Genomic DNA, 92,124 nt, shown 5'->3' with positions numbered 1-92,124 from the left:
CTATGAAGTCAGTAATGAAATGAAGACAAGCGATGTGATCAAGGCGTTGAAGATGGCAATGACACAGAGAAGAACAGATAAACCTGCTATTCATCATTCTGATCGCGGACTGCAATATTGTTCTGGTGAGTATCAAAAACTCCTAGCCCAACAAAAGATATCACCCTCTATGACAGATGGATATGATTGCTATCAGAATGCAATGGCTGAGAGAGTGAACGGGATCCTCAAACAAGAGTTCCTGCTCTATAAATGCAAAACCTTGGCTGAACTGAAGAAGCTGGTTGCTCAGTCCATTACAATATACAATCAACTCAGACCGCACTTGAGCCTGGGTATGAAAACACCTGAACAGGTGCACAAAAAAGCCAGCTGCAATACACAGCTGGCTATAACTTAAAAACCGTCAACATATTTCAGGACGGGTCAATCTTTGATAATCATCATCACTTATATTCTGTTTACAGTACTATTGTTAGATCGTAACGCTCTGGCCAGGATTACTTTGGCTTGAATGCTCTATACACACACAATTACGCCCCATAGACTTTGCATCATATAACGCTGTATCTGCACGCGCCAAAAGACTGTCAGCCATCTCCATGGGGTCAGAGGTTGTCGCAACACCGACAGATATTGTGATCGTTAAAGGCTCCGGTGACCCCGGAACTTCTATAGGTGTGTCCCCGACTCGCGTTCTAAGCCGTTCTGCAACGGTAAAAGCCTGTTCGGATGAAGCACTGGGCATGATAACAACGAACTCTTCACCACCGTATCGTGCAAGCATATCAAAATCACGAACCGCGTCTGATACCCGTTTCGCTAAAACCTTCAGAACTTCATCACCACTGCCATGGCCGTAAGTATCATTGACCTGTTTAAAGTGATCAATATCAAACATTAGCGTTGATACAGGTTTAGCGGTTTCCGCAATCTCCATAATCGCACGATCCAAATGCGCATTCATATAACGGCGGTTATAGACACCGGTAAGTGGGTCTGTGTATGCCAAAGCAACGCTTTTCTTCAGCATGTCAGTTAGACGATCATGATAACGACGGCGTTTAATTTGAGTCTTGCACCGGGCGCGCAGCTCATTTGGATCTATTGGTTTGACCAGATAGTCCGTCACACCAATATCCAAACCCTTGGCGAGTTGAGAAAGGTTTTCTTCTTCCAGAACCAAAAGAATTGGAACATGCCTGGTTTCTTCATGAGCTCTCAATTGAGAACAAAGTCGTAATCCGTCTTCCCCCCCCAGATCAAGCGCTACGATAAAGAGATCATATGATTTTTCTTGTCCAAGCTCGACAACTTCACGCGGGTCTCGAGAATGATCGACACTATGCTCCAACTCGGTCAGGAAATTAATAATTTTGCTGGCAGTTAAATCATTTGTTTCCGCCAACAATATGTTTGCATTGGATACGGCTTCTTCTTCGTCAGCCTCATCGCCCCCCAGAGAATCAAAACGGGAAGAAGCCTCTTGGCGAACACGCAATTCATCTGTCATCATTTTAAGACGGACGAGCGATCTTACACGTGCAAAAAGAGCAACATCGTTCAGTGGTTTAGTCAGAAAATCGTCTGCACCGACTTCAAGTCCACGAACCCGGTCACTCACTTCGCTCAAAGCAGTGACCATAACGACAGGAATATGGCGCATCTTGGGATCGCTTTTCAAACGGCTACAAACTTCATACCCGTCCATACCAGGCATCATCACATCCAAAAGGATGATATCCGGCATTTCCTTAGCTGCGATTTCCAGTGCAGATTGTCCATCTGAAGCAGTTATTACCTCGAAATACTCTGCCATCAGCTTCGCTTCTAGAAGCCTGACATTAGCAGGTATATCGTCTACGACCAGAATCCTTGCCGCCATAAATGCTGCACTCTTTCAATATTATAAAAACAAAACTGGCGTAAAATACCTTAGTTCAGGAATCTTTCGACAGTTTCTAAAAACTTTGTGACAGAGATTGGTTTTGGAATGTAGGCTTCACATCCCCCCTCTCTGATTTTTTCTTCATCCCCCTTCATGGCAAAGGCCGTCACCGCAATGACAGGAATAGCGCGAAGGTTGTCATCTTCTTTAAGCCATTTGGTCACTTCCAGACCTGATACTTCAGGTAGCTGAATGTCCATCAAAATCAAATCGGGTTTATGTGTACGCGCTATCGAAAGTGCTTCCATACCATCTTTTGATTGAAGGATGTTATAGCCTTGAGCTTCCAGCAAATCGTGGAACAGCTTCATATTCAGTTCGTTATCTTCGACAACAAGAACAGTTTTTTCTTTGTTAGTCTGCATAGATGTTTCCTGCCGATGCCTCCTAAAAACACATGGAGAGCCCAATGCGCTTCATTAAATGTCTCAGGTGGTTAACCATGATCACTGAAACAATACCCTTGAATGCCACACTACTCAACTTTAGTTAACATATGGTAACGGAAATATTGTTAAAATTTTTAATAAATACATTTTTTGACCAGCTAACTTACTAGAATCACAAAAATTTCAATCTCAACTTCGCAAGTATTTCCCTTCTTACACACTTCACCTCGTCAATAATTCGTATTGATAAAATTTTGGAGAAAACCTTGCCAAGAATAGAACATAAAGAGTATAAAATAAGAACAATAAATAAACGTCATTTCTTATGCCCGACCTTTGCAGAGATTGTTTTCATTGGCGTGAAGAAACACCAGCTTACAACAAAAAGTCGGTTCGTTGTGTAAGCTGTCATTCACCACGCATCATAAGCCACCCCGAGCTCGGGAGTTTGACAATGGCGCATATAGACTGTGATGCCTTCTATGCCAGCGTGGAAAAAAGAGACAATCCAGAACTGCAAGACAAGCCTGTTATTATAGGCGGCGGAAAAAGAAGTGTTGTTTCAACCGCTTGTTACCTCGCCCGTCTATATGGCGTCAAATCCGCCATGCCAATGTTCAAAGCTCTCAAAGCCTGTCCGACAGCAGTCGTCGTCAAACCCAATATGTACAAGTACAAGGAAGAAGGCCTGAAAGTTCGGGCTATGATGCAGGACTTGACCCCTCTTGTAGAGCCTCTTTCAATTGATGAAGCTTTTTTAGACCTGTCTGGAACGGAAAAGTTGCATGGTCATTGTCCTGCCATCACTTTGGCCAAACTCATCAAAAAAATAGAAGATGAAATCGGCATCACAGCTTCGATCGGCCTTAGCTATAATAAATCAATGGCAAAAATCGCTTCTGATTTGGACAAACCGCGCGGATTTTCTGTTCTGGGTCACAGCAATACACAAGACTTTTTAAAAGAACAGCCCGTACGTCTTATTTGGGGTGTCGGCCAAAGCCTCGAGAGGCAGCTTCATCAAGACGGCCTAAGACAAATAAAGGATCTCCTTCCCTACAGCGAAGAAGAGTTAATGAAAAAATATGGTCAAATGGGACAGAGGATATTCCACTTTATCCGAGGGCATGACGGAAGAACAGTAAACCCCAAATCCCCCACAAAAAGCATTTCCAATGAAACGACGTTTAACGATGATATAAGTGATTTTGAGGAACTCTCTGTGATCCTTTGGCGATTATGTGAAAATGTTTCAAGCAACTTGAAACGCAAACAATTCGCGGCAAAGACAATTAACCTCAAACTCAAAACAGGTGATTTCCGTCAAATATCCCGTAGCCGAAAAGCATTTGCCCCAACACAGCTTGCCGAAGAGATTTATCAAACAACACTTCCCCTTTTAAAAGAACAATGTAATGGGCAACGCTTCCGCTTAATAGGGGTTGGCGGTAGCGATCTTGTATCTCCAGATTTTGCAGATCCTCAGGATTTACTCGACCCAGAAAAAGAAAGGCGCAAAAAAGTTGAAGCTGCTCTGGATCAAGTACGTAATAAGCTGGGCAAAGACAGCATTCAAAAAGGGCGCTCGTACCAAAGCATTACTAAAATGAGCAAAAGGGATAATGAAAAATAACGATCCATGAGGTTCCGTTTAATTAGCCACATTCTGGAGAACTATTAACTTCAAGCCCTGTTAGTTTACCTTTGACCGAGAAATCACCAAAATCCAGATCAATCGCAGATACAACACCGTTTTCATAAAGAGTGAGTGTCTGCTCTTGGGTTGGTAGGGTGCTTTTGGATTTCAAATCATAGAATGCCAAGAAAACTTTCCACGACGCCTTGCCCTCTAATTCAGAAGTGTCGTCCTCGTCAGTATTGGGTAAAATAATCACAGATACCTTAAAAGCATCAAGCTCTGCTGTACCGTCAAATACGGTGCGGTTTAGTGCTGTTTCACCATTTTGCGCAGCAAGGATAATATCCTTCAAAAAGGCAGATGGATAAATCACATCACCCAGCTCTACACTTTGTTTTTCTGGCTCTGTAATTTCAGCTAAAACATTTGTCCCAGAATTTGACTTTGGCTTTTCATGAGAAGATTTTCCAATATAACGGCTTTTACCAGATAGATTGCCATCCTGTAAGACGGTAAAACGATAACGCTTTCCGTCCAAAGCTTCCCAGGTATTAATCTTCAAATCCATTTGCATACTTTGCCCTGTACTATAGACAAGGTTCATCTCAAGCTCGTTTGTCATCAACCATCCACGACAGTCGCTTGTCAGGTCATATTCTATTTGCCCACCCATGCTACTAATCGCACCTTGATAAGAGCTATTCAAACGCAGCTCATAAGTCGCTTTATGCAGAAGTAAATCGATAGAGCTCTGTCCTGCAACGCTGATCTGAGAAAACAACAAAACCGCTGCAGAAGCTGATATACCAATTACTTTTTTCTGCCATTTACACATAAAAGAAAATCCAGTTCTAAAATTTAACAAATCAATACTGAGCTGTAGGACCTATTCTAAATACATATCATTTCAGGCGACATTGAGGCATTTTCTTTGACAGCAACCCCACTAGTCACTTTTTACCCAGTCTTACTTTTTCTGTGAAATTTATTGGTAAAAGTTGCACAACAAAAAGAATAAAACAGGCAACAAAAAACAATGTCCATATAAAAACAATCACTTAACCCACCAGAAAATAACTGGCATATTATTTGCTGAACTAACACCGTTCTCTTTAATAGGAAATGGTGGCGAACGTGACATATACGGATGCATTTAACGGATCAGGTTCTTTATACCCCTCAGCTTTGGATAAAAGCGATGATATAAAGCTTTCAGCTGACCGGGATAACCTTATGTTTCGACTACGGCGCATAGCTTATACCCAACCCAGTAAAAACAAACGTATATCAGACAAACAAGTTATCGAATTGCTAGAGGCTGCTGCCCTTGCAGAACAGACCCTTTCCGAGCAGCACGAACGCATCCGCTATTTAGAAAATCTCTCGATTACAGACGAACTCACAGATCTCCTTAATCGTCGTGGTTTTCAGCATGAACTGGACCGTACGCTCAGTCGTGCATCCCGAACCGGAGACAAGGGCGTCTTGGTTATCTGTGATATGAACCACTTTAAAGCAATTAATGACAGCTATGGTCATATGGCAGGCGATTGTGTGTTAAAAAAAGTTGCAAAAACATTGGTTAAGCACTGCCGCAAAAGTGATTACATTGCACGCCTTAGCGGAGATGAATTCGCGATCCTGATGCCGAATACCGCTCCAGACAGAGTTGAAGCCATTATTGGTAAACTTAATAAAATTTTGAACACACTTGTTGTTCGTTGGGGACAACATGAAATTCCAGTGTCCGTCAGTGTCGGATACGAGAACTATGCAGCTGGCACCAACCCGAACCAGTTGCTGCACCTCGCAGACAAATCCATGTACCATAACAAAGGCAACCGTATTGCCTGTCACCTCGGTAACAAATACATCGAAAAAAGAACTCTTTAGTTCTAGTTTTTTCTCATCTTCGATCCCAAAAGAAAACGCCCGGAAGAATTTCCAGGCGTTTTCTTTTGGGATAAACTCGAAAGCTACAGTATCTAACCGTCAAATCCGATAGGTTTCAACTCATCGGCAAGATATTCAGCATTATCAAATATTTCAGCCACTTGATCGTCAAGAAAATCCTTCTTGGGTTGCAAGTGATTTGTTTGCACATCGATAATCGCTATTTCCTCGGAATAAGCAGATACTTCTGTCGGATCTGTTGCCCCTAGCTGTGCATCTTCAGCAAAATAGCTAATTGAAGTTTCCAGATCAGAAACAGCAGCAATCTCAATTTCATCAACAGGCGAAAGAGGTAATAGGGTTGCATCCGCAACTTCAAAGTCAACATATTCGTCGCAGATATCACCTTCCATCAAACGGATGAGAGCACAATCCTGTTGTGCTATCGCAGAAATTCCATGGTCAGTCAGTGTTTTCCCGCTAAAAAAGTAACTTGCAACATCAACTGCCAATGACGCAACGCCAACAGCAGGAGGCAACGCGCAACCACCCAATGCGAGAGCAAGTGTCGAAGCAACAAAAATTTTTCGCATGATATTCCCCCCAGGAATAACGATAAGCTTTTGAGAATCATGAGTCATTTGGATTCTTAGCGCAAGGAAAATATCGGAAAAGGTCAAATTTTATCTAATTTTCGACTCCAAGCTGAGGTATTTATCTCTAATTCACAACCACCACGAGTCAAAACCGCCCTGCTTTATAAAACAGGGCGATTCGACCTTTGTTTTACCAATCCCAATTAAGATAAGAATTGATGCCGAGATTTAGCTCTCGTCTGTATCTTCCAATGGAAGATCTAATTTGATGTGCAATTCACGCAAACGATCTTCGTCAACTTCGGCTGGTGCCTGCATAAGCGGATCTTCAGCTTTACCGTTCATCGGGAAAGCAATCACTTCACGAATATTCGGTTCATCAGCCAGCATCATCACCATACGGTCAACCCCCGGTGCGGAACCGCCGTGTGGAGGCGCACCAAATTTAAACGCTGACAGCATGCCACCAAAGCTCTCTTCCACATCTGTATTGCTATAGCCTGCAACTTCAAAAGCTTTGTACATGATGTCAGGACGGTGGTTACGGATCGCCCCGGAAGATAGCTCAATACCATTACAAACAATATCGTACTGGTACGCATTAATGGTCAATGGATCTTGTGTTTCCAGTGCTTCCATTCCCCCCTGAGGCATAGAGAAGGGGTTATGACTGAAATCAATTTTCCCCGTGTCTTCATCCAGCTCAAACATTGGGAAGTCAACAATCCAGCAGAACTTGAAGACGCTCTTGTCCAGAAGTTCCAGATCGACACCTAGCTTGTTACGAACATGGCCTGCGAATTTCGCCGCTGCGAGTTCTTTATCACAAACAAAGAACACTGCATCGCCATTTTCAAGACCAGCAATTTCTTTGATCTGGGCAAGACGTTCTTCATCAAGATTCTTCGCAATTGGTCCCTTAGGCACACCTTCATTATCATAGATAATGTAACCAAGGCCTGCGGCACCTTCTTTACGCGCCCAATCATTGAATTTGTCAAAGAAACTACGTGGGTTTCCAGCTGTACCCGGTGCAGGAATAGCACGAACAACGTTACCGCCTTCGATAGCGCGGGCAAAAATACCAAAACTTGAACCACGGAAAGCTTCCGTTACATCATTAATGATAATCGGGTTACGCAGATCTGGTTTATCAGAGCCATATTTAGCCATTGCTTCTGCATAAGGAATACGCACAAACGGATAAGGGGAAACTTCGCGTCCTTCGGCAAACTCTTCGAATACACCATAAAGCACAGGCTCAATAGCATTAAATACATCGTCCTGTGTCACATAGCTCATTTCAAAATCGAGCTGATAAAATTCACCAGGAGAACGATCTGCACGGCTGTCTTCATCACGGAAACATGGGGCAATCTGGAAATAACGATCAACGCCACCAACCATCAACAGCTGTTTGAACATCTGCGGGGCCTGTGGCAGAGCATAGAACTTACCGGGATGGATACGACTTGGTACCAGGAAGTCACGTGCTCCTTCCGGGCTGGATGCCGTCAGAATTGGTGTCTGGATCTCCATGAAATCCTGTTCAATCATCCGGCGACGCAAGGAAGAAATAACACCAGACCGGAGTTTCAGCTTCTTGACCATCTTTTCACGACGCAGATCAAGATAGCGATAACGCAATCGCGTGTCTTCGCCAGCGTCTTCGTCAGAGTTCACTTGTAGTGGCAACACCTCTGCACGGGATTGAATTTCAAGCTCACGAACCCGAACTTCAATTTCACCAGTCGGAAGGGTGTCGTTCACAGTTTCAGGGGTACGTTTGATAACCTCGCCAGTTACGGTAATAACTGACTCAACACGAGTGTTTTCCAGCTTTTCAAAAAGCGGGCTTGAAACATCTACAACGCACTGTGTAATACCAAAGCTATCACGTAGATCGACAAATAGAAGCTGACCGTGGTCACGTTTACGGTGAACCCAACCAGAGAGGCGAACCTGCTGGCCTTCGTCAGATAGGCGCAGTTCAGCACAATTATGGGAACGATAAGGATGCATCAGTATTTCCTTTGGTATTATAGCTGTCTCGATCTAGCAACTCTGTGTACAGAACAATTTAAAACCGAGAACTTTCAAGTTCAGTAAAAATTGAATCCCGCGCCGCTGCCAAAATCATAAATTATTCCGTTGGAAAAAGGCATCAGATTGGCAATTTGTCAAGGTTTTGCGCCTCAACTTTAGAGAAAGTGGGCAAATATTTTTTACAAGTAGCAAATTATACAGATATCTGCCTCTTCAAACGCGGATTTTACTTATTAACCATATTCACCTTTCTAAGCGGGGATCAGGCACGTATAGTTCGCGTCATGACATTGATTACATCCAATAAAGAACTATCAGATCTTTGCCTGGAATTGGCAAAATCTGATGTCGTAACCGTTGATACAGAGTTTCTAAGGGATCAGACCTATTGGCCCAAACTCTGTCTTGTGCAGCTCGCGGACGCCAACAACTTTGCAGCAGTTGATGTGTTGGCGCCTGATATTGATCTGACGCCCCTGTTTGATTTAATGAGAAACCCCGCGGTTCTGAAAGTTTTTCATTCCGCCCGTCAGGATTTGGAAATTTTTTGTCTTCTCATGGATGAAGTCCCCGCCCCGCTGTTTGATACACAGTTGGCCGCCATGGTCTGTGGTTTTGGCGATTCGATTGGATATGACAATCTTGCGCGTAAATTGCTGAACGTGGAAATTGACAAATCTGCACGCTTTGCAGACTGGTCCAAGCGCCCTCTGACACCTAAACAGATATCATATGCCATTTCAGATGTAACACACCTGCGTGATATCTATGCCAAGCTACGCGCGCAGATCGACAAAAGCGGACGCGAACACTGGCTTGCCGAAGAAATGGCCATTCTGGAAGATCCCGAAACGTACCGTCAGGATCCCGATACGGCTTGGCTCAGACTAAAAACCAGATCAAATGATCGTCGTTATCTTGCGATTCTGAAAGAGCTTGGCGCATGGCGAGAGCGCGAAGCCCAACGACGCAACACCCCTCGTAGCAGAGTGGTTAAAGACGAACAGCTATATGATATTGCATCTAATCGTCCAACGAATGCCAAGGAACTTTCAAAGACCCGCGGTGTTTCTGTTGATATGGCTGATGGGCGACTTGGCAAGGAAATCCTGACCTCGGTTAAGGTCGCAATGGACCTTCCTAAAGACGCTTGCCCTAAGCCTAAGGAACGTCACATTCCGAATAATGGACTTGCCGCGATCATTGATCTGTTGAGAGTTTTGCTCAAACAGTGCTGCGATGAATTTGATGTCGCCCAAAAGCTCATCGCCAACAGCAGTGATCTGGAAAAAATCGCAGCAGATGATAACGCCAATGTCCGCGCCCTATCTGGCTGGCGACGGGAAGTCTTTGGCGATAAAGCCCTTCGGCTCAAAAAAGGTCTTATTGCTCTTAGCATCAAGGATGGCAAGCTTGTCGTGGAGGATCTCGGCTAAACTGCAGAGAATCACTTTTCACCTCTGCAATGGGTTTGGTTTTGCTGGTATGCTCTATCGCGCTACCGCATGTGTTGGTTTTTTTTATGCCAGCATCCCTTTTCTTGCGCTTTCCCAATCATACGCTGCCCCATCAAAACCGCCAGCGCCTTTGCTTGCCTTTCCTGTTGCCTGTGACACCGACAGCGATTGTTTTATTCAGCATTATTTTGACTATGCCCCTGGTCCCGAGGCCCTTGACCATACCTGTGGTATCCTCACCTATAACGGACACAAAGGGATCGATATAAGAGTAAGCTCTCCGGAATGGAAAGAAAGTGGCTTTCCCGTTCTTGCCGCTGCAAAGGGTAAAATTGAAATTATAAAAGACGGGATTCCAGATCGTGCCCTCAACCAACAAGAAATAAAATCATCCCGAGGACTGGCCCCCAAGCCCAGCAATTCTGTTGTTATTAACCATGGGAATGGCTGGCGAACACATTACGGACATTTGCGCCAAGGAAGCGTCATCGTCAAACCCGGGCAGGAAGTTGCCCAAGGATCACTTCTAGGACTGGTCGGTCTGTCCGGATCAACCAGCTTCCCTCATTTGCACTTCCACCTTTCTTACAGGGGGCAAAACATTGATCCCTTTACAGGTATGACCGGTAGTGAAGGTTGTGATCAGGCCGCAACAGGACGCTCTTTTTGGTCAGCCGAGGCCAATGCCAAACTTGGTTACAAAGATGCTGGTGTTTTCCGCACAGGCTTTTCCGATCACTTCCCGGATTATGAAGAGCTGGATACACAGAAAGTTGAAATCAACACTTTCCCTGCGGAAAGCAAAGAATTCTATTTCTGGGTCAGCTTGTGGGGCATTCGCCAAGGCGACATGGAAGAGTTGAAAATTCTGTTACCTGACGGGGATATATATCAGCGGAGTGACGAGATAGAGAAGAGCTCCGTACAAGGGCTCAGAGGCTTTTTCTATAGTAGAAACCTCCCCCTGCCGGCAGGCACCTATCACGTAAATTACAAACTCCGTCGCCTAAAGAACAAACACAGCCCGGAAACGATAATCAATATTGATCGTTCAATGGAAATTGAACCGCCAAAAGAACTATTCACTTCCCCAAATTAAATGCGGTAATATCAGTTCAGAACCCGCAAAAGAGAGAAGACAGCTTAAATTTCTATAAAAGCCGCTTCAATCGCGGCGTTGATCTCTTATCCTTCAACGAGGTCCCTCGCCCTGACAGAGAAGGGTTGTTCATAAAGTAATTGTGGGCAGAGAAACTGTCCTCGCATCTTTCTTTACGAATATAGCTACCATCAAATTGCAGATCCCAAGATTGAGCCGTGTCATTCAATGTCGCAATCATAACTTGCTCCAATACTTGCTGATGAACAGTGGGGTTCTCAATAGGCACAAAGCTCTCGACACGTCTATCAAGATTTCTTGGCATCCAATCTGCCGATGAAATAAAGACTTTATTTTTCCTGGATGGAATTGTGTGGCCATCCCCAAAAATCACAATACGTCCATGTTCCAGATAGCGACCAACCATCGACTTCACACAGATATTTTCCGACAAGCCGGGAACCCCAGGGCGCAGACAACAAATACCTCGAATAACCAGTTCAATAGACACCCCGGCCTGCGAAGCCTTGTACAGTTGGTCAATAACCTGACGATCAACAAGCGCATTCATCTTGGCCCAGATCGTGGCTGGTTTACCTTCTTGGGCCAGTTCTGTTTCTCTTTGAATATGCTGCAACAACCGTTCCCGGAATGTTAGTGGTGCATAGTCAATTTTCTCCATCGGGAGCGGTTTGGCATAACCGGTAATGTAGTTAAATAGCTTTGCTGTATCCCGGCAAATGGCCTGATCAGAACTAAAAAACGACAGGTCCGTATATACCTTTGCTGTAATAGGATGATAGTTACCCGTCCCATAATGAACATATGATTTCAGCTTCTTGCCTTCGCGACGGACGACAAGCGACAATTTCGCATGGGTTTTAAGTTGGATAAATCCATAAATGACCTGAACACCCGCGCGTTCCATGTTTCTCGCCCAGCGGATGTTACGCTCTTCATCAAACCTTGCCTTTAGCTCCACCAAGGCTGTCACGGTCTTGCCGCGTTCAGCAGCTTCGATCAACGCTTTAACAATGGGAGAATCTTCACTGGTTCGATATAGGGTTTGTTTGATCGACACCACTGCCGGATCTTTTGCCGCCTGACGAACAAACTGAACAACAACATCAAAGCTTTCGTAGGGGTGATGCACCAGCAAATCTTTTTCCCGGATCGCGGCAAAACAATCACCACCGAATTCCCGAATACGTTCTGGAAATCTTGGCGTATAAGGTTGAAAAACCAAATCAGGACGGTCTTTCACAATCAATCGCTTTGTATCCACAAGCCCGAGAAGTCCTTCGAGAACAAACATTCTGTCTGGATCAACATCCAACTCCCTCGTTACAAAGGCACGCAGATTTTCCGACATATTGGCATCGATTGAAAGACGGATACAACTCCCTCTACGGCGGCGTTTAAGCGCACTTTCAAAGACACGGACAAGATCTTCCGCCTCTTCTTCAATCTCAATATCACTATCTCGAAGCAACCTGAAATGCCCGACACTGATCACATCAAAACCCGGGAACAGTTGCGACAAATGAAGGCGAATTACCTGCTCCAAACGAATAAAACGATGGTGCTCTCCAGGCATCCGGATAAACCGGTTCAGCTGATGAGGCATGGCAATCAGGCCATTGATGTACTTATCGTCCTGTGCGTCTTCCAATTCCAACACCATGCAAAACCCATGGTTTGGAACAAAGGGGAAAGGATGGGCAGGATCAATGGCAATTGGTGTCAGGATCGGAAAAACCTGATCCTGAAAATACTCTTCCAGCCAGATTTTATCCTGATCTGTCAGTTCATCCACACTGAGAAGATCAAAATCAGCCTGTCGCAACTCTTGCCTTATAGATGACCAGATTAACTGCTGACGATGCATCAGCTTTGCAGCTTGCGCATCAATGGCCTTTAACTGACGATCCGGGCTTAAGCCATCCTGACTGCGTGAGGTCACGCCGGCATTGACCTGTCCCATCAGACCAGCGACACGCACCATATAAAACTCATCCAGGTTGCCAGACGAAATAGACAAAAACCGTAAACGTTCTAGCAATGGGTGCGATGGATTATCTGCTTCTTCCAGAACGCGCTCATTAAACGCAATCCAGGACAACTCTCTGTTGATAAATCTGTTCGGAGAATCAGCCGCAATAGACAATACTTCACTCTCTTGCTGAGAGCTTTCTGCTCTTTTACCTTCTTGAGCTGCCTTAGCGGTCATAAATGTCTCCTGAGTTGTGGATGAAAAATTTTACGTAAATACAGTAAAATAATTGTAAAAAGTATATCTGGCTATTTATGTAGTATAGTCAATAGTCCATAGAAAACTAGCTCGTAATATACTTGAGTTGTCATATGAAAAAAATTTACCTCGCCCGTCACGCAACAACCCATCACGCACAGAAAGAACAACAGGATAGGGATCGACCCCTGACAACAAAAGGTCGGGAAGAAGCTTACTGGCTGGGACAGAAGATTAAAGATGTTCCACCGTCCATAATTATAAGCTCATCGGCTATACGTGCGATAGAAACTTCCGAGATTATTCTTGAAATACTTGACTCAGACATACTTGACCCCAGCATACTTGATCGAGGCATCGAATTAGTACGCATCCCCGAGCTTTATCTGGCGCCCTCTCAAATCATACTCAGGAACTTGGCCAAACTATCCAACAAACATGAGACCGCTCTACTTGTCGGACATAATCCGGGACTTAGCCAGTTCTTGTTCGATATAAGCGGCCCAAGTTCTGATCGTACAGCACTTCAAAGAGTTTATGGCGGATTACCCCCTGCCGGTTTCGGTATCCTCAAAAGCAATCTTGAGAATTGGACAGATCTAACAAAAATAAATACAGGACTAGAAAAAATTTACTATCCTGGCGAATAAATACCTTCAACTATTTATAACGCGATCTCTTTTAATACACCTTCGCTAAATAACGAAAACTTTACTTTGAGAAAAGAATACAAGACGCTAACAAGAAAACCCTCCTTTTGATTAGATAGAAGATTTATCTTCAAATGTGCCCCCATTGTACCTCAGAGAATTGCCATGATGAACAGGCTTGAGAATTACCACGCACTTATTTGGTTTGAAAAACTTATCTGCATCTTTCTTTTATTTCTACGGAGCCAATAGAGATATGGGAAAAGAGTTATCTGTTTTTGAAGCTGTCAATGAAATTGAAGGGGTTTACATCGCAACAAAAGGAGCCTTGCGTTGCTCTGCGATCCAACTGCCCTCCAATAAACTGTGCCTTTATAGCCCTGTACAAGGTCTAGGAATTGCAGTGAAAGAGAGTCTTAAATCACTAGGAGAAGTGACTCATCTATTGGCACCAAATCATTATCACAATAAAGGGCTTGAGGAATATTCCAAAGCTTTCCCAGAAGCAAAGCTTTGTTGTACACAAAACGCAAAGCCGAGACTTGAAAAACTAACCTCTCTGTCATTCAGTTCGTTAGAAGAGTTAGAGCTCTCCCTACCCGACCCAGCATCTTTTGTTGAACCTCCCGGTTTAAAAACAGGTGAGGTATGGATAAAAACATCTCACAAAAATCAAGTTTCCTGGATTGTAACAGATGCCTTTTGCGGTCCGAAAGTTACGAAAGAGCAATACGCAGAACAGCCTGAATTACTTGGTACATTTCCGAGCTATGGCATCGCAGATCGGCAAGTTTATTTTGATTGGCTAACTCAGCAAATTAGGATAGCATCACCTGATATGATCATCCCATGCCATGTATCCATATTATCCGGTGCAAATTTGGGAACGGATGCCTTGAAATTGATCGAAGCACTCTTAGTAAAATAATACTCATCGACCTCAGCCATATTCTACTATGAACTCAGCTTTTAGGACCTAGAACCGATTTTATAAAAGGTATCGTAATTTCGCGTTGCGATGCCAGAGACTCCTGATCTAGAACCGAGACGATATCGCGTGCAGCCTGGAATGATCTGTCCAACCTCAAGACCAGAAACCTCAAAACTTCTTTCGAGATTGTCAGTTGGCGATCATAGAAAAGCTTTACCAACAGTGCTTCAAACAGGAATTCATCGGGAGCCCCCATCTCGAACGATGGGATCGCAGACAACCGTGAAGATAAATCAGGCAGCGAAACATCCCATCTTGCTGGCGCTTCCCGCCCGGTAAAAAGCAGATAACCAGACTCTTCCCGGGCATAGTTATAAAGGTGAAAAAGTTTGCGCTGTAGTTCTGTATCCCGTGTTAGCTCATCTTGAATATCATCAAGAATACATCCACCCTGCTTTTTCAAAAGCTGAGTAGGCTCCAGTTTCAACAGGTCTCTAGCCGAGACAAAAACAGCTGCACTTTCTGTGCGCCAGACATGCGCAAGGTGCGTTTTTCCACAACCGGATGGCCCATAAAAAGCCAGCGCATGCCCGGGCCAATCCGGCCATTGATCCACCCATGCAACCGCAACCTCATTGCAGGGTGCAATAAGGAAATCTTCGCGTCCAAGTGCAGGACGATGTCCAAGATCTAGCGGTAGCTGTGAACTATCCATTTAAGATGTAAGCCGTTTATTTACTTCGTTATTCAGGTAAATTCTCTTGAGAATCTTCCCCAGAAAGATCCTCAGGATGATTGATACCATAATAATAACGACTGTCCATATATTCACTCAACGCAAAACGAACCCCCACACCAATCACAGCCGCAACAGGTAAGGCCAAAAGCATGCCGACAAAGCCAAACAAGGCACCACCAGCCAACAAACCAAAAATCACCCACACAGGATGCAGGCCGATTTTTTCACCAACCAGTTTTGGCGTTAAAATATTACCTTCGAGAATCTGCCCGGCAAAAAAGACCCCGGCGACAAGTGCAATCGGCCCCCAGCTATCAAATTGAAAAAAAGCCAACCCGACAGATAGAATCAGACCTATGATAGATCCGACAAAGGGAATAAAGGAAAGCAGACCAGCGACCATTCCGAGAACAAGACCAAAATTAAGACCTGAAAGGCTGAGCCCGACGGCATAAAATCCGCCTAAAACAAGGCAAACCGTTCCTTGTCCTCGAATAAAACCAGCCAAGGTTTCATCAACTTCTTTTGCCAGTCGACGTATTGTTTTCAACTGTGGTCTTGGAAGCCAACTATCCACTTTTGCAACAATTTTATCCCAATCCCTTAGCAAATAGAATGTCACCACAGGCGTGATAACCAGCAAGGAAACCAAATTGGCAAATGCCACACCGCCGTCAATCAGGCTACCAGCAAAACGAGAAAGCCATTTCGTCACAGATTTCAGGCTATCCCCAAAAGCTTCTTTAAGACTGGTAACACTTGCGGGATCGACACGATCCTCAATCATCAAAAGCAACTTACTCATCTGCCCCCGAACAGCTTCCACAAGCTTTGGCAGGCTTTCGATCAAATCGGCAATCTGCCCGATCAAAGCCGGAACAAGTAAGACAAGAGCAATAATAAGAATTAACAAGAATGCAATAGTGACAACCGTGGTCGCCAGCATGCGCGACAAGCCAATATCTTCCAGCTTGTCACATACAGGATCAAGAAAATAGGCAATTGCCATCCCAGCGACAAAAGGCAACAGGACAGATCTCAGCACAAAGACTGATAGCAAGAATACAACCAGTCCAATAAGCCAGAATCTAATTTGTCGTTCGGCTGTCATCTGATCCCCCTGATAATTCTATTGCCCTGGCAAAGAACTGTAATCTCTTAAAATACACTCATAGAAAAGTACTCTGCAAACAAAGCCTTTGAGATCTTATTCTACTGTCTCTGAACCAAGATTGATTTCCTGTTCGGGAACAACCACTTCATCAACAACAGTTTCTTCCGTTGCCAGAACCTGATTGTTCGTTTGTGCTGGCAGGTTCAATCCCTGCTGAGCCCGAGGTCTGTTTAAAATCTGTAATTCCCAAATGCTCCGCTCATTCAACACTAACGCCAAATCCTTTTGCGCCAGCGCCAATGACAACTGTCGTTCATCCCCGGCAAAATAAACATCTAAATTCACCTGTGTCCGGTTGATAGAACGTGTTTTAACCTTGTTGATCGCCGGAACACCCTGCAGCCGGTTATTCACAAGCACCCAGTCTTGTAATCCTGCGATTGGCACTTCAACCTGTATCCAGCGCTCGACACCAAACTGCAATAAATTTGCCTGTTTCCAATCGTGTTGGAGGGAATTATCAAGTGACCGAGCTGCTCGCCGCAACATTTTTTGCGTCGACTCACCTTCTGATTTGGTCACACTAAGCTGGTAACGCCGCCCTTCTCCAAAACGTCCAACCCGAACAGCAGACAGATTCGCAGCCGCACCATCATTCGTAATCTCAGCAATAGACAGGAAAACATCACTACTGCCGTATTTTGCAGCTAGCTTCCACAATCCTTTATTACCAGCCAAAGCCCCCTTGGCATCCACCAAAGAAAGATCATCCAGATCGCCCAATGGCATCGTCAACGGAACAAGACCATTACTGGCCCCAACACCACCCCATGCTGTTCGCCACTGATTGCGATCTTCCCATAACAGATTAGAGCCCGCGCTTTTTTCAATGGGAATAATCAAAACGGGCTTGCTCACAGTTTCCGCAATTGCCGCGCCGGAATTACGAAGAAGTGCCCGAGTCTGCGATTCTTTAAAGCGCACAGTCATATTTGCGATATAGCGAACAGAAGATGACCGTTCTGCAGATAACGATATATCCAGCACATAGTTCAGTGCATCTTTTGAATTCAATTTCGGCACTTTTGCATGATCATGTTCAGGCACAAGCTTACGCACCAGAGCACGAAAAGCCTTTTCATAACCTTGACTTAACGCAACTTTTTTCGCCTCAATCACAGAGCTTGCCGTCGCATCAACGGCGATACCATGAACGGTATAAACGTCGTTAGCCGCCAAAGTTGGTGAATGCCAGAGCCCTGTCGAGAGCGTAAAAAAGGTAGCTAGAAACGCTGTCTTATAGAAAAAGCGGCGAAACCGCATTGCAAACCATCCCGGATTAAGTATCTTCCCAAATTACAGAGCCCAATACCGAATGTATTAGGTAATATCTGAACCTGATAATAACCTCGAACTATGACTATTCTATGAGACAACAACCTCATTAGAATTAGCCTAAACGGCTCGGTGTCATTAACCGGCTAGAAATGATCCGGGATTATTATCAGGTTCAGACACTTGAGTACATTAATACTCGAAGTTACAGGAGGATACCATAAGTACCATCCCTAATAATCCTGATTCCTTGAGCTACAAGGATGCCGGAGTTGATATCGACGCAGGAAATGAGCTTGTTGAAGCCATCAAACCCCTTGCAAAATCAACAACTCGTTCTGGCTCCATGGCTGGTTTAGGTGGCTTTGGCGCTTTCTTCGATCCCAAAGCTGCAGGCTTTACTGATCCTCTTCTCATTGCCTGTAATGACGGTGTCGGTACAAAGTTAAAAGTCGCTATTGAGGCAAACAAACATGATACCGTGGGAATCGACTTGGTTGCCATGTGCGTAAATGATCTTGTTGTACAAGGCGGCGAGCCCCTGTTCTTCCTCGACTACTATGCAACCGGCAAACTGAGTGTCGAAGCAGGTCGCAATATCATTGCTGGAATTGCCGAAGGTTGTGTACTTTCCAACTGCGCATTAATCGGCGGCGAAACTGCTGAAATGCCGGGTATGTACAGCGACAACGATTACGACCTCGCCGGTTTCTCTGTCGGCGCTGTTGAACGTGGGCAAGCATTGACTAGTGACTTGGTGAAAGACGGCGATGTTGTACTTGGTCTTGCATCAAGTGGTCCACATTCTAACGGTTACTCTCTCATTCGTAAGATTGTTGAGATTTCCGGGCTGAAATACCGTGATCCTGCACCTTTCCAGGATAGCGTAACCCTTGGCGAAGCACTGCTTACCCCAACACGTATTTATGTAAAAAGCTGCTTGGAGGCTATTCGTGCCTTTGGCCCTCATGGTGAAGGCGTTAAAGCCTTTGCCCACATCACAGGTGGTGGATTTGTCGAAAATCTCCCCCGGGTTCTCCCAAAAGGTCTGGGCGTAACAATAGACGGAATTTCATGGCCTGTTCCACGTGTCTTTAGCTGGCTTGCAAAGGTCGGCGGCATTGATGAACATGAAATGATGCGCACATTCAACTGTGGTATTGGCATGGCCGTTGTGGTTGCAGCCGACAAGGTTGAAGCAGTAACCGGCATTCTACAGGCTCAAGGGGAAACAGTCGTATCTCTTGGCACAATAGAAACACGCAATGAAGGCGAAGAAGCCGTTCAGATTGAAAGGCTCGCAGAAACGTGGCCCGCTTAAAAGTTGGCGTTCTGATCTCTGGCAGGGGAAGTAATCTGCAGGCTCTTTTAGATGCCGCAGCAGACCCATCTTTCCCTGCTGAAATTGTATTGGTTGTCTCTAACGTACCAAATGTTGCAGGACTGGACCGCGCAAAAAAAGCTGGCGTCGCCACAGCAACCATAAATCATCGCGTCTATAAAAGCCGCCTTGATTTTGATAGTGCTGTTACGGAAACCTTGGAAAATTCAGGCGTTGAATTCGTCTGTTTAGCAGGCTTTATGCGTCTGGTCACAAAAGAGTTTGTTGAACATTGGCATAACCGGATGATCAACATCCACCCCGCTCTCTTACCCCTGTTTCCCGGACTTGATACGCATCAACGCGCTTTGGATGAAGGCTGCAAACTTCACGGCTGTACAGTTCATTTTGTTCGTCATGAAATGGATAGCGGCCCCATTGTTGGTCAGGCAGCTGTGCCCGTACTCCCCGACGACACGGAAAACAGTCTGGCCGCCCGCGTTCTTACCGCTGAACACAAACTTTATCCTGAATGTTTGAAGCTCATCGCTGAACAAAACATCACAATTTCAGGTAACAAGCTCGCTTTCAAAGAAGCACCAAAAACAACAAAAGACATAATCTGTAATCCTTAAGTCAGGCAGCTTCGCCATTACATAACAGATTGCTCCTCATTAAAGCCCCGCAACTTCAGCAAGTCTGCGAGGCTTTATTATTTTACCTCACATATTGTAGTTGTTTTTGGAAAACTTTAGAACCGATCAATCACAACAACGCCACTTGGCGACGTCGTTGTCATATTCATCAAGACATCAACCCCTTCTTTCAAGTCCACGGTACGATCAATGAGCTTTTCAGGGGCCAATTCACCCTTGATGATCATATCCAGCATCTGCCCATATTGGTGTCCTTGCATCCCATGACTTCCAAGCAAATCAAGCTCTCGACCAATGACCAAATTCATCGGAATATTCATATCCTTATGCTCACCCGCAGCCAAACCAATCTGGACATGCCGCCCACGCTTCGCGAGACAGGCTATGGAGTTATAAGCTGTTACAGGTGATCCCAGCGCATCAATTGAAACTTCTGCACCACCATTGGTAACAGACAAAATGGCTTCGACAACATTATCAACTTCTGTTGCGTTGATTACGCATTCTGCGCCTAATAATTTTGCCTGTTCCAAGGTCTGATCATTTACATCAATGGCAACAATCCTTGCCCCCAACGCACGAGCGATCATCAGGGAGTTCAATCCGACACCGCCACACCCGTGCACTACCACCCATTGTTCAGGTCCAACTTTTCCACGCCTCACCACACCGCGAAAGGCTGTCATGAAACGACAACCCAAGCTTGCCGCGACCACATAATCAAGTTGGTCAGGTAAAGCCACCAGATTAACATCTGCATATTCGACAGCCATATACTGCGCAAAGGCACCCCAGCCCGTAAATCCGGGCTGAAAGTCGTCATCGCATATATGCTCGTTGCCCTTTGCACAGGACGGGCAAGCCCCACAACCACAGCTAAAGGGAACAATAACCTCATCCCCCTTCTTCCACCTTGTAACCCTGTTACCTACCGCAACAATTGTTCCTGCACATTCATGCCCAGGCACATGAGGAAAGTTTGTGATTGCACCATCATGCCCCACCCAGCCGTGCCAGTCACTCTGGCAAACACCATTGGCTTTGACTTCAAGCACAACACCACCAATTGGCGGGACTGGATCAGCCAGGGTTCCGACTTTTATATCGCCATTGAATTCTTCATAATAAGCAGCACGCATGGATTTTCTTCTTATATCTTCTTACTGGCAGGAAAACAGGAATAATCAGAGGTATCTAAAAGTACCCTGAAACATTCAACTTGATAAATCAAAAGACATTTGTATCAGGATAAAGAAAGACAAAACATTACCAACTGTTCCTATGAAAACCAGTTCAGGCTTGAAAATGTGGCAACCTTTGATAAAGTCGTTCTGAATTTGGCCTCTGGTCAGATATAGGATATTTGTGGAACAGAGGATCACACGTCAATGACAAACGAAGAACTAACGGCTGAACGCCAACGCGGTTGGGAAAGCTTTACAAAGGTTTCCACATATTCTGTTATCGCAATTATGATCGTACTTGGTCTAATGGCAGTAACACTGGTTTAAGTTTACTTGAACTTACCAAGGAGGCTTTTCAGCCTCCTTTTTTATTGCCTGTTTTTACACACCAACAAAACGATCAAGCGCCCCAAAGAGCTGCTTGATATCATCTGCGTTATTGTAGAGATAAGGCGACACGCGAATACCGGCCCCTCTTTCACTGACAAAAACGCTTTCAGCTGCCAGCTTTTTCGCCAGATTATCAATTTTTTGATTTGGAAAACTGATACCAATAATATGACCTATTCTATTTTCGCCAACCGGAACTTTCCAGCCCCTCTTCACAGCCATCTCTGCGACAAGATCTGTCATAGGCCTTAGTGTTTTTTGAATCTCATCCGGCCCCCACTTGCTGACTTGCTTCGCTGCTTCCAAAGCCATTGAAAGAAGAATAAAATTATTGCGTCCCCCCATATCAAAACGCAACGCACCAACCTTCGGCAAATGCATTCCCGAAGAAGGATCAACATCATCACAATTGAATTTGCAATGTTCAATGGCCTCTCCCTCTTGCCACTTGGGCGCAGCGTAGAGGAAGGCAGATCCAACAGGACTCAGAAGCCATTTATAAGAAGAACAAATTAGAAAATCAGGTTGGATAGCCCTAATATCAATTGTCATAGCGCCCACCGCCTGGGTGGCATCAACAACCAGCGCCGCGCCTTTATCCCGACAGCGTTTCCCAACTGTCACCAGATCTATTTTGCTACCATCAGTCCAGTGGCACGGTGGCAAGGCAACAATTGCCGTTTTTTCTGATATTGCCTCAAGAACATGAGGTGTCCAATCATAATCAACAGGACGTTTAACAACATTCAATTCGCCACCACAAGCCAGCGCTTTTTGTTCCCATGCAATAACATTGGATAGGAATTGACCTTCGAGTAGAACAATATCCTGTCCTTTATCCAACGATAGATTTTTTGCCGCCGTGGCAACGCCATAGGCCGTAGAAGGTATCAGCGCGACATCGTTCGCTTGAACCGAGATCATCCGTGCCAAAATTTCCCGCAGCTCATTTGAACGAGCATCCCAGAAATCCGGATTAAGGGTCCAGGGATTTGCTTTGATCGCCAATCCAGCATCGCCAGCAATTCTGGTCGATTTCAACATGGGTGACTGCGCAGCGCAATTCAGAAAACAAATATCAGAAGGAATATCAAAAAGAGATTTCACATTATCAATCATGGGACCTTACCAAAGAGCTATATCGACTGCTGCCGTTTAAAAGTGCACGAAAAACATTAACCCAGACAGATCAGTTATGTCGCGAGATAAGAATGATCAAACTAACGTGAAGAGTACACTTAATTTTTGCCGACCGGAAAATTGAATGCGGACAAATTGAACGCATACAAAGTAAGGAGTGAAGAACCGGTATTTTTCCCACAAAAAAGGGAAGCCAAAGCTTCCCTTCAAATCTCATATAGCCGGAAAGGCTATTAGCCAACCAACTCAGCATCTGAGAAGAAATATTTGATTTCTTCAGCTGCTGTTTCTGGAGCATCAGAACCGTGTACAGAATTTTCGCCAATTGAAAGGGCGAACTCTTTACGGATTGTACCTGCGTCAGCTTCGGCTGGGTTTGTTGCACCCATAACTTCGCGGTTTTTAGCAATCGCGTTTTCGCCTTCAAGAACCTGAACAACAACTGGCTCGGAAATCATAAAATCAACGAGCTCCCCAAAAAAAGGACGCTCTTTGTGAACAGCATAGAAACCTTCAGCCTGCTCGCGGCTCATGTGAATACGCTTGGACGCAACGATGCGAAGACCAGCTTCTTCAAACTTGGCAATGATTTTACCAGTCAGATTACGCTTGGTGGCATCGGGCTTAATGATAGAGAAAGTACGCTCAAGAGCCATGTCAGGCACTCCTACTTTAGATAAAGAATGGAAATCGTTTGGCGGCCTTATACAGCCAGAAATGCTTTGGGGCAACTGTAATTACATGACATCTCTGTGTTAGCAGTTATGCAGGGAACACATTCCCTCATTCCGCCGGTTAAAAACAAATTTTACCGATAGAAAAGGAGGGACAAGATCAGTTCATTATTATTTTAGAAACATTCCTCAAGAAAACTCTTACCACAGCCTCGCTTCGGTGATATTAAGCGCACATGCTACATATTAATAATCTAACATATCGCATCGTAGGCCGCCCGATTTTCGAGGAAGCCTCTGCCACCGTACATAAAAACGACAAAGTTGGTTTTGTTGGCCGTAATGGCACGGGTAAAACAACCCTGCTGAAAATCATCTCTGGGGAAATTCCTTCAGAATCAGGCGATATCAACGTTCCCAATAAAACCAAAATGGGGAAAGTTGCGCAGGAAGCTCCGTCTGGGAATGTCAGTCTTATTGATACCGTTCTTCTATCTGATATTGAGCGGACAGAACTTCTAAAAGAAGCTGACACGGCAACAGATCCTATGCGTATCGCTGAAGTTCACGAGCGCCTTGTGGATATAAAAGCCGATACAGCGCCTAGTAGAGCAGCACGGATACTCGCGGGTTTGGGTTTTAACGAAGAAGCACAGCAACAACCCTGTTCCGCCCTTTCTGGCGGTTGGCAAATGCGTGTGGCCTTGGCTAGTTTGCTTTTTGCAGAACCAGACTTTCTGCTTTTGGATGAGCCAACCAACCACCTGGATCTGGAAGCAACCATCTGGCTGGAAAGCTATCTTAAAAATTACCCGGGGACACTGTTACTTATTTCTCATGACCGCGCTCTTTTAAACAATGTTGCGAACAAGATCATTCACCTCGAAAATCTTCAACTAAATTCCTACACAGGAAATTATGATCAATTTGAACAGGTTCGTCGGGAACGTCTGGAACATCAAGCAGCGCAACATGCTAAACAACAAGAACAGCGTAAACACATTCAGAGCTTCATCGATCGTTTTAAAGCCAAGGCCTCAAAAGCCAAACAAGCTCAATCCCGCGTCAAAATGCTGGAGCGTATGCAGCCTATTGCCGCTGTAGCAGAAGACAGCACTTTGGCCTTTGATTTCCCATCACCTGAAGAGCTTGCACCACCACTCATCAATCTTGATCGTGTAGATATTGGATATGAGCCAGGCAAACCTATCCTTAAAGGGTTAGATCTTCGTTTGGACATGGAAGATCGAATTGCATTACTTGGTGCAAACGGGAATGGTAAATCCACCTTGGTTAAACTTCTTGCCGGACGTCTGGAACCTCAAGAAGGCCAACTGTACAAGTCATCCAAACTCAAAGTCGGCTATTTTGCACAGGATCAGGCAGAAGAACTTGATCTGGATGCCACCCCTTACACATTGATGGCTCGCTTGATGAAACCGGGGACCCCGGAATCAAAAGTGAGAGCTCAACTTGGGCGGTTCGGTTTTGGCGTAAATCACGTATCAACAAAAGTTGGCAAGCTATCAGGTGGGGAAAAAGCACGATTGCTCTTTGCTCTATCGACCAGAGACGCTCCTCACATCCTGCTTATGGATGAGCCAACCAACCACTTGGACGTTGATTCCAGAGAAGCCCTTGTTCAGGCAATGAATGCCTTTGAAGGTGCCATCGTATTGGTCTCACACGATCCTCATTTAATCGAACTTACCGCTGATCGTTTCTGGCTCGTTGCAGATGGTGATGTGCGGGCATACGACGGAGATCTGGAAGATTATAAGCGCCTCCTGATGGAACAGCGCCGTAAAGAACGCCAGAATTCTCGAAAATCCAGCGAGGCTAATCAAGATAATGATGCGCCCCGCGCCAAGAACATGAGCAAAAAAGACAAACGTCGGGCAGCAGCGGAAGCCAGAGCTGCCGGAGGTGACCTAAAAAAAGCCGTTCGCCTTGCTGAACAAAAGATGGAAAAATTTCAAGCAAAGAAAGACAAGCTTGAAAAAGAACTGGCCGATCCTTCACTCTATGAAGGAGACAACTCCAGACAGTTAGAACTGACAAAGGAACTGGCCAAGATAGAGAAAGAGCTTACAAAAGCAGAAACGCAATGGTTGGAAGCTCAGGAAAAACTTGAAGCTTCATAAAATGCATGAAATTAGCTTGATTAATTCGTGCTTGGTTGAAATTGATACTCTTCAAGATAACGGGGCATGAATTGTTCTGATAACTCTTCTCTGTTTTCAGCAATGGCTTGCCATATTTTGTCTCGCAAATCCGGGTTCGATTTTGAAAATTCATGGCTGAATATTAAAAAATAGTCTTTTGTCGCAATCGGTGGAGACACCTTCACAATATCATCCAAGTTATTCTTACGAAGATATGCATCCGCCACTATTCCCTGATCAGCTACACCATCAATGCGTCCGCGTTTTAACTTGGTAAAATTATTCTTTGGTGACCTCGCTTCTTCGACTTTAATACCTTTTTTTCTTAAATCTGCGACGATGGAATAACCTGAATTAGCGCCGATTGCGCCCTCTAAATTAAGAAAGTTCTCACCATCCCACTCTAACTTTGAATCAGCCATCTTATATAAAACGTAGGATAAAACTGCCAGTCGACGCTCACCATCAGGCTTGCCGTTTTTCATTGGGTAAACGCCAAACTCCTCTCGTTGAAGCTTGTAGGAAAAGATAAAAGCTGCATCCAGATTATTCTCTTTTAATTCCTTAAGAATACGTCGGCCAGGACGTCTGATATACTCGATATCAAAATCCAGATCGCTAGCGACTTTATTCAAAATATCAATAGAAACACCCGGGGGTGTTGCTGGCTTCCCCCCTTCACCCAAGAAATATGGATAGGATGAATTTTCATTATAGCCGATCCTCAGTTTCGCTTGATCCGCTTCAGCTGTAAAAGAGTGCACGCTATTTATAAGGCTACTTAATGCAAGTATCCATAAAAGCTTGGCTATATCTGGCCGGACAATTAACGTCCCTAAGTATGAAATTCCCAATACAAACTCCCGGAATGTTATTAATGGCCAAACAACTGACTTACCCTCCAGCAACAACCAGAGATAGTAAACTCATAAATATTTCGTAATCATTAAAACTTTAAAAATACAAATATTTTAATAACATAACACTAAAGAGCACCACTTGTTTCACCCAGAGTAAGCGGTTCCAAAGACAAGCAAAATAAGCCGTTTATTTTAAAATGCAGCGGCAGAAGTTGTATATCAAAGTCGTAGTTACTTTACACGAGCTTTTAAGGTTGAGGCTGAGAAAGTGCCCAATACATAAGAAAAACCCAGAGCACTCTAATCTATCAATCGCGAATTGATTAAGATCAATGCACGTATTTAGGCTAGTGACTTAAATATAATTAGTTATTGAAGGGAGTATTAGATTTACTCTTCAAGTTTCCTCCTACAGCCCACAAACGGATGGAGAACTAATCATGCTAAGAGATATCCAGGTAGAAATTGACAACACGGAAGCCGGACAAAAACGCTTGGAGGCTGCTTTACAACTATCCACTAAGTTTAAGGGCACGCACCTGATAGCTGTACACCCCTTAAGAACACCGGAAGCGATTTTGTACGGTGCCCCTCATGGTGTTACCGGGTATTTTCCCGAAGAAGTCATTGAGCAACAGCGTAAAAACATTAAAGACCAGGCCGTTGCTCTTAGAAAATCATTCGAAGAAAAAGCAAAAGAAACAGATATCAGTCATGAATGGCGTGAACATGAAGGTCAAGAAGTTGATATTATCTCTTTTTACGCTCGCTTCACGGATTTAACTATAGTTAGTCAAGTCAAAGGGAAGTTCGCGGATGAGCTAGAGACTTCCGGCTCATTGCTCATGGAAAGCAGTCTTCCAATTCTTGCTGTTCCAAGCAAGAAATTACCAAAAGATATTACGAAAAATATCCTCATTGCCTGGGATGGATCCGCAGAAGCCTCTCGTGCTGTTCGAGGGGGCTTACCTCTCTTAAAAGCTGCTAATAAAGTAATTTTACTTTCTGTGGGATTGCCCGAAGAAGGTAATATATCTCAAGACGATATTTCTGCACACTTGGGGCGTCATGATATTCAGATAGAAACTCGAATAGTTGAGAGTCCTTTCCCTGAAGACGTAATCCTTAAAACAGCAAAAGAAGAAGACGTCGGCTTAATTGTTGCTGGTGCTTGGGGACATAGCCGGATCAGGGAAATGATATTTGGCGGCGTGACAAAATCACTGTTTTCCAACCAAGAGTTTCCTGTTCTTTTGTCTCACTGATCTTAGCAATAGGTTTTGGGATCTTAGCAATAGGTTTTGGAGGAGAAAGACGGTCAATCAGGCTTTCTTCTCCCAAGACCCTCTGTCAGTTTGTTGCCAGTATGTTAGCTCATGATCAGCGGCTTTCAGCTCTTTCCAGAGCGCACGAGAATCCTGGACAACTGCTGGATTATTGCCATCAAATAAAATCGCACATAGCCCCGTTTTGTCACTTTCCAGAGATCCCGGATGTGCACCATGCACTATGAAAGCCACATCCCGTTTTGCAAGATCATTCTGATCAGTCGTTAACCAAACTGGATGATCATCAATTGAGCCATCTCTTTTTGTCCCATGGGGAAGAAATGAATCAGGACGATAGCTCCAAAGATTTTGATCCAGCTCACCCAATGCACGCTCATCAGATGATAGAATAACAGCTTGCTGACCTCGCTCTAATACCTTCTCGAGCATTTGAGGAAGTGCGTTTTCCAGTGCTGTTTTAGTCAAATGATAAAAACGGATGTCGGTCATAGAACTCGCCTAGAAAAAAGACAGGATACAGCGCACCCTGCCTTTCAATCTTTAATCTTCGTAGTTGTCAGCAACAAAGCGATCAAGCAGACGAACGCCAAAACCGGTAGCGCCCTTCGCAGCAATTGCTTTTTCCTTAGTTGCCCAGGCAACACCAGCAATATCTATATGAACCCAAGGGCGATCCTTATCAATAAAGCGTTGAAGGAATTGAGCCGCTGTGATTGACCCTGCAGCCCGACCACCGATGTTTTTCATGTCGGCTGCGTCACAGTCCAACAGTTTGTCGTAACAATCTGCCAAAGGCAGACGCCACACACGTTCGTCAACACTTAAGCCCGCATTTGAAAGCTGTTCACACAAAGTATCGTTGTTTGAAAAAATACCTGCGATGTCATTGCCCAACGCAATAATCATAGCGCCTGTTAGCGTCGCCAAATCAATCACAAGTCTCGGATTGTATTTCTCTTGCGTGTAAGAAAGAACATCAGCAAGAACCAAACGTCCTTCAGCGTCCGTATTTAGAACTTCAATGGTTTTTCCAGAATAAGACTTTACGATATCCCCCGGGCGTTGCGCGTTCGAAGATGGCATGTTTTCAACGAGACCACAGGCTCCTACGACGTTCACTTTTGCCTTGCGTCCTGCAAGTGCTTTCATCAAGCCAAAGACTGTCCCTGCACCACCCATATCGAACTTCATGTCTTCCATGCCAGCCGCCGGCTTTAGGGAAATACCACCAGTATCAAATGTCACCCCTTTACCAACAAAAGCCAACGGCTTTTCGGCAGATTTCTCCGAAGCACCATTCCATTCCATAATGACCACTTTGGATTCACGTTCTGATCCCATACCAACAGCATATAAAGCGTTCATACCCAGCTTGGTGATGTCACTTTCGTTGAGTACAGTTACTTTCACACCAAGAGCTTCAAGTTCTTTGGCCTGAGCCGCAAATGTTGCTGGGTACAACTCATTAGGTGGCTCTGAAACCAATTGTCTGGTGAAGAACACGCCTTCAGCAACTTTGGATAAATCTCTATACACACACTCCGCGGCTTCAGAATCTGATGAGAAGACAATAAATTCTTCGAGAGAGTTTTTGCTATCGTTCTTCCCTGTCGTTTTATAAGTATCAAAACGATAGCTTCGCAGTAAGGCACCATAAGCAATAAGAGCACCAGCTTTATCTTCTGCTGATCCCTGAATCATAGCATCATCGATACAGATACAAACTTCCTTCTCTCCCTTTGTGGAAAGATCTTTATACAGTTGCCCCCCGAGATTCTCGAAATCTGTTGCCTTGAGTTCATTTGGATTTCCCAGGCCAACCAGAATAACTCGACTGTTTTCAACACCACTAGGTACGAGAACTTCAAGCAGTTCACCCTTTTTACCCTTGAAGGTACTACTGCTGATTGCGCGGCTTAATGCTCCGCCTGTTTTGTCATCAAATTGCTGTGCTGTTGTGGAGAGTTGACCACCATCAGTTACTGTTGCAACGATCGCACCAGTACCTGGAATTTTGTCAGAGACAAAAGAAAACTTCATGCCGCCCTCTTCGGTAAAACGATTTATTAATTTGCTGCTATAGAACAAGGATTACTTTGTAAAATGCAACCGCAATCATAGAACTTTGCATTCCATGACTCAAATCTCATTATTCTTCTTAAGAAAATCCACGAATTAACTGGACGTGGCAAGGGTGTTCTGGCTATTTCTTTTCTATATATTTTTATAGGTTATTGTACGGACCCTATGCAGATTATTTCGCGCTATATGCTTGTGCAACTGGTTTTGTTTGCTGTTTCAGTCGCAGTATCTCTTGCTGTTGCAGTATGGCTAGCTCAATCATTACGATTCGTTGACATGATTGTTAACGACGGTCTTCCGGCGTCCACTTTCTTTTATTTTGTTATTTTGTTGATGCCCTACTTCCTTGTAATCGTCATACCTGTCGCGACATTTTGTTCCACTCTATTTATTTACAACAAATTGAATACAGACAGTGAGCTTGTGGTGTTAAAAGCAGCCGGGTTTTCTCAACTACAACTCGCGCGTCCAGGTATCATGCTCGGTACAGTATCCATGCTGGCCGTTTTTGCAATTAACCTTTATTTTCTTCCTGTTTCCTACCGTGAATTCAGAGAACTCCAACACTATTTCAGAGACAACTTGTCACCTGTTCTTTTAAAAGCCGGCAAATTCAACACGATCAACACTGAATATACGATCTATTTTAGGGAAAAGACTCCTGCCGGCGAACTAAAAGGACTCATCGTTCACGATAGCAGCCTTCCAGGGCAACAGATAACCTTTTTGGCTGACACAGGTGCCCTCTTAAAAGAAGAAAATGATTTCAGAGCCGTTCTGTGGAATGCGAGTAGACAAGAAGTAGACCCGGTAACCGGGCAACTATCAATTGCTTATTCAGACAAATATGTCCTTAGATTTGGGGATCTCGCACAAGAGGAAAGAGAACGATGGCTCAAGCCACGAGAACGCTTTCTAAATCAATTAATTTTCCCGGATATCACTGATCCCAGAGATGTTGACAACTACGATAAACTCGTTGCAGCAGGTCATTATAGAATAGCAAGCCCGCTTTTTACACTTGCCATGGCGTTCATAGCTCTGGCGTGTTTATTGTCAGGTGAATTCAGCCGTAGAGGCTATTTAGGACGTATCATGTTTGCAATTGGCATTATGGGTGTCATGATGCTTACAATGTTTCTCTGCAAAGATATTGCAGAGAAACATAAAAACCTAGTCCCCCTGATGTATGCGTGGCCAATTTTTGTTGTTATGGTGTCTCTTTATTTCATTAACAAAAAGCCTAAGAAATTATCTTCAAAAACATCCGATCATCCTAACGGTTCTCCCAAGGAAGAGGCTGCAGCCTGAAAATGACAATGATTGTGCATAAAAAAGCTGTCAAATCAGCAAATATTTCTTGGACGCTATTCGCATATTCTTCCAAAAACTATTTGTTAAGCTTTTTTAGCTTCTTTTTTGTCTTGATGGGCGTCGTTTTCCTCATATCGCTTATTGAAGTCTCTGATGATTTGGAAGGAACGGCAGTTCCATTTTTACAAGTAGTTAAAATTGTCTTGTATAAAATGCCACAACTGAGTGAAGAAATCATGCCTTTCATGATTTTGTTCGCTGCCACGGCAACCTTCTGGAAATTAACCAGAGCAAACGAGCTTGTTATTATTAGATCTGCTGGTGTTTCCATCTGGGGCATAATATTCCCCTTCGCTTTTTGTTCCTTAATGATTGGCGTTTTAGCTTTTTCCATTATTAACCCCGTTTCTTCGGCTTTGTTTGCTAAAAACAAAGAATTATCAAGACTTTACAAGAAAAAAGACCAGGCTATTTTTAAGGTTTCAGAAACAGGATTATGGCTACGTCAACCAGATAACAACGGCCTATCCGTCATTCATGCCGGATCGGTGAATAAAGACCTGTCTTTAAATCAGGTTATTATCTTCAACCTGACTGAAAGTGGGGAATTTCTTTCACGCTACGATGCAACACAAGCACGTTTAGAAAATGGAAACTGGGCGTTACTTCAAACCTGGCATTCCTATCCAGGAAAAAAACCCGACTATTTTGACGAAGTGTTAATTCCAACAGAATTAACAATGGAAAAAGTACAGGACAGTTTTGCCAGTGCTAAATCTATTTCGTTTTGGGAACTGCCCTATTTCATAAATCTACTTGAAAAGGCTGGTTTCTCTGCAGTAAAGCTCAAGTTGCAATTTCATCGCCTTCTTTCCAAACCCTTCCTATTTTTGGCGATGGTGTTACTCGCAGCAACCTTTTCCATGCAACAACATCGACGTGGTAAAGTAGGACTAATGATACTTTCTGGTGTTCTCACCGGATTTCTGCTTTATTTCTTATCGAATTTTGTTTTTGCCTTGGGCCAATCAACCAAAGTACCAGTTGCGCTAGCAGCCTGGTCACCAGCGGGGGTATCACTATTGTTAGGTATCACTATGCTTTTACACTTGGAAGACGGATAAACCATGTCTTTTAGGGGGGTAAAAACACTACTGAGAAGCTCTGTATCTATAGCAGTGTTAAGCTTTGCTATAGCGATGTCAGTCTCTGCAAAAACCAGTGCTCAATCAATAGAGGGAATTAACGAAGAGATACCCGCTCTCATCAGTGCTGATGAAGTAACTTATGACGAGAATCTTGGAATTGTTACTGCATCAGGAAATGTCGAGATATCACAGGGTGAACGAACTGTGCTCGCCAACAGTGTTTCCTACAATATGAATACAAATGTTGTGAGCGCAACAGGTAATATCAGCTTGCTGGAACCGAGTGGCGATATTGTTTTTGCAGAACACGTTGAACTTACTGATAACCTTAAAGAAGGTTTTATTCGGGACATTCGAATACTTCTGACTGATCGCAGCCGACTTGCAGCATCCACAGGCCAATTAACGAGTGGCAACATTTCTGTCTTTTCCAATGGTGTTTTCAGCCCTTGTGAACTTTGTAAAGATGATCCAAGCCGTGCACCGATCTGGCAGTTAAAAGCAAAGAAGATTGTTCACAACAAAGAATCACAAACCATCAAATACGACCATGCCTGGATGGAAATATTTGGCGTTCCTGTTATATACACCCCTTATCTTGCTCACCCGGACCCGACAGTAAAAAGACGCAGTGGCTTTCTGTTACCAAGCTACGGAACCTCTACTCAGTTAGGAATAACACTGCAAATCCCTTATTACTGGGCGATTGATGACTCGTCTGAACTTCTCTTCGCACCGATTGCAACAACTAAACAGGGCATTGTACTGGCAGGTGAATACGAGAAAAAGTTCAATAAAGGAGACCTTTCAATTGAAGCAAGTGCGACCATAGCAGACAGAGATGATGAAGACGATAAATTCAGAGGCCAAATCATAAGTGAAGGTCGTTTTGATCTTGATAAAACCTGGCGATGGGGTTTTAACGTTGAACGTGCTTCGGATGATACCTATGGCAGAGTTTACGGTTTCAATAACGATTCAGAACTAGAGACCAGTGCCTTTATCGAAGGCTTCAGAGGCCGTAACTTTGCAAGACTGGACAGCTATAAGTTTCAAAGTACACGGAATGGCGTTGATGATTCAGAAAACCCCTTTGTTTTTCCCCGAGGTCAATATCATTTTCAAAGCCAACCAGGCGTAACTGGAGCAACCTACCGTCTGGATGCCAATGCACAAGCTCTCGGACGCAGTGAAGGGCGTGATAGCCGGCGTGTGTCACTTATCAGTGGGTGGGATCTACCTTACACGGGATCCTGGGGAGATCAATATAAGTTGACAACTCAGTTACAAACTGACGGATACTGGGTCAACGGCGTTAACAAAAACAACGATGACATCAGAAAAAATGGCGACACTTTTACCGGTTTTACTGGCCGTGTATTCCCGCAAATGGCTCTGGAATGGCGCTTTCCTTTCGCCAGTCATAGAGGAAATTTCAGCCAAACCATAGAGCCTATCGTTCAAGGAGTACTCGCTCCAAATGGTTCTAATCCAAATGAAATTCCTAACGATGATAGTCGTGATTTTGAGTTTGACGATACTTCATTATTCTCCCTAAACCGATTTGCGGGAACAGATCGCGTAGATTCTGGAAGCAGAGTTAGCTATGGCCTAAAATGGACAGCATCCACCGTCTCGGGAAATCAAGCTGATTTCCTGATTGGACAGAGCTATCGTTTTAGTGGAAACAGTAATTTACACGAAAAAAATTCCGGTCTGAAAGACGCAGCATCGGATATTGTTGGACACATCGGCATATATACAATTGACAATTTTGATGCACTTTATCGTTTCAGGTTCGACCCGGATGATCTTGGAACAAATCGGAATGAGGTAGAACTCAATATTGGCCCAGCTGGACTTAATCTGGATCTGGACTACGTTTTCCTTAAGAATGATAATGTTGATGGCGTATCTTCAGATAGAGAAGAAGTTAAAATTGGAATTAATAGCGAACTGACTGAATATTGGAGCCTGAATTCCAGCTACACACGTGATATTGACGCAGATGAATCGCGTGAAGCCAGTCTTGGTCTAATCTATCATGATGAATGTATTATAATCGACAGCCAATACACACGAACATGGTTCCAAGACAGAGAACTAGAACCAGATAACAGATTCACACTACAACTAACATTTAAACACTTGGGTACAATTCAACCGCTATAAACGCTGTAGCGAATTAGGTTAAAAGGTATAAAAATCAAATGAAACGTTTTATTGTTGCTAACTTATTGAGCATAGCACTCATTATTACAACAACAACGACATCCTTTGCCCAAGATGTTTTGCGCCCAGCAGCCGTTGTCAATGATGACATCATTTCATTACTCGACGTAGCCCAAAGAACCCAACTTGTTATTGTATCATCTCAACGTAAAAATACACCCCAGGTACGCCAGCGTATGTTACGCCAGGTTATTGGTATTTTGGTTGATGAGAGATTAAAATTACAAGAAGCGGAAAGATTGAATATCACGATCTCGGATGCTCAAATCCAGAATGCACTTTCAAGTGTTGCCAAACAAAACAATATGACACCCCAACAATTGACAACGGGTCTACGCAAACAGGGTGTTTTGCCCATCACCCTTTTTGACCAGTTCAGAGCTGATTTAGCATGGAGAGCTGTTGTAAATACACGCCTTCGCTCCTCGGTTAACATTTCTGACGCCGAAATTGAAGAAGTCGTAGCAAAATTGCAGACAAAAGGCTCGACGACAGAGAAAAGGATTTTCGAGATTTTCCTGGGTGTCGATACTGTGTCTGATGAAGCAAATGTAAAAAAACAGGCCGACGAAGTTATTACCACAATCAAGAATGGTGGCCGATTTTCTGCCTTGGCAAGACAGGTATCTCAATCTAACAGTGCTGGCCTTGGCGGAGATTTGGGGTGGCTTCAAACAGCTCAGTTATCTCCTGAACTTCAACCAGCTGTTGACTCCGCGCCAATAGGCTCCCTAGTGGGACCAATAAGAACGAAAAGAGGATACTATGTTCTCTTGGTACAGGATCAGCGTTCTGCTAAAAGTGAGCAAAAAGTTCACTTAAAGCAATTTTTCTTTGCACTCCCAGCCAATCCAAGTTTTGAGCAAACACAACAGGTTCAATCCAGAGCTGCCGATGCAAAACGTAAATTTGAAAGCTGTCAAGAGATGGATCAACTGGCCAAAGAATTAGGCGATGAAGGGTCTGGCGATCTCGGGACGTTGAACACAAAAGATCTTCCTGCAACAACCAAAACTGCTGTTAGTCAAATAGCTATCGGGGAAACAACACCTGTAGTTCAAGTTTCTGGCGGGTTAGCAGTAATTGCAGTTTGTGACCGCCAAGAGAGTGGCGGTGTTGATAGATTGGCAATTCAGGACAAATTAACAAATGACCGTCTTGACACTCTAGCCAGAAGATATTTGCTTGATCTCCGCAGAAGCTCTAACGTGGATATCCGCCTGTGAACCAAGAGGTACCTTTACCCATAGCCATCACAATGGGGGATCCTGCCGGTATAGGGGGCGAACTAACACTTAAGGCTTGGGAAAGGTTAAAAAACAAAGCCACTCCTTTCTTTGTAATAGACTGTCCCGATAGGCTGACAAAACTTGCATCTGATCTATCGATTGCTGTTCCGGTAAAAGAAATATCCTCTCCGGATCATGCTCTTGATTGTTTCAGCCAGGCACTACCTGTTATTTCCGAAGAACTACAAAAACCCGTTGTTTCAGGTATTGGAGATCCTGATAATGGCTCTGCTATTATAAGCTCCATCAAAAGATCGGTAAACTTTGTCCAGAACAAAGAAGCTTCGGCAGTTGTCACAAACCCGATCAATAAGGCAGTTCTCTATCAAGCTGGCTTCAAGCATCCCGGACACACAGAATATTTGGCTGATTTAGCCAACAGTAAAACACCATCTATTATGATGCTGGCTTCCAGACAACTCCGCGTTATTCCCGTTACTATTCACCTATCATTAAAAGAGGCAATCAATAAACTCGACAACAACATAATCGCCCATACAATCAGAACGGCGAATACCGCATTGAAACAAGATTTTGGTATTCCTGCACCGCGTTTTGCCGTCTCAGGACTAAATCCGCACGCCGGAGAAAACGGATCAATGGGAACCGAAGAAATTGATCTGATCATCCCAACACTTGAATTACTTCAGAGTGAAGGTATAGATATTAGGGGCCCCTTACCAGCAGATACAATGTTTCATGCCAAAGCTCGTGAAGAGTATGACGTTGCCGTTTGCATGTATCATGATCAAGCTCTGATCCCTATTAAAACCTTAGACTTTGACAGTGGTGTCAACATTACGCTTGGCCTTCCCTTTATTAGAACCTCGCCAGATCATGGAACTGCCTATAATATCGCGGGACAAGGGATTGCAAATCCCAATAGCTTTATTGCAGCTATAGAAATGGCAACAACTATGGCCAAAGAAAAAACCGACATACGCTAAAATGAGTAGATTAACGGATAATCTCCCCCCGCTGAGAGATGTTATTTCGCGCTTTGACCTCGGCGCAAAAAAATCACTCGGACAAAACTTTTTACTGGATTTGAATCTCACTTCCAGAATCGCACGAAGTGGCGGCCCGCTTGACCAAGGAACTATCTTTGAAATAGGCCCTGGCCCGGGCGGCCTAACACGTGGGTTACTTATGGAAGGCGCACAGCAAGTTATTGCTATTGAAAAAGACCAACGTTGTCTGCAAGCTCTGAAGGAAATATCAACAGCCTATAACAACAAACTGCAGGTTATTGAAAGCGACGCCCTCAAGGTCGATTTAACAGCACTCGGAAGCTCACCACGACGTATTGTCGCCAATCTGCCCTATAATATTTCAACAGTACTTCTACTCCGATGGCTGAAACAAGTTGCCGAGGATTCAACAGCCTTCTCAAGTTTGACTCTCATGTTTCAAAAAGAAGTCGTTGATCGCCTGATTGCCGAGCCCAGAACAAAAAGCTATGGCCGCCTTAGTATCATGACACAATGGCTCTGCGAAACATCAGCACTTTTTGATATTCCGCCCAGAGCATTTATTCCTCCACCAAAAATAACATCAACAGTGGCAAGACTAGAACCGAGACAAAAACCATTAGCAGAAGCGAATGTGTTTACAATGGAAAAAATTACCGAAGCTGCCTTTGGGCAAAGGCGTAAGATGCTACGCCAGAGCTTAAAAAGCCTAGGAACGGATACACCTGAGCTTATCACTATTGCTGGTATTAAAGAAACCGCCCGGGCAGAAGAACTGACCATTGAAGAGTTCTGCTCAATCGCCCGAGCTTATGATCACCTTAAAAAAAAGTAGTAAATTCGCTTGTGACACTAAGCCTGACGTAAACCACGTACAAAAGAATCCAGATCAGGTCTTCGATCTCGTCTCAATCGTTCGGCCCTGAGAATAGCCTGAACATCAGCAACTGATTTCTCAACATCAGTGTTTACGATAATATAATCATATTCAGCCCAATGGCTCATTTCATCAGCCGCTTTGGCCATGCGTCCCTTGACAACCTCTTCACTGTCCTGAGCCCGGGCATAGAGACGCCTTTCCAGTTCTTGCAATGATGGTGGAAGGATAAACACGCGAACAATATCATTAGGTGCCTTTGCGGCAACTTGCTGCGTCCCCTGCCAATCAATATCGAACAAAACATCCTGTCCTGATGCCAATCCTTGTTCTACAGGTTCGCTAGGCGTTCCATATTTGTTATCAAATACAGTTGCATGTTCCAGCATCTCATTATTATCAACCATGGAATTAAATTCATCTGGGCTTACAAAGAAATAATCTTTTCCATGTATTTCCCCCGGACGTATTTGTCTGGTTGTAGCCGATATCGATAGAGTAAGTTCTTCTTCTCTTTCCAGCAAAATTCTGGAAATTGTTGTTTTGCCAGCCCCGGAAGGCGAAGAAAGGACCAGCATAAGTCCACGACGTTTAAGCGTGGGGGCAACAACAGTGCTCATTGTTTTTAAAACCTTACTTTTATTCGACGTTTTGAATTTGTTCACGAAGCTGTTCTATCGTCGCCTTTAGTTCAATGCCAATCGTCGTCAACGCAACATCTGAAGATTTTGAGCAAAGTGTATTGGCTTCACGATTAAACTCCTGACAGAGGAAATCCAACCGACGTCCGCAAGGTCCGCCATTTTCCAAGAGTTCCCGTGCAGCAGCAACATGCGCAGCCAGACGGTCAAGCTCTTCACGGATATCAGCTTTGGTCACCAGAATAGCAATTTCCTGTGCCAGACGCTCTTCAGAAACAAGGCTAGCATCAGATAATAACTCTGACAGCTGTTTATTAAACCGATCCTGTATTGCTGCCGGCTGTGTTGCAGCCAGTTTTGTAGCTTCTTTTTGTAAGTTCTCAATATCATCCAGCTGGCCACAAGCAATTTCTGCAAGCCTCGCCCCCTCTTCACGGCGCGTGCTTTGCATGGCTTCAATCGCCACACTTAAACTCGTCTCAATCTTCCTCAAACGCGCATCAGCCTCGTCTTGAGATTCCTCTTCTTCGACAAGCTCTAGAACACCACGTAAATTCAAAATACCATCAATAGAAGGGGCAACGGCATCCAGATCATTACCAATTCTTGTCGCCAGCGGAATAACTTGCTGCAGGATATCTTCGTTGACTTGCAACTGCACTGGTTTGTGCTTGTTATCAATCACAAGGTTTACATGAAAGTTGCCACGCTTGAAGCTTTTGGCCAAAGCTGACCTTACTTTTGCATCCAAAACTTCGAATCCATTTGGAACTCGACATCTGGCATCCAGATTCTTACCATTGACGCTTTTCAGCTCCCAAGACCAGGTTGTCCCTGCGTACTCACCTTCAGCACGGGCAAATCCTGTCATGCTGGCAATTGCTTTTCCCATAATGGTTCCTCGGGGTTATTGAAGCATCATACTCAACTACATGATCGATTGTTTTACATTCATCACAAGCAGCTTTATTTTCATAGGCCTTATACCCAAAGCATATGAGTTACTGCAAGAATGACAATTCCAAAGACAATATTTATTACCGGTGCTTCCAGCGGTATTGGTGCCGCCCTTGCAGAATATTATGCCAATCCAGGAAATGTTTTATTCCTTGCTGGCAGAAATCGTGACCGATTACAAACCATATCGAATCAATGTGCAAAACGTGGCGCAAAAGTACATCCATTGCAATTGGATGTCACAGATCAAACAGCTTGTAACAAAGAAATGGTTAAAGCCAACCAACTGTCCAAACTGGATCTCGTGATTGCCAATGCCGGAATATCCGGGGGCACAGGTCAACAAGATGAATCGAACTATCAAACACGAGAAATAATCGATATAAACCTGAACGGTGTACTCAACACTGTTCTTCCGGCGATTGATATAATGAAATCAAATGAACAGGGGCAAATAGCAATTATGTCCTCTCTGGCTTCATTTAAAGGTCTGCCTAGTGCTCCGGCTTACTGTGCCAGTAAAGCAGCTGTCCGCACCTGGGGTGAAAGCCTGCGGGGGACGTTAAAAAAGAGTAACATCAAGGTTTCAGTAATTACACCAGGCTTTGTTAAAAGCGGCATTACAGCTGTTAACAAATTTCCAATGCCATTTTTAATGGAAAGCGCAAAGGCAGCAGCTATTATCGCCAAAGGACTGGAACGGAACAAGGCAAGGATCTCATTTCCAAAACCTATGTACTTAACGGTTTTGTTCTTTGCTGCGCTTCCATTGTATCTGTCCGAATTTATATCTGACAGACTACCCACTAAAGAAACATGAAAAGCCAGCACAAAAAGCGCGTTAAGCCCTTCGGCCAAACGCGCAACTGAACCTATCAGCTACAAAGTAGAGAGTTCTTATTTGTGACGGAAAGTGATCCGGCCCTTAGTCAAATCATAAGGGGTCATTTCAACGTCAACTTTATCGCCAACCATGGTACGAATGCGGAATTTACGCATCTTACCACCAGTGTGGGCAATAATTTCGTGTCCATTTTCAAGCTCAACCCGGAACATTGCATTCGGGAGCTTTTCAATAACAGTACCACTAAACTCAAGGAGTTCTTCTTTAGCCATTCAACCTTTGCCTTTTTTATACCGCTTTTGTGCGTGCCGCAAAACTACTCAACATTTGCAAAAGGTCAAGTAATCATCGTATTTTTGCATACATATAGTTAAAAATTGATGATACCACATTCTGAAATAATTCAGATACTCTACCTAATTCACTCAAAATCATATGTCGTTACTCAGAACAATGTTCTACAACACTCCGTATTCAAAGAGACAGTTCACGACTAATTCTTGTTTACAGAACGCCAATGACGAACATTTTTATTATGTTCTTTAAGGCTACGGGCAAAAGCATGCCCGCCTGTACCATCTGCGACAAAGTATAAATATTTTGTTTTTGCCGGCTGCGTAACTGCCTCCAGCGCAGACAAGCCGACATTAGCGATCGGCCCAGGAGGAAGCCGATCAATTGTATAGGTGTTGTATGGAGACGGCGTTTTCAGGTCTTTACGGGTCAAATTGCGGCCCAAGGGCTTGGCTCCAAGCGTAATCCCGTATGTTACCGTTGGATCCGACTGCAAGCGCATTTTTAGATTCAAGCGATTGATAAAGACCCCGGCAACAAGCGGTCTTTCCGATGCGATCCCTGTTTCCTTTTCGACAATAGACGCTAAGACCAAAGCCTCTTCCTTAGTCTTGATCGGTAAGCCTTCCTGTCTGCTATTCCATAACTTATCAAGGTTGCGACCTAATGCCTGTTTCATTCGGTCCAGAATAGATTGACGGCTATCTCCTCGTACAAACAGGTAGGTTTCAGGTAAAAGGCTACCTTCATCAGGAACATCCGTAATATCACCGGCTAAATCAGGGTTACTTCGCAGTATCTCGACTATTTCAAATGATGTCTTCCCTTCAGGGATCGTAATTGAGTAGCTAACCGTTTTTCCGTTTTCCAGTATCTCAATCACGCCTTTCATTGAAACCGCTGCAGGCATCAAAAATTCACCTGCTTTTAAGTTTCTTGCTTTCTTTGTATAGCGCGCGCCTAGTTGAAAAATAAGTGGTTCACGAATAACACCTTCATCTTTCAGAATATTGGATATCTTCTCTAACCCTGATCCTTTGGGGATTACAATGGTGAGATCTCTTTTGAGAGGTCCCGGTGCCAAAAATTCCTGTTGCCCCACATATAATACAATGGAAAAGCACAAAATCCCCAAGGCGAAAACAAGCGAGGCCCACTTCAAAAAAGAGGGCCTCTTAGATACTTTTTGCTCTTCACTCACGGCTTAAGTAAATTTATCTAAATGCTTTAAGCACTAAGCTTGCATTGGTTCCCCCAAATCCAAAGGAATTGGATAACGCAACATCAACTTTTCGCTCTTGCGCTTCAAGAGGGACCAGGTCAATGCCCTGACATTCGTCAGACGGATCTTCCAAATTAAGTGTTGGAGGGATCACACCTTCTTTGATTGCCTTTACAGAGAAGATTGCCTCAACAGCACCAGCAGCACCCAGCAGATGACCAATCGCTGATTTTGTTGATGACATACAAACATTTTCATTGTTGCCAAACAGACGTTTAACAGCACCAAACTCGATCTCATCGCCCAAAGGAGTAGAGGTTCCGTGAGCATTGATATAATTCACATCATCTGCATTTATGCCTGCACGTTTTAGCGCAGCAGACATTGCACGGAAACCACCATTTCCATCGGGTGGCGGAGCCGTGATATGATGGGCATCTCCGGACAGGCCATAACCAACGACTTCACCGTAGATTGTCGCGCCACGCGCCTTTGCATGCTCCAATTCTTCGAGCACAACTACACCAGCACCTTCGCCCATAACAAAGCCGTCACGCCCTTTATCCCAAGGGCGAGATCCTTTTTCAGGGGCATCGTTAAAGCCAGTAGACAGCGCACGCGACGCACAGAAACCTGCGATACCAAGTCTGCAAACTGCAGCTTCTGCACCACCAGCAATCATCACATCCGCATCGTCCATCTGAATCAAACGCGCAGCATCACCAATAGCATGAGCACCTGTTGAACAGGCTGTTACAACTGAGTGATTTGGCCCTTTGTATCCATAACGGATAGAAACATGACCGGAAATCAAATTGATCAGCGATGAAGGAATAAAGAAAGGTGAAAGCTTGCGCGGTCCCTTTTCCTTAATCATTACGGCACCATTTGCAATGGTTTGCAGGCCACCGATACCAGAGCCAATCATCACACCTGTGCGGAACAAACTCTCTTCACCTTCAGGCTTCCAGCCCGCGTCTTCAATAGCTTGCTGAGCAGCGGTGATACCATACACAATAAAAGGATCAAGTTTGCGGCGATCCTTTGCTGCGACATGATCATCCGCATTAAAGTAACCATCAGCAGTTTCACCAACAGGAATTTCACCTGCAATTTGAGACGGCAAATCCGACGAATCAAATTGAGTAATTTTGCCAATACCTGATTCACCGTTGGTAATGCGTGACCATATATGATCAACACCACATCCAAGCGGAGATACCATACCGAGACCGGTTATAACGACACGACGCATGATTCTAAAAAGTCTCTACGCTATTAAAGACGAAAACGCCGGGGAGTTCCCCGGCGTTATATACTTCGAAAAAACGATTAAACGTTTTCTGAAATGAAATCGACAGCGTTCTGGACCGTTACGATTTTCTCAGCAGCATCGTCTGGAATTTCACAACCGAACTCTTCTTCGAATGCCATAACAAGTTCGACAGTATCCAGGCTGTCAGCACCAAGATCGTCAATGAAGCTTGCACTTTCCACAACTTTGGCTTCTTCAACACCGAGGTGTTCAACTACAATTTTCTTTACGCGATCAGCGACATCGTTGCTCATAAACTTTAGCCCTTAACTATTTATCGCCTTTCGGCGGTTTTACTAACGACCCTAAGGCCTGAATTTCTATTATTACCCTGCTAAATACAGAGAAGCGCCGCCTCTTAACACACTTTAAGGCGGCTTGCCAACGCTCTTAATCGTTTATCTTTCATAAAGATTCAACGCCAGAGGGTCAAATGCTGATTATATCATGGCCATTCCGCCGTTAACATGCAAGGTCTGGCCTGTCACATAGGCAGCTTCGTTGCTTGACAGATATGCAACCGAAGCCGCAATGTCTTCGGGAGAGCCAAGCTTTGCGCAAGGAATACCACTCAAAAGATTTTCTTTGATGTCATCACCAAGCACGTCTGTCATTGCCGTAGCAATAAAACCAGGAGCAACACAATTGACTGTGATTCCGCGCGACGCAACTTCCTGTGCGAGAGATTTACTCATCCCAATCAAACCGGCTTTTGAAGCCGCATAGTTTGTCTGACCAGCATTGCCCGTTGTACCAACAACAGAAGTAATCCCGATAATACGCCCCCAACGGCGCTTCATCATGCCGCGAAGACATGCTTTGGAAAGACGGAAGCTGGCTGTTAGATTAACCGCAAGAACAGTATCCCAGTCTTCATCTTTCAATCGCATTGCAAGATTATCGCGGGTCAAACCAGCATTATTCACCAAGATATCCAGCTGTCCCATTGCTTCATCAGCGCGTTTCACCAGATCCGCTGGCGCATCTGCATCAGACAGATTCGCGGGTAAAACGTGGACACGATCACCGCCAAGTTCAGCAGCTACCTTTTCAAGTGCTTCTACTCTGGTACCAGAAAGACCAACAACAGCCCCCTGATCATGCAATGCCTTGGCAATTGCACTCCCAATACCGCCAGAAGCACCTGTAACAAGTGCTGTCTTACCGGAAAGATCAAACATCCTATACTCCTAAATTCAATTTTTATGCGCAGAAGAGTACTCAATTTCAAACACAAGACCAAGTACCTGACCTTCAGCTTTTATAATTTTTAAAGACTCTTCAACAGGTTCTCTATTTCTTCAGGTGTCCCTGCGTTCGCAGAAGTCAGATCGCGGTCAATACGGCGATTAAGACCACTCAACACCTTCCCTGCGCCAAGCTCAACTAACTGCTCAACCTCATTTGCACGCATATAAAGCACGGACTCGCGCCAGCGAACAACGCCTGTTACTTGCTGAACCAGATATTCACGAATCGTTTCAGGGTCAGTGACCATATCAGCGGAAACATTGCAAACAACAGGCACAGATGGCACCCGTAGAGTGACAGACGCCAAAGCTTCTGCCATCGCATCAGCAGCTGGTGCCATTAAAGAACAGTGAAAAGGCGCAGATACAGGCAATAATACGGCACGCTTTGCACCTTTTGCCTTTGCAATTTCCAAAGACCGCTCAACAGCAGCTTTATGGCCACTGACAACAACCTGTCCCGGCGCATTATCATTTGCAGCAGAGCAAATCTCACCCTGCGCAGCTTCTTCGGCAACAGCTTGAGCATCTTCGAAATCGAGGCCGAGAAGAGCTGCCATCGCACCTTCACCAACAGGCACAGCTTGCTGCATAGACAGGCCGCGTAGCTTCAAGAGGCGCGCAGCATCAGCCAACTCAACAGTTCCCACAGCTGTCAGGGCTGAATATTCACCAAGAGAATGCCCCGCAACAAAAGAAGCGTGATCGCTCAAAGACTGATTACCTTCGCTCTGCAACACACGGGAAACAGCTGTACTCACAGCCATCAACGCAGGCTGAGCATTTTCTGTAAGAGTAAGTTCGTCGATAGGCCCCTCAAACATCAGCGTCGATAACTTTTGCCCAAGAGCTTCATCAACTTCTTCAAAAACTTCGCGGGCCACCGGAAAAGCTTCCGACAATTCTTTTCCCATGCCAACGGCCTGTGATCCCTGTCCGGGAAAAACAAATGCACGCTTCATTATAAACTCCTTATTAAACGCGCTGATGTTGTGGTGTAATGCCTCTTAATCGCACACTTTTGCTCTAACAATACGGTCACGGTTCGATCCGTTAATGAACAAACAACATTCAGAGTATTTGTATTGCCCCAGAAATAGCCTTCTAGGGATCATTATGCAACGGCGTGTACACTTAATTCTCCCCAAGGGCAAAAACACATCGGAAAGACATACGCATAATCATTAATTTTCAACAACTTAACCTTGACAAATACTATAGAGCTTGACCCCTGTACCAAGATCGCTATATTCCGCACGTTAATCCGCACTAAATCAACTCCTTGCTGGTGACCTCTAGCGGAAACAAGGACACCAGCTCCGGGTAAAGGTTTTTTCCTCTACCCACAAAGCCGTGAGGAGTAACTATGGCTTTTTATGAATGTGTATATATCGCACGTCAGGACATCTCGTCCTCACAGGTCGATGCACTCACTGAACAGTTCACTGGTATCATTACCGAGAACGGTGGTTCCGTAGGCAAAACCGAATATTGGGGTCTACGTAACATGGCTTATCGCGTGAAGAAAAACCGCAAAGGCCACTATGTTCTTCTTAACATCGATGCTCCAGCTGCAGCGGTCCAGGAAATGGAACGTGTAATGCGCATCAATGATGATGTTCTTCGTACCCTGACTTTGCGTGTTGATGAGCTTGAAGAAGAGCCATCAGTAATCATGCAAAACCGTGGCAACCGTGATGAGCGCGGTGGCCGTGGTGGTCGTGGCGGTCGTGATGATCGCGGCGGTCGTGGTGGTGATCGTGGTGGTCGTCCTCCTCGTGAGGGTGGTGATCGCGCTCCTCGTGAAGCAACAGCTAGCTAAGGAAGAGAAACATGGCCGTTCAAATCGTTAGCCAGGGCGTTGGTTCACGTCGCCCATTCAACCGTCGCCGTAAAAGCTGCCCGTTCGCTGGTGCAAACGCACCAAAGATCGACTACAAAGACACACGTCTTCTGCAGCGTTTTATCTCTGAGCGCGGTAAAATTGTACCAAGTCGTATAACTGCAGTATCTGCAAAGAAACAGCGTGAGCTTGCAAAAGCTATCAAACGCGCTCGCTTCCTTGCTCTATTGCCATACTTGATCGGGTAAGAAGGAGATTTTATCATGCAAGTCGTCCTTCTAGAACGCATCGAAAAACTTGGTCAGATGGGTGATGTCGTCACCGTGAAACCTGGTTATGCTCGTAACTTCCTGCTTCCAAAGCAGAAAGCTATGCGCGCAACAAAAGCAAATCTTCAACACTTCGAAAACCAGCGTGCTCAGCTGGAAGCAGACAATCTCAAGCGTCGCGAAGAAGCCGAACAGGTTTCTGGCAAACTTGAAGGTCTGACTGTTTCTCTGATTCGTCAGGCTGGTGATTCCGGGCAACTTTACGGTTCTGTAAACACCCGTGATATTGCTGAAGCAGTTACTGAAGCTGGCGTTACTATTGCCCGCTCTCAGGTTGTTCTCGACAAAGTTATCAAAACTCTTGGCCTGCACGACGTTAAAGTTGTTCTGCACCCAGAAGTTTCCGTTAACATTGTTGTTAACACTGCACGTTCTGCTGAAGAAGCTGAACTACAGCTTAGCTCTGGCGGTGCTGTTTCCAATGAGGAAGCTGCTGAAGAGCGTGAAGCTGTTGCAGAAGCAGTTGAAGAAGAAATCACAGAAGAAGAAACAGAAGCATAAGTCTTCTTTTTATACTTCTGAGCATCATGAAACGGCACCTTTCGAGGTGCCGTTTTCATTTCCAACCTGTACTTCTCGTCCCTAAAGGGCTACATTCCTCTGCGCTCTTTTTTTGCCCTAAAACGGGGAAAAGAAACAGATATAATCAGGCGTTTGTTGGTACTAATTTTCTAGATTCGAGGCCATGGAAGATCACGCGATTCCTCCCTTTGATGTTTCAGACATCCCCTTTGATGATGGACAAGAACTTCGCTCTCCTCCTCATAACTACGAGGTAGAGCAAGCTCTGTTAGGAGCTGTTCTGTCAAACAACAAGGCCTTTGAAAGGATCTCGGATTTTCTTCTTCCCGTCCATTTTGCAGACCCGGCCCATGCCGAGATTTATCACGCTTGCAAAACACTTATCGAGCGTGGACAACTGGCAAATGCAACAACCCTAAAGAACTTTTTTGCCAGTAACGGCAATCTGGAAGAACTTGGTGGTACCAGCTATCTGGCTGAGCTTCAGAGTAATGTTGTTACAATCATCAATGCGTCTGAATACGGTAAAATTATTCACGACCTCTATATCCGCAGAGAACTGATTGATCTCGGTGAAGAAGTTGTGAATCATGCCCATACGCACGAACTGGAACTTTCTGCAACTCAACAAATCGAGGGTGCAGAACAAAAGCTGTACCGTTTGGCAGAAGAGGGCCAGACCGAAGGCGGCTTTACATCTTTCGCCGATGCTCTTGCTGTTTCAATGAATTACATTGATGTCGCCATGAAACAGGGCGACGGTATTTCCGGTGTTTCAAGTGGCCTGCGCGATGTGGACAAACTTCTAGGCGGTTTCCATCATTCTGACTTGATTATTCTTGCTGCACGACCCTCTATGGGTAAAACAGCCTTTGTAACAAACATTGCCTTTAACATCGCACAATCAACAAAGCCCGGACATAATGCTGAAGGTAACGAAGTTGATATCCCGATGTCTGTTGCTTTCTTTTCTTTGGAGATGTCAGCAGATCAGCTTGCAAGCAGGATTTTGTCTTCAGCAGCAGAAACGCCATCGCATCTCATGCGTAAAGGGGAGTTGAGTGAAGATCAGTTCGAACATGTGTTCCAGGTCAGTCGCGCTCTTTCGAACTACAAACTTTTTATTGACGATACACCGAACCTGACAATCCCAGGCCTTCGCAACAGGGTCAGGCGCCTTAAAAGGCAGCATGGACTGGATATTATTATCGTCGATTACCTACAGCTGATGTCTGGAGCTCCCGGCGGAAGGAGCGACAGCCGTGTTCAGGAAGTTTCTGAAATCTCTCGTGGTCTGAAAGGGATTGCAAAAGAGATGAACGTACCTGTTATCGCGCTATCCCAGCTTTCCCGTCAAACAGAACAACGTGAAGACAAACGCCCGCAACTTTCGGACCTACGCGAATCCGGCTCGATTGAGCAAGATGCCGACGTTGTCATTTTCCTGTATCGCGATGAGTATTACATCGCCCGCGAAAAGCCGGGGCAAGGTGTGGATGATTCGACTGACAAGTTCCATGAAAAACTTGCCAATCACGAAGCACGCCTAGATGCAGCCCGCAACAAAGCCGAGATGATTGTAGGTAAACAGCGTCACGGCCCAATCGGTTCTGTTGAACTCCACTTTAACGGCGAATTTACAAAGTTCTCTGATTTGGTCGAGGAAGATCACTTGCCGGAAAACTATTAATCAACAAAATTAAGGCAAAGAGGCCAAGGCTTTGCGCCAACCTCAATTGACGCAAAAGATCACCTTGGGTATTGTACCTAACTCGCAAGATGACGGGTGTCTCCAACTTTGAATACCAAAGTATGGAATTAACGTTATCTCATTGGAATAAAGTGGACAGATCCTTAGGGGGAAGGAAAATTCTGCTCGAGCAATCAATGCTCGTGTGTATTAATTTCACTATATCTCAATCGATCATTCCCCAAAGCAACGCGCATAAACGGTAAACTGCATGCCTATTTTACAACCTCTTGGTAATCTTACTCTACGTTTTTTAGAGATTATTGGGCGCCTTTCCGTTTTTGCAAGCACAGCAATATCACATTGCTTTCGCTCTCCCTTCTACCCAAAGCTCATTTTGAAGCAAATGATTGAGGTGGGGTATTATTCATTACCAGTTGTTGGTCTGACTGCAATTTTTACCGGCATGGTGCTCGCGTTACAGAGTTATACGGGCTTTGCGCGTTTCTCGGCAGAAAGTGCCATTCCCAATGTTGTCATTGTTTCAATCACCCGTGAACTTGGCCCTGTATTGGCTGGATTGATGGTTGCTGGTCGTGTTGGCGCCGCCATGGCCGCCGAAATTGGTACCATGCGGGTCACAGAACAAATTGATGCCCTCTACACCCTGGCAACAAACCCTTTTAAATACCTTATAGCCCCTCGTGTGATTGCTGGCGTTTTAACACTCCCCCTCCTTGTTCTTGTGGCAGATACAATTGGGGTTTTTGGCGGGTATCTTGTTTCCGTACACAAACTTGGATTTAATCCTGCAACCTATATCAAGAATACCCTTGATTTCATGGAAAACCTTGATGTGATTTCTGGTCTGGTCAAAGCTGCCGTTTTTGGTTTCTTGATAACTTTGATGGGGTGTTATCACGGTTTTCATTCAAAAGGTGGCGCGCAAGGTGTTGGAGCAGCAACAACAAATGCAGTTGTATCAGCTTCGATTCTTATTCTCGTTTTCAATTACATCATCACTGAGTTGTTTTTCTCAATATGAGCAACAAAACAGATACGACCACCCCAGATACAGCCAACAAAGACATAAGAATCAAGATCAGAGGTCTTACCAAAGCCTTTGGCCCAAAAGTTATTTTGAATGATTTGGACTTGGATGTTTATGCTGGCGAATCTCTGGTTGTTATTGGTGGCTCAGGAACAGGAAAATCTGTTTTGCTAAAATGCATGATTGGCCTTTTAAGGCCTGATGCAGGCAGTATAGAAATAGACGGACAAGAAATTATCGGCCTTGGCAATGATGATATGGAACAGGTACGCCGCAAATTTGGTATGCTTTTCCAATACGCTGCCTTGTTTGATTCCCTTTCAATTCTCGACAATGTTGCTTTCGGCTTAACACAGGCTCATGGTGTTCCTAAAAAAGCAGCGCACCGTATCGCGCTTGAAAAGCTGTCTGCCGTTGGTTTGGGCGAACGTTTTGCGACTAAATTCCCGGCTGAATTATCAGGCGGCATGAAAAAGCGAGTAGGCCTTGCTCGTGCAATTGCCACAACACCGGAAACGCTGTTTTTTGACGAACCAACCACGGGTCTTGATCCCGTTATGGGTGATGTAATTGACCAGTTAATTGTTGAATCAGTAAAAGAGCTCGGCGCCACAGGTTTGACAATTACGCATGACATGGACTCTGCCAAGCGGATTTCCGACCGAATAGCTATGCTTTATGACGGTAAAATTACCTGGGTAGGCCCCACAAACGAATTGGAAAAAACAGATAATCCTTACGTTCATCAATTTATCAATGGTCTTCTCGATGGTCCGATAAAAATCAGCTTTGCAAATAGTGACCGTGCTGCAGGCTGATATTGTTTAAAATCTGACAGGGCTGAGTTAAATTATCTTAGCACTACATACATAATTCAGGAGATTTCTTTTGGCTCGCCCCGTAATTCGTTATGTCTGTCAATCCTGCGGTGCTGACTATGCCAAATGGTCAGGGAAATGCGATTCCTGTGGAGAGTGGAACTCCATTACAGAAGAAGCTGGATCCTCCTCTCCCATCCCCGGTGGGCTTGGCAAGAAAAACGTTCGTAAGGGCAAAAAAATTGAATTTGTAAGCCTAGAAGGAACGAGTAAGCCCGTTCCAAGAATGATCAGCAAAAATCTGGAATTTGATCGAGTTTGTGGCGGAGGATTAGTTCCCGGCTCAGCTGTTCTGATCGGCGGAGATCCAGGAATCGGAAAATCTACGCTTCTAACACAGATATTGGCGGCATTGACAATCAATGCCGGTGTCAAATGTGTTTATGTTTCAGGTGAAGAAGCTATTGATCAGGTTCGACTGCGTGCCCGGCGTCTTGGATTGAAAGGCGATGATTTTTTACTCGCCTCGGCAACTTCTGTACGTGATATTGCCACCACGCTTGATGAACATGACGCTCCACAGGTTGTTGTTATTGATTCCATACAGACAATGTTTGTCGACAGTCTGGATTCTGCCCCCGGTACAGTATCACAGGTTCGTGCTTCAGCTCAGGAGCTAATCCAGCTTGCCAAAACCAGAGGCTTCAGTGTTTTACTTGTGGGGCACGTGACAAAAGAAGGCGTCATTGCCGGACCAAAAGTTCTGGAACACATGGTTGATACTGTCCTTACCTTCGAAGGGGAGCGCGGGCATCACTTCAGAATCTTGCGGGCCGTAAAAAACCGTTTTGGTCCCACAGACGAAATTGGCGTCTTTGAGATGTCAGAACAGGGACTCGAGCAAGTATCGAACCCTTCCGCACTCTTTCTCGCTGAACGACGTGGGAATGTTACGGGTGCAGCCGTTTTTGCTGGTTTGGAAGGAACACGTCCTGTTCTTGTGGAAATACAGGCCCTTGTCTCTCCTTCGCAACAGGCAAACCCGAGACGTGCGGTTGTAGGATGGGACTCTGGCCGTCTGGCGATGATTCTTGCCGTCCTTGAAGCAAGATGTGGTCTCGTTCTGGCTGGAAACGAAGTTTATCTTAATGTCGCAGGTGGATTACGCATTGGAGAACCCGCCGCAGATATGGCTGTTGCAGCCGCATTAATATCAGCCGCCATGGACATTCCGGTACCAGAAGATACTGTTGTATTTGGAGAAATTGGTCTTTCAGGAGAGATCAGAGCAGTCAATCAATCAGAAGGCAGACTGAAAGAAGCCACAAAACTTGGTTTTAAAAATGCAATAATTCCGCCGATCCGTGCAAAGAAGAATTGTAATAAGGTCGCTTCAGGGTTAGATACAAGGCAGATTGAACATCTGCAAGATCTGGTTGCGCTGTTTGCAGCGAAATCAGTTAAGAATGCTGCAGGTGGCTAACCGGCAAAATTGTTAGGTATTGATGGAAAACTTACCCATCTCACTCTTCGATGTCGCTGTAATTGGCATCATTGTCGTCTCAGGTCTCTTTGCTCTGTTTCGGGGATTCGTGCACGAAGTTCTATCTGTCGCATCATGGATTGGGGCAGGCTTTGTTACACTGTGGACCTTCCACCCACTGCTTCCTTATGTGCAACAATTTATCAATATTCCTTTTGTAGCCGAAATCGTTACAGGCTTTGCCCTTTTTGTGATTACTCTTGGGCTTTTCATGGTGATGATCAGGGCGATTTGCCGCCATGTAAGAGAAAGTACCTTTGGCCCCCTGGACAGATCTCTTGGCTTTTTATTCGGCCTGTTACGCGGTGGTATTATTGTCAGCATCATGTGGATCGCGCTTTTTGTATTCCTGATGCCTGAAAAAGAAGGATGGCCAGAGGATGTTGAACGCGCCAAAACACGCCCGACAATTCAACAGGCCTCAGCCATATTAGTAAAAGCTTTACCTGAAAAGTTCCATAACGAGACAATCAAACAGGTCCTAAAACAAGCTGAATCAGCACGACAAGCCTATAACGCAACACAGACTTATCAGCGTTTAATTAGCCCGGAATCAAAATCATCAACCGAAGGTGAAGATTCTACAGGCTATAATGATGAAATGCGCTCACAAATGCAAAAAACCATTGATGCCGTGAGTGGCAGCGAATAACGGATTTATTACTGAGTTCAGGAAAGCGAAAGCCATGACACTCGAAGATTTTCATGACGATGATAAACTCCACGAAGAATGCGGCGTCTATGCTGTTCATGGGCACGAAGGAGCTGCGGCTCTCGTTACCCTTGGCCTCCATGCCCTGCAACACCGCGGACAGGAAGCCGCCGGTATCATCAGTTATGATGGTAATGAGTTTTATAACCACCGTGCCTTGGGTCTCGTTGGGGATAATTTTTCTTCCCAAGAGGTGATTGAGCGTCTGAAAGGTCACATGTCCATCGGACACACGCGTTATTCGACCACAGGCGAAACAGCCTTGAGGAATGTGCAGCCTCTTTTTGCTGAGCTTCACGATGGTGGATTTGCGCTTTGTCATAATGGAAATCTGACCAACTCGCAAAAAATACGTGATCAACTGGTCATGCGTGGGTCAATCTTCCAGTCAACAATGGATACCGAGGTTATTTTGCACCTCGTCGCAACCTCTATTCAGGACACCATTGTTGGCAAGGTTACAGATGCCATTCAACGTATTGAAGGAGCTTACGCGCTTCTTTGCATGACAAAAGAAGGCGTTATTGCTGTCCGCGACCCCCACGGCATCAGACCATTGGTCCTTGGTGAGCTGGATGGCGGTTATGTCGTCGCTTCCGAAACCTGTGCTTTGGATATTATAGGTGCCAATTTCATACGGGACGTTGACCCCGGCGAAATGATCGTCATTAATGATGACGGTGTTCAATCCATGCGCCCCTTCCCGCCAACGCGTCAACAGACCTGTATTTTTGAATACATCTATTTTGCCCGCCCGGATTCATTCATTGACGGTGTCAGCGTTTACGAAGCCCGTAAAAACATCGGTAAAGAGTTGGCACAAGAAAGTCATGTTGAATCAGATGTTGTTGTCCCGGTACCAGATTCAGGTGTTCCAGCTGCAATTGGATACTCTCAAGAATCTGGTGTGCCTTTTGAATTGGGTATCATACGTAATCACTACGTTGGTCGTACCTTTATTGAACCTGGGCAGCAGATCAGAAACCTTGGCGTAAAGTTAAAACACAATGCCAACAAAGCCGTTCTCGAAGGTAAGCGCGTTATCCTCGTTGACGATTCACTGGTGCGCGGAACAACCTCTGTCAAAATTGTAGAGATGGTAAAAGCCGCTGGTGCCAAAGAGGTTCATATGCGTATTGCTTCCCCGCCAATTGGCTATCCTTACTTCTACGGCATCGATATCTCTCAATCCAAAGAGCTTCTAGCGGCTCAAATGGATCTGGATGAAATGGCGAAACACATTGGTGTTGATAGCCTTGCGTTCTTATCAATTGACGGCATGTACAGAGCAATGGGTCAAGAAGGGCGCAATGCAGAAGCGCCTCAATACTGTGACGCACCTTTTACCGGGCACTATCCAACACAGATCGATGATTATGAAGATCACGTAGTTGACGTTCCCCGTTTTATGAAATCCAAAGCCGGTTAAGGTAACAACATGAGTGAAGTAGTTAACGGGCGTCTCGAAGGGCGTATCGCGCTTATTACAGGAGCCTCTCGTGGTATTGGACGTGCAGTAGCAAAACGCTATGCGCAAGAAGGCGCTCAGCTTTTGTTAATGGCGAGAACAGTTGGTGCCCTTGAAGAAGTTGATGATGAAATTCGCTCAGAAGGTGGCAAAAAACCAATCCTGATCCCCCATGACTTAAAGAACATGGATGGCCTGGATCAACTTGGGGCGTCTCTCTATGATCGCTATGGCAAGCTGGATATTCTTGTTGGAAATGCAGGATCGCTTGGCCCTCTGTCCCCCATTGGGCATATTAAACCAAAGATCTGGCAAGAAACTTTCGATATCAATGTCACCGCGAATTATCGCCTGATCAGAAGTCTTGACCCTCTGTTGAAAAAATCTGAGGCAGGGCGTGCAATTTTTGTCACAACGGGATCATCGGCAAAAGCCTATTGGAGCCTTTATAAAGCCTCTAAAGCAGCACTGAACACATTGGTTCAGTCTTATGCCTGTGAAAATGAAAAAACCAACGTCAAGGCCAATCTGATTTCACCTGGTCCCGTCAGAACGACAATGCGGGAAAAAGCTTTCCCGGGCGAAGATCCAATGACGCTCAGATCACCAGAAGAAATTACGGATACTTTTGTTGATTTAGCCTCTGTCGATTGTGTCTTAAACGGGCAATATATAGATCTTAGAGAAGAATGATGATTTAACCTCTGCCTCTAGAGTTTTTCTCTAAAACTATTTTTGGGGTAGAGGATATTATTTTTTTCTGATTTTCATAATCAAAACATCATCTTGTTCTTGAAACGAAATTAACTCGTGCCCTGTTGTTTCGCAAAAATTCTTAAAATCAAGTTCAGCACTGGGGTCCGTTGCGTGAATTTCCAGGATATCCCCCATCGCCAATGGCTTCATTGCCTTGCGTGCACGCAACACAGGGATAGGACATTTCAGCCCTGTTGCATCAAGAAAGTGCTCAGACATTTTCTCTGCCCACAAATTTTGCACCATAGAGCGCAGTCATAAGCCACCCTAAAATATATAAACTTCCGCCCACAGGAATAAAGGGACCACCAAGCGAAATTTCCGCCAGTGCTTTGACATAAAGGCCGCCTGTAAAAAGCAAAAGCCCAAAAGCAAAACAACAACAGGCAATCACCAGAAGCTTTGAAGGACTTCGCTGTAAAAAATTAAATCCGACAAGTAATAAGAGGCCAATGGCGTGAACCAAGCCATAAAAACTACCTGTTTCGGCCCACAGCATACGCGTTTCATCGCTCTCCAAACCATGAGCACTATATGCACTGACTGCCACACAAATTGCGCCCCAAAGAGAAGCATAAGTGATAAAGAATCTTAATAAGTTATGCCCCATATTCATCTGCCTCGTCTATTCTTTCCTGATCTTGTCTTGGCTGAATTAACGGAATCATTGCAGCAAAGATAAAGAACATAACAAACCAGCGATTCTGCCAGATACCATAACCCAGCAAGGCAATGATAAAGGTGGAAACAAGCATAGCCTGAATTTCTATTCTCTCAGACAATTGCCGAGACTTCAGATATCCAAACACAATCCAGATGATCACAGAAACCAGAATTGCCCCAATAAACCCAAGTTCCAGCCATACCTGCAAAGCAAAGTTATGAGGATGGAGTGAAATAATTCTACCTTCTAAGGCCCGAATATTGCCATTTGGTTCAGTGTGCACATAATTTTCAACTCCACGATTTGGATAATCCCTGGCAGAATCAAATCCCCATCCAATTACAGGATTCTCAAGAATTTGACTGCTGACAAAATCCCATATGAAAAATCTATGTTTAGCAGAAAACGGAATGGAGTGAGAAGATTCAGCGTCATATAGAGGTTCCACATATCTCGTGGCTAAAGGCATCGCAAGCACTGAGATAATCATAATGATGGGAAGGATGCGAAATCCAAGCTTTGGAAGTTTAAAAAAGAGGAAATACCAAACTGTACCTAAGATAACCGCAACAAGAGAACTTTCACTCGGCGCAAAATATAATAAAGCAATAGGAATAATCGGGAAAAGAAGCTTGAAGAAAAGAGACAGCTTTTTGCTGAAAATAGCACATAAAATCCATAAGCTAATGCCAATGAAGGTTACACCACGATTAAACCGAGACGGGTCGACCCACGCATCCAAAGATTTGCCTTTAAAAACTTTTGTAATGGGTGCCTGGTAAAAAACTTCAATAGACAGGAAAATTGAAGCCAATACCAGCCCCAACAAAACCGCGTTGGTCATCTGTCGCTTATTTTCTTTATCCAAATAAGTAACTGCATTTACCAGCACCAAACCAGCAATCGTCAATCCAATCAGCCTTAAGTCTAATTTAAAAGCCGTCAAAGGATTAATTGTCCAAAGAGTTGAAATCGTCACCCAACCAAAGAATAGTAAAAATATAATAATTTGAGTCCGAGTAAAACTTGGTATCGATTTTGTTTCAATACCATGTAGGACTGAAATAATGACAGCAACAATGATAACCAACGGCACCAGGGCATTAGAGCTAAACACGCTAACAATTGGGACAGAGAAAAAAAACAGTCTCAACAGGTGACTATTCATGCATTCAACATTTCTATTAACAGGCTGGAAAAACGAGCGTTATCTATAGACAGCTTTTCCTTGGCTGTACAGTCATCAAGGTTCTGTAATCTCCAAGATATACAACAAAGGTGGCGCAATCTGTCGCATCCACGAAAACAAAATCGTATTATAATCTATTCACATTCGTTTCCGATTTTTAGAGTTTTCCATGTCTGACTTTACACAGCATCTTTTAACCTCCCCCCATTCGCTTGCTCAGGCAATGAAACTTCTCCCCAAAGAAGGTGTTGCAGCCTTTCCTTTGGTTGATCAGACAGGTTGTCAAAAGATGTTGGCTGCGGTGAATCACCTACCCTTTAGGGCCTGTACACCCATCGTTGGACCGAAAGGGAAAGAGGTTGAGCAGGATTTTGAAATTGCAATGAATTTTGATCAGCCAAGTATCTTGGATGATTATCAAACAGCTTTGGAAAAACAAATAAATCAGGCCTTTGCCCTGATGCAGCCATCGCCTTATCCTCTTCCTTTCTCTTTTAACGATAAAGCTGCCCTTATCTACAAAGAAGGATCAAAGGGCATTACACCACACCGCGATCTCCTGTGTTTTGAAGCAGTCATTGCCATTTTGACATTATCAGGAGAAGCCGGATTTTATGTTTGTGATGACCGAGAGAAAAATAATGCACGCCACTATGCTGCTGAACCCGGTGTTATGATCCTGATGCGTGGACGAAATTTTTCCGGTATCGAAGAACGCCCTTACCATTATGTTGAAGGTATTTCCAAAGAACGTGTTGGATATGGTCTCAGATACAACGTCAAAGAACCAACTGAAAAAGCCAGATAGAAATAGAGCACCTCTCTTTTCTCCTAGAGTACTATACCTCTAAATCATGGCAGTTATCCTTCCTCATCCCTTTGCGTCTTTGGCTTTCTTCTGCTACCTATCGGCTCGATTTGCTCTGGTATTATCAAAAATACTCAAAGAGCCCCAGGAATAGATGAATGAAAACTGATCTCTTTGACTTTGAATTGCCCCGTGACGTTATCGCCCAACGTCCGGAAAACCCGCGTGATATGGCGAAGCTTCTCTCTGTTGGAAACGGTCTGACAGATCATAGAATGCTTGATCTGCCTAACCTTATCCAACCCGGCGATCTGCTCGTTTTTAATGACACCAAAGTGATACCTGCCCGTCTAAAGGGGAAACGTGGCGAAGCTGGGGTCGAAGTTACCCTCCATAAGCAAGAACCTCCTTCGCAAGATGGTGGTGCGAGATGGTGGACATTTGCCAAACCAGCAAAAAAGCTGAAACAGAATGATATTGTCCGCTTTGCGGATGGCTTTAATGCCAAGGTAGAAAATAAACTGGACGGCGGTGAAGTTCTGTTGAACTTTGACCTCACACCTGAAGAGCTTTACCCGCATCTCGAAGAACATGGCAAAATGCCTCTGCCTCCCTATATTCAACGCGAGGCAGGATCAGACAAACAAGATGCAGAAGATTATCAAACCCGATTTGCCAAATATCGTGGTGCTGTAGCAGCCCCAACCGCCAGCCTGCATTATACAGACAGATTAATGTCAGCATTGGATGCCAAAGACATAGAGCACATTACGCTCACTCTACATGTTGGCGCGGGTACTTTTTTACCTGTAAAGGTTGATGATCTTCGCGATCATAAAATGCACAGCGAAATCGGTCATATTGATCAAGAGACAGCAAACCGTATAAATCAGACGCAGAAAAATGGCGGACGCATTATTGCTGTTGGTACGACAGCCCTTAGGCTATTGGAAAGTGCTGCTGATCAGAATGGAACACTTCATCCCTTTGATGGCGAGACTGACATTTTCATTACCCCGGGCTATAAGTTTAAAATTGTCGATCTGTTGCTCACCAACTTTCATCTGCCCAGATCAACTCTTTTTATGCTGGTTTCTGCTTTTGCTGGTCTTGAGCGGATGCATAAAGCCTATAAGCATGCCATAGACAATGGTTATCGTTTTTATTCCTACGGAGACTGTAGTCTGTTAGAGCGTGAGGATCACCTATGAGTAATACCCCAAAATTTGGATACGAACTACAGGCAAAAGACGGGCTCGCACGCCGTGGTGAAGTTACCACGGCTCACGGTACCTTTCAGACCCCCGCATTTATGACTGTCGGTACAGCTGGCACTGTAAAAGGCCTGACACCAGATCAATTGCGTACCACAGGTGCAGAGGTTGTCTTGGGAAACACCTATCACCTGATGTTGCGCCCTACGGCTGAATTGGTTGATCGTCATGGTGGGTTGCACAAATTCATGAACTGGCCGCACCCAATCCTAACCGATTCAGGTGGCTATCAGGTTATGTCCCTTTCCGGTTTGCGGAAAATAACGGAAGAAGGGGTTAAATTCCAATCCCATATCGACGGCAGTAAACACAATTTGACACCAGAAAGATCAATGGAAATTCAACATCTATTGGATTCCAATATCACGATGGTTCTGGACGAATGTACACCCTACCCGGCCACGCACGAAGAAGCCGCCCACTCCATGCGCCGTTCCATGCGTTGGGCGGAACGCTGCCGTAAAGCTTTCAAAGATAGAGACGGATACGGCCTTTTCGGTATTGTGCAGGGATCAACCTATGAAGATTTGCGCAAGGAATCAGCCGAAGCACTCATTGACATCGGGTTCGAAGGCTATGCTGTTGGTGGCCTTGCTGTTGGCGAAGGCCAAAATGTCATGTTCGAAGTTCTTGACCATACCATGCCCCATCTACCAGAAGATAAACCAAGATATCTGATGGGGGTTGGAAAGCCATCAGACCTGGTTGGTGCCGTTGCACGCGGCATTGATATGTTTGACTGTGTTCTGCCGACACGTTCTGGTCGCAATGCACAGGCCTTTACGCGTCGCGGCGCCTTGAATATGCGGAACAAGAGGCATCAGGATGATCATCGTCCCGTTGATGATCAATGTAAATGTACGTGCTGTACGCAATTCAGCCGTGCTTATCTGCGCCATCTTTTTGTAGCAAAGGAAATGCTTGGCCCCATTCTGTTAACCATTCACAACCTTGCATACTACCAAGAACTTATGGCAGGCATGAGAGATGCTATCGCCGCTGGCACTTTTGAATCTTTCCAGGAAGAATTCCACAAGCTGCAAAACGGTGGTGACATCCCGGCACTGGATTAAAATGGCAACAGCAATGTGCTATAAATAATTAGGTCACTGCGAGAAATGTAAGGGAAGAGAAAGAAGAAGATGAGCAAAGAATCGAAACAAAGCTCAACTTCCCTGCTCAACCCTGCGGCAGCTATTCGTCAAAAAGCCCTGGAGTTAAAATTTGACACTGTTGGATTTTCTCCTGCTAAAATTAACGAGAAAAGCCAACAGAACCTCCGTACTTTTCTTGATCAGGGGTACCATGGCGACATGGCGTGGATGGAAAACCGATTAGAGTGGCGCGAAGACCCGACCGCGATGTGGGAAGATGCGAAAAGCATTATTGTTCTAGGCGTCAACTATGGTCCAGCAGAACCTGCTTTGGCTAATCTGGATTTTGATGATCGTGGTAATATTTCGGTTTATGCCAGAAACAAAGACTATCATGACTTCATTAAAAAACGTCTGAAAGCACTCGCCCGATGGATGGTTGAAAATCTTGGATGTCAGGTCAAAGTTTTTGTCGATACTGCTCCTGTGCTTGAGAAAGTTGCTGCAGCACAATCCGGCATAGGCTGGCAAGGTAAGAATACACATCTGGTTTCCAGAGAGTACGGGTCCTGGCTCTTCCTTGGGGAGATCTATACAGATCTAGAGATAAAAACGGACCGCCACGAGGAAGATCACTGTGGTAGCTGTAACAAATGCTTGTCCATCTGCCCAACAGATGCCTTCCCGTCCCCTTACATCCTAGACGCAAAGCGCTGCATTTCCTATTTAACAATTGAATATCATGGTCATATTGCGGAAGAGTTCCGCGCCCCAATGGGCAACCGGATTTATGGTTGCGATGACTGTATAGCGATTTGCCCCTGGAATAAGTTTGCAGAGGTAACTAGCGAAGAGCACCTTTTCCCAAGAATAGAATTAACCGCGCCACGACTTGCAGATCTTGCTGAACTCGACGATGCAACATTCCGGCAGGTTTTCTCTGGCTCCCCGATAAAACGTATCGGGCGGGACCGATTTATAAGAAATGTTCTTATCGGAATAGGCAATTGCGGTGACAAATCTGTCGCCAGACGCATCACCCCCCTTTTAAAAGACGCATCCCCCTATGTACGGGCAATGGCGGTTTGGGCGATGAAACGTTTGCTAAACAGACAAGAGTTCGAAGATTTACAACTCGCATATAAAGACAGCGAACCTGACGCCAATGTCTTGGACGAGTGGCAATAAATTGATGATTCTATATTCTGTAATGAAATACTACCCGCCTACAGGACTGAACTTTGGGCCACGGGGATAGCAAACAAATGAAGCTCGTGCACCTTGGAACATTGGACAATTATTCCAAAGTAGATCTTCCCCTCTAAGTTCTATACGCCCATCACCACATGTTTCTTTGGCAAAGGCGAGAACCTGTGACGGATTGTTGAAATTTCTGCCGTAACAGACCCCAAATCCCCAAGGGGTATATTTGTTCTGCCCATATATTTGCGCACCTCTGGCCACCGCATCAGCTACAGTCCTGGAAGCCTCAACTTTGACAGGCTCATTTGCACATCCAGCAAGTAAACCAATGGCAGATAATATCAAGACCCAACGCCAATTGTGTTTCATACTTTTCAAATCTCTTCTCCAGTTTTTTCACTTACGACAAATTCAGCCGCGACTCTCTTGACCGGTTTAGCTTGCATCTGTGTAACAATAATCCCCAGAAGTATCACTGCCAAAGCAATAAATGCTTCCAGTTCATAACTCTCGGATAAAAACAAGAAACCCCAAACCATACCAAAAACAGGTACCAGATAATTATTCAAAGCAGTAAAGGTCGCCCCGACAGTACCCAAAAGATAATACAGGATAATATAAGCAATTGCAGTTGATACAACTGAAAGCATTAACAATGCACCAACACTTAAAAGAGTTGGTTCAAAAGATATTGGATCTTCAACGATAAAAGCCACAGGCAAGGCCATCATAGATGCACAAAGCAAGATTGCGGATCCATTCACAACTGGATCCAGTTTAACAAGTCCGACTCTTCGTGCAAAAACAGAGCTTGCACCATAACAAAAACTGGCAAAGGCAACAGCAAGTTGTCCCAAAACAGAATCTCCCAAACCATTTAAAGCTTCTGGTCCTACTAGGAGTACAACACCAGCAAATCCAATAACCGCTCCCATAAGTTTTGGCAATGACATCTTTTCATCTTCGGTCCAAAGATGAGCAATCAGCAGAGCCGTCAAAGGGATCACAGACATTAATATGGCAGCAAGACCGGAATCGATATGCAGTTCACCCCAAGAAATGAGAACAAATGGCAACAAATTCCCTGTAATGCCAATCAACACATAGTATCGCCAAGTCTGAAAGTTTCTGGGAAAACGCTTCCCCAAAATAAACATCAGACTCACCAAAACAAGGAAAGCAAAAAAAAGACGAAAGGCTGTGAGTGTAACCGGAGGAATACTTTCCAGAGTAATTTTAATAAGGAAAAAAGAACTTCCCCATATTGCCCCAAGCATGACAAGAAGTATGTATTGGTGGAGCCGAGGCTTGTCTGAAAGCATAAAAAAGTTCCATTGGGAGTTTTACCTTACTCCCCAATGTTTCAAGAAATCAGAATAAAGGCAATCACTAACTATGCTTGCCTATTATCGCAATCGAAAGATAAAACCTTTTTAGCTCTCGACCTCCAGCTCCGCATCGAACGAAGTATCATTGGATGGTAATCCATTCCGAGCTTTTGTACTTATTGTTTTCAGTTGTTCCACGTGTGAGGAGAGAGATTGAACAATTCCGCCGATTTCTGTTGTCGCCTGACTGGTTTGTCCAGCCAACTGTTTCACTTCACCAGCAACAACAGCAAAGCCTTTCCCCGCATCACCAGCGCGAGCGGCCTCAATTGTTGCATTCAAAGCCAAAAGATTTGTCTGACGGGCAATAGCGTCAATTTGTTGGGCAACCTGCCCTACATTCTCGATTTCAATACTAAGTTGAGCGATTTCATCAAAAATTTTATCTATGCTTTGCTCAATTACATCCTGGTTTGGATTCATTTAATTCGTGCTCCCGTTAGACCTAAGCCATATTAATAACAAGTTGCCATTAACGTGAGATTAATTCAGCCCCTAGAATATAAGTTTTTCACGGTGTAACATTCAAACCAACGATATTCGTTAAGATGCTATAATAACAACATTGCTTTTACATCATTTCTTTCAGAATAAAGTTGGAAACCAGAACAGAAAAACAGGATGATAAGCTTGGAATACGGGATAATTAATGGCAAGTTTTCTCTATTAGTTGAAAAAAAACTCTCACAGCAATCTTTTGTTATGTAGTAAGTGACTTCCATGAGACATTATCCGTTCATTTTTGCTTAAGAGGATAATGTTAGGTTACGAGAAGTTCTTTGCTATGTAAAAGTCGGTTAGATTTAAAGAAAACTGGCAAGCGAAAACTGTTTTATTAGAGCATTGATACATTAGGGTGTGGAGCACCGTTTGAATTTAAATATACGCAACTCCATTTGCGGGAAGCTGCTGTCAATCTATATACCACTGATCAGCATCAGCTTGCTGCTTCTTTTCACGGTCCTTGAAAGCCGGAATATTCACAAACTGAATTCCGAACTGGGAACGCGTCTGGACAAAATGGTCGATATACAGGGAACAGCTTTATCAACCCCGGTCTGGAACTATGATCTGGACTCTATTCAGGCTATTTTACTGGCTCTGTCAAGAAACCCAGAATTCCATTCTGCCCAGGTTTATGATACCGACGGCCTCATCCTTGCCGAATTGACAAGTGAGAATGCCAAAACAGTCGATGCTGCACTTTCAAGAGAAACCGAAATAAAGCATAACTCTTTTGATCGTCTAGAAACAATTGGAACGGTTAGGGTCTTGTTCCACGACGCATTGATCTCGGCAGAAATCAAAGAAAGATTGATCTTTGATGGATTGGTTATGGTTGTTACCATTCTCGTCTTATCTGCTCTTACATTTTTGGGGGCAAATTCGTACATCGGTGTCCCACTGAAACTTCTGCTGGAATCAATTCAAACCGAAAAACAACACAAAAACCGGGTTGCTGTGAATTGGACCTCTAATGACGAGCTTGGTGCTGTTGTTACCGCCTACAATGATTTATTACAAAAACAGTCAGCTTATGAAGCCGCCGTCAAGGCATCAGAACTTAGGGCCAAACGTTCTGAAGCCCAACTGACGCAGGCAATCGAGACCATGTCAGAAGGCTTTGCCCTTTATGATCAAGAAGACAAATTGGTTCTCTGTAATAGTAACTATCGAAATATTTCAGCCAAACGTGCCCGCATTATAACACTTGGATCCCGTTTTGAAGATCAGGTACGTGAACTTGTCTATGCCGGCGATTTTGTTGGCACAGAAGGTCGAGAAGAAGAGTTTATCAAAGAGACCTGCGCAAGCCACGAATCCCTTCAAGAGCGAATGATTTTACACCTGAGCAATGGCACATGGTTACAGTTTAATCATCGCCGGACACCCGCAAAGGAAATTGTTGTTCTTGCCACAGATATTACACCTCTGAAAAACCAGGAGCGAGAGATCCGCCGCGCCAAAGAAATTGCAGATCAGGCAAATACCGCAAAATCTCAATTTCTTGCAAATATGAGCCACGAACTCAGAACACCGCTAAATGCTATCCTAGGCTTTTCAGAAATTATGAAGGGCGAATTGATGGGCCCCTTGGGTTCGACACACTACAAATCCTATTGTCAGGATATCCATTCATCTGGAACCCATCTACTTGATTTAATCAACGACATCCTCGACCTTTCCAAAATTGAGGCCGGTGCCTTTGAGCTACAGGATGAAACAGTTGATATCATTCAAACAGCCCGCGCTGCGCACAAGTTGGTCGTAGGGCAAAGCTCTTCTGAGTTCGTCCCTGTCACGCTGGACATTCCGGATGACTTGCCATTTGTACGTGCCGATTTAAGAGCAATTAAGCAAATCCTTCTTAACTTGCTGTCAAACGCAGTAAAATTCACACCACCGGGTGGAGAAGTTATTCTCAAGGCTCAGGAAAATGCTGATAGCAGTTTGAGTATCGAAATTAAAGATACCGGGATCGGTATTCCGAAACATGAACTGGAAAGAATTCTGGAACCCTTTATTCGAGCAGATACCCCCATGACACGCGCTTTTGAAGGAACCGGTCTAGGATTACCGCTTGTAAAGTCGCTTATGGAACAACACGATGGCCAACTTGGATTGGGTAGTGAAATCAACAAAGGTACCATTGCAACGATCACCTTCCCAGCCTCCAGAGTAATACCCCGAGCAGAAGGTGACAGTCTATTAAGCCAATCCATTGGTAATGCTTGAGTACTATATTAAAAGCTCTTTAGATTGTATCAGTGTTAATAATGGTCATATCCTGCGTTTCTAAAGTAATTTCTACATTCGTTTGGCGGAATTGAGCTGATGATTTCTGCGAGGGTATTGTGGACGGGATGAGCTGACCTTGCCTGAGCGATGCGCATCCAGTGTTTTATTTTGGAAAAAGTTTGTTCTATCGGGTTGAAATCAGGGGAGTATGGAGGCAAGAACAGAAGCTTGGCTCCTTTATCTCTAATGGCTTCACGTACGGCGGCGTTTTTGTGGGAACTGAGATTATCTATGATCACAATATCCCATTGTTTGAGGCTAGGACATAACATCTCTTTTGCCCGTGCAGTAAAGCGCTCGGCGTTAATCGGGCCATCAAATACACAAGGGGTTTCTATACCACTTCATCTGAGAGCGGCAAGGAAAGTCATTGTATTCCAGTGCCCATGGGGTGCATAAGCTTTCAGGCGTTCTCCTTTCGCACACCATCCTCTTATGGGGGCCATATTGGTCTTCACCCAGGTCTCATCCAGAAAACAAGGCGCGTGGGATCAAGCTTGTTTTGATAGGCTTTCCACCAATAACGCCTTGCAGTAATATCAGGTCGCTCTTGCTCAGCCGCAAACAGGCTTTTTTTTGAAGCTAAGACCCAGACCACGCATTGTACGCCAAACCGTATCGTGGCTCACAGAAACTCCCTGACTTGCAAGAGCCTGCTGTAGTTTGAGGACCGTCATATGGGGCGTGGCTTCAAGTTGTGCCTTTATCCAGCCGCCATAGGGTTCAAGAACTCGTTTACGATTACCGCTACGTTGTTTTGGTTCAATATCCCCTGTTTCGCGCTCAAGTGCACACCAGTTGATAGCCGTCGAGATGCCAATATCAAAACGGCGAGCCGCTGCCCTACGGCTTGATCCTGACCGGACGGCTGCAATAACACGTTCGCGTAGCTCCCGCGGATAGGCTTTGCCTCTACGATACATTATGACCTCCTGAAACCAAGCCGATAATGAATCTCAAAATTAAATAAAAAGGAAGCCCTAACGATTCAAATCAAGTCGGATATGATCTAATGAACAAAGGTTCCTGTATGGAATCTTTGTTCATTTACGTTCGTTAACTCTTCTTACCTGCGTAAGGATTATCACCCTTTTTCATGTGCATACGAAGGGGGACCCCAGGCATATCAAAAATTTCGCGGAGATTGTTCTCGAGAAACCTTGTGTATGATGCAGGCAGATCTTCCGGTAAGGAGCAAGAGATCGCAAAGGTTGGTGGTCTCGTTCTCGCTTGCGTGATGTATTTGAGCCTAATCCGCCGCCCCCCCGGAGCAGGTGGTGGATGACGCTCGATCAGCTCGGCAAGCCATCTGTTTAATCCCGCAGTTGGTAAACGGATGTTCCATACATCGTAAATATCAAAGACAGTATCTAGCATCTTGTTCAGCTTATGCCCTTTAAGTGCGGATATTGTCACGACAGGAATACCTTTGACCTGAGGCAAAGATGTTTGCAAGCGATCTTTCACTCGCTGCATAACCGCATCTTTGTCCTTACAGGTGTCCCATTTATTCACAACGATAACGAGAGCTCTCCCCTCATCAATCACAGTTCGTGCAATCGTCAGGTCTTGTTTTTCCAGGACGCCATCAGCATCTAGGACCAAAGCAACAACCTGCGCATACTTTAGTGCACGAATGGTATCAGAAGCCGAAAGTTTCTCTACCTTGTCTTCTATTTTGGAACGTCGACGCAGTCCTGCCGTATCCACAAGCTTGAGGGGCTTTCCACGGTATTCCCATTCAATGGCAATAGCATCCCGCGTAATCCCCGCTTCGGGGCCTGTCAGCAATCGATCTTCATCAATCAACCTATTGATCAGTGTCGATTTACCAACATTCGGTCGACCAACGATAGCCAACTGTAGAGGCCCACGACCTTCCCCGTCATCTTCAAAACCCTCGAACTCCTCTTCCGAATATTCCTCTTCATCGAAATCATCATGATCTTCGGCAGCTGTTTTATTCTCCAAATCAGGCTTAGGTGCTTCATATACTTCTGATGAGGCCTTTGCTTCAACAGCACGTGTCATATGCTCTTTGATAACATCGTAGAGATCACTACTCCCCAAACCATGTTCAGCTGAAAACGGGATAGGCTCACCTAACCCCAAAGAATAAGCTTCCATAAGACCTTCTTCGCCAACTTTTCCTTCGCACTTGTTTGCCATAAGTGCGATAGGTGTTTTCCCGCGGCGAAGGTACTTTGCAAAGTGCTCATCAATTGGCATAACGCCTACACGAGCATCAATAACCATGATAACGAGGTCAGCCTCTTCGACAGCACGTTCAGTTTGTCTGCGCATGCGTGCTTCCAGACTACCATCAAAGGCTTCTTCCAAGCCTGCCGTATCAATGATCCGAAACCTGCAATCAAAGAGGTAGGCATCCCCTTCTCTTCTATCACGTGTTACGCCAGGTTGGTCATCAACAAGCGCAAGCCGCTTTCCAACAAGTCGGTTAAAAAGCGTCGACTTGCCAACATTTGGGCGCCCTACTATAGCGACTGTAAAAGTCATTTTTTTGTCTTTCTACTCGCGGAATAGCCTCATCAAGGGCTTATTGCATCGCGATAATTTCCGCTTCGGCCGTCAGGAAATATAAATTGTTCCCCACAACAACCGGTGGCATTGCCGCCCCATCTGGAAGTTCAAGATATCCTAAAACATCTCCTGTATAGGGCGATAATGAAATTGCTTCGCCATGAGAACCGGCAACAATCAGGCGGTCACTCGCTAGCACCGGGCCTTGCCACGCAATCAACCCTTTACGATCTTCCTGATCTGTAAAACGCGGTAAAGATTGTATCCAGCGAATTCGACCATCCTGCCTTCTAACAGCCGCAATCTGTGAATCATTGGTCAACACATATATAAATTCACCAGCAACCCAAGGCATTTGAACACCGCCAATATCCGTATCCCAAAGACGCACACCTTCCTTGAGGTCAATCGCAACCATACGACCGGAGTGACTTATGGCAATGACACGGTCTCTGTCAATAACCGGCATGGCTTTGATATGAGCGAGGTCGGTAAGGGGATCAGTCTTTTTCACAGAGGAAAGGTTCAGGTTCCAATCTTCTTCGCCTTCCATGACATCAATGGCAACAATTTCGCCAGAAGAATAAGGTACGACCAGCTTACGTCCCGCAATTGCAGGGCTGGCACCACCAAGAAGGCTGGTTTCTGATTGCAGACCTATATGACTCCATAAACGGCGTCCGTCATCAGCAGCAAGAGCAAGAGTTTGGTTATCAAGTGTTACAATAAAGACACGCCCACCATTGACTGTCGGTGCTGCCCTTATTGGAGCCGGAGCATCCTGAGACCAAATCACATCACCGGAACGTACATCCAGCGCGAAAACTCTTGCAAACCCGGTCGAAACAAAAATTCGTCCATCCGCATAGGCAATTCCACCTCCGAAGAAGCCATCATCTTCATCGTTGGGATCAAGATCTTTTTCCCAATATACGCGGCCGCTCAAACGATCATAGGCTTTAACGGTAGAGCGAGAATCCATTGTAAAGAGAACTGATTCGACGACAATCGGTTGAGCAAGAATGAGTTCATCTCCATCACTCTCCTCACCAATATCATCACTCCAGCTTTTTCTTGGGACATCACCTAAAGAAAGATGGAACATGGCATGGGCTGGATTTCCCCCATTATGTGTCCAATAGGTATTTTTAAAAGGCTGAGGCAGAACAATGCGCTGATCACTTATTGATGGATCAGCCTGTAAACCTTTATCTACGGATTGAATGGAAATACGCGCGCCTGGTAACGGTGGAGCTTCATCTTCTCCAAACCACTTATCAGCAAGACTACAGCCACCCAGAACAAATCCAAGTCCTAGTATCAAAAGGCCTTTACGCATCCCCATCCCCATAATCTTACTCCGCCAGGCTTTCTAGTATTTGACCAGACCGGCTTTTAATACCATTCGGTGTGTCAGTCGCATCTACGAGTTGCTGAAAAAGTGCTTTAGCCGCCGCAAGATCACCTTCGCGCAAAGCTACCATTGCCTGCAACTCAATTGCACTATAGCGGAATGCTCCATTTGCAACGGCCAAACTTGCCAGGCGTTGCTTTACATCAGCAATATCACCACTCTCGACGAGGTGCATCGCAGCCAACAAAGCAGCAACATCTTTCAGAACACTCAACGGAGGGTTGCTTGCGGCAACTTCATCCCAAATTTTAACTGCAGCAACTGTGTCATTAGCTTCAACAAGCAGACGTGCCTGTTCAAAGCGAGCAAGTGTTCCGTACCCATCGTCGTCTTGTGCCAATGAAGTTAGCTTTGCAGTTCCCTCGCCTGCTTTACCCCCCTGGATTAACTCCAAAGCTGATGCAAAAGTTGCTGACTTTTCGGTCTGGACAGTGCTTTTGTAACTTTCCCACCCTTGAAAACCAGCTGCAGCCGCAACAACAAGAACAGCAACACCAATTGCCCACTTACCATACTTTTTCCAAAGAACCTCAACGCGTTCACGTTTAAGATCTTCTTCAACTTCCTGAAAAATATCAGCCACGAATTAATCATCCCTCGTTTTGGTGAACCACTATTTGAACATGCGCCAAGCATATAAAGCTTGCGATCAAACAGCCATCACTCGAAATTCGTTGAACTTTATATAGAAACTTTACCCCGACAACAATCGACAATCCGCAAATAAGGCCTCCTCATCATAAGATCAGCGTAAAATTTACTAATAATTTATTTACTAAAATACCTTAAGCTCTGTTCAGGACATTTCACTGATACGATGATCAGTTTTAATCTAGGCAGAATTATGAAGCGTTTTTTGAGTGCATTACTGATAAGTTTTACCGCCATGATATCTTTAGGTGGATGCAGCTTAACAGACCCTGTAACAGCAGCAGCCAGTGTGGGAACGCTTGTTCATACAGATAAAACAATTACAGATCATTTCTTTAGCTGGGCGATGGCAAAAGATTGTTCCATTGTCTATACGTCAAAAGGTGAACCCTATTGCCGAGATGAACAGCTGGAAAATGGGCTTGCCAATTCTGGTTATGAGAACCTCTATTGCTATCGTAACATAGGTGGTGTGACCTGCTATGAAAGCCCCTACGACGAAGCCAGTTCGCAGACCACTATTTACCACAGCACCCAGTTCCCGCCATCAAACGTTGCGTCAGGAAATTAATCACCCGGAACACTGGCTGCCACCAGTTACAACCTTAAAAGTTCAAGAACAAGTGGACCTTTGTTTAAAAATCAGCCAATCTGTAGAGATGGATATTCGCTACGTGAGGGTACTGAATGACCACTGTTTATTACCTCAATAAGGGGAAGAAAACCTCTCAACAAATAACATTCAATAAACATGAACTCGGGCAACTACTATCCGTTTACAGTCAACGCGTCGCCAAAGGAGAGTGGCGGGATTATGCAATAGATATGTTGGGAGACTGTGCAATCTTTTCTATTTTCCGGCATGCCCACGAAACCCCATTATTTGCTGTCGTAAAGTCAATGGGCCACAAAAATCGCTATGAAGAGTACACTGTCTTCAATGGACATAAAAAACTTAAACGAACCCGTAATTTATCTGAAGCACTCAAAGTTTTAAATAATATTCTTCATCCTGTTAGCCACTGATTAACGCTTGAGATTCTATAAATACTACAAGACAAAAAATGATTCTGTAACCAGGACGGTGCCAGATAAATACAAATAAACTGGATCAGCTATATGTCAGGTCTGTAAATTACATTTAATCAACCTGTTAAGACTTAAGGAAGCATATAAATGTTGGTTGCCGATAGTTTCACACATGCTCAAACCTACGCAGAGCAAGCTATTACTATCATGGATCAAAGAGGGATTCCTTCTACACCACCTAACTACACGATCTGGTATGACTATGTTAGTGGGAAAAATACTGATCTTAAAATTGCCATTGACAAAATTATTCAGGACGACAAGCCCTTCACAACAGAAACCTGTAACGAGCTGTATCAAAAATTTTACTTAGCTGACATGGCACATGGCGATCATCTGCAAGAAGCTGGTGCAAAGATTCAGAAAACTTTGGAACAAGTCATTCAACAGATAAGTGAGGCCGGTAGCGATAACGCGAATTATGGCGAAAAAATCACAAGTATTGCTGACGATATGGCAAGTGAAGACAATTCTTCGTCCCTTCAACATTTTGTAAAAGAAATTGTCCGAGAAACAGCTGCTATCACGGAAAAAAACAAAGCCTTACAAAGCCAACTCCAAAAATCATCCAGCGAGATTGATAACCTTCAGGCAAACCTAGAGAAGGTAAAAACCGAATCTTTGACCGATGCCCTTACTCAAATCGGCAACAGGAAATTATTTGATACAACCCTGATTGCAGAAGCAGGGAAATCCGAGGAAGAAAAAACTGAACTTTGTCTTCTTCTTATGGATATTGATCATTTCAAAAAGTTTAATGACACCTATGGCCACAGGGTTGGCGATGAAGTTTTGAGGGTTGTTGCCGGGCAATTAAAACGAGCCGTCAAAGGACAGGATACGCCTGCACGCTATGGCGGTGAAGAATTCACCTGTATACTGCCGAACACCAGCCTTCATGATGCAACCAGCCTGGCCAATCAGATCAGAGAAAAAATCGCCAAACAGGTTCTTCGTAATAAAAAGACCGGACAAGAGTTTGGTCGGATCACCCTCTCTATCGGTGTTTCAAAATATGTTAAAGGCGAGGCGCTGGAAGGTTTTATCCAGCGTGCGGATGAAGCGCTCTATCGAGCAAAAGACCAGGGCCGTAATAGAGTGATACAGGAAACATCTTAAAATTCATCCCTTCTTTTCTCTCCGTAAAGACTATATGAAAAATATAGCTCATTATGCCGCTCTCTTTCAGAACAGCTGTCGCATCAGACTTGGAAAAACTTATCTCAATTCGCATTGCTGCGATGAAGGAGAGCTTGGAAAATATTGGGCGCTTTGATTCCGAACGCGCGCGAAAACGCTTTACCAGTAGATTCAAACCGGAAAAAACAACGCTTATTTTAAGAGATGATGAGGTTATCGGTTTTTACGTTCTTTTTGCCATAGATAATCATCTGTGGCTTGATCACCTCTATATAGATCCTGACATACAAAACAACGGTGTGGGTTCTGCGGTTATGACACAGATAATTGATATGTCCTGCGAAAAAAACTGCCTGTAAAACTTTGCGCCCTGAAAGAAAGTAGAGCTAATAATTTTTACAAAAAGCACGGATTTCAACATATTCATTCAGAAGAATGGGATAACTATTATACACGTCCATATTTTGACGAAAGCATTTCCAGGTAGATTAGACCCAAGTCTTTTCGCAGAAAATAATCAACCTCAGGGCATGAAGACAGTTATTCCCGCGCTGTCATCCTGACCACTTACAATTTCTTCAACCATCCGTTCTGAACGTTCGAGACGTTTGGTAAGTTTTTCGATGACCTGCCACTGCTCAGCCAAAACATCGCTGAGGTCCTGAATAGTCTTATCCTGCTCTGCAATATAGCCTTCGAGAACATTGATACGTTCACCTAACTCTTCCATCCTATTCTCTTTCAATTTTAAATCTCTGGATCACCTTAATGCCTCGCCTTTGTATCGATTTTAAACACCGACATACAAATAGAATATAAATATTTATTTTTATAATTCCAGAAATATGGATTAATGTACTGAGAACCTAATCTACAGTGATTTAGCTAATTTTTGCATTAGGCGTGAAGAGAGAAGTGTAGATAGACCTACACGAACGATGAAACAACGACAGGCAAGAATTAAGCTAAACAACTATAAAAGAGTCACACGATGAATGTAGAAATTGCCGCGTCACAAATGGAAGCTTTGGGGAAACCGAAAAGACTGGATATTTATCGGGCCCTTATTCGTGCCGGAAAAGAAGGTCTGTCCGTAGGCGCACTACAGGAAAAATTGGGAATTCCGGGATCAACCCTGTCTCACCATCTGAAAACGCTCATGATCGCTGACCTGATCACTCAGGAAAGGCAGGCAACGACCCTGATTTGTTGCGCCAACTACACATCGGTCCAGCAGTTGGTCGATTATCTTGTTTGCGAGTGCTGTGTCGACTCATCTCAAAATAGTGATGGCTGTGAAATCAATGCTTCGTTTGTGTGTAATTAAGCACGCCTGATTCGTAGCAACTGCTCAATTCAACAACAGGAGAAATCTATGGAGCGAGACAAAGGAAAATCGAAAAAAGCATCATCCCACAGTCAACAATGTTGCGGCGGATCACCAGAACACAATACCGCGGCCTGTTGCAAAGCGGATGAAGTTGCCAAGGAACAGGGACAAAAAGGCTGTGGCTGTTCATGCAGTTCCGCTGAAAATGTCTGATCCATACATAAATGAAAAAGGCGAAACACCTGGTTTCGCCCTTAACATAAACTTTTATCGCAGGATTAATCCTACAGAATTATTCCCACTCGATGGTTCCTGGTGGCTTTGAGGTGCAGTCATAGACCACCCGGTTGATGCCACGAACTTCGTTGATAATCCGGTTGGAAACACGTCCAAGGAAGTTGTGATCAAAGTGGTAATAGTCCGCGGTCATCCCGTCTGTCGAAGTAACTGCTCGCAGAGCACAAACGAAATCATAGGTTCTAGCATCGCCCATAACGCCAACGGTTCTGACGGGAAGCAAAACGGCAAAGGCCTGCCAGATTTCATCATACAAACCAGCTTTGCGGATCTCATCAAGATAAATAGCATCTGCTTTGCGCAGGATATCGCATTTCTCTGGCGTGAGAGGCTGTCCCGGAATACGGATCGCAAGGCCAGGTCCCGGGAAGGGATGACGATCAACGAAAGTATCAGGTAGACCCAGTTCACGTCCAAGGTCACGAACTTCATCTTTGAACAGCTCTCGTAATGGCTCAACCAGCTTCATGTTCATACGCTCTGGCAAGCCACCTACATTATGGTGCGATTTGATCGTTACACTCGGCCCCCCCGTAAAAGAAACGGACTCAATGACATCCGGATACAGCGTTCCCTGTGCAAGGAAGTCTGCGCCACCAACTTTGTTTGCTTCCTCTTCGAAAATATCGATAAAGAGACCACCGATGGTTTTGCGCTTTTTCTCTGGATCAAACTCATCCCCGAGAGCGTCAAAAAACTTGTCCGCAGCATCAACATGGATCAGTTCAATGTTGTAGTGATCACGGAACAAAGTCACGACCTGTTCAGCTTCACCCATACGCATAAAGCCAGTATCAACAAACACACAGGTAAGCTGTTCACCAATCGCTTCGTGCAACAGAACAGCAACAACAGAGCTGTCGACACCACCGGACAGGCCGCAGATTACTTTGCCATCGCCAACCTGCTCGCGGATCTTGGCAATTTCCTGATCTTTGAAGGCAGCCATGGTCCAGTCACCGGAACAGCCGGCCACGCCATGGGTAAAGTTCTTCAACAGCTGGGCGCCGTGGGGAGTGTGCACCACTTCCGGGTGGAATTGAACTGCATAAAAACGCTTTTCGTTATTTGCTACAGCCGCATAGGGCGCGCCTTCGGACGTTGCTACAACGCGAAAGCCCGGTGCCAGCTTGCCAACGCGGTCACCGTGACTCATCCAGACCTGTTCTTGCGTGCCGACATTCCAAACCCCGTGGAACAAGGCACAGTCTTCTTTGATATCAACGATGGCGCGACCAAATTCTTGATGGTCTGATGTTTCAACCTTACCTCCAAGCTGTTCCATCATGGTCTGCTGTCCATAACAGATCCCCAGAACCGGAATACCCATTTCAAACACCTTCTTTGGTGCAGACGGGGCATCGTCCCAGGTTACAGAAGCCGGACCGCCGGAGAGAATGATGCCCTTAGGGGCATAGCTTTCCAAAAGCGCGTCATCAACGGCGTTAAAGGGATGAATTTCGGAATAGACACCGCTTTCACGCACACGACGTGCAATCAGCTGGGTAACCTGTGACCCGAAATCAATAATGAGAATACGATCAGTCATGGATGGAACTCATGCTCCGCTATAAGCCCGATACCCGTAGTGGCACTTCCAGCTACTAGCATCCAGGGCGCGTTCAGTTTCACGCCCCTTACCTGCCGTAAAGCGCGACAAATGTCAAAGACAGAAACAGCCCTTTTGCCTGTTTTAGGCTCTTTTTACAGCAAGCCATAAAGGTCGTGTTTCTCTTTTCGCCGTCACTTTTTAGGCTACGAAAGAAAAACATCCAAAAACGAAACTATCCAGCGTCCAAGAATATGATCCGGGTTAGAATAGATCAGCTTTACGGTCATGAGAATCGACGTCACAACCAAAAGCGGCCGAATAATCCGCGCGCCGTGCTTCATGGTCATCTGCGCCCCCAAATAGCCCCCGACGATGGACCCACAGGCCATAATCAAGCCAACAGACCACACCAGACTGTCACCCACAATAAAGAACAGCAGCGAGGCAAAGTTGCTTGTAAAGTTCAACAGCTTTGCATGGGCCGTGGCTTTCAGGATGTTGTAGCCAAGCAAGGTCACAATTGCCAAGGTAAAGAACGATCCCGTTCCGGGGCCGAAGAAGCCGTCATAAAAGCCAATGCCCGTGCCAAAGAAGAAAGCAAAGACATTCCGACTGACCCTCTGATATCGATCTTCATCCCCCAGCTTACGTTGAAAGAGGAAATAGATCGCAATGGCTATCAACAAAAAGGGAATGGCATTGACCAGAAAGCTGCTATCAACCGATCGAAGGACAAGCACACCGGACGCCGCCCCGATAAAGGTCAGGACAATCGGCAGTATCCATGCCTTGATATCCAGATGACCTTTGCGAATGAAATTAAGCGTCGCGGAAAAGGTGCCAAAAGATCCCTGTAGCTTATTGGTTGCAATGGCCTGAACTGGCGAAAGTCCGACAGTCAACAGGACCGGTAGTGTAATCAGCCCCCCACCCCCGGCAATCGCATCAACAAAACCTGCGAAAAGCCCCGCAGCAAACATCAGAGCAAGAAGCTCGGGAGAAAAGAAATCCATTCTGGTGACCTGTCGGAAGAAAAGAGCCGAAAAATAAAATCGGAAAAACAGGATCTAGTCCTAACAAGCTTTTCTTAGCTTTGCACCAAAAGATATTATCCGATCAAGATTGTCCGCGCACAAATTGTTTTGGGTACAATCCCGAAATAGTCCAACGCATTACCGATTACGTCTGTCTTTCCAGTACCGCGCAAAAGAAACCGTCAAGGCCGTGTTGTGCGGGGGATACCTTCATTGTTTCGTCAATAAAGGCACAAGGTTCCATGCCCAGCTCGCTCCAAACCTTGCTGACAGGTACGCGTTGATAGTTCGGGTGTTTTGCAAGGAAGCTATCAATCTGATCCGTATTTTCCTCATCAAGAGCCGAGCAGGTCGCATAGATCAGGCGACCGCCAACCTTTACGCAGGACGCTCCTTGTTCCAGTACGGTCGCCTGCATTTCTCTGTAGTTTGCGAACTTTTCTGACGTAATGCGCAAACGTGCATCCGGCTGTCGCCGCCATGTGCCGCTTCCTGAACAGGGCGCATCGACCAAGACACGGTCAAAACCTTCGCCAGCGTCTTTTGCTGACATCTTCTTCAGATTATCTTTGTTCAGGGTCGCATAGCGGATGTTTTCAATACCTGCTTTTTCAACACGGGGTTCCGCCCGTTGAAGACGACGAGGATCAATATCCATGGCCACCAACTCCCCGTCGTTTTTCAGTAAAGCGCCCAAGGCAAGAGACTTCCCCCCGGCACCCGCACAGAGATCAAGCACAGACTGGCCCGGCGTCACATCACATAACAGAGCGATAAGTTGTGACCCTTCGTCCTGAACTTCAACCAGACCATCGCGAAAGGCTTTGCAGTTTCCGAGGGCTGTGCGCCCTTGAACCCGAATGCCCCAAGGTGAAAATTCTGTCACGGCCCCTTCGACATTATCTTTGCCGAGTAGCGCAATTGCCTGATCCCGTTCGCCCTTTAGCAGGTTCGCGCGCAGATCAAGGCTGGCCTGATGTTGTAAACCAGCAGCTTCTGTCTTGGCACCTTCGATACCAAACTGTTTTTCAAACAAAGCGTAGAGCCAGTCCGGTAGTTCCCCCTGAACCGATGCGGGCATATCCGGATGGTTTAGATCCTGCCCCTGTAACGTTGCCAAAGCTTCGTTTTCAAACTCGCTGAGGGCACGGGGGCTATAATCTCCACCGTCGCAAATTTCATCCAGTTCAGAAGCTTTCAAACCTTCAACCAGTGTTGCGTATGATAAAACCAGTGATCGACACCCGTCCCCAAGACCTGATTTTATTGTCCACCAATCCAGTCGACACTTGGATCTGATCACACCATAGACCCGTGCAGAGATATCCTTGCGATCTTTGGAACCAATAAAGCGCCGCGCCCGCAGGTAGCTGTTGACCACACGATCCATAGGCAGGGATGAGTCCATAACTTCGGTCAGAAGTTCGATTGAAGTTTGAATACGTCCAGAAGGTCTCACAACAGGTCTCGCGTTTATAATCGGGAATAAAAAGGGCGACACCCGGTACAGGAGGCCGCCCTTTAAAAAGGTGACTATGGAAAAATAGTCGATTAGGAGGCAGAAACCAAACGCTGATTACTACGCTCTAATATCTTAGGTCCTTAACCACCACTGCGATAGTTCGGGGCTTCGCGGGTGATTGTCACATCGTGGACATGACTTTCGCGCAGGCCAGCATTGGTGATTTTACAGAAAACGCAATTCTCGCGCATGTGATCAATGGACGGCGATCCGGTATAACCCATGGATGCTTTCAGGCCACCAACCAGTTGGTGAACGATTGCATTTGCCGGGCCTTTATAAGGAACGCGCCCTTCAATGCCCTCGGGAACCAGTTTCAGGTTGTCTTTTACATCATCCTGGAAGTAACGATCCGCAGATCCGCGCGCCATGGCGCCAACAGATCCCATACCGCGATAGGACTTATAGGAACGTCCCTGATAGAGGAAAACTTCCCCCGGGCTTTCATCTGTTCCACCAAGAAGCGAGCCAACCATAACCGCACGTGCCCCGGCGGCAATTGCTTTGGCAATGTCACCAGAGTTCTTGATACCGCCATCGGCAATAATGCCGACATTGCTTTTGTTCGCAACTTCGACCGCATCCATAATCGCGGTTAGCTGGGGAACACCAACACCGGCAACGATACGGGTTGTACAGATAGATCCCGGACCGATTCCGACCTTCACCGCATCGGCACCAGCCCCGATCAGGGCGCGTGTTGCTTCGGCGGTGGCAACGTTACCCGCAACAACCTGTGTTGTCGGATAGGCTTTCTTGATCTGCTCAACCGCGTTGATGACACCGCGGGAATGCCCGTGGGCCGTATCAACAACCAAAAGATCAACACCCGCGTCAATCAGGGCTTCTGCACGGGCGAAACCTTCTTCGCCAACGCCTGTTGCCGCCGCTGCGCGCAAGCGACCATGTTCATCTTTACAGGCAATCGGATGTTTCGCCGCTTTATCAATATCCTTAACGGTAATCAAACCGATACAGCGATAGTTATCATCAACCACCAGCAATTTTTCGATACGGTGTTGATGCAGCAAACGTTTCGCTTCATCACCCGTAATGCCCTCTTTCACTGTGACAAGGTTTTCGCTGGTCATCAGTTCGGAAATCGGCTGGTTCGGGTCTTGAGCAAAGCGCATGTCACGGTTGGTGATAATGCCTACCAGCTTGCCCGTTTTATCTTCGACAACCGGGAAACAGGAAAAGCTGACGCTTTCCTGAAGACGTTGAATATCAGCCAATGTCGCGCTGGGCGGGAAGGTCAGCGGGTCGGCAACCATACCGGATTCAAACTTTTTGACCTTGCGAACTTCACTGGCCTGTTCTTCGATAGAAAGGTTCTTGTGAATAACACCGATCCCGCCAAACTGGGCCATTGCAATCGCCAGACGGCTTTCGGTAACCGTATCCATGGCCGAAGAAAGCAACGGGATATTCAGTTCGAGAGAAGCAGTCAGCTTTGTGCGCGTATCTGCCTGTGCGGGAAGAACAGAGGATTCTGCAGGCTGGAGCAGAACGTCATCAAATGTGAGAGCTTCGCGGATGTGCATGTCAATCTATCCCTTAGACGCGAGGAAACCTTGTTTCCCGTATGGGTGCCACACCATAGTGGCTAAATCCGATTGACGCCGCATTCTACACAGAAGCGACCTAAAGCCAAGTGATTAAAAGATGACGATTCAATTATTTTATATGCTGATCAGGTTGCGCATAAAACAGAACGTCAAAAAGCCCTGAATTTTCAATTATAACATTAAATTTAACTATGATTTTTCTGGGCTTTTCAGCACTCTTCTCAAGCAGCTATAACGACCTTAATTTTCCTTGAAACCTGTCGCGACAAGGAACATTTCAGAAGAATCCTTGCGACTGGAATCTGGTTTGAAATGGCGCACGCTTTTAAATTTGGTTTTCACTAACTTCAACAACTCGGCCTGCGCCCCACCCTGTAAGACCTTACCGATAAAACTTCCGCCGGGAACCAGAACTTCCTCAGCAAACATCAGGGCGGTTTCCATCAGGCCCATAATCCGCAGGTGATCCGTCTGAGGATGGCCCGTTGCCGCCGCCGCCATATCCGACAGAACAATATCGGCAGGCCCGTTCAATTCAGTCTTAAGACGCGCAGGCGCATCGTCATCCATAAAGTCACCCTGCAGCAGAACAACCCCGGCAATCGGCTCGACCTCTTGGAGATCCATGCCCACGATATGCGCTCCGGGTCCACAGCGTTCAACAGCGACCTGACACCACCCCCCTGGGGCGCATCCCAAATCGACAATGCGGGAATTCTTTTTGAAAATTTTAAACTTGTCGTCGATCTGAGCAATCTTAAAGGCTGCCCGTCCCCGATAGCCGCGCTTTTTGGCCTCTTGGACATAGGGATCGTTGAGTTGACGGTTCAACCAGCGCGCAGAAGAGTTCGAGCGCCGAGCCGCAGTTTTCACACGGACTTTCAGTCCACGCCCCGAAGGATTACTGCTGGGACGAGAGCCGCCTTTTTTGGATTTACCTGAAGAGCTCATTCTTTCTCTTTCTAACTGGCACTTTCTAACTGCCGCTTTCTGACACATGATTATAGGGTCAAAAGACATAGTATAATATACACCAAACTTTATTGGCATAGTGTTTCATAGCAGGGCTATACATCAGGATTGATAAAACCTCAAATGCCGCATCGCCTTCCCTGATACAAAACAAGATATATAGTATCAGGTCGATCTTAAAATACAGGGTATTAAAATAGAGAGTAGAAGTTAAAACATTCTCTTCAGGAACCGTCCCCAGAGAAACCGTCTCCCTAAGAATTAATCTTGAAAACCAGTAAGGAACTTACCCCTCGTTGATCAGCTTGTAGAGAATACCTTCGCGCAGGCCTCTGTCGGCGACGCGCAGTTGTGCAACAGGCCACAGCTTGGCCAAGGCTTCGAAGATGGCACAGCCCGCCACCACAAGATCAGCACGCTGACTGCCGATACAGGGATTTGCCACCCGTTGGGCATAGGTCATGCTGGCAATCTTGTGACAGAGACCAATGGCGGTATCGCAATTGATCAGGGTACCATCAACCCGGTTGCGGTCATAGCGCGGCAGCTTTTTATACACCCCGACCAGTGTCGTTACCGTGCCGGATGTGCCCAACAGCTGTAACTTGCCGTCGCGCACTCGTTGGGCAAAGCCGTGTTTTTGTTCAAAGATCAAGAAGTCATCATAGATTTCCTGAACCATCTGTTGATAGGTTTCCGGCGTGATATCCCGTCCGCCGTATTTCTCGGCAAGGGTTACAACCCCTTTGGAAACCGAATACCAGTCTTCCATAACAGGATTGGGCACCACAGGCTTTGAGGGAATCGGTTTAGGGGTATGCGATTTAGCAGTATCCGATGTCGTTTCTTTATCGCCCTGACGAATCCAGCTTACTTCGGTACTACCCCCGCCAATATCAAAGATCAGGGCTTCGGGCAGGTCCGGGTTCAACAAAGGCGCACAGCCCATAATAGCCAAGGCTGCCTCTTCCGAGTTATCGATAATTTCCAGATCCAGCCCGGTTTCCTGCTTAACGCGTTTGATAAAATCATCCCCGTTTGCCGCCCGGCGGCAAGCCTCGGTCGCGACACAACGCAGTTTTGTCACACCACGGCGTTTGAGTTTGCTGGTACAGATCTTGAGCGCAGAAAGCGTACGGCGCATGGCCTCTTCCGACAGGTTTCCTGTCTGACTCAGCCCCTCGCCCAAACGGACAATGCGGGAAAAGGTATCAAGAACACGAAAGTTTTTACGGCTGGAACGCGCAACCAACAGGCGACAGTTATTGGTCCCCAAATCTATTGCGGCGTAAACATTGTTGTCCGCCCGTTTAGCCGCCTTTTTGTACAAGGCTTTTTTACGGGCCTGCGAAGTAACCGTCAAAAATTCTGCTCCTGATCCAACCGGACAACCATCCGGCACTCCCTTCTTACGAATTCAAGGGGGCAAAGATCAACCATCTATTCACCATTAGAGCCTGAAAAATGCCCCAAAAGCAAAAAAACATCACAGGACGTAAAAATGTGTTGTAAGATTTGAGCCAAGGGACTATATGAAGCCCCGCAAGTCACCGTTATCAGCAAGTCTGGCTTAGAGTGATCATCCAATGATCATCGTGATCTGCCAGAATTTTTAAGCGCTGAACCCTGATCCGGGATAGTTTAACGGTAGAACTAAGGACTCTGACTCCTTCAGTCCAGGTTCGAATCCTGGTCCCGGATCCATTTCACACATATAATTAAATAGAATCAAGCACTTATCACATAACACATTATGTTTCCCATTAAGTTTATGCGTATTTTTGGGTAACAAATTGGGTAACATGTTTTTATTTACACTCATCAATCCAATCAACAAAATGTTGTCCCATCATCGACACTCTTCATTTTTAAAAGGGAATTTATAAAGAACCTTGACGACCAAAGGAATAGTTTGAGAACTTTGCAACAATTAGACTTCAAGAGGTTCATATGATTGATCGATGGTTGCAACCTGTATTGCTTTTTACATTTATTGCATTCGTAATCTGCTGGATTTTTGCAGTCATTCATATGGTCGAAGGCGAAAATGCTCTTAAGGAAATACAGTGGGAAACACTTGTTGCAGGTATTCTTGGGTTGGTTGGTGGTTCTCTCGCATATTATGCTGCTCGATTACCACACCTTCAGAATATAGAAAAAAACACAATTGATTACATTGGAAAGCATTATGAAGAAATACAAAGAGATACTAATTTCATTCAATATTATAAAAAAATAGTCGCATATCATAACCAAGATGATGATGCCTTTAATGAGAACCGATATACTAGCGAAGATTATGATAAGCTTTACCTTGCTGTCGGTGACTTTATATCAGGCATCGAAGATTTTTGCATAAACGTTGATGTGATAGACGTTAATCTGAGAACAGCAATACTAAAAATTCATAAGAAAGTTATGAAAATTAAAGCTTCTGTGCTAGCAGCAGAAGATAATGCTGACATTAATGTAGTTCCCACATTTTTTGATGTTTTGAGTATTATCAAAAACGAAACACCTAACCCGATTAAAAATAATCAGGCGAGAGATATTAATAAATTTATGGATGAAATTTCTCCTCTGCTTCATGAGCTCCGTATTAATTGCAATGCTTTTTACCCAGGGCATTAAATTGATAACATTCATCTCTTCCTATCCATCCAGTAGGTCTTCATACCCTCGGCGGTACCACGCCAGTGTAAGGGATTTATGTAATCAATCTCGGCGAACGACGGACCGTTTTCTATTATTCCCTATAACTCTTCCAGCTTGTTAGTTGAGTGGTTCTTACTGTTGCTTGGTAGCTGGCTTGCGACGCCTGAATTGTTAACTTTTTAGGAACGTCTTGAAGTCTGCTCACACAATAGTTACATCCAGACTTACGAATTGGATGATATGGTTCAATTCATCATTTAATTTAGAAAGAATCTTTTCACAGGGAATGTCACATGTCTTTCAAGCAGTCTTTAAAAGTTCTTCCAACTGGTCTTGCGGCTTTGGCGCTATCGTTGACTGTATCAATGGCAAATGCCGCCGAATACGATATTGACCCGACCCACTCTTTTATCAATTTCAAAACCAAGCACCTTGGCTTTAGCTGGCTATCCGGTACTTTCAACAAGATTTCCGGCACCATGGACTTTGACCCTGCGGGTGGCGCAGACCAGAAAGTTAATCTGGTGATTGATACAACAAGTCTGGACACCAACCACGCCGAGCGCGACAAGCATCTGCGCAGCCCGGATTTCTTTGATGTGGAAAAGTACCCGACGGCGACCTTTGTCAGCACAGGATACAGTGGCGATGCCAACGGTGGGACGCTTTCCGGTGATCTTACCCTGCACGGTGTTACCAAAAACATTTCTTTTGACGTCACCAAAATCGGTGAAGGTGATGACCCATGGGGTGGCTATCGCGCCGGTTTCGAAGGCAGCTATACCCTGAAACGGAGTGATTTTGGCATGGACTTTAATCTTGGCCCTGCGGCAGAAGACGTTCAGGTTGATCTCTTCATAGAAGCCATCAAAAAGAAATAATCAAAGCGCTTATCAGTGATGATACGCAATTCAACAGATAGCTATGGGCTGGTCAGCAAGTTGCTGCACGCGCTCATAGCTTTTTCCATTATCGGCCTGATCAGTCTTGGTTGGTGGATGGTCGGACTCAGCTATTATGACGCCTGGTATCACACGGGTCTGGAACTGCACCGTGCCATTGGCATCTGTGTGCTGTTACTGGCCTCTGTCTTTGTGATCTGGAAAGTGATTTCCCCCTCGCCCGGTCTTCAAAAATCGCTCAAGCCGATGGAGAAAGTCGGCGCAAAAGTGGTGCACATCATCTTGCTGCTTTCCATGTTTGTCGTGCCCCTGACTGGCTATGCCATTTCAACGTCATCGGGAAGCGACTTTACTTTTTTCGGGCTTTTCGACATTCCCGCGCTCACAGCAATTTCCGATGCAACCCGTGATCTTGCCATCAGCCTGCATTACTACATTGCCTACGGCTTGATCGCCGTAATCCTGCTCCACGCCGGGGCGGCCTTCAAGCATCAGTTCATCGACAAAAAAGGTACGCTCAAGCGTATGTTTTAAGAGGTATGTAACGTTGCTCTAACCAAGTCGAGACAGGCCAAGATACATGAGGGAGCGCAAGCTCCCTTTTTCTTTTGATTTTGTCTAACAGAGAACTGGTCTTAAACTGCAGAGCTAAATAACGGGGCTTAGATGACAGGAACTTAGCTTACAGGGCGGGCATGATCCCGGATAATGCGTTCAATTTCCGCAAGGGCAAATCTGGCAATCTTCTTTTGCGCCTGCCTTTGTGTCTCGGACGTTGTTTCCAGATCCCCCAGGATCATAATGTTTTCATCATTCAGATTATTGGCTGGCCCCGTATAGTTAAAGGACCCGCCAATCACCACCTGTCTGTCCAACACCATCAGCTTGTGGTGCAACTTGCCAAGCTGTCCGCGCTTATGCACAAAGAACAGATCAGCTCCCTTGGCCTTGAGATCATCGACGGGTGCCCAGTCCTGACTGCCCTGCCCACCGTCAAAAACACCCTGTATTGGCATATCAAGATCAAGCAGACGCAACATGGTGTCATCAATCCCCGATGACTTTGAAAAGGTAAAGATCGCAAAATCAATCCGCTCGCGTGCCTTGAGCATCTGTTTCATAATTTCCATTTCCGGGCTGTGGTCCGGTGCAAAAAGAACGCGGATAGGCACATCAGAAACAACAGTGTCCATCGGTGCCTGATCATGACCTTCATTCCGCTTGCCAAAATGTCCGCGCTGGATTTCCGCAAACTCCCGACTGTAGATCTTGGCCACCTTCTTATCGTGGATGATAATCACATGGTTCAGGTTATTGTGCGTACCGGTCGGCGTGAAATTAGTTGAGCCAGTTAAAACAGAACCGCCATCCCGAACAATGAATTTCTGATGAAAAATCTTCGAATTGTAATCAACTTTCACATCAATTTTGGCACGCAGGATTGCATCGTGCACCTGTCTGTTTACTTCATGTTTGCCGCCCATAGCCCAGGGATCGGTCCGTGCCATCGCTGCCTTGAGATAGCTTTGCTCAATCACTATCCTGACCCGGACTTTGCGTTGCCGGGCACGAATGATCGCCTTGGCAATGGTTTCATTTTCCAGCTCCTGCACCGCGATATCCAGACGCTTTTGTGCCCCGTCGATAAAACCGACGATCACCGCTTCCAGTTCATCCGGCGCGCCCAGACCTTCCGGCCCCGCATGAAACTCTACATTTCCAACACGAACACCCATCGCTTTTCTCCCCGTTCACCCATGACACACTTAACATACCACAACAGTGCAACAGGTTCATGACCAATCAACCTTTGCGCGTTATTTGGAAAGCAACTTCCGAACCACCATCCGTCCATTCTTTCAGTAAAAGGTGTGAAATCGACCAAGGATATCAGCGGCTATGATATTATGTTTTCTTCGCGCCAAAGCTGTGTTTGAATAACATTTTCTTTCCCAATCATTCCTTTCGAAAACATGAATCAAGCTGATAAAATTACAATCTCTCGCATTGTTAAGGTCAACCACGCAGGGGAATACGGGGCGATCAGGATCTATCGCGCCCAGGTATGGGTTGCCCAATTCCTTTATCCCGAAATCGTGACATTTCTAAAAGAAACACTTGAACACGAAATCAATCACTGTGCGCTCTTTAGATCCGCGATGCCTGAACGCAATTCTCGTCCCTGTCGCATTATGGGGCTTTGGGGGAATGGTGGTTTGCTTCTCGGTTTTGTGACATCACTGCTCGGGCGTCAGGGGATTTGGCTCTGTACCGCCGCAGTCGAAAAGGCAGTCCACCACCATCTGAAAGATCAGTTGTATTTTCTAAAGGATAAAGATCTCGCGCTCTACTCTTTGATACAGGATATACAGCAAGAAGAACTCTCTCACCTGCAACACGCCGAAGACCATATCACGGTCAATTCGCCATGGGCTCGGTTGCTTACACGCTCTATTACTTTGGCAACCAATGCTGTTATCTGGTTATCAACATGGGGTGATTCCAGCAAAATGGCTAGAAGCCTCAAAGACAATAGCAATAAGAGATAATACCAATAGGGGATAAAACCCTGCCTCTCCTCATGATCTATCAAAATGCAGTATCTTATGGGGAATTGAAACCCGAAAAAGATCCCCCATATGAGATAGGAACAAACAAAGTGATCTTGCGAAAACTCTAATTTCTATGATGGGACAGCATGTTTAACGCATCGAAACTAATCAATGAAGTACTTGGCGCAGCTGGTGGTGCTACTGGGGGAACAGGTAGTAGCTCTGCCATGCAAAAGGGTAAGGAGTACCTCTCTAATAATGCTGGTGGTCTGGCTGGCGGCGCAGTCGCGGGTGGCCTCGCCGGGTATATGATGGGATCCAAGAAGGGTCGCAAGATGGCAAAGAAAACCGTTCAGTACGGCGGCCTCGCCCTTGTTGCCGGGCTGGCGTACAAGGCTTATAGCGATTGGCAAGGCAACAAAAATGCTGCCCCTCAACAAGGGATGGACCACGGAACTGGAGCAGGACAAATGCACGGGCAGGTATCTGGACATGCCCACAATACGCAAACACCGCCTCCCTCACAACAATATACCGCACATCAGACACCACAACAGGCGGCTATTGTACCGCCCGTTCCCGAGGATTCAGCCTTTGCTGTAGAAGCGGAAACAGAAACAGCAAACAGCTTTGGCGCCGCACTGGTATCAGCTATGATTGCAGCGGCAAAAGCAGATGGTCAGATTGATAGCGCGGAACAGGATGCGATCTTTGGCAAAATTGACGAACTTGGTCTGTCCAATGATGAAAAAGCCTTCCTGATGGATCAACTGCGCAGACCACTGGATATCGACAGTCTGGTTGCCTTGGCACAAAACAAGGAACAGGCCGTCGAGCTTTACGAGGCTTCCCTGATGGCAATTGAAGTAGATGATCCTGCTGAACAGGGATATCTGAGCATGTTTTCTGCGCGCCTGAAACTGGAGCCGGAACTTGTTTCACATATCCATGGGTCTGTCGCCCAAGCTGTCCACGCTTAAAGTTAGCCACTTTACTTAACTCTTGCTCATCGTTCGTATAGAAGCCCTAAACTTCTCTCTTCATGCCTTGAGCAATAGTCCCTTAAAATAACTATAAAAAGCCAAGATTTTGCTTGGCCTAGAAAGACAAAAAAGGGCTTTGAAAAAATCCAAAGCCCTTTTCTATATCTTGTTTAGATAAGCTTTAACTTGCCTCTGCTTGTCCTGAATCACGATCCATAAGGCCGGAATAGCTTGGCATCAGACTAATCAGATGTTTGCTGTAGTCATGTTGTGGCGCTTTGAATAGCTCTTCCGTATCAGCTATTTCAACCATCTTGCCTTTGGACATGACGCCAACACGATCACACATCTGGCGGATCACCGGTAGATCATGGCTGATGAACATCATGGTCAGACCGAGTTCTTCCTGCAGATCTTTCAACAGATTGAGGATCTGGGCCTGAATAGAGACATCCAAGGCGGATGTCGGCTCGTCACAAATAAGAAACCGCGGACGCGTTGCCAGTGCACGAGCGATAGAAATACGCTGGCGCTGCCCGCCGGAAAATTCATGCGGAAACTTAACAGCTGCCTTTGCCCCCAGACCAACGTGGTCGAGAAGATCATCAACAATCTGACGTGTCTCTGCTTCGGAACTTGTCAGCTTATGAAAGCGAATAGGCTCTGCAATAATATCCCGGACCTTCATCCGCGAATTCACAGATGAGAAGGGATCCTGAAAAATCATCTGCATCTGACGACGATGCACATTAAGTTCACGACGCTTTTTGATTTTGGTCAGATCAGTGCCCGCGAAATTAATAGAACCGCCAGCAACCTTGTAAATAGATGTCACCAAGCGCGCGATCGTGGATTTACCTGATCCAGACTCCCCGACGATCCCAAAGCATTCACCATCACGGATATCAAAGCTGACGTTATCAACGGCGCGAACTTCGCTTTTCCCGCCACCGAACATACCGCCGGATTTAAAAATCATCTCAAGGTTATCTACCTTGAGCAAAGGTCCATCACTTTTGCCAAAGTCACGGGCCTTGCCCAGCCAGTGTGTGTTCAGGTCAAGTTCTTTACACTCACCGACCGCTTCAATGCTTTCCACCACAGGGAAGCGATGAAGCCGAACATCCGGGCGTGGCACAGCAGAAATCAAGCTACGGGAATAGGGATGATCCGGATTGCCAAGGATTTTGGCTGTCGGCCCGGTTTCCACCACGACACCACGGTACATCACAGCAACGCGGTCCGCGACTTCGGCAATCACGCCCATATCGTGGGTAATGATAATCATGCCAACGCCTTTTTCGCGCACCAGTTTCTTCAGCAGGTCGAGAATCTGGGCCTGAATAGAAACATCGAGTGCTGTCGTTGGCTCATCCGCCAGAATAACATCAGGCTCGGCACACAGGGCCAAAGCAATAACCACACGCTGGCGCATACCACCAGAGAACTGGTGCGGATAGTGATCCACCCGCACAGACGGGTCCGGAATACCAACCTGATCAAGAAGTGAAATCGCGCGTTCACGTGCTTCGGCATCAGACAAATCCAGATGGGTTTGAATAGTGCCCATCAACTGGGATGCGATGGTCTCAAGCGGGTTGAGAGATGTCAGCGGATCCTGAAAGATCATGCCAACCCGTTTACCCCTTATCTTTCGCAGTTCCGTCTGCGACTTGCCGATAATCTGTTCACCTTCGAGGAAGACTTCCCCACCGCCAACGCGGCCGGGACGTTCCAGCAAGCCAACCACAGCATTCCCAATGGTGGACTTACCTGCACCGGACTCGCCAACAACACCCAGGATTTCCCCTGCCGCGACGCTCAAGTTCACGTCCTTCGCCGCAACAACATCACCATGGCGAGAGGGGAACTCAACAACGAGATCTTTGATATCCAGTAATTCTTTACTCATGACATCACTCCCAATCAGCGCAGTTTCGGGTTCAGGGCATCACGAAGCCAGTCACCCAGAATGTTAACGGAAAGAACAAGAACAACCAAGGCTACACCCGGGAAGATGGTTATCCACCACTCACCAGAGAAAAGATAGTCATTCCCTATACGAATAAGCGTACCCAAAGACGGTGATGTTGGCGGTACGCCGACCCCCAGGAAGGAAAGCGTTGCTTCGGTAATAATTGCCAGCGCCAGCTGAATGGTAGCGATAACCAGAACAGGTCCCATAACGTTCGGTAGAATGTGACGGATCAGAATAATCCAGTCTGGCAAGCCAATCACCTGCCCCGCCTGAACGTATTCCTTATTGCGTTCAACCATGACAGAGCTACGAACAGTTCGTGCATACTGCACCCAGAAGCTCAGGCCAATTGCAACAACAAGTACATAGACCGCCAGTTCATCATGCACCTCACGCGGCATAACACCACGGGCAATACCGTCAATAAGAAGAGCAATCAAAATCGCAGGGAATGATAGCTGAACATCTGCAACACGCATCAGGAAAGAATCAATCATGCCACCAGCATAACCAGAAATTAATCCAACAGTAATTCCCAGAACAGCGGCCAAGCCGACAGAGGCAAAGCCCACAATCAGGGAAATCCGTGAACCATAAAGGATCGTGGAGAAAACATCCCTGCCCTGATCATCCGTCCCCAAAAGATAGGTGGCTTTGCCATCAGCTTCCCATGCAGGTGGCAACAGGCCATCAAAAAGATCGACAGTTGCGAGATCAAAGGGATTATGCGGAGCCACAAAGTTGGCAAAGATCGCGCCAAAGACAATTACAAAAGTCAGGATGGCAGCAACTATTGCGCCCGGTGATCGCTTGAAATTATACCAGAGATCACTTTCACGGAAGCGCGTGATAAATGATGGTGCTTCGCTTGAAATATCACTCATTAGCTCTGTACTCGCAAACGGGGATCAACAACAAAATAGAGGATATCGACGATCAGGTTGATCACAACAAAAACAAAGGCAATCAATAGCAGGTATGCCGCCATAACCGGAATATCCACTTCGGATACAGCCTGAATGAACAGTAATCCCATACCGGGCCACTGGAATACGCTTTCGGTAATAATCGCGAAAGCTATAATCGACCCCACCTGCAAACCGATAATTGTAATCACGGGAACAAGAGTATTACGCAAGGCAATCGAAAAATTAATCAGTCTCGGGCTTAGGCCACGGGCGTGAGCAAACTTGATATAATCCGTACGCAGAACTTCAAGCATTTCAGCACGGACCAGACGCACAATCAAAGTCATCTGGAATACCGCCAGTGTAATCGCCGGCAGGATAATAGACTTCAAGCCACTGGTTGTCAGAAATCCAGTGCTCCACCAGCCTAGCTCAACAACCTCTCCGCGTCCGAAGGTTGGTAGCCATCGCAAAGTGACACCAAAGAACAGAATTAACAAAATACCAATAAGAAAAGTCGGCAACGATACGCCTACCAGTGATACAGTCATAAAACTGCGACTAAAAAATGACTTCGGTTTTAGCGCGGTGTAGATCCCCATAGGAACCCCCAACACCAAGGCCAGAACGGCAGAAACCAGAGAGAGTTCCAAGGTAGCAGGGAAACGTTCCGCAATCAGGCCACTTACAGGCTGTCGCAGACGATATGACATACCAAAATCGCCCTGTACTGCGTTTGAAATAAAACGCCCGTACTGAACAATAAATGGGTCATTTAACCCCAGAGTCTCAGTCAAGGCCTCTCGCTCTTCGAGCGTTGTATCCTGACCAACCATATTGTTAATGGGATCTCCGACAAACCGGAAAAGAGCAAAGGCAATCAAGCCAACGACCAGCATCACGACAATCGACTGTAACAGTCGCATCGACACAAACTTGAACATAACGTCCCCTGTTAACTAGGCCCCAGTATAAATTGAACTGGTATAAATTGAGCCAGTAAAAACGGGGGCCTCCACCACACTGAGGCCCCCTGTATCACAACTCGTTCAAGAGTTACTTGCCTACCACAACATAGCGCAGGTCAAGAACGTTATCTGCACGCTGTGACAGTTCTACACCATCACGTACCCCCCAAGATAGAGGCTGTTGGTGAAGAGGAAGATAACCAACGTCTTCTTTAAGAATAGAGAAAGCTTCGGCTACCATTTTCTGGCGTTTAGCTTGATCTGTTTCTTTTTCAACGTTACCAGCGATCTCATCAATACGTGGGTTGGAATAACGACCATAGTTAAATTGGCCCGTTTTCTTTTCCGTATCGAAAGAAGACATCAAGTTATAGAGAACGTTATGCACGTCCATAGAACTTGGTGTCCAACCCAAGAGATAGAAAGAAGTGTCATTGCCGTTCTGAGGGCTTACTTTCGCGAAGTATTTGGATTTAGGCTGAGCATTCAAATCAACCTTGATACCAACACGAGCAAGCAGACCAACAACAGCCTGACAGATTTTTTCGTCATTTACATAACGGTTATTTGGGCAATCCATCCCGAGTTCAAAACCATCAGGATACCCGGCTTCAGTCAGTAATGCCTTGGACTTTTCAGGATCATATTCGAACGGGTTGTTCAGATCTGAATCGTGACCGTTGATCTGCGGTGCAATCAAAAGACCTGACGGTAC

88 protein-coding genes, 1 tRNA gene and 2 pseudogenes (1 of these 91 only partly in view) are annotated in these 92,124 nt (G+C 45.4%); 46 read left to right on the top strand and 45 right to left on the bottom strand.

Translation table 11 applies throughout. The annotated features are described in order from the left end of the window. Window positions 1-400 (top strand): integrase core domain-containing protein (locus tag D9A03_RS06460; RefSeq protein WP_162937999.1); only part of this gene is annotated, 400 nt, incomplete at its 5' end. Window positions 401-475: 75 nt separating this feature from the next. On the opposite strand, the gene D9A03_RS06455 is transcribed toward D9A03_RS06460, so the two are convergent. Together D9A03_RS06455 and D9A03_RS06450 are read right to left on the bottom strand one after the other, a co-directional pair. Further along, window positions 476-1,885: a PleD family two-component system response regulator gene (locus D9A03_RS06455; RefSeq protein ID WP_120496361.1), complete on the bottom strand. Its 1,410-nt coding sequence runs from the start codon at window positions 1,883-1,885 to the stop codon at window positions 476-478. Window positions 1,886-1,935: 50 nt separating this feature from the next. Next, window positions 1,936-2,313, bottom strand: coding sequence for a response regulator (locus D9A03_RS06450; protein WP_046507735.1), 378 nt, complete (start codon window positions 2,311-2,313; stop codon window positions 1,936-1,938). A 349-nt stretch (window positions 2,314-2,662) separates the two neighbouring features. Between D9A03_RS06450 and D9A03_RS06445 the strand changes: the two genes are divergently transcribed. After that, window positions 2,663-3,970: a DNA polymerase IV gene (locus D9A03_RS06445; protein WP_120496360.1), complete on the top strand. Its 1,308-nt coding sequence runs from the start codon at window positions 2,663-2,665 to the stop codon at window positions 3,968-3,970. A gap of 22 nt (window positions 3,971-3,992) precedes the next feature. Here the strand turns inward: D9A03_RS06445 and D9A03_RS06440 are convergent, their stop codons facing one another. Next, window positions 3,993-4,811, bottom strand: coding sequence for an EipB family protein (locus D9A03_RS06440; RefSeq protein ID WP_120496359.1), 819 nt, complete (start codon window positions 4,809-4,811; stop codon window positions 3,993-3,995). Window positions 4,812-5,110: 299 nt separating this feature from the next. Between D9A03_RS06440 and D9A03_RS06435 the strand changes: the two genes are divergently transcribed. Next, the gene (locus tag D9A03_RS06435) at window positions 5,111-5,869 is read left to right on the top strand and encodes a GGDEF domain-containing protein (RefSeq protein WP_162937998.1); all 759 of its coding nucleotides are present in this window, start codon (window positions 5,111-5,113) and stop codon (window positions 5,867-5,869) included. A 92-nt stretch (window positions 5,870-5,961) separates the two neighbouring features. On the opposite strand, the gene D9A03_RS06430 is transcribed toward D9A03_RS06435, so the two are convergent. Further along, window positions 5,962-6,462: a hypothetical protein gene (locus D9A03_RS06430; protein ID WP_120496357.1), complete on the bottom strand. Its 501-nt coding sequence runs from the start codon at window positions 6,460-6,462 to the stop codon at window positions 5,962-5,964. Window positions 6,463-6,693: 231 nt separating this feature from the next. Beyond that, window positions 6,694-8,487 carry an aspartate--tRNA ligase gene (aspS, locus tag D9A03_RS06425; protein WP_120496356.1) on the bottom strand — a complete coding sequence of 598 codons (1,794 nt, stop codon included), beginning with the start codon at window positions 8,485-8,487 and terminating at the stop codon, window positions 6,694-6,696. A 308-nt stretch (window positions 8,488-8,795) separates the two neighbouring features. Between aspS and rnd the strand changes: the two genes are divergently transcribed. Next, on the top strand, window positions 8,796-9,947 hold the full coding sequence (gene rnd / locus D9A03_RS06420) for a ribonuclease D (protein ID WP_120496407.1): 1,152 nt from the start codon (window positions 8,796-8,798) through the stop codon (window positions 9,945-9,947). After that, window positions 9,925-11,067 carry a M23 family metallopeptidase gene (locus D9A03_RS06415; protein ID WP_162937997.1) on the top strand — a complete coding sequence of 381 codons (1,143 nt, stop codon included), beginning with the start codon at window positions 9,925-9,927 and terminating at the stop codon, window positions 11,065-11,067. The genes rnd and D9A03_RS06415 overlap by 23 nt, the downstream gene beginning before the upstream one ends. A gap of 52 nt (window positions 11,068-11,119) precedes the next feature. Here the strand turns inward: D9A03_RS06415 and D9A03_RS06410 are convergent, their stop codons facing one another. Next, on the bottom strand, window positions 11,120-13,297 hold the full coding sequence (locus D9A03_RS06410) for an RNA degradosome polyphosphate kinase (RefSeq protein ID WP_120496354.1): 2,178 nt from the start codon (window positions 13,295-13,297) through the stop codon (window positions 11,120-11,122). Between the two features lie 134 nt (window positions 13,298-13,431). Between D9A03_RS06410 and D9A03_RS06405 the strand changes: the two genes are divergently transcribed. Further along, a complete protein-coding gene (locus tag D9A03_RS06405) occupies window positions 13,432-13,968 on the top strand; it encodes a histidine phosphatase family protein (protein ID WP_120496353.1) in 537 nt (178 codons plus the stop codon). Between the two features lie 256 nt (window positions 13,969-14,224). After that, on the top strand, window positions 14,225-14,896 hold the full coding sequence (locus tag D9A03_RS06400) for a hypothetical protein (protein WP_120496352.1): 672 nt from the start codon (window positions 14,225-14,227) through the stop codon (window positions 14,894-14,896). A gap of 34 nt (window positions 14,897-14,930) precedes the next feature. On the opposite strand, the gene D9A03_RS06395 is transcribed toward D9A03_RS06400, so the two are convergent. The 3 genes from D9A03_RS06395 to D9A03_RS06385 form a co-directional block, all read right to left on the bottom strand. Beyond that, window positions 14,931-15,614, bottom strand: a complete 684-nt coding sequence (locus tag D9A03_RS06395) for a DnaA ATPase domain-containing protein (RefSeq protein WP_120496351.1) — start codon at window positions 15,612-15,614, stop codon at window positions 14,931-14,933. 28 nt (window positions 15,615-15,642) lie between these two features. After that, a complete protein-coding gene (locus tag D9A03_RS06390) occupies window positions 15,643-16,749 on the bottom strand; it encodes an AI-2E family transporter (RefSeq protein ID WP_120496350.1) in 1,107 nt (368 codons plus the stop codon). A 96-nt stretch (window positions 16,750-16,845) separates the two neighbouring features. Beyond that, the gene (locus tag D9A03_RS06385; RefSeq protein WP_120496349.1) at window positions 16,846-18,075 is read right to left on the bottom strand and encodes a DUF2066 domain-containing protein; all 1,230 of its coding nucleotides are present in this window, start codon (window positions 18,073-18,075) and stop codon (window positions 16,846-16,848) included. A gap of 262 nt (window positions 18,076-18,337) precedes the next feature. Here D9A03_RS06385 and purM point away from each other — a divergent pair, with 262 nt between their 5' ends. Next, the gene (purM, locus tag D9A03_RS06380) at window positions 18,338-19,408 is read left to right on the top strand and encodes a phosphoribosylformylglycinamidine cyclo-ligase (RefSeq protein WP_120496348.1); all 1,071 of its coding nucleotides are present in this window, start codon (window positions 18,338-18,340) and stop codon (window positions 19,406-19,408) included. Further along, window positions 19,396-20,043 (top strand): phosphoribosylglycinamide formyltransferase, encoded by a 648-nt coding sequence (gene purN / locus D9A03_RS06375; protein ID WP_120496347.1) that lies wholly within the window; start codon window positions 19,396-19,398, stop codon window positions 20,041-20,043. Before purM ends, purN begins: the two co-directional genes overlap by 13 nt. 116 nt (window positions 20,044-20,159) lie before the next feature. On the opposite strand, the gene D9A03_RS06370 is transcribed toward purN, so the two are convergent. Next, window positions 20,160-21,203 carry a zinc-dependent alcohol dehydrogenase family protein gene (locus tag D9A03_RS06370; RefSeq protein WP_120496346.1) on the bottom strand — a complete coding sequence of 348 codons (1,044 nt, stop codon included), beginning with the start codon at window positions 21,201-21,203 and terminating at the stop codon, window positions 20,160-20,162. A 249-nt stretch (window positions 21,204-21,452) separates the two neighbouring features. Between D9A03_RS06370 and D9A03_RS06365 the strand changes: the two genes are divergently transcribed. After that, window positions 21,453-21,575, top strand: a complete 123-nt coding sequence (locus tag D9A03_RS06365; protein WP_120496345.1) for an aa3-type cytochrome c oxidase subunit IV — start codon at window positions 21,453-21,455, stop codon at window positions 21,573-21,575. A gap of 54 nt (window positions 21,576-21,629) precedes the next feature. Here the strand turns inward: D9A03_RS06365 and D9A03_RS06360 are convergent, their stop codons facing one another. Both D9A03_RS06360 and ndk read right to left on the bottom strand, forming a co-directional pair. Continuing rightward, on the bottom strand, window positions 21,630-22,757 hold the full coding sequence (locus D9A03_RS06360) for an aminotransferase class V-fold PLP-dependent enzyme (protein WP_120496344.1): 1,128 nt from the start codon (window positions 22,755-22,757) through the stop codon (window positions 21,630-21,632). A 254-nt stretch (window positions 22,758-23,011) separates the two neighbouring features. After that, window positions 23,012-23,434 carry a nucleoside-diphosphate kinase gene (gene ndk / locus D9A03_RS06355; protein ID WP_085900674.1) on the bottom strand — a complete coding sequence of 141 codons (423 nt, stop codon included), beginning with the start codon at window positions 23,432-23,434 and terminating at the stop codon, window positions 23,012-23,014. Window positions 23,435-23,688: 254 nt separating this feature from the next. Here ndk and D9A03_RS06350 point away from each other — a divergent pair, with 254 nt between their 5' ends. Further along, window positions 23,689-25,596 carry an ABC-F family ATP-binding cassette domain-containing protein gene (locus D9A03_RS06350; protein WP_120496343.1) on the top strand — a complete coding sequence of 636 codons (1,908 nt, stop codon included), beginning with the start codon at window positions 23,689-23,691 and terminating at the stop codon, window positions 25,594-25,596. 20 nt (window positions 25,597-25,616) lie between these two features. Here the strand turns inward: D9A03_RS06350 and D9A03_RS06345 are convergent, their stop codons facing one another. Next, complete coding sequence (locus D9A03_RS06345) at window positions 25,617-26,471, bottom strand: ABC transporter substrate-binding protein (RefSeq protein ID WP_162937996.1); 855 nt, start codon at window positions 26,469-26,471, stop codon at window positions 25,617-25,619. A 446-nt stretch (window positions 26,472-26,917) separates the two neighbouring features. On the opposite strand from D9A03_RS06345, the gene D9A03_RS06340 reads away from it, so the two are divergent. Next, the gene (locus D9A03_RS06340) at window positions 26,918-27,742 is read left to right on the top strand and encodes a universal stress protein (protein ID WP_120496341.1); all 825 of its coding nucleotides are present in this window, start codon (window positions 26,918-26,920) and stop codon (window positions 27,740-27,742) included. A gap of 57 nt (window positions 27,743-27,799) precedes the next feature. On the opposite strand, the gene D9A03_RS06335 is transcribed toward D9A03_RS06340, so the two are convergent. Further along, entirely contained in the window at window positions 27,800-28,255 is a 456-nt protein-coding gene (locus D9A03_RS06335; protein ID WP_120496340.1) for a DNA polymerase III subunit chi, read from the bottom strand. A gap of 51 nt (window positions 28,256-28,306) precedes the next feature. Further along, window positions 28,307-29,806, bottom strand: a complete 1,500-nt coding sequence (locus tag D9A03_RS06330) for a leucyl aminopeptidase (RefSeq protein ID WP_120496339.1) — start codon at window positions 29,804-29,806, stop codon at window positions 28,307-28,309. A gap of 207 nt (window positions 29,807-30,013) precedes the next feature. Here D9A03_RS06330 and D9A03_RS06325 point away from each other — a divergent pair, with 207 nt between their 5' ends. Genes D9A03_RS06325 through rsmA form a run of 6 tightly spaced genes read left to right on the top strand, consistent with a single transcriptional unit; the run spans window position 30,014 to window position 37,637 of the window. Beyond that, window positions 30,014-31,159, top strand: a complete 1,146-nt coding sequence (locus tag D9A03_RS06325; protein WP_120496338.1) for an LptF/LptG family permease — start codon at window positions 30,014-30,016, stop codon at window positions 31,157-31,159. 2 nt (window positions 31,160-31,161) lie between these two features. Further along, the gene (gene lptG / locus D9A03_RS06320; RefSeq protein WP_120496337.1) at window positions 31,162-32,286 is read left to right on the top strand and encodes an LPS export ABC transporter permease LptG; all 1,125 of its coding nucleotides are present in this window, start codon (window positions 31,162-31,164) and stop codon (window positions 32,284-32,286) included. A 3-nt stretch (window positions 32,287-32,289) separates the two neighbouring features. Beyond that, window positions 32,290-34,482, top strand: coding sequence for an LPS-assembly protein LptD (locus tag D9A03_RS06315; protein ID WP_120496336.1), 2,193 nt, complete (start codon window positions 32,290-32,292; stop codon window positions 34,480-34,482). Between the two features lie 38 nt (window positions 34,483-34,520). Next, window positions 34,521-35,768: a peptidylprolyl isomerase gene (locus D9A03_RS06310; protein ID WP_120496335.1), complete on the top strand. Its 1,248-nt coding sequence runs from the start codon at window positions 34,521-34,523 to the stop codon at window positions 35,766-35,768. Next, entirely contained in the window at window positions 35,765-36,778 is a 1,014-nt protein-coding gene (gene pdxA, locus D9A03_RS06305; protein WP_120496334.1) for a 4-hydroxythreonine-4-phosphate dehydrogenase PdxA, read from the top strand. The genes D9A03_RS06310 and pdxA overlap by 4 nt, the downstream gene beginning before the upstream one ends. A 1-nt stretch (window position 36,779) precedes the next feature. After that, window positions 36,780-37,637, top strand: coding sequence for a 16S rRNA (adenine(1518)-N(6)/adenine(1519)-N(6))-dimethyltransferase RsmA (rsmA, locus tag D9A03_RS06300; protein ID WP_120496333.1), 858 nt, complete (start codon window positions 36,780-36,782; stop codon window positions 37,635-37,637). 17 nt (window positions 37,638-37,654) lie between these two features. Here the strand turns inward: rsmA and gmk are convergent, their stop codons facing one another. Further along, window positions 37,655-38,299 (bottom strand): guanylate kinase, encoded by a 645-nt coding sequence (gene gmk / locus D9A03_RS06295; protein WP_120496406.1) that lies wholly within the window; start codon window positions 38,297-38,299, stop codon window positions 37,655-37,657. 19 nt (window positions 38,300-38,318) lie between these two features. Further along, complete coding sequence (locus tag D9A03_RS06290) at window positions 38,319-39,212, bottom strand: YicC/YloC family endoribonuclease (RefSeq protein ID WP_120496332.1); 894 nt, start codon at window positions 39,210-39,212, stop codon at window positions 38,319-38,321. Window positions 39,213-39,332: 120 nt separating this feature from the next. Between D9A03_RS06290 and D9A03_RS06285 the strand changes: the two genes are divergently transcribed. After that, window positions 39,333-40,097 carry an SDR family oxidoreductase gene (locus D9A03_RS06285; protein ID WP_120496331.1) on the top strand — a complete coding sequence of 255 codons (765 nt, stop codon included), beginning with the start codon at window positions 39,333-39,335 and terminating at the stop codon, window positions 40,095-40,097. Window positions 40,098-40,174: 77 nt separating this feature from the next. On the opposite strand, the gene infA is transcribed toward D9A03_RS06285, so the two are convergent. The 6 genes from infA to fabD all read right to left on the bottom strand — a co-directional run bounded on the left by infA (window position 40,175) and on the right by fabD (window position 45,164). After that, on the bottom strand, window positions 40,175-40,393 hold the full coding sequence (gene infA, locus D9A03_RS06280; RefSeq protein WP_046507661.1) for a translation initiation factor IF-1: 219 nt from the start codon (window positions 40,391-40,393) through the stop codon (window positions 40,175-40,177). Window positions 40,394-40,614: 221 nt separating this feature from the next. Then, a complete protein-coding gene (gene mltG, locus D9A03_RS06275) occupies window positions 40,615-41,577 on the bottom strand; it encodes an endolytic transglycosylase MltG (RefSeq protein ID WP_254054980.1) in 963 nt (320 codons plus the stop codon). A 52-nt stretch (window positions 41,578-41,629) separates the two neighbouring features. After that, window positions 41,630-42,892, bottom strand: a complete 1,263-nt coding sequence (gene fabF, locus D9A03_RS06270; protein WP_120496329.1) for a beta-ketoacyl-ACP synthase II — start codon at window positions 42,890-42,892, stop codon at window positions 41,630-41,632. Between the two features lie 77 nt (window positions 42,893-42,969). Next, window positions 42,970-43,206, bottom strand: coding sequence for an acyl carrier protein (locus D9A03_RS06265; protein WP_046507651.1), 237 nt, complete (start codon window positions 43,204-43,206; stop codon window positions 42,970-42,972). A 186-nt stretch (window positions 43,207-43,392) separates the two neighbouring features. Further along, complete coding sequence (gene fabG, locus D9A03_RS06260; protein ID WP_120496328.1) at window positions 43,393-44,133, bottom strand: 3-oxoacyl-[acyl-carrier-protein] reductase; 741 nt, start codon at window positions 44,131-44,133, stop codon at window positions 43,393-43,395. 89 nt (window positions 44,134-44,222) lie between these two features. Then, window positions 44,223-45,164, bottom strand: a complete 942-nt coding sequence (gene fabD / locus D9A03_RS06255; RefSeq protein WP_120496327.1) for an ACP S-malonyltransferase — start codon at window positions 45,162-45,164, stop codon at window positions 44,223-44,225. 404 nt (window positions 45,165-45,568) lie between these two features. Here fabD and rpsF point away from each other — a divergent pair, with 404 nt between their 5' ends. The 10 genes from rpsF (at window position 45,569) to D9A03_RS06205 (ending at window position 54,871) form a co-directional block, all read left to right on the top strand. After that, on the top strand, window positions 45,569-46,024 hold the full coding sequence (gene rpsF / locus D9A03_RS06250) for a 30S ribosomal protein S6 (protein ID WP_046507642.1): 456 nt from the start codon (window positions 45,569-45,571) through the stop codon (window positions 46,022-46,024). A gap of 11 nt (window positions 46,025-46,035) precedes the next feature. Beyond that, window positions 46,036-46,293, top strand: a complete 258-nt coding sequence (gene rpsR / locus D9A03_RS06245; RefSeq protein ID WP_046507639.1) for a 30S ribosomal protein S18 — start codon at window positions 46,036-46,038, stop codon at window positions 46,291-46,293. Window positions 46,294-46,308: 15 nt separating this feature from the next. Further along, a complete protein-coding gene (rplI, locus tag D9A03_RS06240) occupies window positions 46,309-46,875 on the top strand; it encodes a 50S ribosomal protein L9 (RefSeq protein WP_120496326.1) in 567 nt (188 codons plus the stop codon). Between the two features lie 184 nt (window positions 46,876-47,059). Beyond that, window positions 47,060-48,586, top strand: a complete 1,527-nt coding sequence (locus D9A03_RS06235; protein WP_120496325.1) for a replicative DNA helicase — start codon at window positions 47,060-47,062, stop codon at window positions 48,584-48,586. A 271-nt stretch (window positions 48,587-48,857) separates the two neighbouring features. After that, window positions 48,858-49,631, top strand: a complete 774-nt coding sequence (locus tag D9A03_RS06230) for an ABC transporter permease (protein WP_120496324.1) — start codon at window positions 48,858-48,860, stop codon at window positions 49,629-49,631. Next, entirely contained in the window at window positions 49,628-50,455 is an 828-nt protein-coding gene (locus tag D9A03_RS06225) for an ABC transporter ATP-binding protein (RefSeq protein ID WP_120496323.1), read from the top strand. The genes D9A03_RS06230 and D9A03_RS06225 overlap by 4 nt, the downstream gene beginning before the upstream one ends. 70 nt (window positions 50,456-50,525) lie before the next feature. Beyond that, window positions 50,526-51,938 (top strand): DNA repair protein RadA, encoded by a 1,413-nt coding sequence (gene radA / locus D9A03_RS06220; protein WP_120496322.1) that lies wholly within the window; start codon window positions 50,526-50,528, stop codon window positions 51,936-51,938. A gap of 22 nt (window positions 51,939-51,960) precedes the next feature. After that, a complete protein-coding gene (locus D9A03_RS06215) occupies window positions 51,961-52,650 on the top strand; it encodes a CvpA family protein (protein ID WP_120496321.1) in 690 nt (229 codons plus the stop codon). 34 nt (window positions 52,651-52,684) lie between these two features. After that, a complete protein-coding gene (purF, locus tag D9A03_RS06210; RefSeq protein ID WP_120496320.1) occupies window positions 52,685-54,139 on the top strand; it encodes an amidophosphoribosyltransferase in 1,455 nt (484 codons plus the stop codon). 9 nt (window positions 54,140-54,148) lie between these two features. Beyond that, the gene (locus D9A03_RS06205; RefSeq protein WP_120496319.1) at window positions 54,149-54,871 is read left to right on the top strand and encodes an SDR family NAD(P)-dependent oxidoreductase; all 723 of its coding nucleotides are present in this window, start codon (window positions 54,149-54,151) and stop codon (window positions 54,869-54,871) included. Between the two features lie 57 nt (window positions 54,872-54,928). On the opposite strand, the gene D9A03_RS06200 is transcribed toward D9A03_RS06205, so the two are convergent. Genes D9A03_RS06200 through D9A03_RS06190 form a run of 3 tightly spaced genes read right to left on the bottom strand, consistent with a single transcriptional unit; the run spans window position 54,929 to window position 56,766 of the window. Beyond that, window positions 54,929-55,153, bottom strand: a complete 225-nt coding sequence (locus tag D9A03_RS06200) for a sulfurtransferase TusA family protein (protein ID WP_120496318.1) — start codon at window positions 55,151-55,153, stop codon at window positions 54,929-54,931. After that, a complete protein-coding gene (locus tag D9A03_RS06195; protein ID WP_162937995.1) occupies window positions 55,146-55,484 on the bottom strand; it encodes a DUF423 domain-containing protein in 339 nt (112 codons plus the stop codon). Before D9A03_RS06195 ends, D9A03_RS06200 begins: the two co-directional genes overlap by 8 nt. 49 nt (window positions 55,485-55,533) lie before the next feature. After that, a complete protein-coding gene (locus D9A03_RS06190; protein ID WP_120496316.1) occupies window positions 55,534-56,766 on the bottom strand; it encodes an O-antigen ligase in 1,233 nt (410 codons plus the stop codon). Window positions 56,767-56,956: 190 nt separating this feature from the next. Between D9A03_RS06190 and D9A03_RS06185 the strand changes: the two genes are divergently transcribed. The 4 genes from D9A03_RS06185 (at window position 56,957) to queG (ending at window position 61,151) form a co-directional block, all read left to right on the top strand. Further along, window positions 56,957-57,595, top strand: coding sequence for a hypothetical protein (locus tag D9A03_RS06185; protein WP_120496315.1), 639 nt, complete (start codon window positions 56,957-56,959; stop codon window positions 57,593-57,595). Window positions 57,596-57,753: 158 nt separating this feature from the next. Next, entirely contained in the window at window positions 57,754-58,806 is a 1,053-nt protein-coding gene (queA, locus tag D9A03_RS06180; RefSeq protein ID WP_120496314.1) for a tRNA preQ1(34) S-adenosylmethionine ribosyltransferase-isomerase QueA, read from the top strand. Continuing rightward, window positions 58,803-59,942: a tRNA guanosine(34) transglycosylase Tgt gene (gene tgt / locus D9A03_RS06175; RefSeq protein WP_120496313.1), complete on the top strand. Its 1,140-nt coding sequence runs from the start codon at window positions 58,803-58,805 to the stop codon at window positions 59,940-59,942. Before queA ends, tgt begins: the two co-directional genes overlap by 4 nt. A gap of 69 nt (window positions 59,943-60,011) precedes the next feature. Further along, a complete protein-coding gene (gene queG, locus D9A03_RS06170; protein ID WP_120496312.1) occupies window positions 60,012-61,151 on the top strand; it encodes a tRNA epoxyqueuosine(34) reductase QueG in 1,140 nt (379 codons plus the stop codon). Between the two features lie 30 nt (window positions 61,152-61,181). Here queG and D9A03_RS06165 read toward each other — a convergent pair whose 3' ends face one another. The 3 genes and pseudogenes from D9A03_RS06165 to D9A03_RS20250 form a co-directional block, all read right to left on the bottom strand. Beyond that, entirely contained in the window at window positions 61,182-61,535 is a 354-nt protein-coding gene (locus tag D9A03_RS06165; RefSeq protein ID WP_162937994.1) for a hypothetical protein, read from the bottom strand. Window positions 61,536-61,540: 5 nt separating this feature from the next. Continuing rightward, the gene (locus D9A03_RS06160) at window positions 61,541-62,488 is read right to left on the bottom strand and encodes a DMT family transporter (protein WP_120496310.1); all 948 of its coding nucleotides are present in this window, start codon (window positions 62,486-62,488) and stop codon (window positions 61,541-61,543) included. 213 nt (window positions 62,489-62,701) lie between these two features. Continuing rightward, a pseudogene (locus D9A03_RS20250) lies at window positions 62,702-62,899 on the bottom strand (methyl-accepting chemotaxis protein); the annotation flags it as partial. Between the two features lie 525 nt (window positions 62,900-63,424). Here D9A03_RS20250 and D9A03_RS06150 point away from each other — a divergent pair. Continuing rightward, window positions 63,425-65,290, top strand: a complete 1,866-nt coding sequence (locus D9A03_RS06150; RefSeq protein WP_120496308.1) for an ATP-binding protein — start codon at window positions 63,425-63,427, stop codon at window positions 65,288-65,290. A gap of 35 nt (window positions 65,291-65,325) precedes the next feature. On the opposite strand, the pseudogene D9A03_RS06145 reads toward D9A03_RS06150, so the two are convergent. From D9A03_RS06145 to D9A03_RS06130, 4 genes and pseudogenes are all read right to left on the bottom strand, one after another. Continuing rightward, window positions 65,326-66,276: pseudogene (locus tag D9A03_RS06145) on the bottom strand (IS630 family transposase). 133 nt (window positions 66,277-66,409) lie between these two features. Then, window positions 66,410-67,870: a ribosome biogenesis GTPase Der gene (gene der, locus D9A03_RS06140; RefSeq protein ID WP_120496307.1), complete on the bottom strand. Its 1,461-nt coding sequence runs from the start codon at window positions 67,868-67,870 to the stop codon at window positions 66,410-66,412. Between the two features lie 40 nt (window positions 67,871-67,910). Next, window positions 67,911-69,233, bottom strand: coding sequence for a PQQ-binding-like beta-propeller repeat protein (locus tag D9A03_RS06135; RefSeq protein WP_254054979.1), 1,323 nt, complete (start codon window positions 69,231-69,233; stop codon window positions 67,911-67,913). 16 nt (window positions 69,234-69,249) lie between these two features. Beyond that, the gene (locus D9A03_RS06130) at window positions 69,250-69,891 is read right to left on the bottom strand and encodes a tetratricopeptide repeat protein (RefSeq protein ID WP_120496305.1); all 642 of its coding nucleotides are present in this window, start codon (window positions 69,889-69,891) and stop codon (window positions 69,250-69,252) included. Window positions 69,892-70,152: 261 nt separating this feature from the next. Between D9A03_RS06130 and D9A03_RS06125 the strand changes: the two genes are divergently transcribed. The 4 genes from D9A03_RS06125 (at window position 70,153) to D9A03_RS06110 (ending at window position 72,547) form a co-directional block, all read left to right on the top strand. After that, window positions 70,153-70,530, top strand: coding sequence for a hypothetical protein (locus D9A03_RS06125; protein ID WP_120496304.1), 378 nt, complete (start codon window positions 70,153-70,155; stop codon window positions 70,528-70,530). Between the two features lie 116 nt (window positions 70,531-70,646). Further along, entirely contained in the window at window positions 70,647-70,985 is a 339-nt protein-coding gene (locus tag D9A03_RS06120) for a DUF2794 domain-containing protein (protein ID WP_120496303.1), read from the top strand. A 150-nt stretch (window positions 70,986-71,135) separates the two neighbouring features. Next, complete coding sequence (locus D9A03_RS06115; RefSeq protein WP_120496302.1) at window positions 71,136-72,167, top strand: GGDEF domain-containing protein; 1,032 nt, start codon at window positions 71,136-71,138, stop codon at window positions 72,165-72,167. Between the two features lie 53 nt (window positions 72,168-72,220). After that, window positions 72,221-72,547, top strand: coding sequence for a GNAT family N-acetyltransferase (locus tag D9A03_RS06110; RefSeq protein ID WP_216825391.1), 327 nt, complete (start codon window positions 72,221-72,223; stop codon window positions 72,545-72,547). A 164-nt stretch (window positions 72,548-72,711) separates the two neighbouring features. Here D9A03_RS06110 and D9A03_RS06105 read toward each other — a convergent pair whose 3' ends face one another. Next, complete coding sequence (locus D9A03_RS06105; RefSeq protein WP_120496301.1) at window positions 72,712-72,918, bottom strand: SlyX family protein; 207 nt, start codon at window positions 72,916-72,918, stop codon at window positions 72,712-72,714. Window positions 72,919-73,179: 261 nt separating this feature from the next. Here D9A03_RS06105 and D9A03_RS06100 point away from each other — a divergent pair, with 261 nt between their 5' ends. Then, window positions 73,180-73,515, top strand: a complete 336-nt coding sequence (locus tag D9A03_RS06100; RefSeq protein ID WP_120496300.1) for a helix-turn-helix transcriptional regulator — start codon at window positions 73,180-73,182, stop codon at window positions 73,513-73,515. Between the two features lie 48 nt (window positions 73,516-73,563). Continuing rightward, window positions 73,564-73,731, top strand: a complete 168-nt coding sequence (locus tag D9A03_RS19735; RefSeq protein WP_162937993.1) for a hypothetical protein — start codon at window positions 73,564-73,566, stop codon at window positions 73,729-73,731. A 79-nt stretch (window positions 73,732-73,810) separates the two neighbouring features. Here D9A03_RS19735 and guaA read toward each other — a convergent pair whose 3' ends face one another. The 6 genes from guaA to D9A03_RS06070 form a co-directional block, all read right to left on the bottom strand. Next, window positions 73,811-75,364 (bottom strand): glutamine-hydrolyzing GMP synthase, encoded by a 1,554-nt coding sequence (gene guaA / locus D9A03_RS06095; RefSeq protein WP_120496299.1) that lies wholly within the window; start codon window positions 75,362-75,364, stop codon window positions 73,811-73,813. A 206-nt stretch (window positions 75,365-75,570) separates the two neighbouring features. Then, complete coding sequence (locus D9A03_RS06090) at window positions 75,571-76,380, bottom strand: TSUP family transporter (RefSeq protein ID WP_120496298.1); 810 nt, start codon at window positions 76,378-76,380, stop codon at window positions 75,571-75,573. A gap of 166 nt (window positions 76,381-76,546) precedes the next feature. After that, a complete protein-coding gene (locus D9A03_RS06085; protein WP_120496297.1) occupies window positions 76,547-77,860 on the bottom strand; it encodes an RsmB/NOP family class I SAM-dependent RNA methyltransferase in 1,314 nt (437 codons plus the stop codon). A 143-nt stretch (window positions 77,861-78,003) separates the two neighbouring features. Beyond that, window positions 78,004-79,467, bottom strand: coding sequence for an IMP dehydrogenase (gene guaB, locus D9A03_RS06080; RefSeq protein ID WP_120496296.1), 1,464 nt, complete (start codon window positions 79,465-79,467; stop codon window positions 78,004-78,006). 264 nt (window positions 79,468-79,731) lie between these two features. Next, a complete protein-coding gene (locus D9A03_RS06075) occupies window positions 79,732-80,442 on the bottom strand; it encodes an RlmE family RNA methyltransferase (protein WP_120496295.1) in 711 nt (236 codons plus the stop codon). 307 nt (window positions 80,443-80,749) lie between these two features. Further along, window positions 80,750-81,826: a Ppx/GppA phosphatase family protein gene (locus D9A03_RS06070; protein WP_120496405.1), complete on the bottom strand. Its 1,077-nt coding sequence runs from the start codon at window positions 81,824-81,826 to the stop codon at window positions 80,750-80,752. A gap of 267 nt (window positions 81,827-82,093) precedes the next feature. On the opposite strand from D9A03_RS06070, the gene D9A03_RS06065 reads away from it, so the two are divergent. The 4 genes from D9A03_RS06065 to D9A03_RS06050 all read left to right on the top strand — a co-directional run bounded on the left by D9A03_RS06065 (window position 82,094) and on the right by D9A03_RS06050 (window position 84,554). Continuing rightward, window positions 82,094-82,167, top strand: a tRNA-Gln gene (locus tag D9A03_RS06065). 246 nt (window positions 82,168-82,413) lie between these two features. Beyond that, on the top strand, window positions 82,414-83,094 hold the full coding sequence (locus tag D9A03_RS06060; protein WP_120496294.1) for a hypothetical protein: 681 nt from the start codon (window positions 82,414-82,416) through the stop codon (window positions 83,092-83,094). 317 nt (window positions 83,095-83,411) lie between these two features. Beyond that, entirely contained in the window at window positions 83,412-83,999 is a 588-nt protein-coding gene (locus tag D9A03_RS06055) for a YceI family protein (protein ID WP_120496293.1), read from the top strand. A gap of 18 nt (window positions 84,000-84,017) precedes the next feature. Continuing rightward, window positions 84,018-84,554, top strand: a complete 537-nt coding sequence (locus D9A03_RS06050; RefSeq protein WP_120496292.1) for a cytochrome b — start codon at window positions 84,018-84,020, stop codon at window positions 84,552-84,554. 143 nt (window positions 84,555-84,697) lie between these two features. Here the strand turns inward: D9A03_RS06050 and D9A03_RS06045 are convergent, their stop codons facing one another. After that, window positions 84,698-85,756 carry a phospholipase D-like domain-containing protein gene (locus D9A03_RS06045; protein ID WP_120496291.1) on the bottom strand — a complete coding sequence of 353 codons (1,059 nt, stop codon included), beginning with the start codon at window positions 85,754-85,756 and terminating at the stop codon, window positions 84,698-84,700. A gap of 237 nt (window positions 85,757-85,993) precedes the next feature. On the opposite strand from D9A03_RS06045, the gene D9A03_RS06040 reads away from it, so the two are divergent. After that, on the top strand, window positions 85,994-86,569 hold the full coding sequence (locus tag D9A03_RS06040) for a demethoxyubiquinone hydroxylase family protein (RefSeq protein ID WP_120496290.1): 576 nt from the start codon (window positions 85,994-85,996) through the stop codon (window positions 86,567-86,569). Between the two features lie 149 nt (window positions 86,570-86,718). Then, window positions 86,719-87,552, top strand: a complete 834-nt coding sequence (locus tag D9A03_RS06035; protein ID WP_120496289.1) for a tellurite resistance TerB family protein — start codon at window positions 86,719-86,721, stop codon at window positions 87,550-87,552. 184 nt (window positions 87,553-87,736) lie between these two features. Here D9A03_RS06035 and D9A03_RS06030 read toward each other — a convergent pair whose 3' ends face one another. From D9A03_RS06030 to D9A03_RS06015, 4 genes are all read right to left on the bottom strand, one after another. Further along, window positions 87,737-89,467 (bottom strand): ABC transporter ATP-binding protein, encoded by a 1,731-nt coding sequence (locus D9A03_RS06030; RefSeq protein WP_120496288.1) that lies wholly within the window; start codon window positions 89,465-89,467, stop codon window positions 87,737-87,739. A 14-nt stretch (window positions 89,468-89,481) separates the two neighbouring features. Further along, window positions 89,482-90,417, bottom strand: coding sequence for an ABC transporter permease (locus tag D9A03_RS06025; protein ID WP_120496287.1), 936 nt, complete (start codon window positions 90,415-90,417; stop codon window positions 89,482-89,484). Next, on the bottom strand, window positions 90,417-91,385 hold the full coding sequence (locus D9A03_RS06020; protein ID WP_120496286.1) for an ABC transporter permease: 969 nt from the start codon (window positions 91,383-91,385) through the stop codon (window positions 90,417-90,419). The genes D9A03_RS06025 and D9A03_RS06020 overlap by 1 nt, the downstream gene beginning before the upstream one ends. A gap of 112 nt (window positions 91,386-91,497) precedes the next feature. Then, on the bottom strand, window positions 91,498-92,124 hold the end of the coding sequence (locus D9A03_RS06015; protein WP_120496285.1) for an ABC transporter substrate-binding protein. 969 nt of this gene lie beyond the right edge of the window; only the last 627 of its 1,596 coding nucleotides appear in the window; the start codon falls outside the window, past its right edge — the gene reads right to left on this strand; the stop codon is at window positions 91,498-91,500.

The sequence above is a fragment of the Kiloniella sp. EL199 genome, from assembly GCF_900313065.1.
Classification (GTDB): Bacteria; Pseudomonadota; Alphaproteobacteria; order Kiloniellales; family Kiloniellaceae; genus Kiloniella.
Note: the sequence above shows the minus strand (reverse complement) of the source record. Positions and strands in the feature narration are given on the sequence as shown.

Excerpts from the sequence above, each read along its gene's own strand:
- D9A03_RS06455 (WP_120496361.1), bottom strand. The coding sequence starts at position 1,885 with ATGGCGGCAAGGATTCTGGTCGTAGACGATATACCTGCTAATGTCAGG.
- D9A03_RS06450 (WP_046507735.1), bottom strand. The coding sequence starts at position 2,313 with ATGCAGACTAACAAAGAAAAAACTGTTCTTGTTGTCGAAGATAACGAA.
- D9A03_RS06445 (WP_120496360.1), top strand. The coding sequence starts at position 2,663 with ATGCCCGACCTTTGCAGAGATTGTTTTCATTGGCGTGAAGAAACACCA.
- D9A03_RS06440 (WP_120496359.1), bottom strand. The coding sequence starts at position 4,811 with ATGTGTAAATGGCAGAAAAAAGTAATTGGTATATCAGCTTCTGCAGCG.
- D9A03_RS06430 (WP_120496357.1), bottom strand. The coding sequence starts at position 6,462 with ATGCGAAAAATTTTTGTTGCTTCGACACTTGCTCTCGCATTGGGTGGT.
- aspS (WP_120496356.1), bottom strand. The coding sequence starts at position 8,487 with ATGCATCCTTATCGTTCCCATAATTGTGCTGAACTGCGCCTATCTGAC.
- rnd (WP_120496407.1), top strand. The coding sequence starts at position 8,796 with ATGACATTGATTACATCCAATAAAGAACTATCAGATCTTTGCCTGGAA.
- D9A03_RS06410 (WP_120496354.1), bottom strand. The coding sequence starts at position 13,297 with ATGACCGCTAAGGCAGCTCAAGAAGGTAAAAGAGCAGAAAGCTCTCAG.
- D9A03_RS06405 (WP_120496353.1), top strand. The coding sequence starts at position 13,432 with ATGAAAAAAATTTACCTCGCCCGTCACGCAACAACCCATCACGCACAG.
- D9A03_RS06400 (WP_120496352.1), top strand. The coding sequence starts at position 14,225 with ATGGGAAAAGAGTTATCTGTTTTTGAAGCTGTCAATGAAATTGAAGGG.
- D9A03_RS06395 (WP_120496351.1), bottom strand. The coding sequence starts at position 15,614 with ATGGATAGTTCACAGCTACCGCTAGATCTTGGACATCGTCCTGCACTT.
- D9A03_RS06390 (WP_120496350.1), bottom strand. The coding sequence starts at position 16,749 with ATGACAGCCGAACGACAAATTAGATTCTGGCTTATTGGACTGGTTGTA.
- D9A03_RS06385 (WP_120496349.1), bottom strand. The coding sequence starts at position 18,075 with ATGCGGTTTCGCCGCTTTTTCTATAAGACAGCGTTTCTAGCTACCTTT.
- D9A03_RS06370 (WP_120496346.1), bottom strand. The coding sequence starts at position 21,203 with ATGCGTGCTGCTTATTATGAAGAATTCAATGGCGATATAAAAGTCGGA.
- D9A03_RS06365 (WP_120496345.1), top strand. The coding sequence starts at position 21,453 with ATGACAAACGAAGAACTAACGGCTGAACGCCAACGCGGTTGGGAAAGC.
- D9A03_RS06360 (WP_120496344.1), bottom strand. The coding sequence starts at position 22,757 with ATGATTGATAATGTGAAATCTCTTTTTGATATTCCTTCTGATATTTGT.
- ndk (WP_085900674.1), bottom strand. The coding sequence starts at position 23,434 with ATGGCTCTTGAGCGTACTTTCTCTATCATTAAGCCCGATGCCACCAAG.
- D9A03_RS06350 (WP_120496343.1), top strand. The coding sequence starts at position 23,689 with ATGCTACATATTAATAATCTAACATATCGCATCGTAGGCCGCCCGATT.
- D9A03_RS06340 (WP_120496341.1), top strand. The coding sequence starts at position 26,918 with ATGCTAAGAGATATCCAGGTAGAAATTGACAACACGGAAGCCGGACAA.
- D9A03_RS06335 (WP_120496340.1), bottom strand. The coding sequence starts at position 28,255 with ATGACCGACATCCGTTTTTATCATTTGACTAAAACAGCACTGGAAAAC.
- D9A03_RS06330 (WP_120496339.1), bottom strand. The coding sequence starts at position 29,806 with ATGAAGTTTTCTTTTGTCTCTGACAAAATTCCAGGTACTGGTGCGATC.
- D9A03_RS06325 (WP_120496338.1), top strand. The coding sequence starts at position 30,014 with ATGCAGATTATTTCGCGCTATATGCTTGTGCAACTGGTTTTGTTTGCT.
- lptG (WP_120496337.1), top strand. The coding sequence starts at position 31,162 with ATGACAATGATTGTGCATAAAAAAGCTGTCAAATCAGCAAATATTTCT.
- D9A03_RS06315 (WP_120496336.1), top strand. The coding sequence starts at position 32,290 with ATGTCTTTTAGGGGGGTAAAAACACTACTGAGAAGCTCTGTATCTATA.
- D9A03_RS06310 (WP_120496335.1), top strand. The coding sequence starts at position 34,521 with ATGAAACGTTTTATTGTTGCTAACTTATTGAGCATAGCACTCATTATT.
- rsmA (WP_120496333.1), top strand. The coding sequence starts at position 36,780 with ATGAGTAGATTAACGGATAATCTCCCCCCGCTGAGAGATGTTATTTCG.
- gmk (WP_120496406.1), bottom strand. The coding sequence starts at position 38,299 with ATGAGCACTGTTGTTGCCCCCACGCTTAAACGTCGTGGACTTATGCTG.
- D9A03_RS06290 (WP_120496332.1), bottom strand. The coding sequence starts at position 39,212 with ATGGGAAAAGCAATTGCCAGCATGACAGGATTTGCCCGTGCTGAAGGT.
- D9A03_RS06285 (WP_120496331.1), top strand. The coding sequence starts at position 39,333 with ATGACAATTCCAAAGACAATATTTATTACCGGTGCTTCCAGCGGTATT.
- infA (WP_046507661.1), bottom strand. The coding sequence starts at position 40,393 with ATGGCTAAAGAAGAACTCCTTGAGTTTAGTGGTACTGTTATTGAAAAG.
- fabF (WP_120496329.1), bottom strand. The coding sequence starts at position 42,892 with ATGCGTCGTGTCGTTATAACCGGTCTCGGTATGGTATCTCCGCTTGGA.
- D9A03_RS06265 (WP_046507651.1), bottom strand. The coding sequence starts at position 43,206 with ATGAGCAACGATGTCGCTGATCGCGTAAAGAAAATTGTAGTTGAACAC.
- fabG (WP_120496328.1), bottom strand. The coding sequence starts at position 44,133 with ATGTTTGATCTTTCCGGTAAGACAGCACTTGTTACAGGTGCTTCTGGC.
- fabD (WP_120496327.1), bottom strand. The coding sequence starts at position 45,164 with ATGAAGCGTGCATTTGTTTTTCCCGGACAGGGATCACAGGCCGTTGGC.
- rpsF (WP_046507642.1), top strand. The coding sequence starts at position 45,569 with ATGGCTTTTTATGAATGTGTATATATCGCACGTCAGGACATCTCGTCC.
- rpsR (WP_046507639.1), top strand. The coding sequence starts at position 46,036 with ATGGCCGTTCAAATCGTTAGCCAGGGCGTTGGTTCACGTCGCCCATTC.
- rplI (WP_120496326.1), top strand. The coding sequence starts at position 46,309 with ATGCAAGTCGTCCTTCTAGAACGCATCGAAAAACTTGGTCAGATGGGT.
- D9A03_RS06235 (WP_120496325.1), top strand. The coding sequence starts at position 47,060 with ATGGAAGATCACGCGATTCCTCCCTTTGATGTTTCAGACATCCCCTTT.
- D9A03_RS06230 (WP_120496324.1), top strand. The coding sequence starts at position 48,858 with ATGCCTATTTTACAACCTCTTGGTAATCTTACTCTACGTTTTTTAGAG.
- D9A03_RS06225 (WP_120496323.1), top strand. The coding sequence starts at position 49,628 with ATGAGCAACAAAACAGATACGACCACCCCAGATACAGCCAACAAAGAC.
- D9A03_RS06215 (WP_120496321.1), top strand. The coding sequence starts at position 51,961 with ATGGAAAACTTACCCATCTCACTCTTCGATGTCGCTGTAATTGGCATC.
- purF (WP_120496320.1), top strand. The coding sequence starts at position 52,685 with ATGACACTCGAAGATTTTCATGACGATGATAAACTCCACGAAGAATGC.
- D9A03_RS06205 (WP_120496319.1), top strand. The coding sequence starts at position 54,149 with ATGAGTGAAGTAGTTAACGGGCGTCTCGAAGGGCGTATCGCGCTTATT.
- D9A03_RS06200 (WP_120496318.1), bottom strand. The coding sequence starts at position 55,153 with ATGTCTGAGCACTTTCTTGATGCAACAGGGCTGAAATGTCCTATCCCT.
- D9A03_RS06190 (WP_120496316.1), bottom strand. The coding sequence starts at position 56,766 with ATGAATAGTCACCTGTTGAGACTGTTTTTTTTCTCTGTCCCAATTGTT.
- D9A03_RS06185 (WP_120496315.1), top strand. The coding sequence starts at position 56,957 with ATGTCTGACTTTACACAGCATCTTTTAACCTCCCCCCATTCGCTTGCT.
- queA (WP_120496314.1), top strand. The coding sequence starts at position 57,754 with ATGAAAACTGATCTCTTTGACTTTGAATTGCCCCGTGACGTTATCGCC.
- tgt (WP_120496313.1), top strand. The coding sequence starts at position 58,803 with ATGAGTAATACCCCAAAATTTGGATACGAACTACAGGCAAAAGACGGG.
- queG (WP_120496312.1), top strand. The coding sequence starts at position 60,012 with ATGAGCAAAGAATCGAAACAAAGCTCAACTTCCCTGCTCAACCCTGCG.
- D9A03_RS06165 (WP_162937994.1), bottom strand. The coding sequence starts at position 61,535 with ATGAAACACAATTGGCGTTGGGTCTTGATATTATCTGCCATTGGTTTA.
- D9A03_RS06160 (WP_120496310.1), bottom strand. The coding sequence starts at position 62,488 with ATGCTTTCAGACAAGCCTCGGCTCCACCAATACATACTTCTTGTCATG.
- der (WP_120496307.1), bottom strand. The coding sequence starts at position 67,870 with ATGACTTTTACAGTCGCTATAGTAGGGCGCCCAAATGTTGGCAAGTCG.
- D9A03_RS06135 (WP_254054979.1), bottom strand. The coding sequence starts at position 69,233 with ATGCGTAAAGGCCTTTTGATACTAGGACTTGGATTTGTTCTGGGTGGC.
- D9A03_RS06125 (WP_120496304.1), top strand. The coding sequence starts at position 70,153 with ATGAAGCGTTTTTTGAGTGCATTACTGATAAGTTTTACCGCCATGATA.
- D9A03_RS06120 (WP_120496303.1), top strand. The coding sequence starts at position 70,647 with ATGACCACTGTTTATTACCTCAATAAGGGGAAGAAAACCTCTCAACAA.
- D9A03_RS06115 (WP_120496302.1), top strand. The coding sequence starts at position 71,136 with ATGTTGGTTGCCGATAGTTTCACACATGCTCAAACCTACGCAGAGCAA.
- D9A03_RS06110 (WP_216825391.1), top strand. The coding sequence starts at position 72,221 with ATGCCGCTCTCTTTCAGAACAGCTGTCGCATCAGACTTGGAAAAACTT.
- D9A03_RS06105 (WP_120496301.1), bottom strand. The coding sequence starts at position 72,918 with ATGGAAGAGTTAGGTGAACGTATCAATGTTCTCGAAGGCTATATTGCA.
- D9A03_RS06100 (WP_120496300.1), top strand. The coding sequence starts at position 73,180 with ATGAATGTAGAAATTGCCGCGTCACAAATGGAAGCTTTGGGGAAACCG.
- D9A03_RS19735 (WP_162937993.1), top strand. The coding sequence starts at position 73,564 with ATGGAGCGAGACAAAGGAAAATCGAAAAAAGCATCATCCCACAGTCAA.
- guaA (WP_120496299.1), bottom strand. The coding sequence starts at position 75,364 with ATGACTGATCGTATTCTCATTATTGATTTCGGGTCACAGGTTACCCAG.
- D9A03_RS06090 (WP_120496298.1), bottom strand. The coding sequence starts at position 76,380 with ATGGATTTCTTTTCTCCCGAGCTTCTTGCTCTGATGTTTGCTGCGGGG.
- guaB (WP_120496296.1), bottom strand. The coding sequence starts at position 79,467 with ATGCACATCCGCGAAGCTCTCACATTTGATGACGTTCTGCTCCAGCCT.
- D9A03_RS06075 (WP_120496295.1), bottom strand. The coding sequence starts at position 80,442 with ATGAGCTCTTCAGGTAAATCCAAAAAAGGCGGCTCTCGTCCCAGCAGT.
- D9A03_RS06060 (WP_120496294.1), top strand. The coding sequence starts at position 82,414 with ATGATTGATCGATGGTTGCAACCTGTATTGCTTTTTACATTTATTGCA.
- D9A03_RS06055 (WP_120496293.1), top strand. The coding sequence starts at position 83,412 with ATGTCTTTCAAGCAGTCTTTAAAAGTTCTTCCAACTGGTCTTGCGGCT.
- D9A03_RS06050 (WP_120496292.1), top strand. The coding sequence starts at position 84,018 with ATGATACGCAATTCAACAGATAGCTATGGGCTGGTCAGCAAGTTGCTG.
- D9A03_RS06045 (WP_120496291.1), bottom strand. The coding sequence starts at position 85,756 with ATGGGTGTTCGTGTTGGAAATGTAGAGTTTCATGCGGGGCCGGAAGGT.
- D9A03_RS06040 (WP_120496290.1), top strand. The coding sequence starts at position 85,994 with ATGAATCAAGCTGATAAAATTACAATCTCTCGCATTGTTAAGGTCAAC.
- D9A03_RS06035 (WP_120496289.1), top strand. The coding sequence starts at position 86,719 with ATGTTTAACGCATCGAAACTAATCAATGAAGTACTTGGCGCAGCTGGT.
- D9A03_RS06030 (WP_120496288.1), bottom strand. The coding sequence starts at position 89,467 with ATGAGTAAAGAATTACTGGATATCAAAGATCTCGTTGTTGAGTTCCCC.
- D9A03_RS06025 (WP_120496287.1), bottom strand. The coding sequence starts at position 90,417 with ATGAGTGATATTTCAAGCGAAGCACCATCATTTATCACGCGCTTCCGT.
- D9A03_RS06020 (WP_120496286.1), bottom strand. The coding sequence starts at position 91,385 with ATGTTCAAGTTTGTGTCGATGCGACTGTTACAGTCGATTGTCGTGATG.